This is a genomic window from Corynebacterium sp. HMSC062E11 (genome assembly GCF_001811845.1).
GTDB classification, from domain to species: Bacteria; Actinomycetota; Actinomycetes; order Mycobacteriales; family Mycobacteriaceae; genus Corynebacterium; species Corynebacterium hesseae.
The window spans coordinates 1-112,053 of record NZ_KV806782.1; the positions used below are offsets into that span (position 1 = coordinate 1).

Annotated in this window: 107 protein-coding genes, 4 tRNA genes, 1 pseudogene and 1 riboswitch (1 of these 113 only partly in view); of the genes and pseudogenes, 36 read left to right on the plus strand and 76 right to left on the minus strand. The window is 62.6% G+C overall.

Annotated elements, in window-relative coordinates:
- Positions 1–134: 134 nt before the first annotated feature.
- The 11 genes from HMPREF2822_RS03350 to HMPREF2822_RS03395 all read right to left on the minus strand — a co-directional run bounded on the left by HMPREF2822_RS03350 (position 135) and on the right by HMPREF2822_RS03395 (position 15,008).
- Complete coding sequence (locus tag HMPREF2822_RS03350) at positions 135–4,130, minus strand: DNA-directed RNA polymerase subunit beta' (RefSeq protein ID WP_070520942.1); 3,996 nt, start codon at positions 4,128–4,130, stop codon at positions 135–137.
- A 102-nt stretch (positions 4,131–4,232) separates the two neighbouring features.
- Positions 4,233–7,712: a DNA-directed RNA polymerase subunit beta gene (locus HMPREF2822_RS03355; protein ID WP_070520944.1), complete on the minus strand. Its 3,480-nt coding sequence runs from the start codon at positions 7,710–7,712 to the stop codon at positions 4,233–4,235.
- Positions 7,713–8,006: 294 nt separating this feature from the next.
- Entirely contained in the window at positions 8,007–8,963 is a 957-nt protein-coding gene (locus HMPREF2822_RS03360) for a cell envelope lipid trafficking protein PgfA (RefSeq protein ID WP_070520948.1), read from the minus strand.
- A gap of 118 nt (positions 8,964–9,081) precedes the next feature.
- A complete protein-coding gene (locus HMPREF2822_RS03365; RefSeq protein WP_232755570.1) occupies positions 9,082–9,426 on the minus strand; it encodes a HigA family addiction module antitoxin in 345 nt (114 codons plus the stop codon).
- On the minus strand, positions 9,404–9,727 hold the full coding sequence (locus tag HMPREF2822_RS12900; protein WP_369815743.1) for a type II toxin-antitoxin system RelE/ParE family toxin: 324 nt from the start codon (positions 9,725–9,727) through the stop codon (positions 9,404–9,406). Before HMPREF2822_RS12900 ends, HMPREF2822_RS03365 begins: the two co-directional genes overlap by 23 nt.
- 132 nt (positions 9,728–9,859) lie before the next feature.
- Positions 9,860–10,246, minus strand: a complete 387-nt coding sequence (rplL, locus tag HMPREF2822_RS03370; protein WP_070520955.1) for a 50S ribosomal protein L7/L12 — start codon at positions 10,244–10,246, stop codon at positions 9,860–9,862.
- 86 nt (positions 10,247–10,332) lie between these two features.
- Positions 10,333–10,854 (minus strand): 50S ribosomal protein L10, encoded by a 522-nt coding sequence (rplJ, locus tag HMPREF2822_RS03375; protein WP_070520958.1) that lies wholly within the window; start codon positions 10,852–10,854, stop codon positions 10,333–10,335.
- Positions 10,855–11,179: 325 nt separating this feature from the next.
- On the minus strand, positions 11,180–11,983 hold the full coding sequence (locus HMPREF2822_RS03380) for an ABC transporter ATP-binding protein (protein WP_369815744.1): 804 nt from the start codon (positions 11,981–11,983) through the stop codon (positions 11,180–11,182).
- Positions 11,980–13,032 carry a FecCD family ABC transporter permease gene (locus HMPREF2822_RS03385; RefSeq protein WP_070520961.1) on the minus strand — a complete coding sequence of 351 codons (1,053 nt, stop codon included), beginning with the start codon at positions 13,030–13,032 and terminating at the stop codon, positions 11,980–11,982. Before HMPREF2822_RS03385 ends, HMPREF2822_RS03380 begins: the two co-directional genes overlap by 4 nt.
- Entirely contained in the window at positions 13,029–13,997 is a 969-nt protein-coding gene (locus HMPREF2822_RS03390) for a FecCD family ABC transporter permease (RefSeq protein ID WP_232755571.1), read from the minus strand. Before HMPREF2822_RS03390 ends, HMPREF2822_RS03385 begins: the two co-directional genes overlap by 4 nt.
- 66 nt (positions 13,998–14,063) lie before the next feature.
- Complete coding sequence (locus HMPREF2822_RS03395) at positions 14,064–15,008, minus strand: ABC transporter substrate-binding protein (RefSeq protein ID WP_070520968.1); 945 nt, start codon at positions 15,006–15,008, stop codon at positions 14,064–14,066.
- A gap of 124 nt (positions 15,009–15,132) precedes the next feature.
- Between HMPREF2822_RS03395 and HMPREF2822_RS03400 the strand changes: the two genes are divergently transcribed.
- Positions 15,133–15,927: a siderophore-interacting protein gene (locus tag HMPREF2822_RS03400; protein ID WP_070520970.1), complete on the plus strand. Its 795-nt coding sequence runs from the start codon at positions 15,133–15,135 to the stop codon at positions 15,925–15,927.
- A gap of 537 nt (positions 15,928–16,464) precedes the next feature.
- Here HMPREF2822_RS03400 and rplA read toward each other — a convergent pair.
- The 9 genes from rplA to HMPREF2822_RS03445 all read right to left on the minus strand — a co-directional run bounded on the left by rplA (position 16,465) and on the right by HMPREF2822_RS03445 (position 21,176).
- Complete coding sequence (gene rplA / locus HMPREF2822_RS03405; RefSeq protein WP_070520973.1) at positions 16,465–17,169, minus strand: 50S ribosomal protein L1; 705 nt, start codon at positions 17,167–17,169, stop codon at positions 16,465–16,467.
- Positions 17,170–17,266: 97 nt separating this feature from the next.
- Positions 17,267–17,710, minus strand: a complete 444-nt coding sequence (gene rplK / locus HMPREF2822_RS03410; RefSeq protein ID WP_070520976.1) for a 50S ribosomal protein L11 — start codon at positions 17,708–17,710, stop codon at positions 17,267–17,269.
- Between the two features lie 165 nt (positions 17,711–17,875).
- A complete protein-coding gene (nusG, locus tag HMPREF2822_RS03415; RefSeq protein ID WP_070520979.1) occupies positions 17,876–18,781 on the minus strand; it encodes a transcription termination/antitermination protein NusG in 906 nt (301 codons plus the stop codon).
- 139 nt (positions 18,782–18,920) lie between these two features.
- A complete protein-coding gene (gene secE, locus HMPREF2822_RS03420; protein ID WP_070520982.1) occupies positions 18,921–19,247 on the minus strand; it encodes a preprotein translocase subunit SecE in 327 nt (108 codons plus the stop codon).
- Positions 19,248–19,271: 24 nt separating this feature from the next.
- Positions 19,272–19,347, minus strand: a tRNA-Trp gene (locus HMPREF2822_RS03425).
- 127 nt (positions 19,348–19,474) lie between these two features.
- A tRNA-Met gene (locus HMPREF2822_RS03430) sits at positions 19,475–19,546 on the minus strand.
- Between the two features lie 34 nt (positions 19,547–19,580).
- A tRNA-Thr gene (locus HMPREF2822_RS03435) sits at positions 19,581–19,656 on the minus strand.
- A gap of 357 nt (positions 19,657–20,013) precedes the next feature.
- Positions 20,014–20,095 (minus strand) — tRNA-Tyr (locus HMPREF2822_RS03440).
- 76 nt (positions 20,096–20,171) lie between these two features.
- Positions 20,172–21,176 carry a polyprenyl synthetase family protein gene (locus HMPREF2822_RS03445; RefSeq protein ID WP_070520985.1) on the minus strand — a complete coding sequence of 335 codons (1,005 nt, stop codon included), beginning with the start codon at positions 21,174–21,176 and terminating at the stop codon, positions 20,172–20,174.
- A 93-nt stretch (positions 21,177–21,269) separates the two neighbouring features.
- On the opposite strand from HMPREF2822_RS03445, the gene HMPREF2822_RS03450 reads away from it, so the two are divergent.
- The gene (locus tag HMPREF2822_RS03450; protein ID WP_070520988.1) at positions 21,270–22,508 is read left to right on the plus strand and encodes a geranylgeranyl reductase family protein; all 1,239 of its coding nucleotides are present in this window, start codon (positions 21,270–21,272) and stop codon (positions 22,506–22,508) included.
- Positions 22,509–22,513: 5 nt separating this feature from the next.
- On the opposite strand, the gene HMPREF2822_RS03455 is transcribed toward HMPREF2822_RS03450, so the two are convergent.
- The 7 genes from HMPREF2822_RS03455 to HMPREF2822_RS03485 are packed head-to-tail and all read right to left on the minus strand — an operon-like array spanning position 22,514 to position 30,574.
- A complete protein-coding gene (locus tag HMPREF2822_RS03455) occupies positions 22,514–23,203 on the minus strand; it encodes a demethylmenaquinone methyltransferase (protein WP_070520990.1) in 690 nt (229 codons plus the stop codon).
- Positions 23,204–23,214: 11 nt separating this feature from the next.
- Complete coding sequence (locus HMPREF2822_RS03460) at positions 23,215–24,414, minus strand: glycosyltransferase family 4 protein (protein WP_070521279.1); 1,200 nt, start codon at positions 24,412–24,414, stop codon at positions 23,215–23,217.
- Positions 24,415–24,422: 8 nt separating this feature from the next.
- Positions 24,423–24,866, minus strand: a complete 444-nt coding sequence (locus HMPREF2822_RS03465) for a DUF3592 domain-containing protein (protein WP_070520992.1) — start codon at positions 24,864–24,866, stop codon at positions 24,423–24,425.
- Positions 24,867–26,558 (minus strand): 2-succinyl-5-enolpyruvyl-6-hydroxy-3-cyclohexene-1-carboxylic-acid synthase, encoded by a 1,692-nt coding sequence (menD, locus tag HMPREF2822_RS03470; RefSeq protein WP_070520994.1) that lies wholly within the window; start codon positions 26,556–26,558, stop codon positions 24,867–24,869.
- Positions 26,551–27,153: a hypothetical protein gene (locus HMPREF2822_RS03475; protein WP_070447990.1), complete on the minus strand. Its 603-nt coding sequence runs from the start codon at positions 27,151–27,153 to the stop codon at positions 26,551–26,553. Before HMPREF2822_RS03475 ends, menD begins: the two co-directional genes overlap by 8 nt.
- A gap of 10 nt (positions 27,154–27,163) precedes the next feature.
- Positions 27,164–29,515 (minus strand): ATP-binding cassette domain-containing protein, encoded by a 2,352-nt coding sequence (locus HMPREF2822_RS03480; protein WP_070520997.1) that lies wholly within the window; start codon positions 29,513–29,515, stop codon positions 27,164–27,166.
- A 48-nt stretch (positions 29,516–29,563) separates the two neighbouring features.
- Entirely contained in the window at positions 29,564–30,574 is a 1,011-nt protein-coding gene (locus tag HMPREF2822_RS03485) for an o-succinylbenzoate synthase (protein ID WP_070521283.1), read from the minus strand.
- 100 nt (positions 30,575–30,674) lie between these two features.
- Between HMPREF2822_RS03485 and dcuC the strand changes: the two genes are divergently transcribed.
- The 5 genes from dcuC (at position 30,675) to menE (ending at position 35,883) form a co-directional block, all read left to right on the plus strand.
- Positions 30,675–32,084: a C4-dicarboxylate transporter DcuC gene (dcuC, locus tag HMPREF2822_RS03490; RefSeq protein WP_070521000.1), complete on the plus strand. Its 1,410-nt coding sequence runs from the start codon at positions 30,675–30,677 to the stop codon at positions 32,082–32,084.
- 264 nt (positions 32,085–32,348) lie between these two features.
- The gene (locus tag HMPREF2822_RS03495) at positions 32,349–32,810 is read left to right on the plus strand and encodes a DIP1984 family protein (RefSeq protein ID WP_010189741.1); all 462 of its coding nucleotides are present in this window, start codon (positions 32,349–32,351) and stop codon (positions 32,808–32,810) included.
- A 364-nt stretch (positions 32,811–33,174) separates the two neighbouring features.
- The gene (locus tag HMPREF2822_RS03500) at positions 33,175–34,155 is read left to right on the plus strand and encodes a 1,4-dihydroxy-2-naphthoyl-CoA synthase (RefSeq protein ID WP_070521004.1); all 981 of its coding nucleotides are present in this window, start codon (positions 33,175–33,177) and stop codon (positions 34,153–34,155) included.
- Between the two features lie 406 nt (positions 34,156–34,561).
- Positions 34,562–34,723: a hypothetical protein gene (locus tag HMPREF2822_RS13475; RefSeq protein WP_010189743.1), complete on the plus strand. Its 162-nt coding sequence runs from the start codon at positions 34,562–34,564 to the stop codon at positions 34,721–34,723.
- Between the two features lie 11 nt (positions 34,724–34,734).
- The gene (gene menE, locus HMPREF2822_RS03510; protein WP_070521010.1) at positions 34,735–35,883 is read left to right on the plus strand and encodes an o-succinylbenzoate--CoA ligase; all 1,149 of its coding nucleotides are present in this window, start codon (positions 34,735–34,737) and stop codon (positions 35,881–35,883) included.
- Here menE and HMPREF2822_RS03515 read toward each other — a convergent pair.
- Positions 35,880–36,569 (minus strand): metal-dependent transcriptional regulator, encoded by a 690-nt coding sequence (locus HMPREF2822_RS03515; RefSeq protein WP_046647781.1) that lies wholly within the window; start codon positions 36,567–36,569, stop codon positions 35,880–35,882. The two genes, menE and HMPREF2822_RS03515, sit on opposite strands and share 4 nt — an antisense overlap.
- Positions 36,570–36,676: 107 nt before the next feature.
- On the opposite strand from HMPREF2822_RS03515, the gene HMPREF2822_RS03520 reads away from it, so the two are divergent.
- From HMPREF2822_RS03520 to HMPREF2822_RS03540, 5 genes are read left to right on the plus strand one after another with little or no spacing between them, the layout of a single operon-like run.
- Positions 36,677–37,603 carry a metal ABC transporter substrate-binding protein gene (locus HMPREF2822_RS03520; protein WP_070521016.1) on the plus strand — a complete coding sequence of 309 codons (927 nt, stop codon included), beginning with the start codon at positions 36,677–36,679 and terminating at the stop codon, positions 37,601–37,603.
- On the plus strand, positions 37,603–38,313 hold the full coding sequence (locus HMPREF2822_RS03525) for a metal ABC transporter ATP-binding protein (protein WP_010189751.1): 711 nt from the start codon (positions 37,603–37,605) through the stop codon (positions 38,311–38,313). The genes HMPREF2822_RS03520 and HMPREF2822_RS03525 overlap by 1 nt, the downstream gene beginning before the upstream one ends.
- Complete coding sequence (locus tag HMPREF2822_RS03530) at positions 38,310–39,164, plus strand: metal ABC transporter permease (protein ID WP_010189752.1); 855 nt, start codon at positions 38,310–38,312, stop codon at positions 39,162–39,164. The genes HMPREF2822_RS03525 and HMPREF2822_RS03530 overlap by 4 nt, the downstream gene beginning before the upstream one ends.
- Positions 39,161–40,015 carry a metal ABC transporter permease gene (locus HMPREF2822_RS03535; protein ID WP_010189755.1) on the plus strand — a complete coding sequence of 285 codons (855 nt, stop codon included), beginning with the start codon at positions 39,161–39,163 and terminating at the stop codon, positions 40,013–40,015. Before HMPREF2822_RS03530 ends, HMPREF2822_RS03535 begins: the two co-directional genes overlap by 4 nt.
- A gap of 5 nt (positions 40,016–40,020) precedes the next feature.
- Positions 40,021–40,899: a 1,4-dihydroxy-2-naphthoate polyprenyltransferase gene (locus tag HMPREF2822_RS03540; RefSeq protein ID WP_070521019.1), complete on the plus strand. Its 879-nt coding sequence runs from the start codon at positions 40,021–40,023 to the stop codon at positions 40,897–40,899.
- Here the strand turns inward: HMPREF2822_RS03540 and HMPREF2822_RS03545 are convergent.
- A complete protein-coding gene (locus HMPREF2822_RS03545; RefSeq protein ID WP_070521022.1) occupies positions 40,896–41,237 on the minus strand; it encodes a DUF4229 domain-containing protein in 342 nt (113 codons plus the stop codon). The genes HMPREF2822_RS03540 and HMPREF2822_RS03545 overlap by 4 nt on opposite strands.
- Positions 41,238–41,280: 43 nt before the next feature.
- Between HMPREF2822_RS03545 and HMPREF2822_RS03550 the strand changes: the two genes are divergently transcribed.
- The gene (locus HMPREF2822_RS03550) at positions 41,281–41,595 is read left to right on the plus strand and encodes a hypothetical protein (protein WP_070521026.1); all 315 of its coding nucleotides are present in this window, start codon (positions 41,281–41,283) and stop codon (positions 41,593–41,595) included.
- Here the strand turns inward: HMPREF2822_RS03550 and HMPREF2822_RS03555 are convergent.
- The 7 genes from HMPREF2822_RS03555 to hemL all read right to left on the minus strand — a co-directional run bounded on the left by HMPREF2822_RS03555 (position 41,592) and on the right by hemL (position 48,034).
- Positions 41,592–41,849 carry a helix-turn-helix domain-containing protein gene (locus tag HMPREF2822_RS03555; protein WP_070521030.1) on the minus strand — a complete coding sequence of 86 codons (258 nt, stop codon included), beginning with the start codon at positions 41,847–41,849 and terminating at the stop codon, positions 41,592–41,594. The two genes, HMPREF2822_RS03550 and HMPREF2822_RS03555, sit on opposite strands and share 4 nt — an antisense overlap.
- On the minus strand, positions 41,850–42,866 hold the full coding sequence (gene ccsB / locus HMPREF2822_RS03560) for a c-type cytochrome biogenesis protein CcsB (protein WP_070521033.1): 1,017 nt from the start codon (positions 42,864–42,866) through the stop codon (positions 41,850–41,852).
- A 141-nt stretch (positions 42,867–43,007) separates the two neighbouring features.
- Positions 43,008–44,639 (minus strand): cytochrome c biogenesis protein ResB, encoded by a 1,632-nt coding sequence (locus HMPREF2822_RS03565; protein ID WP_070521036.1) that lies wholly within the window; start codon positions 44,637–44,639, stop codon positions 43,008–43,010.
- Between the two features lie 12 nt (positions 44,640–44,651).
- Positions 44,652–45,458, minus strand: coding sequence for a cytochrome c biogenesis CcdA family protein (locus HMPREF2822_RS03570; protein WP_070521038.1), 807 nt, complete (start codon positions 45,456–45,458; stop codon positions 44,652–44,654).
- Complete coding sequence (locus HMPREF2822_RS03575; RefSeq protein WP_070521042.1) at positions 45,455–46,060, minus strand: TlpA disulfide reductase family protein; 606 nt, start codon at positions 46,058–46,060, stop codon at positions 45,455–45,457. The genes HMPREF2822_RS03570 and HMPREF2822_RS03575 overlap by 4 nt, the downstream gene beginning before the upstream one ends.
- On the minus strand, positions 46,060–46,668 hold the full coding sequence (locus tag HMPREF2822_RS03580; RefSeq protein ID WP_070521045.1) for a histidine phosphatase family protein: 609 nt from the start codon (positions 46,666–46,668) through the stop codon (positions 46,060–46,062). Before HMPREF2822_RS03580 ends, HMPREF2822_RS03575 begins: the two co-directional genes overlap by 1 nt.
- A gap of 31 nt (positions 46,669–46,699) precedes the next feature.
- Positions 46,700–48,034: a glutamate-1-semialdehyde 2,1-aminomutase gene (gene hemL, locus HMPREF2822_RS03585; RefSeq protein ID WP_070521048.1), complete on the minus strand. Its 1,335-nt coding sequence runs from the start codon at positions 48,032–48,034 to the stop codon at positions 46,700–46,702.
- A gap of 202 nt (positions 48,035–48,236) precedes the next feature.
- Here hemL and HMPREF2822_RS03590 point away from each other — a divergent pair, with 202 nt between their 5' ends.
- From HMPREF2822_RS03590 to HMPREF2822_RS03605, 4 genes are all read left to right on the plus strand, one after another.
- On the plus strand, positions 48,237–48,710 hold the full coding sequence (locus HMPREF2822_RS03590; RefSeq protein WP_070521052.1) for a hypothetical protein: 474 nt from the start codon (positions 48,237–48,239) through the stop codon (positions 48,708–48,710).
- A 223-nt stretch (positions 48,711–48,933) separates the two neighbouring features.
- The gene (locus HMPREF2822_RS03595; protein WP_070521055.1) at positions 48,934–50,544 is read left to right on the plus strand and encodes a permuted SH3 domain-containing protein; all 1,611 of its coding nucleotides are present in this window, start codon (positions 48,934–48,936) and stop codon (positions 50,542–50,544) included.
- On the plus strand, positions 50,541–51,215 hold the full coding sequence (locus HMPREF2822_RS03600) for an ABC transporter ATP-binding protein (protein WP_070521058.1): 675 nt from the start codon (positions 50,541–50,543) through the stop codon (positions 51,213–51,215). Before HMPREF2822_RS03595 ends, HMPREF2822_RS03600 begins: the two co-directional genes overlap by 4 nt.
- Positions 51,212–52,507 carry an ABC transporter permease gene (locus HMPREF2822_RS03605; protein ID WP_070521059.1) on the plus strand — a complete coding sequence of 432 codons (1,296 nt, stop codon included), beginning with the start codon at positions 51,212–51,214 and terminating at the stop codon, positions 52,505–52,507. Before HMPREF2822_RS03600 ends, HMPREF2822_RS03605 begins: the two co-directional genes overlap by 4 nt.
- Before the next feature lie 163 nt (positions 52,508–52,670).
- Here HMPREF2822_RS03605 and HMPREF2822_RS03610 read toward each other — a convergent pair whose 3' ends face one another.
- Positions 52,671–52,985 (minus strand): DMT family transporter, encoded by a 315-nt coding sequence (locus HMPREF2822_RS03610; RefSeq protein WP_070521062.1) that lies wholly within the window; start codon positions 52,983–52,985, stop codon positions 52,671–52,673.
- Between the two features lie 11 nt (positions 52,986–52,996).
- A riboswitch (guanidine-III (ykkC-III) riboswitch) is annotated at positions 52,997–53,067 on the minus strand.
- 25 nt (positions 53,068–53,092) lie between these two features.
- On the opposite strand from HMPREF2822_RS03610, the gene HMPREF2822_RS03615 reads away from it, so the two are divergent.
- Entirely contained in the window at positions 53,093–53,932 is an 840-nt protein-coding gene (locus tag HMPREF2822_RS03615) for an NAD(P)-dependent oxidoreductase (RefSeq protein ID WP_070521065.1), read from the plus strand.
- 9 nt (positions 53,933–53,941) lie between these two features.
- On the opposite strand, the gene HMPREF2822_RS03620 is transcribed toward HMPREF2822_RS03615, so the two are convergent.
- Entirely contained in the window at positions 53,942–54,565 is a 624-nt protein-coding gene (locus HMPREF2822_RS03620) for a Fic/DOC family protein (protein WP_070521068.1), read from the minus strand.
- A gap of 382 nt (positions 54,566–54,947) precedes the next feature.
- Between HMPREF2822_RS03620 and HMPREF2822_RS03625 the strand changes: the two genes are divergently transcribed.
- The 3 genes from HMPREF2822_RS03625 to HMPREF2822_RS03635 all read left to right on the plus strand — a co-directional run bounded on the left by HMPREF2822_RS03625 (position 54,948) and on the right by HMPREF2822_RS03635 (position 58,245).
- Complete coding sequence (locus tag HMPREF2822_RS03625) at positions 54,948–55,526, plus strand: ABC transporter ATP-binding protein (RefSeq protein ID WP_070521071.1); 579 nt, start codon at positions 54,948–54,950, stop codon at positions 55,524–55,526.
- On the plus strand, positions 55,526–56,542 hold the full coding sequence (locus tag HMPREF2822_RS03630) for an ABC transporter permease (RefSeq protein WP_070521074.1): 1,017 nt from the start codon (positions 55,526–55,528) through the stop codon (positions 56,540–56,542). The genes HMPREF2822_RS03625 and HMPREF2822_RS03630 overlap by 1 nt, the downstream gene beginning before the upstream one ends.
- Before the next feature lie 83 nt (positions 56,543–56,625).
- Entirely contained in the window at positions 56,626–58,245 is a 1,620-nt protein-coding gene (locus HMPREF2822_RS03635) for an ATP-binding cassette domain-containing protein (protein WP_070521078.1), read from the plus strand.
- A 139-nt stretch (positions 58,246–58,384) separates the two neighbouring features.
- On the opposite strand, the gene HMPREF2822_RS03640 is transcribed toward HMPREF2822_RS03635, so the two are convergent.
- From HMPREF2822_RS03640 to HMPREF2822_RS03680, 9 genes are all read right to left on the minus strand, one after another.
- The gene (locus HMPREF2822_RS03640; RefSeq protein WP_070521081.1) at positions 58,385–59,767 is read right to left on the minus strand and encodes a protoporphyrinogen oxidase; all 1,383 of its coding nucleotides are present in this window, start codon (positions 59,765–59,767) and stop codon (positions 58,385–58,387) included.
- Entirely contained in the window at positions 59,768–60,808 is a 1,041-nt protein-coding gene (gene hemE / locus HMPREF2822_RS03645) for a uroporphyrinogen decarboxylase (protein WP_070521083.1), read from the minus strand. It abuts the gene before it with no gap.
- A 38-nt stretch (positions 60,809–60,846) separates the two neighbouring features.
- Positions 60,847–61,344, minus strand: coding sequence for a tellurium resistance protein TerC (locus HMPREF2822_RS03650; protein WP_070521085.1), 498 nt, complete (start codon positions 61,342–61,344; stop codon positions 60,847–60,849).
- Complete coding sequence (locus HMPREF2822_RS03655; protein ID WP_070521089.1) at positions 61,341–62,039, minus strand: hypothetical protein; 699 nt, start codon at positions 62,037–62,039, stop codon at positions 61,341–61,343. The genes HMPREF2822_RS03650 and HMPREF2822_RS03655 overlap by 4 nt, the downstream gene beginning before the upstream one ends.
- A 10-nt stretch (positions 62,040–62,049) precedes the next feature.
- Positions 62,050–63,027, minus strand: coding sequence for a porphobilinogen synthase (gene hemB, locus HMPREF2822_RS03660; protein ID WP_070521091.1), 978 nt, complete (start codon positions 63,025–63,027; stop codon positions 62,050–62,052).
- 62 nt (positions 63,028–63,089) lie between these two features.
- Positions 63,090–64,796: a bifunctional uroporphyrinogen-III C-methyltransferase/uroporphyrinogen-III synthase gene (locus tag HMPREF2822_RS03665; protein WP_070521093.1), complete on the minus strand. Its 1,707-nt coding sequence runs from the start codon at positions 64,794–64,796 to the stop codon at positions 63,090–63,092.
- Positions 64,797–64,974: 178 nt separating this feature from the next.
- Positions 64,975–65,865: a hydroxymethylbilane synthase gene (hemC, locus tag HMPREF2822_RS03670; RefSeq protein WP_070521096.1), complete on the minus strand. Its 891-nt coding sequence runs from the start codon at positions 65,863–65,865 to the stop codon at positions 64,975–64,977.
- A complete protein-coding gene (locus tag HMPREF2822_RS03675; protein WP_070521098.1) occupies positions 65,866–67,242 on the minus strand; it encodes a glutamyl-tRNA reductase in 1,377 nt (458 codons plus the stop codon).
- A gap of 104 nt (positions 67,243–67,346) precedes the next feature.
- Positions 67,347–67,586 carry a glutaredoxin family protein gene (locus HMPREF2822_RS03680; protein WP_070521099.1) on the minus strand — a complete coding sequence of 80 codons (240 nt, stop codon included), beginning with the start codon at positions 67,584–67,586 and terminating at the stop codon, positions 67,347–67,349.
- Positions 67,587–67,652: 66 nt separating this feature from the next.
- Here HMPREF2822_RS03680 and HMPREF2822_RS03685 point away from each other — a divergent pair, with 66 nt between their 5' ends.
- Positions 67,653–68,708: an HAD-IB family hydrolase gene (locus HMPREF2822_RS03685; protein ID WP_227485605.1), complete on the plus strand. Its 1,056-nt coding sequence runs from the start codon at positions 67,653–67,655 to the stop codon at positions 68,706–68,708.
- Here the strand turns inward: HMPREF2822_RS03685 and HMPREF2822_RS03690 are convergent.
- Positions 68,705–69,283, minus strand: a complete 579-nt coding sequence (locus HMPREF2822_RS03690) for an LURP-one-related/scramblase family protein (RefSeq protein ID WP_070521105.1) — start codon at positions 69,281–69,283, stop codon at positions 68,705–68,707. The two genes, HMPREF2822_RS03685 and HMPREF2822_RS03690, sit on opposite strands and share 4 nt — an antisense overlap.
- Before the next feature lie 195 nt (positions 69,284–69,478).
- On the opposite strand from HMPREF2822_RS03690, the gene HMPREF2822_RS03695 reads away from it, so the two are divergent.
- Positions 69,479–70,714 carry an HNH endonuclease signature motif containing protein gene (locus HMPREF2822_RS03695; protein WP_083306806.1) on the plus strand — a complete coding sequence of 412 codons (1,236 nt, stop codon included), beginning with the start codon at positions 69,479–69,481 and terminating at the stop codon, positions 70,712–70,714.
- Positions 70,715–70,852: 138 nt separating this feature from the next.
- On the opposite strand, the gene HMPREF2822_RS12905 is transcribed toward HMPREF2822_RS03695, so the two are convergent.
- The 5 genes from HMPREF2822_RS12905 to HMPREF2822_RS03715 all read right to left on the minus strand — a co-directional run bounded on the left by HMPREF2822_RS12905 (position 70,853) and on the right by HMPREF2822_RS03715 (position 74,369).
- Complete coding sequence (locus tag HMPREF2822_RS12905; RefSeq protein ID WP_003855542.1) at positions 70,853–70,954, minus strand: 30S ribosomal protein bS22; 102 nt, start codon at positions 70,952–70,954, stop codon at positions 70,853–70,855.
- A 244-nt stretch (positions 70,955–71,198) separates the two neighbouring features.
- Positions 71,199–71,387, minus strand: coding sequence for a helix-turn-helix domain-containing protein (locus HMPREF2822_RS03700; RefSeq protein ID WP_010189818.1), 189 nt, complete (start codon positions 71,385–71,387; stop codon positions 71,199–71,201).
- 200 nt (positions 71,388–71,587) lie between these two features.
- The gene (proC, locus tag HMPREF2822_RS03705) at positions 71,588–72,379 is read right to left on the minus strand and encodes a pyrroline-5-carboxylate reductase (RefSeq protein WP_070521108.1); all 792 of its coding nucleotides are present in this window, start codon (positions 72,377–72,379) and stop codon (positions 71,588–71,590) included.
- 202 nt (positions 72,380–72,581) lie between these two features.
- Complete coding sequence (locus HMPREF2822_RS03710) at positions 72,582–73,430, minus strand: hypothetical protein (protein WP_070521111.1); 849 nt, start codon at positions 73,428–73,430, stop codon at positions 72,582–72,584.
- 9 nt (positions 73,431–73,439) lie between these two features.
- The gene (locus HMPREF2822_RS03715; RefSeq protein WP_083306442.1) at positions 73,440–74,369 is read right to left on the minus strand and encodes a Ppx/GppA family phosphatase; all 930 of its coding nucleotides are present in this window, start codon (positions 74,367–74,369) and stop codon (positions 73,440–73,442) included.
- A gap of 33 nt (positions 74,370–74,402) precedes the next feature.
- Here HMPREF2822_RS03715 and HMPREF2822_RS03720 point away from each other — a divergent pair, with 33 nt between their 5' ends.
- On the plus strand, positions 74,403–75,284 hold the full coding sequence (locus HMPREF2822_RS03720; protein ID WP_070521118.1) for a DUF3109 family protein: 882 nt from the start codon (positions 74,403–74,405) through the stop codon (positions 75,282–75,284).
- Here HMPREF2822_RS03720 and HMPREF2822_RS03725 read toward each other — a convergent pair.
- The 4 genes from HMPREF2822_RS03725 to mshA form a co-directional block, all read right to left on the minus strand.
- On the minus strand, positions 75,281–75,979 hold the full coding sequence (locus HMPREF2822_RS03725; RefSeq protein ID WP_070521121.1) for a response regulator transcription factor: 699 nt from the start codon (positions 75,977–75,979) through the stop codon (positions 75,281–75,283). The genes HMPREF2822_RS03720 and HMPREF2822_RS03725 overlap by 4 nt on opposite strands.
- The gene (locus HMPREF2822_RS03730) at positions 75,976–77,241 is read right to left on the minus strand and encodes a sensor histidine kinase (RefSeq protein WP_070521124.1); all 1,266 of its coding nucleotides are present in this window, start codon (positions 77,239–77,241) and stop codon (positions 75,976–75,978) included. Before HMPREF2822_RS03730 ends, HMPREF2822_RS03725 begins: the two co-directional genes overlap by 4 nt.
- Before the next feature lie 73 nt (positions 77,242–77,314).
- Positions 77,315–78,064 carry a phosphoglyceromutase gene (locus HMPREF2822_RS03735; RefSeq protein WP_070521289.1) on the minus strand — a complete coding sequence of 250 codons (750 nt, stop codon included), beginning with the start codon at positions 78,062–78,064 and terminating at the stop codon, positions 77,315–77,317.
- An 89-nt stretch (positions 78,065–78,153) separates the two neighbouring features.
- Positions 78,154–79,419, minus strand: coding sequence for a D-inositol-3-phosphate glycosyltransferase (gene mshA / locus HMPREF2822_RS03740; protein ID WP_070521128.1), 1,266 nt, complete (start codon positions 79,417–79,419; stop codon positions 78,154–78,156).
- A 76-nt stretch (positions 79,420–79,495) separates the two neighbouring features.
- On the opposite strand from mshA, the gene HMPREF2822_RS03745 reads away from it, so the two are divergent.
- The gene (locus HMPREF2822_RS03745) at positions 79,496–81,208 is read left to right on the plus strand and encodes a long-chain-fatty-acid--CoA ligase (RefSeq protein ID WP_070521131.1); all 1,713 of its coding nucleotides are present in this window, start codon (positions 79,496–79,498) and stop codon (positions 81,206–81,208) included.
- Positions 81,209–81,387: 179 nt separating this feature from the next.
- The gene (locus HMPREF2822_RS03750) at positions 81,388–83,127 is read left to right on the plus strand and encodes a long-chain-fatty-acid--CoA ligase (RefSeq protein WP_070521134.1); all 1,740 of its coding nucleotides are present in this window, start codon (positions 81,388–81,390) and stop codon (positions 83,125–83,127) included.
- Here the strand turns inward: HMPREF2822_RS03750 and HMPREF2822_RS03755 are convergent.
- Positions 83,124–84,050: a hypothetical protein gene (locus HMPREF2822_RS03755; RefSeq protein WP_070521136.1), complete on the minus strand. Its 927-nt coding sequence runs from the start codon at positions 84,048–84,050 to the stop codon at positions 83,124–83,126. The two genes, HMPREF2822_RS03750 and HMPREF2822_RS03755, sit on opposite strands and share 4 nt — an antisense overlap.
- Before the next feature lie 372 nt (positions 84,051–84,422).
- Here HMPREF2822_RS03755 and HMPREF2822_RS03760 point away from each other — a divergent pair, with 372 nt between their 5' ends.
- On the plus strand, positions 84,423–93,335 hold the full coding sequence (locus HMPREF2822_RS03760) for a type I polyketide synthase (RefSeq protein WP_070521139.1): 8,913 nt from the start codon (positions 84,423–84,425) through the stop codon (positions 93,333–93,335).
- A 164-nt stretch (positions 93,336–93,499) separates the two neighbouring features.
- Positions 93,500–93,703, plus strand: coding sequence for a hypothetical protein (locus HMPREF2822_RS03765; RefSeq protein ID WP_070521142.1), 204 nt, complete (start codon positions 93,500–93,502; stop codon positions 93,701–93,703).
- 75 nt (positions 93,704–93,778) lie between these two features.
- On the opposite strand, the gene HMPREF2822_RS03770 is transcribed toward HMPREF2822_RS03765, so the two are convergent.
- On the minus strand, positions 93,779–94,963 hold the full coding sequence (locus tag HMPREF2822_RS03770; protein WP_232755575.1) for a YihY/virulence factor BrkB family protein: 1,185 nt from the start codon (positions 94,961–94,963) through the stop codon (positions 93,779–93,781).
- A gap of 84 nt (positions 94,964–95,047) precedes the next feature.
- Between HMPREF2822_RS03770 and HMPREF2822_RS03775 the strand changes: the two genes are divergently transcribed.
- The gene (locus HMPREF2822_RS03775) at positions 95,048–95,524 is read left to right on the plus strand and encodes an S-ribosylhomocysteine lyase (protein ID WP_070521145.1); all 477 of its coding nucleotides are present in this window, start codon (positions 95,048–95,050) and stop codon (positions 95,522–95,524) included.
- A gap of 15 nt (positions 95,525–95,539) precedes the next feature.
- Here HMPREF2822_RS03775 and HMPREF2822_RS03780 read toward each other — a convergent pair whose 3' ends face one another.
- Positions 95,540–96,658 carry a UDP-N-acetylmuramate dehydrogenase gene (locus HMPREF2822_RS03780; protein ID WP_070521149.1) on the minus strand — a complete coding sequence of 373 codons (1,119 nt, stop codon included), beginning with the start codon at positions 96,656–96,658 and terminating at the stop codon, positions 95,540–95,542.
- 24 nt (positions 96,659–96,682) lie between these two features.
- Here HMPREF2822_RS03780 and HMPREF2822_RS03785 point away from each other — a divergent pair, with 24 nt between their 5' ends.
- From HMPREF2822_RS03785 to HMPREF2822_RS03795, 3 genes are read left to right on the plus strand one after another with little or no spacing between them, the layout of a single operon-like run.
- Positions 96,683–97,174 carry a DUF2505 domain-containing protein gene (locus tag HMPREF2822_RS03785; RefSeq protein WP_070521152.1) on the plus strand — a complete coding sequence of 164 codons (492 nt, stop codon included), beginning with the start codon at positions 96,683–96,685 and terminating at the stop codon, positions 97,172–97,174.
- Between the two features lie 27 nt (positions 97,175–97,201).
- Entirely contained in the window at positions 97,202–98,011 is an 810-nt protein-coding gene (locus tag HMPREF2822_RS03790) for a class I SAM-dependent methyltransferase (protein ID WP_070521155.1), read from the plus strand.
- 23 nt (positions 98,012–98,034) lie between these two features.
- Complete coding sequence (locus HMPREF2822_RS03795) at positions 98,035–98,835, plus strand: LmeA family phospholipid-binding protein (protein WP_070521159.1); 801 nt, start codon at positions 98,035–98,037, stop codon at positions 98,833–98,835.
- A 3-nt stretch (positions 98,836–98,838) separates the two neighbouring features.
- Here HMPREF2822_RS03795 and HMPREF2822_RS03800 read toward each other — a convergent pair whose 3' ends face one another.
- The 4 genes from HMPREF2822_RS03800 to HMPREF2822_RS03815 are packed head-to-tail and all read right to left on the minus strand — an operon-like array spanning position 98,839 to position 101,396.
- Complete coding sequence (locus tag HMPREF2822_RS03800) at positions 98,839–99,300, minus strand: deoxyribose-phosphate aldolase (protein ID WP_070521161.1); 462 nt, start codon at positions 99,298–99,300, stop codon at positions 98,839–98,841.
- Entirely contained in the window at positions 99,300–99,590 is a 291-nt protein-coding gene (locus HMPREF2822_RS03805) for a DUF2516 family protein (RefSeq protein WP_070521165.1), read from the minus strand. The genes HMPREF2822_RS03800 and HMPREF2822_RS03805 overlap by 1 nt, the downstream gene beginning before the upstream one ends.
- 3 nt (positions 99,591–99,593) lie before the next feature.
- On the minus strand, positions 99,594–100,046 hold the full coding sequence (locus HMPREF2822_RS03810) for a CGLAU_01105 family protein (protein ID WP_070521169.1): 453 nt from the start codon (positions 100,044–100,046) through the stop codon (positions 99,594–99,596).
- A gap of 15 nt (positions 100,047–100,061) precedes the next feature.
- Complete coding sequence (locus tag HMPREF2822_RS03815; protein WP_070521172.1) at positions 100,062–101,396, minus strand: DUF445 domain-containing protein; 1,335 nt, start codon at positions 101,394–101,396, stop codon at positions 100,062–100,064.
- Between the two features lie 230 nt (positions 101,397–101,626).
- Between HMPREF2822_RS03815 and HMPREF2822_RS03820 the strand changes: the two genes are divergently transcribed.
- On the plus strand, positions 101,627–102,364 hold the full coding sequence (locus HMPREF2822_RS03820; protein WP_070521174.1) for a type I restriction-modification system subunit M N-terminal domain-containing protein: 738 nt from the start codon (positions 101,627–101,629) through the stop codon (positions 102,362–102,364).
- A gap of 26 nt (positions 102,365–102,390) precedes the next feature.
- Positions 102,391–103,098 (plus strand): TIGR02391 family protein, encoded by a 708-nt coding sequence (locus HMPREF2822_RS03825; RefSeq protein ID WP_070521178.1) that lies wholly within the window; start codon positions 102,391–102,393, stop codon positions 103,096–103,098.
- A gap of 8 nt (positions 103,099–103,106) precedes the next feature.
- Here the strand turns inward: HMPREF2822_RS03825 and HMPREF2822_RS03830 are convergent, their stop codons facing one another.
- The 3 genes from HMPREF2822_RS03830 to HMPREF2822_RS03840 form a co-directional block, all read right to left on the minus strand.
- Entirely contained in the window at positions 103,107–103,451 is a 345-nt protein-coding gene (locus HMPREF2822_RS03830; RefSeq protein WP_070521180.1) for a hypothetical protein, read from the minus strand.
- Positions 103,448–103,606, minus strand: a complete 159-nt coding sequence (locus HMPREF2822_RS13630) for a DUF7768 domain-containing protein (protein WP_232755578.1) — start codon at positions 103,604–103,606, stop codon at positions 103,448–103,450. Before HMPREF2822_RS13630 ends, HMPREF2822_RS03830 begins: the two co-directional genes overlap by 4 nt.
- A gap of 273 nt (positions 103,607–103,879) precedes the next feature.
- Positions 103,880–104,644, minus strand: a complete 765-nt coding sequence (locus tag HMPREF2822_RS03840; RefSeq protein WP_070521184.1) for a phage antirepressor — start codon at positions 104,642–104,644, stop codon at positions 103,880–103,882.
- Positions 104,645–104,960: 316 nt separating this feature from the next.
- Between HMPREF2822_RS03840 and HMPREF2822_RS03845 the strand changes: the two genes are divergently transcribed.
- Positions 104,961–105,878: an Abi family protein gene (locus tag HMPREF2822_RS03845; protein ID WP_070521186.1), complete on the plus strand. Its 918-nt coding sequence runs from the start codon at positions 104,961–104,963 to the stop codon at positions 105,876–105,878.
- On the opposite strand, the gene HMPREF2822_RS13635 is transcribed toward HMPREF2822_RS03845, so the two are convergent.
- The 9 genes and pseudogenes from HMPREF2822_RS13635 to HMPREF2822_RS13480 all read right to left on the minus strand — a co-directional run bounded on the left by HMPREF2822_RS13635 (position 105,875) and on the right by HMPREF2822_RS13480 (position 111,108).
- Entirely contained in the window at positions 105,875–106,231 is a 357-nt protein-coding gene (locus HMPREF2822_RS13635; RefSeq protein ID WP_232755580.1) for a DNA polymerase family A protein, read from the minus strand. The genes HMPREF2822_RS03845 and HMPREF2822_RS13635 overlap by 4 nt on opposite strands.
- A 5-nt stretch (positions 106,232–106,236) precedes the next feature.
- The gene (locus tag HMPREF2822_RS13640; protein WP_232755585.1) at positions 106,237–107,121 is read right to left on the minus strand and encodes a DNA polymerase; all 885 of its coding nucleotides are present in this window, start codon (positions 107,119–107,121) and stop codon (positions 106,237–106,239) included.
- A 404-nt stretch (positions 107,122–107,525) separates the two neighbouring features.
- On the minus strand, positions 107,526–107,723 hold the full coding sequence (locus HMPREF2822_RS03860) for a hypothetical protein (protein WP_070521192.1): 198 nt from the start codon (positions 107,721–107,723) through the stop codon (positions 107,526–107,528).
- Between the two features lie 12 nt (positions 107,724–107,735).
- Positions 107,736–108,281 carry a DUF2815 family protein gene (locus tag HMPREF2822_RS03865; protein ID WP_070521195.1) on the minus strand — a complete coding sequence of 182 codons (546 nt, stop codon included), beginning with the start codon at positions 108,279–108,281 and terminating at the stop codon, positions 107,736–107,738.
- Between the two features lie 5 nt (positions 108,282–108,286).
- A pseudogene (locus HMPREF2822_RS13840) lies at positions 108,287–109,313 on the minus strand (DUF2800 domain-containing protein).
- Between the two features lie 106 nt (positions 109,314–109,419).
- Positions 109,420–109,821 carry a hypothetical protein gene (locus HMPREF2822_RS03875; RefSeq protein WP_070521298.1) on the minus strand — a complete coding sequence of 134 codons (402 nt, stop codon included), beginning with the start codon at positions 109,819–109,821 and terminating at the stop codon, positions 109,420–109,422.
- Complete coding sequence (locus HMPREF2822_RS03880) at positions 109,821–110,075, minus strand: hypothetical protein (RefSeq protein WP_070521199.1); 255 nt, start codon at positions 110,073–110,075, stop codon at positions 109,821–109,823. Before HMPREF2822_RS03880 ends, HMPREF2822_RS03875 begins: the two co-directional genes overlap by 1 nt.
- Positions 110,076–110,176: 101 nt before the next feature.
- Complete coding sequence (locus HMPREF2822_RS03885; RefSeq protein ID WP_070521202.1) at positions 110,177–110,683, minus strand: RNA polymerase sigma factor; 507 nt, start codon at positions 110,681–110,683, stop codon at positions 110,177–110,179.
- Positions 110,684–110,964: 281 nt separating this feature from the next.
- Positions 110,965–111,108 carry a hypothetical protein gene (locus HMPREF2822_RS13480; protein ID WP_166741061.1) on the minus strand — a complete coding sequence of 48 codons (144 nt, stop codon included), beginning with the start codon at positions 111,106–111,108 and terminating at the stop codon, positions 110,965–110,967.
- 281 nt (positions 111,109–111,389) lie between these two features.
- On the opposite strand from HMPREF2822_RS13480, the gene HMPREF2822_RS03890 reads away from it, so the two are divergent.
- Positions 111,390–112,053, plus strand: partial view of an ABC-three component system protein gene (locus HMPREF2822_RS03890; protein WP_198530951.1) — the 5' portion only. The gene runs 284 nt beyond the window's last position; only the first 664 of its 948 coding nucleotides appear in the window; the start codon lies at positions 111,390–111,392; the stop codon falls past the right edge of the window.

A 112,053-nucleotide genomic window follows, 5' to 3' on the forward strand; every position in this document is an offset into this window, starting at 1 on the left:
GGAAAACAACACGTTTTGTCGTTTAGGCCTCAAATAAAATACCCCGCCACTACCCTGTTTAAGGGGGCAGTGACGGGGGTAACGGAAAGACAGCCTTATTGGCTAACTTCGGCGCGCCTCACGCGGCTTTACACCTAGAAGGTGTAGTCCTCCTCCAGCGGGACGGAGGCACCGGTGAACTCACCGAAGCCATCGTCGCCGTAGATGGAATCACCGTAGGTCGGGATGGAGTACGCAGCATTGCGTGCGGCCTCAGTCGGCTTGACGCTGATGTTGCGGTAGCGGGAAATACCCGTACCGGCTGGAATCAGCTTACCGATGATGACGTTCTCCTTCAGACCAATGAGCTGATCCGAGCGCTTGTTGATGGCGGCGTCGGTAAGCACGCGCGTGGTCTCCTGGAAGGAGGCCGCAGACAGCCAGGACTCCGTAGCCAGGGAGGCCTTGGTGATACCCATGATCTCACTGCGCAGCTGTGCCGGCTGGCCGCCCTCAGCAACCTGAGCGGCGTTAACCTGCTTGGCCTCAGAGAGGTCAATGAGGTTGCCCGGGAGCAGGTCGGTGGTACCGGCGTCGATGACGGTACCGCGACGCAGCATCTGGCGGATGATGATCTCGATGTGCTTGTCGTGGATGGCCACACCCTGTGCACGGTAAACGGCCTGAACCTCGTCGATGAGGTGCTTCTCCACACCGCGGCGGCCGAGGACCTCCAGCACGTCGTGCGGGTCAGCCGCACCGCGCATGAGGCGGTCACCGGTGGTGACGTGGTCGCCGTCGCGAAGCGAGCGCTCGATCATGGCATCCGGGTTGGACTCCATCGGGCGGCGGACCTGAGCCAGGCCCTGGCGCTTCGACAGCTTCTCGTAGACCACGTTGTCGGAACCGTCATCCGGGGTGATGGTCAGGGTCCAGAAGTTGCCCTCATCGGACAGGGACACGGTGCCGTCGACGGAGGCGATAGGAGCGCGGTTCTTCGGGTTACGGGCCTCGAAGAGCTCCTGAACACGCGGCAGACCGCCGGTAATATCGCCACCGACACCACCCTGGTGGAAGGTACGCATGGTCAGCTGGGTACCCGGCTCACCAATGGACTGTGCGGCCACGATGCCGACTGCCTCGCCGATATCGACGAGCTTGCCGGAGGCCATGGACTTGCCGTAGCACTTCGCACAGACACCAGCAGGGGTCTGGCAGGTCAGCACGGAGCGGACCTTGATCTCCAGGACGCCCGCGTTGACGATCTTGCGGCTGAGCTCCTCGGTCAGGTCGGCGCCTGCCTCGGCGATAACCTCACCGTTTTCATCCTTGACGTCATTAGCCACGACGCGGCCGGATGCGGAGGTCTCCCACAGCTCGTGCAGGTCGTAGGAACCTTCGGCGATCTCGACGCCGAGCGGGACGCGCACGCCCTGACGGGTGCCACAGTCCTCCTCGCGGACGATGACGTCCTGCGCCACGTCCACCAGACGACGGGTGAGGTAACCGGAGTCAGCGGTACGCAGAGCGGTATCCGCCAGGCCCTTACGGGAACCGTGCGAGTTGTTGAAGTACTCCAGAACCGACAGGCCTTCACGGAAGGAGGTCTTAATCGGACGTGTGATGTAGTCACCCTTGGAGTTCACAACCATGCCCTTCATACCGGCCAGGGTCCAGATCTGACGCATGTTACCGGCAGCACCGGACTTCACGATCATCGGAATCGGGTTGTCGTCGGGGTACAGCTCCTCGACGGCGTTACCCACGGTGTCCGTGGCGTCCTTCCAGAGCTCAACCAGGCGGTCGTAGCGCTCGCGCTCGGTCAGAGCACCCTGCTCCCAGTACTTGCGCTCGATGCGCTCTGCTTCCTTCTCGTAGGACTCGAGCACCTCGTGCTTGTTCGGGAGGACCAGCACGTCGTGCATGGTAATGGTCACGCCGGAACGGGTGGCCCAGTAGAAGCCAGCGTCCTTCATCTTGTCCAGAACCTGGGCAACGGTGATCATCGGGTACTTCGCAGCGAGGTCATTAATGACGTCACCGAGCAGCATCTTGTTGCCGGCGCCGCCCTTACGGACCATGACGCCCTCGAGGTACGGGTAGTTCCACGGCAGCAGGTCATTGAACATGATGCGGCCCAGGGTGGTCTCAGCGAGCCAGGCCTGGCCCTTCTGCCAACCATCCGGGAAGTGCTCTGCCTCGATGTCTGCCGGCGGGCGCAGGTGGGAGATGCGGACCTTGATCGGGGCCTGCAGACCAAGAACGCCGCGGTCGCGGGCCATGATGGCCTCCGCGTAGGAGGAGTACACGCCCTGCTCCGGACGATCCTCCGTGGCGGGGCGGTAACGGCCCTCGCCGCCGATCTCGTCCTCACCCTTGTCCATGGTGAGGTAGTACAGGCCGGTAACCATATCCAGACGCGGCATAGCCAGCGGCTTACCGGAGGCCGGGGACAGGATGTTGTTGGAAGCCAGCATGAGGACGCGTGCCTCAGCCTGTGCCTCGGCGGACAGTGGCAGGTGGACTGCCATCTGGTCACCGTCGAAGTCGGCATTGAAAGCCTCACAAGCCAGCGGGTGCAGCTGGATGGCCTTACCCTCGACGAGCTTCGGCTCGAAGGCCTGGATACCCAGGCGGTGCAGGGTCGGTGCACGGTTCAGCATCACCGGGTGCTCGGAAATGGCCTCTTCGAGGACGTCCCACACCTCGGGGCGCTGGCGCTCCACCATGCGCTTGGCGGACTTGATGTTCTGCGCGTAGTCGTTTTCTACCAGGCGCTTCATGACGAAGGGCTTGAACAGCTCCAGGGCCATGAGCTTCGGCAGACCACACTCGTGCAGCTTGAGCTGCGGGCCGACGATAATCACGGAACGGCCGGAGTAGTCCACGCGCTTACCCAGCAGGTTCTGGCGGAAGCGGCCCTGCTTACCCTTGAGCAGGTCAGACAGGGACTTCAGCGGGCGGTTGCCCGGACCGGTGACCGGACGGCCGCGACGGCCGTTGTCGAAGAGGGCGTCAACGGACTCCTGCAGCATGCGCTTCTCGTTGTTCACGATGATCTCGGGAGCACCGAGGTCAATCATGCGCTTGAGACGGTTGTTGCGGTTGATCACACGACGGTAAAGGTCGTTGAGGTCGGAGGTGGCGAAGCGGCCACCGTCCAGCTGCACCATCGGGCGCAGCTCCGGCGGGATCACCGGGATGGCGTCGAGCACCATGCCGGCCGGGTCGTTGCCCGAACGCAGGAAGGCTGCGACAACCTTCAGGCGCTTAAGGGCACGCATCTTCTTCTGGCCCTTGCCGTTGTTGATGATCTCCTTGAGAACCTCAGCCTCAGCTTCGAGGTCGAAGTTGCGGATGAGGGTCTGGATGGCCTCAGCACCCATGCCGCCGGTGAAGTAATCCTCGTAGCGGTCAACGAGCTCTTCGTAGATGGTCTCATCGATGATCATCTGCTTCGGAGCCAGCTTGATGAAGGTGTTCCAGATTTCGTCGAGGCGAGCAACCTCGCGCTCACCGCGCTCGCGGATGTGCTGCATCTCCTTGTCGGCAGCGTTCTGGACCTTGCGGCGGGCGTCGGCCTTGGCGCCGGCGGCCTCCAGCTCGGCCAGATCCTGCTCGAGCTTGGCAGCGCGCTCAGCGATCTCTGCCTCGACGTCATCCTCCACGTCCTTCTTCTCCAGCAGCATCTCTGCTTCCAGAGTGGACTGGTCATTGTGGCGAGCTTCCTCGTCCACGGAGGTGATGATGTTGGCAGCGAAGTAGATGATGCGCTCAAGGTCCTTCGGAGCCAGGTCCAGCAGGTAGCCCAGGCGGGAAGGAACGCCCTTGAAGTACCAGATGTGGGTAACCGGCGCGGCCAGCTCGATGTGGCCCATGCGCTCACGGCGCACCTTGGACTTGGTCACCTCGACGCCGCAGCGCTCACAGATGATGCCCTTGTAGCGCACGCGCTTGTACTTGCCGCAGGAGCACTCCCAGTCGCGGGTTGGGCCGAAGATGCGCTCACAGAAGAGGCCGTCCTTCTCCGGCTTGAGGGTGCGGTAGTTAATGGTCTCGGGTTTCTTGACCTCGCCCTTGGACCAGCGACGGATGTCCTCGGCCGTGGCCAGCCCGATGCGGAGCTCGTCGAAGAGATTTACGTCAAACACGTAATGTCTCCCTTTCATCCCCCGTCAGGGGGAAGTTGATGGCTTTGTATGTAGGTGGTGTTTCGTTATGCCCGCCGCCAGTAAAAGCGGCGGACCAAGAAGCTAGGCGATGTCTGCGTCGGAGCGCTCGTCGCGGGACAGGTTAATGCCCAGGGACGGAGCGCCGTCCATGTCATCATCGTCGGAGCCAGACAGTTCCATCGGGGTGCCGTCGGTGGAGAGAACCTCCACGTTCAGGCAGAGGGACTGCAGCTCCTTGAGGAGGACCTTGAAGGACTCCGGAATACCCGGATCCGGGATGTTGTCACCCTTGACAATGGCCTCGTAGACCTTGACGCGGCCGACCACGTCATCGGACTTGATGGTCAGGAGCTCCTGCAGGGTGTAGGCAGCGCCGTATGCCTGCATTGCCCACACCTCCATCTCACCGAAGCGCTGGCCACCGAACTGCGCCTTACCACCCAGCGGCTGCTGGGTAATCATGGAGTACGGGCCGGTGGAGCGGGCGTGGATCTTCTCGTCGACGAGGTGGTGCAGCTTGAGCATGTACATGTAGCCGACGGAAACCGGGTACATGTACGGCTCACCGGAGCGGCCGTCGAAGAGGCGGGCCTTACCGTGCTCATCCACCATGACGTCACCATCGCGGTTCGGCTTGGAGGAAGCCAGCAGTCGAGAGATTTCCTCGTTGGTGGCACCGTCGAAGACCGGGGTTGCGGTCAGGGACTCCGGCGGGACGTCGTAAAGCTCTTCCGGCAGGGTCTTGAGCAGCTCGGCGTTGGCCGGGTCCTCGGTGTCGATCTTCCAACCGGCGTGTGCCAGCCAGCCGAGGTGAACCTCGAGCACCTGGCCGATGTTCATACGACGCGGCACACCGTGGGTGTTCAGGATGATGTCCACCGGGGTGCCATCCTCCATGAACGGCATATCCTCCGGCGGGAGAATCTTGCCCACAACACCCTTGTTGCCGTGGCGGCCGGCGAGCTTATCGCCGTCCTGGATCTTGCGCTTCTGAGCCACGTAGACGCGGATCATTTCGTTGACGCCCGGGGCCAGGTCGTCGTCATCCTCGCGGGAGAAGCGGGAAACGCCGATGACCTTACCGGTTTCACCGTGCGGCACCTTCATGGAGGTATCGCGGACCTCGCGGGCCTTCTCACCGAAGATGGCGCGCAGGAGGCGCTCCTCCGGGGTCAGCTCGGTCTCACCCTTCGGGGTGACCTTACCAACGAGGATGTCGCCCGCGCGGACGTCGGCGCCGATGCGGACGATGCCGCGCTCGTCGAGGTCACGCAGAACGTCATCGGAGACGTTCGGGATCTCGCGGGTGATCTCCTCCGGGCCCAGCTTGGTATCGCGAGCATCGATCTCGTGCTCCTCGATGTGGATCGAGGTGAGGATGTCCTCCTCCACGATGCGCTGGTTGAGGATGATGGCGTCCTCGTAGTTGTGGCCTTCCCACGGCATGAAGGCAACCAGCAGGTTGCGGCCGAGGGACATCTCACCGTTGTGGGTACCGGGGCCGTCGGCAAGCACCTGGCCTGCCTCGACGCGCTCACCCAGGGAGACCAGCGGGGTCTGGTTGTAGTTGGTGTTCTGGTTGGTGCGCTCGAACTTGCGCAGCATGTAGGTATCGCGCTGGCCCTCGTCATCCATGATGGTGATGAGGTCGGCGGTGACGTTCTCCACCACGCCCGCCTTCGGGGTGATGATGAGGTCACCAGCATCGTAGGCAGCGCGCTGCTCCATACCGGTGCCCACGTACGGGGCCTCGGAGCGAACCAGCGGCACGGCCTGGCGCTGCATGTTCGCGCCCATGAGGGCACGGTTAGCGTCGTCGTGCTCGAGGAACGGAATCATGGCGGTAGCCACAGAGACCATCTGGCGCGGGGAAACGTCAACGTAGTCAACGCCGGCGGCGTCGGTCACGCCGATATCGCCGTCCTTGAGGCGGACCTCGATGCGGTCGCCGGTCAGGGTGCCGTCGGCAGCCTTCTCAACCTCGGCCTGCGCGATGGCGTAGCGATCCTCTTCATCGGCGGTGAGGTACTCCACCTGGTCGGTGACCTTGCCGTCCACAACCTTGCGGTACGGGGTCTCGATGAAGCCGAAAGCGTTGACGCGGGCATAGGAAGCCAGGGAACCGATCAGACCAATGTTCGGACCCTCAGGGGTCTCAATCGGGCACATGCGGCCGTAGTGCGAAGCGTGAACGTCTCGCACCTCGATACCGGCGCGCTCACGGGACAGACCGCCCGGGCCCAGCGCGGACAGGCGGCGCTTGTGGGTCAGGCCGGACAGGGAGTTGTTCTGGTCCATGAACTGCGAGAGCTGGGAGGTACCGAAGAACTCGCGGATGGCGGCGGAGACCGGGCGGACGTTGATCAGGGAGGTCGGGGTAATCGACTCCGCGTCCTGGGTGGTCATGCGCTCGCGGACGACGCGCTCCATGCGGGACAGGCCCACGCGGACCTGGTTCTGGATGAGCTCACCCACGGTGCGCAGACGACGGTTACCAAAGTGGTCGATGTCGTCGGTGTGGATGGCGATCATCTCACCGTTCGGGGCCTTCATCTCACGCTCACCGGCGTGCAGACGCACGAGGTACTCGAGGGTGACGGCGATGTCTTCCTCGGTCAGGGTCATCAGACCGTCGTGGTCCCCGCCCAGGCCGAGCTTGCGGTTGACCTTGTAGCGGCCAACCTTGGCCAGGTCGTAGCGCTTGGCGCGGAAGAAGGAGTTATCCAGCAGGGCCTGTGCGAGGTCGCGCGTGGGCTGCTCGCCCGGGCGCTGCTTGCGGTAGATCTCCAGCAGAGCCTCGTCGGTGTTGGCCACGCCATCGGACTCGAGGGTGGACATCATGAGCTCGGAGAAGCCGAAGCGCTCCTTGATCTGTTCCTCGGACCAACCCAGGGCCTTGAGCAGCACGGTGACCGGCTGGCGACGCTTGCGGTCGATGCGCACGCCAACGGTGTCGCGCTTGTCGACGTCAAACTCGAGCCACGCACCGCGGGAAGGAATGACCTTCACGGAGTGCAGCGGGCGCTCGGTGGACTTGTCGATGGTCTGGTCGAAGTACACACCCGGGGAACGCACGAGCTGCGAGACGATAACGCGCTCGGTGCCGTTGACGATGAAGGTGCCCTTCTCAGTCATCATCGGGAAATCGCCGATGAAGACGGTCTGGGACTTAATCTCCTGGGTGTCGTTGTTGATGAATTCTGCGGTGACGTACAGTGGCGCCGAGTAGTTGATGTCCTTCTCTTTGCACTCGTCCACGGTGTTCTTCACCGGCTCGAAGCGAGGCTCCGACAGGGACAGGGACATGTTGCCCGAGTAATCCTGGATCGGAGAAAGCTCCTCGAGGATATCCTCAAGGCCGCTCGTCACGCGTGCGTCTTCGCCGCGCTCTGCCTGCTCGCGCTCGCGCCACTCGGGGGTGCCGATGAGCCACGCGTAAGAATCGAGTTGTAGATCAAGGAGGCCCGGGACAGCGATGGGCTCGCTGATTTTAGCGAAGGAGTATCGCTTCGGGGCTCCAGGGATGTTGGCCACTGACTTGGTCTGGCGGGAGACTGCCAAGATGGGTCCTTCCAGTACCTCTGGCGGATTGCTTCCCCACCCTGGCCGGTGAGGTGCAAAACCGCTGGTAGATTTAGCATTCGGTCTGCTGTGGAACGACTGGGTTTAGAATGCACAAAATCACCTTGTCAAGTCGGTTTTGCCATCACCGCTCGAAAGGCTAAATGTGCACTAAAGATCCAGATTCCAGCGCAACGAAATAGCCTATAGCATAATGGCGGCCTTGTAAAGGCGAAACGTGCCATCGGCGTGTCGCTTCGGAGATCCGCACGCGCGGGCCTCTAGCACGCGCGGCTAGCGCGAGTGGCGGTTGGTGGGACGGCGAAAAGCGCCCAGCGCCCCAAGCAGCACCAGAACGGCGCCGATGCCGAGGCCACCCCAGCGCACCCACTGCCCCACAGCACTCCGCGGGAAGCGCTCAGCTTGCTGGAGCAGCTCCGCGCGGGATTCCTCATCGGTCGCACCGTTGAAGGCTAACTGCATCTCGCGCTCGTTGCCCTCACGGTCTGCCCAGTAGTCCTTGATATCGACGTCCATGCCCACGACGAGTCCGGTGGCTTGGTCCACGAAGAGATCCCGCGTTGCGGCGTGGAAGAGGTAGCCCTGCTCGGTGGAACCATCCTCGTTGTTCAGCGTGGTGGTCGTGCTGCCGGCATAAAGGGTGGCCACGTTGGTGGGCTCCACTTCCTGGTGGTAGCGGTAGACCGTGCGGCCGTCGATATCGAGGGATTCCTCGAAGACGGCGTCGGCCGCCTTGCGCAGGACCGGATCGAAGACCGGGTAGGTGGTCTGCTCAGCATCGGCGGGCAGCTTCAGCCAGTAGCCCTCGACGGGAACCTCCGCCGTGGGCGAGCCCATGGTATGGGAGAGCGCCGCCGGTCCCGTGGCCTCACCGCTAAGGCGATCGACGGGATAGTTCCACACGCGCGCAAAGCTCAAGTCCTCCACGTTGCCCGTGCCGCCGCGGATGGCGGACTCCCCCACTCGCAACGTTGCGGTGTCCTTATCCGCCGGATCCTGGATGTCCATGTTGAGCTGATAGGTCATCGGCCCCTCGTACTGCGTAACGCCCTCTGCGGACAGCGCCTGCGCGGTGGCGCTGTCATCCTGCATCGTCCACGTGGTGTTCTTGATATCCAGCGGCAGGCGCGGGCTAAAGCTCAAGAAGCTCGACGCCGCCAGGCCGGCGGCGATCAGCGCAACGCCGAGGCCGAGCAGGAGGACGGAGAAGATGCGGGACTTGGGCAGCATGGTGGCTTATCCTACCGATTCGTTTGTTCAAAACACATTTCCCAGGAGGGTGCGTTTCAGTTTTGTGCAGCTGCGGTGAGACTGCACCGACCCCGAGGTGACCGCAAGTCAACTGATTCTATGAGTGAGAGTCGACTTCTTCTTTGTGATTCCACGGAACGATGGCGCTGATATCCGTGGTCTGGCGAGCTTTCCACAGATCGTATTCCTCTTGGAGTCCGAGCCAGAACTTCGCGGAATTCCCAAAGTAGGCCGACAAACGCAAGGCCATATCGGCACTGATACCAAGCGCACCGCGGGTAATTTTGGAAACTTGGGAACGGGTGGTGCCAATGTCACTGGCCAGGCGATACTGGGTTATTCCGCAGGGCTTAAGAAATTCTAGGAGAAGAATCTCTCCGGGATGCGGAACGGGAACAACATCAACATGAGCGCGTGCTTCAGTGGTAGTCGATAAAGTCAACGTCAACAGCTCCTTCGGGTGTCCACTTGAATATGATGCGCCACTGCGAGTTGACGCGAATTGAGTAGTAGCCCTCAAGGTCACCCTTGAGCCGCTCCAACCGGTTTGCTGGTGGAATCCGAAGGTCCGTGACATTTACAGACCGCCCAATCATAAGTAACTTGCGGCGCACTACTGAACGCAATTCCGATGGAATATATCGCGGCGGCACACCATCCTGATGGAACCGCTCGAGACTTCTACGCCGAAACTGCACACCCCAATAGTGTCTCCTTTTGACCCTAGTGTCAAGACCTGACACGCAATGCTTAGAAACCGCCGGGCCACCGGGGTCCCGACAAAACGGGAACAACCCCGCACCGCGTAAAAGCGGAACAGGGTTGTTGGCGCGCAGCGAGTGCGCTGCGCGGGAAAGCTGAGTAATTCAGGTGAATTACTTGAGCTCGACGGAAGCGCCAGCCTCTTCGAGCTTAGCCTTAGCAGCCTCAGCGTCGTCCTTGGAAGCACCCTCGAGGATAGCCTTCGGAGCGGACTCAACGAGCTCCTTAGCTTCCTTCAGGCCCAGGCCGGAGACGATCTCGCGGACAGCCTTAATAACGCCGATCTTCTTAGCGCCAGCGTCGGTCAGAACGACGTCGAACTCGGTCTTCTCTTCCTCAGCAGCACCGCCGGCAGCCGGGGCACCAGCAGCAACGGCAGCAACCGGAGCAGCGGCCTCAACGTCGAAGACCTCCTCGAATTCCTTAACGAACTCGGAGAGCTCGATGAGGGTCATTTCCTTGAAAGCTTCAATGAGCTCGTCCTTGGTGAGCTTAGCCATGATTGGCATCCTTTCTCATTGTGCCTGGCCACCCTAGGCGGCCAGAAAAGTGTGTGTGTTTAAGTTGTGCGCCTTTAGTTGGCGTCTTAAGCTTCCGCAGCCTTCTTGTCCTGCAGGGCCGCAGCGGTGCGGACCATCTTGGTTGCAGGAGCGTTGAATACGGCGGCAGCCTTTGCCATAGAACCCTTCATGGCGCCAGCCAGCTTTGCGAGAGTGGTCTCGCGGTTGTCCAGCTTGGCGATGGCCTCAACCTGGTCGGCAGACAGAGCGTCGCCGTCCATGTAGCCACCCTTGATAACGAGTGCCTTGTTGTCATCAGCGAACTTGGTGATGACCTTCGCAGCATCCACTGCCTCGCCCTTGATGAACGCAATAGCGGTCGGGCCAGTCAGCTGCTCGTCAAGACCCTCGATGCCAGCTTCGTTGGCAGCGATCTTGAAAAGGGTGTTCTTGGCGACGGAGTACTCAACGTCAAAGCCGAGGTTGTTACGCAGCTCCTGGAGCTGACCCACGGTCAGGCCACGGTACTCGGTGAGCACGATGGAGTTAGCGCCATCGAGCTTCTCCTTCAGCTTTGCCAGGTCTGCGGTGTTCTTCGGGTTTGCCATTTTCTACTACGCCTCCTTTCGAAACATCTCTTGTGTTTTCCGCCGGGACCTTTCCCACCTCGGTTGTCGTTAACGACAATCGAAATAACAAAAGCCCCGTGCAAGAGCACAGGGCGCGCGCGGAAATCCGCGGTAATTCGCAAAGTGTCTCCTGCGTGGGCCGCCCTCTAGAACGAGGAACCTTCGATCCGATATTCCGGATGACCGACGGTCTTTGGTGAACCTTGACTCGACCACTTCGGGGCCGTTCAAACTTCGCTAGGTACTCTACAGCCTGCACGGGCCAACTCCAAATCGCGGTCCTGGGGCTTTGCCTTAGTGCCCTTTAGTTCTTGAGCACACCGCGCGGAACGATGACGGGGGCATCGCTGCGAGGATCCTCCCAGATGTCCACATCGATGCCATAGGCCGCCGCCAGCACCTCTTTGGTCAACGCTTGCTGCGGCGTGCCCCGCGCGATGACCTCGCCGTTGTTCATGACCACCATGGTGTCTGAGAACTGCCCAGCCAGCATGAGGTCGTGCAGCACGACGACGACCGTCTTCCCAGCGCGCGCTTGCTTGCGGACGAGCTCCAAGACGCCCATCGCGTGGGCGGGATCGAGGAAGGTGGTGGGCTCGTCGAGAAGCAGCACCGGCGCGTCCTGAGCCAAAGCCAGCGCGAGCCACACCCGCTGACGCTGGCCGCCCGACAGCGCCGCGATATCGCGGTCGATGAAATCGGTGATGCCTGTCTCCACGCAGGCCTGCGCGATGATCTCGTGGTCCTGCGCTGACAGTCCCCTTCCCCACCCAAGGTGCGCGTACCGCCCGCGGGCAACGAGCTCGCCGACGCGCAGCCCATCCGGCGCCATCGGGTGCTGGGGAAGCAAGGCCACGTGGGCCGCCGCTTCCTTCGGGCTCATGGAATGCACATCCAACTCGCCAATGCGCACGCTTCCCTGCCGGGGGCGAAGAATCTTCGACAAGGTCTTCAGCAACGTCGATTTCCCGCAGCCGTTGGGGCCGATGAGCGTGGTGACCTCCCCTGGTTGAGCCGCGAGGTCAACCCCGGAGAGAATATCTTTCCCGCCCTGATAACCGGCATGGATGCCTTGGGCCTTCAGCTCGCAACAGTTCATGATTTTCATCCTTTCCGCCTTGCGGCATTCCACACCACGATGACCAGGGCGGTGCCGCCGATCACTGAGGACACAGCACCCACCGGCGCGTCCATCGGGAGCGCCCCGGCCACCACGGCACAGGCGCTTAAGAGGGCCGCACCAGCAGCGCACGACACCACCGGTGAAGGAGTGGGGGTTCGGGCGATCATGCGTCCGAGGTGTGGGGCCAGCAGCGCAATAAAGCCGATGGGCCCCGCCACGGATACGGTCACCGCGCATATTCCGGTGGCCGCAATGAGGAGCGCGGTGCGCGTCCGCGTGATGTCCACGCCTAAGGAGAGTGCCGAGAGATCATCATGGGCTAGTAGCGGCAGCTCCCGGGCACGCCACGAACCAAGCAACACGAAAGGCGCCAGTCCCACGAGAAGCGGAACAATGACGTCCATCCGCACAAAGCCCGTGGTTCCCGCCAGCCACAGCTGGGACTGTGCTGCACGGAGGAGCTCCGCAGCGCGCAAGAGATAGGCCACCATGGCTTGAAAGAGCAGTGATAGCGCGATGCCGACGATGACGATGCGGTTGCTCGTACCGAGCCCACCAAGCGCCACCAGCAGGATGGCCGCTAACACCGCTCCCAGCAGCGCGAGCCCCGCCCGCCACCAGAACACGGAGACACCCTCTGCGAGGAGCGGCCGGGACATCACCGTCCCGATGACCACCATCACCGAAGCCCCACCGGTCACGCCAAGGATGTCGGGGGAGGCCAGCGGATTGCGCGACATCGACTGCGTCCACGACCCCGCCAGTCCGAGCGCGGCGCCCACGATGAGGGTTGCTAGCGCTACGGGCATGCGCAGATCCCACACAACGCGGATTTCGCTTCGGCTCCCACCACCGTTGAGGATCTCCAGAACCCGCCCCGGACTCAGCCCCACGGGGCCTTGCCCGAGCATCAGGACGTAAGAAACCGCCGCGACCAGCACAAAGAAGCAGGTAGCTGACCATATACATATCTGGCGCTGCCGCTGTTGGGAACGCAGGCGCTTGGCGACGTCCCCCTTCACCCCATCACTCATAGCTTCTGCTCCCCTCGGCGCACGGCCCAGATGAGGAAAGGTGCGCCCACGAACGCCAGGACGATGGACATCTCCAACTCGGAGGGGCCGGCGATAAGCCGGCCTAAGATATCCGCGGCCAGCACGGAGCAACCACCCAGCAGCGCGGCGGGGGCAATCATGGCGGCAACCGCCGGCCCTGTACGCCGCCGGAGAAGGTGGGGAACGGCAAATCCCACGAAAGCGATGGGGCCTGCCGCAGCGGTAGCGCATCCGGCCAAGACAACGATGCTTAAGGCAGCGCCACGGCGCGCCAGTGCCGGCGAGCTACCCAAGGCAACCGAAGACTCCTCACCCATGGCCAACAGATCAAGCGGGCGCGCCACACTCGCGGCAATGATGAGCCCGACGAGCAGACCACCGGCTGCAATCGCGACCTCCCCGGGGCCGCGCCCAAAGGTGGAGCCGATGGTCCAGCGGCGCATGCTGTCGAGCACATCCGTGGAATACAAGCCGATCAGCATGGCGCCAGAACTTAAGGCAGCCGATACTCCTGCACCCACAAGAAGCAGCGTCAGGGAATCAGGAAACCGCCGGGAAACACCCAGAACCACTACCGTGGCCAAACCGGCTCCCACCAGCGCGAGCGCCGTCCGCATCCCCAGCGAGGTGGCAAGCCCCAACGCCGTCCCGAGCGCAACAAGGAAGGAAGCACCCGCAGTGATACCAATGAAGCCGGGATCGGCCAAGGGGTTCTTGGTCCACGTCTGGGCGATGACACCGGAGACCGCAATGGCTGCACCCGCGAAGTACGCCAAGAAGGTGCGCGGCATACGTAAGTCCCACACGATATTTTCTATCTCCGGCTGGCTTTCATGGAGGAAGGCGGGAAGGAGCTCAGACATGGCGATGGAACGCGATCCCACCATCAACGAGCAGACGAGGAGAAGCAGTGAAATCACAACCAGAGCGCTGGTGAGGAGCACGCGTCCCCTCCCCCGCGAATCTAGCTCGCCGCGGGTGGCCCCGGCGTTTCTCGGTAGTACGAGCACTTAGAGTTGCTCTTCAAACTTATCGACAGCCCAAGGAATGGTGAGCGGGTTCGGCATGCTCATGGCGTTGCCGGTATCCGTTTCTAGGTAGCGGACGCGGCCATCCTTGACCACGTCCAGGCCTTGGAACGTCGAATCCTTCTTCAGCTCGTCGACTGCACCGTTGTAATCCAAGACGAACAGGTAGTCCACGTTGTTGAGCTGGGAGTAGTTCTCTGGGGCGTAGTCCACGAAGAAGCTCGAGCCATCCCCCTCCAGCTCCTGCGGAATCTCAAAGCCAAGGTCTTCGATGAATTGACCGCGGCCATCATCGGAAGTGTAGAGGCCCAGCTTTCCGTCATAGGGCATGACGATGGCCGCGCGTTTGCCGTTAAGCTCCGGGTGAGATTCCTTGAATTTATCGAAGGCGCCTTGCGCCTTGTCAATAAGCTTGTCACCCTCCTCTTCCTTCTCAACGGCAGAGGCGATGGTCTTAACCTGCTCTTCCCAGGGAACCTGCCAGTCTTCGAAGCCCTCCGGCTTGATGGTCAGCGGCGCGATCTCCTCGAGGGACTTCTGCGCTTCCTGGTCCACTGCCTGATTGACAGCGATGATCTGCGTGGGGTCCGAAGCCGTGACCTGCTCAAGAACATCGGCCGTGAACCCGGAAGCGGTGTTATAGATGACCTCAGGCTGGGCATCTCCCAGAAGTTCTTTCGCCCATGGGCCCACACCGGAGGGATCACCATCGCCCTGCGCTCCCCAGGGCGCTACGGCAACGGGGGTGATTCCGAGCGCGAGGACAGTATCGGCGTCGCCAAGCCCCAAGCTGGCGACCCGCACCTCATCAGCGCTGCCTGCACCCGCACTGTCCTCACCGCTTCCGCGCGAGCACCCCGTCAGAGCAATCGCTGCCGCCGAGACAATCGCGAGCACGGCTTTCGCACGCCGGTGGATAACAACCATGGAATTAACCTTTCCTTCGATGGGAACGAGCACACAAGCCGTCACACCCCTAATCTACTTGAGGCAAGCCTAACCTCTGCTTTATGATGGATTCAAATTTCCCTTATACCTAGGACCAATTCCTTTGACGCATCACCGCTTGTTACCCGTCACCCTCACGGGGAATACCCGCCTGAAGCCGCGACTGCACCGCCTTACTTTTCACTCGCCCGCCTTCGGCTCCTACCCCCTCGCCGGGCCTGATGAGTATTTTGGGCTCCTCATGCCCCAGGACGGGCAGGAGTTCTCGCCCTTCCCAGTTGAGGATGCCAATGTGCGCGCCGCCGTCACTGGCTTGCCTGACGACGTTCGCCCGGCGTTGCGGTGGTACACAATTCGCAGGCTCGACCACGAAGCCTGCACCATAGATGTCGATGTGGTGACCCATGGCGATAATGGCCCGGGCTCACGGTGGATCCTTAAGGCCCAACCCGGGGATACCGCCGGGATCTATACGGGGCAAGCACGGTGGCAGGCCCCTAGAAAGTCACAGCTGTTACTCGCGGACGCCTCCGCTCTCCCAGCACTGTGGCACATCCTGGAGCACTACGAAGCCTTTTCACCGAAAACCTTGGACAGCGTCGACGTCGTTGCCATGATCGCGGACGACTCCGAAGTTGAAGACGGCTTTGAGAAGACCTGGCGCGGCAAGGTTCGTTCACTCACCATGGTCGCCGCCCCGCACGAGGAACACAGCGCACACGCCGTTCAACTTCTTAGTTCTCGTTTCTCCGCGGATACAGCGCCGGATTCAGTGTGGGTATCCGGCGAAGGGGACCTGGCCAAAGAAGTGCGCTCTTTGGCGGTGCACGACTGGGGAATGCCGCGCGAGGACGTCATCTGGTCCGTGTACTGGATGAACGGCAAGCCGCGGCCTTAAAGCGGCCTTCGCCTTAGTGCCTGCTGCCAGGCGATCTTGATGTCCAGCGCATGAGGACCAAAGTATTGGCACCTTATACAGAAGAGTGCATGCATTCACCTGGGCTTTTCGAAATTCAGCACTGCACATGGTGCCTTTAGTCTGGCCCCCCTTCCCCTCTTCCAGTCACGCGCCTCAGGTGCGCTGGAAAGTTAGCCCCCGGCTGCGGATAAAGTCATCACACACAGCACAACGCGGGCCCCGGATAATTCCGGAACCCGCGTTGCAAGGGGTCTTGACTATCAGGCGGTTTCTCACGCCGCCCGCCCTGCAAGACTCAGGGTGTTCTCTCTATCTCTCATGCGCCTCTCTCAAACGCACAAGGATTATTGTGCGATACATTCCTTGAAAGCCCATCGAACCTGCCTGTATTTTACCTGTCAGTGGTTTTTAGCCCTCTGACCTGTACAAATAATTCGACACGCAAGGAAAAAGGCAATAAAAAAATCCCGGCTCGTGAATGAGCCGGGACCTTTACGCCGTTAACACAGACATCAATTAGTCGGTGTAGTTCTTCTCCACGGAAGCGTCGACCGGGATGCCCGGGCCGGAGGTGGTGGAGATGGTGATCTTCTTGGCGTAGATGCCCTTAGCGGAGGACGGCTTCAGACGCAGGATCTCGTCGTACAGCGCGCCGTAGTTCTCGGCCAGCTTCTCAGCGTCGAAGGAAGCCTTACCGATGATGGCGTGCAGGTTGGAAGCCTTGTCAACGCGGAAGGAAATCTTACCGCCCTTGACGTCGGCCACAGCCTTGGTCACGTCAGCGGTCACGGTGCCGGTCTTCGGGTTCGGCATGAGACCACGCGGGCCCAGGACGCGGGCAACGCGGCCGACCTTGGCCATCTGATCCGGGGTGGCGATAGCAACGTCGAAGTCGATGTTGCCCTCGTTGATGGCAGCGATCAGCTCTTCGGTGCCCACGATGTCGGCGCCAGCAGCCTTAGCGGCCTCAGCCTTGTCGCCCTCGGCGAAGACGGCCACGCGGACATCCTTACCGGTGCCGTGCGGCAGGGAAACGGTGCCGCGAACCAGCTGATCAGCCTTGCGCGGGTCAACGCCGAGGCGGAAGACAACGTCGACAGTAGCGTCGAAGTTCTTGGAGGAGGTCTCCTTGGCCAGCTTGGCGGCCTCGATCGGACGGTACTGGCGGGAGCGGTCTACCAGCTCAGCGGCAGCCTTGTATGCCTTGGACTTGGTGCTCATAAGTGCAATTCCTTTTCTTGGATTGATGTGGTGATAGCGGGCCGAAGCTGGCCCTGCCACGCGCGATACAGAACGTATCGCGCATTAAATTGAATTATTACTTAGCCGGGATGCCGTCAACGGTGATGCCCATGGAGCGAGCGGTACCAGCGATGATGCGGGCGCCGTTCTCGATGTCACGAGCGTTGAGATCCTCGAACTTGGTCTGTGCAATCTCCTTGCACTGATCCCAGGTCACGGAGCCAACCTTATCGGTGTGCGGAACGCCGGAGCCCTTCTTGATGCCAGCGGCCTTGAGCAGGAGCTTCGCTGCCGGCGGGGTCTTCAGCTTGAAGTCGAAGGAACGGTCCTCGTAGACGGTGATTTCCACCGGAACGACGTTGCCGCGCTGGGACTCGGTCGCAGCGTTATAAGCCTTGCAGAACTCCATGATGTTGACGCCGTGGGCACCGAGTGCCGGGCCGACCGGCGGAGCCGGGTTAGCGGCGCCTGCCTCGATCTGGAGCTTAATCAGGCCAGTGACCTTCTTCTTGGGAGCCATCGAATTACCTCTTTCCTGTGGTACCGGAGTGCCGCCACGATGAATAACAGCGCCCCGTCCGGATGCTCACGCGTTGTGGGCCACCGGAGGATGAACGTTTGAACATGCGCAAAAGCGCACGGCGTTCAAGTTTAGAACACCGTGCACCCAGCTCAAAATCGCTTTTTAGGAGATGCGCTCGATTTCCGTCGGGGACAGCTCCACCGGGGTCTCGCGGCCGAAGATGGACACCAGGCCCTGCATCTTGCCGGTCTCCGGATCGATTTCGGAGATGGTGGCGGACACGGAAGCCAGCGGGCCGGACAGGATGGTGACAGCCTCGCCCACCTCGAAGTCGTGAGCATACGCCTTCGCGGCCTCCTTCTCCGGCATGGCAACAACCTGCTCGCCCTCGGAGTCTGCGGCGGAAGCCTCCGGGGAGACCGTCGTGTCATTCGGCATGAGGAACTTGGCCACGTCGCGGATCTTCACCGGGGTGGCGTTGCCCTCGTTGCCCACGAAGGAGGTCACACCGGGGGTATCGCGGACGACGGACCAGGCAGCGTCGTTAAGCTCCATGCGCACCAGCACGTAGCCCGGAAGCAGCTTGCGCTTAACAACCTTCTTCTTGCCGTCCTTCTTCTCCAGAACCTGCTCGACCGGCACGACGACCTCAAAGATGGAGTCCTCCACCTCGAGGGTCTGGGCGCGCATGTCCAGGTTGGTCTTCACCTTGTTCTCGTAGCCGGAGTAGCACTGGATGATGTACCACTTGCCCGGCTGCTTCTTCAGTTCGCGGGTAAATGCGCGCAGGCGGGTCTTGTACTCGGCGTCGGCGGCAGCGGCATCTGCTTCAGCGCTTGGCGACGTCTCCCCCGCTCCCTCAGCCTCAGCCTCGTCCGAGCCGCCGCCGAGGGCGGCCTCAGCGGCCTTGGTAGCAGCTTCCTTCTCGGCGGCTTCCTTCTCCTCGGCAGAAAGCTCCTCCTGCGGCTGCTGGGTTTCCTCAGTAGCCTCGACCGCTTCCGCGGCCTGTTCCTGGACGTTATCAATCATGGCCTGCTCGAGGGAGGTGCCAGTGTTTTCTTCGCTCATTGTCTGCTACTCCAAAATTGTGTTCATTCTTCTAGTCCCCAACCAGGTTACCCGGCGGGACTAGGGCAAAAAGTATCCCGCCGTTTCCCCTAGTCGAGCTAGCGGGAAGGCGGCGGGATGAAAGTATGAAATTAGTTTACTAAGGCGCGAGGATTGCTTCAACTCCGAGGCCGGTCAGCGTGTCCACGCCCCACACCAAGGCGGTGAGGACGATGAGGAAGGCGAAGGTCACGAGGACGTACTGAAGCATTTCCTTGCCGGTAGGCCAGACGACCTTCTTCATCTCAGAGACGACCTCGCCCGGGAAGGACCCGACGGAACCGCCGAAGGAATCTTCCTTCTTATCCTCGACGCGCACAACGCGCTTGTCGGTGTAGGAATCAGTAGAGGTGGTCGCTGCGCCAGAGAGCTGACGCTTGCCGGTTGGGCGCGGGGCCCCGGTGCTCGGCTGCTTTTCATCGCTCACGGCGATTCCCTCCTTGAAGTGATGTGGCAGGGGCGACAGGACTCGAACCTGCAACCTACGGTTTTGGAGACCGTTGCGCTACCAATTGCGCCACGCCCCTTTGCGTGCCCTTTTGGGACAACGCACAACCCTACCAGAACGATGATTCCCCATGGAAACCACGTGCCGTATAAGGCTGGGAATCGGTAATGAAAAAGCGCCCGTGTGCGGGCGCTTTTCTTTCCCGGTAGCGATGGCGAGAATTGAACTCGCGACACAGCGATTATGAGTCGCTTGCTCTACCACTGAGCTACACCGCCATATTCACCTTCTGGGACCTTCCAGAAACATGAATGGAGCCCCCTGACAGAATCGAACTGTCGACCTTTTCCTTACCATGGAAACGCTCTGCCGACTGAGCTAAGGGGGCACAGCCTCTTTGAGTAACGGACTTTCATCCGCTGTGCTCTCGTTGAAGCCTTGAAAAGATTAACCCGAAACGCTTAAACAACACAAATCGCCAGGATGGGACGTGTTTTTAGGGCTTTTAAGCGCCCCAAGAACGCACCAAAACAACCACCGTGCCGAGCAGACGACAACTAAGCCGGGTACACGACCGTTCAATCGACGGAGCGACATTTCGATCAAATAGCGTCCCAATTTCTCGATGCTCGGGCCCCTTATTTGATCGAAATGACCCTTAACCCTCCCTTAGCCTTATGCCGCGGCCGGGCCGGGGATCGAAAAATCCCGCAGACACATCTTTGCGTCTGCGGGATTCATTCTGTGCCAGGTAGAAGATTCGAACTTCTGAAGGCAATGCCGGCGGATTTACAGTCCGCTCCCTTTGGCCGCTCGGGCAACCTGGCATGCACTCTTGAGTGCGGTTATGTACTTTACTACGAAGTGCCGCCCGACATGCAAATCGCCTGGCAGAAGCACCTATTAGCCCACGCGCTGGACCGTGTAGTCCGCCAACTGGCGCAGGGCTTCGCTGGCCGTGCATTCGGGCAACAGGGAAAGCTGGTCTTCGACAACGCGCAGGTATGCGTTGACGTCGGCAAGCGCCTTGTCCCGGCCACCCGACTTCCACAGCAGGTCGATGGCGCGCTTCACGGAGGCGTCATCAGTCAGCGGGCCCGTCAGGAGGGCACGGAGCTCGTCGCCGACCTCACCCTCCTCCTCTAGGGCATAGAGCACCGGCAGGGTGAACACGCCCTCGCGCAGGTCCGTGCCCGGGGTCTTCCCCGACTCCTCGGGATCGGAGAAGATGTCGATGACATCGTCGACGATCTGGAAAATCATGCCCACGGCCGCACCGATCTGGCGCAGCGCCTCGCACTGCTCCGGACCGGCGCCAGCATGGTAAGCACCCAGGTAGCCGGCGGAGGCGATGAGCACCGCGGTCTTTTCCCGGATGACCGCCGTGTAATGCTCCACAGCATTAGCTTCGCCGGCACCGATGGTTTCGCGCATCTGGCCGGTGACGAGCTCCTCGAAGGTCTCCGCGAAGTGCTCCACAGTGTGAGTATCCAGCTGGCTCATCAGCCGCGAAGCGTGCGCCAAGAGGGCATCGCCCGCCAAAATCGCCACCGAGTTAGTCCAGCGGAAATTTGCAGAATCCACGCCGCGGCGCCGCTCTGCTTCATCCATGACATCGTCGTGATAGAGCGTGGCCACGTGGACCATTTCCACCACGGTTGCCGCCTTAATCACCTCGGGCGATTGCGAGCGTTCACCAAACTCGGAAGCCAGCAACGCCATCATCGGGCGGAAACGCTTGCCCCCAGCCAGGGAGAGGTGACGCACCTTGTCTTTGATGAAGTCCTGCCCGCGGTCGAGCTCCGTGTTCAGCAGGTCCTCTACAGCAGCCATCCCGGCGTTGATACGCTCGGTGAGCTGCGCATCCCCCAAGTCCACGTGCTTGGCGTGAGTTTGGCCGTGTGACATTAAACGTGTTCCTTTAAGCTCAAAAATCCTAGTGTTTACCTACCGTAGCCCATGGCACGGCCCTCAACACACTTGTGGCCACTATCCCGTGCAATGATAGTCCCCATGTCGGAGCAGATCGATTCCACCCTTGTTGACGTCGCCATCGTAGGCGCCGGGCCCGCCGGCGCTGCCGCCGCTATCCACGCCGCGCGCGCCGGCCATGACACACTGCTTGTCGACGCCTCCCCCTTCCCCCGCGACAAGACCTGCGGCGATGGGCTGACTCCTCGCGCCATGCACCAGTTGGAGCTCCTCGGCATCGAGGTCAACGCCTCCTACCGCAACCGCGGGCTCAAGCTGCACGGCTTCGGCGGCACCGTAACCGCCCCGTGGCCGTCGACATACCCCTCGCAGGTGGGAACGGCTCTGCCGCGCTATGAATTCGATGCGCTGCTCGTTGAGGCCGCCCAAGAAGCCGGCGCGCAGCTTCTCACCGGCACGGCGACGGCCCCGCAGCTCGAGGGCAACCGGCTGGTGGAGTTCTCCGTGGGCAAGCGCCGCGTGCGCGCGCGGTGGGTCATCGTGGCCGATGGCGTGCGCTCGACCTTTGGCAAGCAGCTGGGCCGCACCTGGCACCGCGAGGAGGTCTACGGCATCGCCGCGCGCGCCTACGCCGATTCGCCCCACGACGGCGAGGAGTGGATGCACTCCCACGTGGAGCTCAAGGACCCCGAGGGGGTCGTACAACCCGGATATGGCTGGATCTTCCCGCTGGGACAGGGGGTCAACATCGGTTTGGGTGCGCTGTCCACCGCCGCCCGCCCGGCTCGTCTCAACACCAAGAAGGCGCTTGATTTCTACGCTGAGCAGCAGCGTTCGGAGTGGGGCTTGGGCGAGCTGCGCAACGTCACCTCGGCGATGCTGCCCATGGGTGGCGCGGTGTCCGGGGTGGCCGGCGCAAACTGGATGCTCATTGGTGACGCCGCCGCCTGCGTCAATCCGCTCAACGGCGAGGGCATCGATTATGGCTTGGAGACGGCAGCACTAGCCGTAGAGATGCTCGGCACTAAGGACCTGACCTTGGCGTGGCCGGAGCGTCTGCGCGCCGAGTACGGCGAGGCCTTCCTGCTCGCCCGCACCGCAGCGCGCCTGCTGACTTATCCGCAGTTCCTGCCGCTCGCCGGACCTGTGGCCATGCGCGGCCCCATCGGCCGCATGCTCATGCCGGCCGCCGCACGCCTCATGGGCAACCTCATCACCGACGAGGACAAGGACCTGCTTGCCCGCGCCTGGCGGCTGGCGGGCGGGGCGGTCTCCACGCTGCGCCGCGATACTCCCCTTTGGGCCTAAGGCCTTTAGGCCGGCTTCACCGCGGAGTGCAACGCCACGATGCCACACGTCAGGTTGCGCCAGCCCGCCTGTTCCCAGCCGTTGCGGTTGATGGCGGCGGCTAGCTCGTGCTGCTCCGGCCACGCGCGGATGGATTCTGCGAGGTAGATATAGGCCTCCGGGTTGGAGGAGACCACCTTGGCAATCGGCGGCAGCAGGCGGGTCAAATACTCCTTGTACACGGTGCCGAAGACCGGGATGACCGGCTTGGAAAACTCCGCTACCGCCAGGCGCCCGCCGGGTTTGGTCACGCGCGCCATCTCCCGCAGGCCCAGCTCGAAGTCGTGGATATTGCGCAGACCATAGGAGATGGTCACCGCATCGAAGGTGTTATCCGCAAAAGGCAGGCGCATTCCATCGCCGGCTACCTTGGGAACATCGCGCTCCGCGCCAGCCGCGAGCATGCCGAGTGAAAAATCACAGGCCACGCACCACGCGCCGGACTTGGACAGCTCCTCGGTAGAGACGGCCGTTCCAGCGGCGAGGTCGAGGACCTTCTCCCCCGGCTGCAGGTTGAGCCGCTCACGCGTCAGACGGCGCCAGCGCGCGTCCTGACCAAAGGACAGCACCGTGTTGGTGATGTCGTACTTCTTGCCCACCGCGTCAAACATGCGCGCGACATCGAAGGGCTTCTTCTCCAGATCTGCCTTAGACACAAGCGCCTAGTCTAGGCCACGCGCGCCCCCAGGGCGCGAGCGGCCCAGCGCGGCAGCTCCGGGCGCTGGCCCAAAATGGTCAGCGGCACCTCGCGGACACCCTCCAGAACTTCCTCGTAGTAGCCCAGCAGCTGCTCACAGAGAGCCGGCCAGGTCTTGGAGGAAATCGACTTCCGGGCGTTCTCCCGCATCTCCTGGTGAATCTCCGGGTTAAGCAGCGCGTCCACCGCATTGGGGAGGTCCTCAACGAACGTGGGGACATCGAGAAGCAGCCCGTTATAGCCCTCCTCGATGAGGTCTACTGGGCCGCCCGCGCGCGGGCCGATGGTGGGCACGCCTGAGGCCTGCGCCTCCTGGATGGCCTGGCAGAAGGTCTCGAACTCGCCGGCGTGCACGAAGATGTCGAGGGAGGCATAGGCCGCCGCGAGCTCCTCGCCGCCCAATGCCCCGGTAAAGACTGCATCTGGCAGCTGCGCCTCCAGCAGCGGGCGCTCTGGGCCATCGCCAACAATGACGAGCTGAATGTCTTCGCGACCGTTAAGGGCCGACAGGCGGTGCACGCCCTTCTCCGCGGCCAGGCGTCCCACAAAGCCGACGATCTTCTTGCTTCCTGTGGGATCCCACTCGCGGCGCAGTGCGGCCGAGCGCTTCGAGGGGTGGAAGCGCTCCGAATCCACGCCGCGGCCCCAGTGGCGTACGTTCTTAATGTGGTGCTTCTCCAAGTCGCTGATGGTCAGTGAGGAGGGCGCGAGAGTCATCTGGCACGCATTGTGGATGGTGCGCAGCCACTCCCACACCCCATAGGCCAGCGCGGAGGCGTGGTACTTGGTGGCAAATCCCGCGACGTCCGTCTGGTACAGCGCCACTGCAGGAATGCGCAGCTGACGTGCGGAGAATGCGCCCGCAGCTCCGAGAACGAAGGGACTGGCCAGGTGGATGATGTCCGGCTTGAACTCGCGCAGCGCCTCGTCCACTGCGGAGGTGGGCACCCCGACCGGGAGCGAATCCACCAGCGGCACCCGCACGGTGGGCACGCGCACGATGGTGAAGCCGAGATAATCGGGGATCTCCTCCTGCCCATCCCGGGCGCCGGGGGCGATGACGATGGCCTCATGGCCGTGCTCGTGGAGGTGTTCGAGGACACGCAGCACAGAGTTGGTCACTCCGTTGACGTTAGGCAAGAAGGATTCCGCGACGATGGCTACACGCATGTGCCCCATCATTCCTTTCCTGGGTGCTCAGCTGGTAAAGCACGCGCTAAATTCCGGTTAATTTTCCCGCTTGCCCACCAGCATGCCCCGGCGATCAAGGTGGCCACGGCCGCAGAGGACAACGCCGGAATGATCGATAGCGTCCATTCTCGGCCTTCCACCTTGACTAGGTCCGGGTTGCTCTTGGCATAGAGCACCCACACCTGTTGCCCCTCCCCCAGCCCGGTGGGATAAAGCAGTCCGGTGGGCGGGGTGTGATAAATCCCTTTCGAATCCTGGAAATCCACGAAGGTGCGTAAGGTACCGACATCCGTCACCGTGGCCAGGGCGCGCCCGGGGTTGGCGCCTATGGTGCGGTCATTGAGGAAAGGACCGATGACCATTCCCGCCATGCCCACTAAAGCTGCGGCATACAGCACCAGGATCAGCTGGCGCACGCGGCGCCGCGGCATTTACTGACCTACCTTGGCGTTCAGCGCTTCCTGTAGCGCACGGCGCGAGGACCGGGTGGTATGTGCCTCCACCACGGTGATGCCGGTGGAGTATTCCTTCAGCTCCGCGAGGACATCGAGAAGCTCCTGCGCCGAGCTCACCTCGCGGTGCTCAGCGCCGCAGGCTTCCGCCAGCTTGGCGACGCCCACCCCATGCGGCGTCCCAAAGGCCCTCTCGAAGGAGGGGCGCAGGGGCTCGCGGCCTTGTTCAAGCACCTCGAAGATGCCTCCGCCGTCGTCGTTTGAGACGACGACGGTGAGGTTCTCTGGGCGCGGGTTGTCCTCGGGGAGGATGAGGGAGGTGGCGTCGTGCAGGAAGGTGACATCCCCCATGAGCGCCACGGTGCGTGGGGCGCGGGGTGCGTCGGCCTCGCGGGACTGGGTGGCCAGCGCGATACCGATGGCCTGCGCGACGGTGCCGTCGATGCCGGCGGCCCCGCGCGGCGAGTAGGTTTCCACGCCGTCGAAAGGCAGACCGATGAAGGAGGCATCCCGCACCGCGTTAGAGGCTCCGAGCACGAGGGTGTCGCCGACGGCGAGGGTGTCCCCCACCGCGGCGGCGACGTGGAGTCCGGTAAAGCCGATCTCGGGCTTGGTGGCGTCCTCGCCTGTGGCCTCCGCGAGGACCTCGCGTACACCCTCGGCCGCCATCTGTGCGGCGCCTTCGCAGATCTTCATCCATTCGCGCGTGGGCTCGCCGCTGGTCTTGACGGTGGTGCCCAACTGCGCAGCCGCACCGCGCGGGTTGGTGAAATCCTCCGTGCGGGACAGGCAGATGAGGTCGATATCGGGATCACTGAGCAACGCCAGGACGCCGCGGTGCAGGGTGGGATGGCCCACGACGATAACCTGTTCCACCTTGGTGTTGACCACGTAATCATTGGCGGAGACTTGGGCGCGGCGGAAGAGGTGCGCCGCGGCCGGGTGCACCGGGTGATAGGGCGCGGGTGCAGTGGGCTCGGCAATGGTGGGGACGTCCTCCAGCCCCTCGACCTCCCAGGCCTCATCGCCCGCGATGACGAGCGTGTTGCGGCTGAGATCGACGGCCACCTCGCCGTGATTGGACCAGCGCGGGGTGTGCGCGCGGTGCTGCGTGTAATCCGTCGGGGTGCTGGGCAGCTCTTCGCCTACCAGCGGGGCATCGAGAGCCACGTTGATGTGCACCTGGCGGTCATTCAAAAAGCGCTCCGCGATAAGCGGGATATCACTCGTGCTCTCCACCTGGGTGGTCTCCGCATACACGCCGAAGATGCCGGGCTGCTCGATGGTCTGGGAGGCCCCCGTGCCCACCAAGCGGGCCGGCCGGTCCGCGCTGATGACGGCCAGCGGGGTATGCGAGTAATGCGCCTCCACCATCGCGGGCAGGGCATTAGCCACCGCGGTGCCGGAGGTCATCACGATGCCGACGTGCCGGCGTTGGACGCGTGCCAAACCTAAAGCAGCGAAAGCGGCGGAGCGCTCATCCAGGCGGGTATGCACGCGAATATCGCTGCGCGCGAGAAGCGCCAAAGACAGCGGTGCGCTGCGCGAACCCGGGCAGATAACCACGTCGGTGAGGTGCCGCGAAAGCTGGGCCGCCAGTGCTTCGGCCAGCTGCATCGACTCCGGCTGCGCGGAGGCAGTGGGCTCGGTGTGAGATTCAGTATTAGGCATTGCCTGCACCACCCGTATCGAGCTCTTCCATGCCCGAATCGAATTGCTCGAAGAGGTCATTGATCAACCCTTCCAATTCGGCTCCACCCTGGTCCACACGGTCCTGGACGTCCGGCGGCAGCTCCGTCGGCAGCTCCGTCGGAATATCGGTGGGGAGGTTATCCCGCGGCGAGCTCTTGGTGGTGGTCACCGTGGTGGGAACCTCGGTGGTCACGGTCTCGGTAACCGGCTCCGGGGCGGGTTTGTCAGCATCCGCTGCCGCACCGCGCCACAGGAAGAACAGCACGCCGGCGAAAACGACGGCGATAGCAGCGATGGCCGCGAAGACATAGGACAGGGCTCCCCCGCCCTTCTTCGGCTGCTCCACCTGGTAGCTGGACGGGACCGGGTCATATTGCGGCTGCTGATAGTTCTGGTCATAGCCCTGCTGATAGGGCTGACCATAGGCCTGCGTGTTTTGGGATCCGGGCTCCGGGAAGTGTTGTTGGGGACGCTGTGGCGGCTGCTGTTGGGGCGCGCCGAACTGGCGGGTTTCGTTCTCACCGGTGACGCGGCCGAACTGCCGCGTCTCGTTGTCGCCGTTGTTGTTGGTCATGGGATTTACCTTATCGTGCACCCGCGCCACTTAGCACCCGCCCGGTGGGCGTTAGTCCCGTGGAAACCTGACCCGGCGTGCCATCCGCCACAATCTTTCCGCCATCCGAACCAGACCCCGGGCCCATCTCAATAACCCGGTCAGCGCCGGCAATGAGGTGACGGTCATGATCTGCCACCACGACAGTATGGGAGGCCTCCACCAGCGAGTGCAGCTCAGCGATGAGCAGGTCGATATCGGCCGGGTGCAACCCGACGGTGGGCTCATCCAGCAGGTAGACGGTATGGCCCCGGCGCGAGTTTCGGGAGCGCTGCAGCTCCGTGGCAAGCTTGATGCGCTGCGCTTCACCGCCGGAAAGCTCCGGAGCGCCCTGGCCCAAGCGCAGGTAACCTAGCCCCACCGCTTCCAAGGTTTGCAGCGCGTGGAGGATCGGCGCTTCATCTGCAAAGACCTCCAGGGCCTCTTCCACCGTAAGGTCGAGGATGTCCGCGATGGTCCTGTCCTTCCAGCGGATGGACAAGGTGTCATCGTTATAGCGCTGTCCCTGGCAATCCGGGCACTGGGTATAGGAGCCTGGAAGGAAGACCAGCTCGACCTCGATCTGGCCGGCGCCACCGCAGGTGGGGCACTGGCCTTGCTTAACGTTGTAGGAAAAGCGCGAGACCGTCCATTTCTTCTTCTTGGCCTCCGGGGTGGCCGCGAAGAGCTTGCGCACGTTGTCGAAGAGGTTGGTGTACGTCGCCACCGTGGAGCGCGGGGTTCGGCCGATTGGCTTTTGGGTAATGGAGACCACGCGCTTGACCTGCTTCGGACAGTCCGGCCCCGTGAGCATGTCATGGAGTGCGGCCAGCAACGTGGATTTGCCGGAACCCGAAAGCCCAGTAATGGCCGTAAACTGGCCGAGTCCGAAGTCCACGTTGAGGCCATCGATGGTGTGCGAGTGCACCCGGCGCAGCGCGATATCACCGTGCGCCGATCGCGCTTCGACCTTGGGCGTGGGGCGCGGGCGCGCCAAGGCACGCGCGGTGGGAGTATCTGCAGAGTCCGCCGCCTCTATGTAATCGGCAACAGGGCCCGAATACACCACCTGGCCGCCGCGCTCACCGGCGAGCGGGCCGACGTCCACGATCCAATCGGCGTGCTTAACTAGCTCCATGTCGTGCTCCACCAGCAGCACTGAGTTACCCTCCGCGATGAAGCGCCGGCACATGTCGAGCACCGCGCCCCTCTCCACTGGGTGCAGGCCCGCCGACGGCTCATCCAGGACATAGGTCACGCCATAGAGCCCGGAGCGCAGCTGCGCAGCCAGGCGCAGGCGTTGGACCTCACCGCCGGAGAGCGTCTCCGTCGGCCTATCCAAGCTAAGGTGCCCAAGGCCGAGTTCCAGGGCCGATTCAAAGGCGGGGAGAAGCGCTTTAAGCAGCAGATCTTCCGCGTCATTCGGTTGCGGCTTTTGGGCTTTGAGGAGCTCGAAGGCTTCGCTGAGCGGGAGGGCATTGAAACGGTCGATCGGCAGCCCGGCATAGGTAACCTTGAGCGCCTTGACCGTTAGCCGGCGCCCGTCACAGGTATCGCAGCGGCGGGTTTCCATGAAGCTCAAGACGCGGGCGCGGAGTGTATCCGACTTCGTCTCCGCATAGGTCTTGGTCAGGTAGCTGGCCACGGAGCGCCACGTGCCCTCATAGTTGCGCTGGATCTGATCCGCCCCGCGGCGCGGCTTGACGGTTACCACCGGGCGCTCCTCGGTGAAGAGGATCCACTCGCGGTCTTTCTTCGGCAAATCCTCCCACGGTGAATCCAAGTCATAGCCCAGTTCTTGCAGAATGTCGTGGAAGTTCTTGCCCGCCCAGGCTCCGGGCCACGCAGCAATCGCGCCTTCCTCGATGCTCAGGCTGGGGTCCGGCACCATGGACGCCTCCGTGGGTTCGTGGACCACGCCGGTGCCCTGGCACTCCGGGCACATGCCTTCTGGGGTATTCGGGGAGAAGGAATCGGAGTACAGGCCCTCCGGGTTGTCACCGCAGCGCGAGTAAAGAAGGCGCACGGAGTTAGACATGGCGGAGATCGTGCCCACGGTGGAGCGCGCGCTGCTTGCCGACGCCGACTGCTGCAACGCCACCGTCGGCGGCAGCCCCTCGATGCGGCCGACCTGCGGGTCCACCGCTGAAGCGATGAGGCGTCGAGCAAAGGGCGCGACGGATTCCAGGTAGCGGCGCTGGCCTTCGCCATGAATGGTGCCGAAGGCCAGCGAGGACTTGCCGGAACCGGACACCCCCGTCACGGCCACGAGCTGGCCGCGTGGAAGGTCCACATCCACGTTGCGAAGGTTGTGCAGGTGCGCGTCTTTCACGGAAATGGTCATGCCCGCCAGCCTACGCTGCCCTCCGGACATGTACCGTGAGCTGTGTTTTTAAAGGTGCGGCCAGCACTCGCGCACGCGCTCGAACCACCACTCGCGGCGCTCGCCCGGCGCGGCGAGTGTGCTCAGGCGATCCGGGTCGGGGGTGAGGGCTTCGGCGCGCAGGTGACCGTCGACAAGCTCGCGTGGTGCTGTCACATCCTCCAGGAACAGCGACCCGGTGGCCAGGCCCGCAGCGGCCGGGGTGACGTCGATGTCTTCGTCGTCATAGATTTGCGGCAAGGCGGCCACTGCGGCAAGTCCCATGGAGATTCCCACCGAGGTATCCAGGGCAGAGGCCACCGTGATGTCCATGTGGCGCTCGCGCAGGTGGGAGGCTACCTCGAGTACTTTGCGCACCCCGCCCAGCGGCGCGGGCTTAACCACGGCGACATCAGCCGCTTGCAATTCCGCCACCCGATAAGGGTCGCTGGCCTTGCGGATAGATTCATCCGCCGCCACCCGCACGAAAATCCCGGCGCGCATGAGCTGGGTGCGCACCTCCTTGAGTTCCTCAACGGTCTTGCACGGCTGCTCCATGTAATCCAGCGGCATGAGCTCCTTGGCCGCGGTGACGGCTTCCTCAACGCTCCAGCCGCAGTTGGCGTCGACGCGCAAAACCGGCACGCGACCCTGTGCCTCGATGTAGGCGCGGACAGCGTGAACGCGCGCGATATCGTCCTCTAGGGTCTGCCCCTTCTCCGCCACCTTGATTTTGAAGGTGCGGCAGCCGGGATAGCGCTCCATGACCTCCGGCACCTGCTCGGCAGGAACCGCAGGGACGGTGCCGTTGACTTCTACCCACTCGCGCACGGGTTCCGGAAAGCCTTCGTAGGCCGCTTCCAGCCCGGCGGCGAGCCAGCGGGCGGATTCCTCCGCCCCGTACTCCAGGAAGGGGGCGAACTCACCCCAGCCCGCGGGGCCATCGATAAGCAATGCTTCCCGGGTCGTAATGCCACGGAACTTCACGGCGAGTGGAAGGGAGACCACGTGGGCGCGGTCGAGGACGTCATCAATGTGCATGACGTTCATCGTACGTGTGGGGGGGGTTGAGCGCGACACCTGTCATAGCCGGTGTTACCTTTAAACAGTAAGTGGATATAACCAGAAGAAGGATCTTTACATGCTCTACCTTCTCATCGCGCTACTGGCCATCGCCGCAGTTGTCTACCTCATCTATAAGAAAGTCCACGCCGCGGCCTCCATCTTTGCCGTTGGCGTAATCCTGCTCATGCTCGCCGCTCTCACTGGGCGCGCGGACTTCCGAACCACAGAAATTGAAGCGACCGGCAATGCCTTCTACGACCAGCTGCTCGTCGTGGACGCGCTGTTCAAGTCGCGCTTCTCCGGCATCGGTATGGCGATTATGGTGCTCTTCGGCTTTGTGTCCTATATGCGCCACATCGGCGCGGATGCCAAGACGGTCGTGGTGCTCTCCTCACCGCTCAAGCGCTTCAAAGGCTCCTACTGGCTGGTCCCAGTGGGCTTCATCCTGGGCACGCTGCTCTCACTGGTGATCCCCTCGGCCGCAGCGCTTTCCCTATTGCTCGTGGCCACGCTCCTTCCAGCACTCATCGCTGCGGGCCTGACACCCCTGACCGTGGGCGCCATCGTGGTGACCTCCTCCACCATCGTTCCCACCCCGCTGGAGGCCGGCCTCATTCAGGGCGCCGACCTCACCAACATGACGCCGACGGAATTCGTCTACGGCGCCGTCGCCTACGCCACGGTTCCCACGCTGCTCATCACGGCCTTCGTCCACATGTGGTGGCAGCACCGCTGCGATAAGGCGGATGCCCGCAAAGCCCTGGCCTCCGGTGAAGTCACCGCCGACTCGATGAGCGATAAAGCCACTGAGGAAGCCATCGCCCGCGCCGCTTCCCTGCCGGGTTACTACGCCGTGCTCCCGCTCATGCCGCTGCTACTCATCATCATCTCCGCCATCCTCAACCGCATGGGCGTTATCCCCTTTGAGGGCGGCATCCTCCCGGTGACCGTGGTCTCCCTGTTCATCGCGATGATCATCGAGTCCATCCGCAAGCGCACCGTCACGGGTGCGGTGGATTCCATCTCCAGCTTCTTCAAGGGCATGGGCGAGGGCGCTGCGGGCGTCGTGGCCCTGCTGGTTGCCGCCGCCGTCCTGGTGGAAGGTATTACGCAGATGGGCGTCATTGACATGCTTATCGACGCCGCCGAGGGCTCCTCCGGCGCCGCCGTCCTCATCGTCCTCATCTTCGTCGCCGCCACCGCCGCGATGGCAGCACTCACCGGCTCCGGCACCGCGCCTTACTTCGCCTTCTCTGAGGTAGTGCCCAACCTGGCCTCGCAGACCTCCATCCACGCCCCGCAGATGCTCACCGCCATTTGGGGAACGTCCAACCTCATGCGCCAGGTCTCCCCGGTCAACGCCGCGGTGCTCATTGTTGCCGGCGCCATCAAGGTCAACCCCATCCAATTGGTCAAGCGCACCTCCGTGCCCATGATTGTGGCGACGGTGCTCAACACGCTGTTTGCGTTCATGTTTATTGGGTAGCGGTTTCCGCGCGGGCTCAACGTTAATCACGGAGCCCGCGGTACGTTTTGGTAAATAAGGTCCCCCAAATCCGAAAATCTGCGGGCATATTTACGAAAACGTACCGACCAAGCGTGCACGACGTACATATCGATCAAATAAGGCCCCAGATCATCGAAGTTTTAGGCCACTATTTGTTAGAACCGTCACGGCTCTAAGGCGGAGCCTACTGACTGCCGTACAATTGCTTAGACAATGAATCCCATCAAGGGTGAAGGAGCAACCATGCTACTGGCTGAAGCCTTGGCCGAGCGTGCCCAGGCGCAGGAGCGCCTCAACTCGCTGAGTGACCGCCTCGCGGCGACGGTCCGCATTCAGGAAGGCGATGAACCGGATGAAAATCCGACCGATCTCCTCCGCGAACTCGAGGGCGTGACCAAGCGCATCGATGAGCTCGTCATCGCCATCAACGCCACGAACACGGCCACCGCGTTCGACGATGAGATCACGCTCATGGAAGCGCTGGCGCTGCGTGATGGTCTGCTACGCAAGCGCCGCATCTACCAGGGACTGGCAGAGCGTGCGGGTGCGCGCCACGACCGTTACTCCCGCTCAGAGATCAAGTTCGTGGCCACGGTGCCCGTGCCGAAGTTGCGCGAGCGCGCCGACGATCTGGCCCGCCAGTACCGCGAGCTGGATACCCGCATCCAGCAGCTGAACTGGAATACGGAACTGATAACTAAATAAGGTCTGCCGCTAGTTGTGCCGCATTCTTGCGGCACGTAGTCATGTCGTTCGACATGTAGTCACGTCGCGCGCCTCATGCGCGCGACGGTAGCCCACCCTCTTCGCAGCGAGCGCAACCCTTACTGGGCAGGGAAAAGTCCAGTGCTTCTCAGGCGCCTTCGTAGCGCAAGAAGGCAGGGAGGTTCGATTCCGTCCCACTGTATGGTGTACCGCGCTGGTACGGAGTACACGTGCACATTGACGGGGATAATCCCGCAGTATTGTTTATTGTTTATCACCGCCGCGCTGGGCGGAGAGTGTGGGTGAGGGTTGGGAATGGGGACTATACTTCCGGCGCACTGCTTTCCAATTAAGCTGGTGTGCCATGAGCGAGCAGAAGAATTACAGCACCGATAACCCTTTCAAGCCGGAGCTCTGGCAGCCCGTCAAGGGCTTTGAGGATCTCACGGATATCACCTATCACCGACTTAACAGTGACGGTCCAAAGCCACAGCGTAAGGATGGCATCGTCCGCATCGCCTTCGACCGCCCTGAGGTGCGCAATGCGTTTCGCCCGCACACGGTAGATGAGCTTTACCGCGCGCTGGACCACGCGCGCCGCACCCCGGATGTAGGAACAGTACTTCTCACCGGCAACGGGCCTTCCCAGAAGGACGGCGGCTGGGCGTTTTGCTCCGGCGGTGACCAGCGCATCCGCGGCCGCTCCGGGTATCGCTATGCCACGGAGCATGCGCATGATGACGCGACTGCCGACGAATCCACTGTCGACACCGCCCGCGAGAAGGTTGAGGGCGGCCGCCTGCATATCTTGGAGGTCCAGCGCCTCATCCGCACCATGCCCAAGGTGGTCATCGCCGTGGTCAACGGTTGGGCCGCCGGCGGCGGGCACTCCCTGCACGTGGTGTGCGATATGACCATCGCCTCCCGCCAGGAAGCACGCTTCAAGCAGACCGACGCCGACGTCGGTTCCTTCGACGCCGGCTATGGCTCGGCCTACTTGGCCAAGATGGTGGGCCAAAAGTACGCCCGCGAGATCTTCTTCTTGGGCCGCACCTATGACGCGCAGCGCATGTACGAGATGGGCGCGGTCAACGAGGTAGTTGACCACGCCGATCTGGAGGACGCCGCCATCAAGATGGGGCGCGAAATCAATATGAAGTCCCCCACCGCCCAGCGCATGCTCAAGTTCGCCTTCAACCTCACCGATGATGGCCTCATGGGCCAGCAGGTCTTCGCCGGCGAGGCCACCCGCCTGGCCTATATGACCGACGAGGCCGTCGAGGGCAAGGAGTCCTTCCTGGAAAAGCGCGAGCCCAACTGGGATGACTTCCCGTACTACTACTAGGCCTCCATCGAGGGCTAGTGCCTTCTCTTCCACCCGAAAGATAAAAAGAGAGTAATATCCGGGACAGTTAACGCCAGTAACTATAGCTCCCACGGAGGCAACCTTGACCACGGAGAAAATCAATCAGATAACCCGCCCAATCGGACTTGTCCTCTGCCTAATCCTTTTGGTTTCCCTGCGACACTTTACCGAATGGTCATGGCTGCTACGGGCGGGCGTCGCCGTTGGCGCAACCATCGCCGCCATGCTGGTGCTGATTTTTATCCTAGGTTGCTTCTCCACGGAAGAAGACACCCCCGAGACACACGAGGCCACTTCTTAAGGCTTAAGCCAGTAGGGAGGGCAGGTAGGGACCTACCAGCTATCCTAATTACCACCAATCACCTTCACCCAGGGAGAGCCTGAAGTGCTGTATTTCGCCATTGCCCTCGCGGCCATCGCGCTCATTGCCGTCATTGCATCGCGAGTGTGGATGTTGCGGCGCATCCAGCAGGCTCAGAGGGACGGTGAGCGCCCCTTCGATCAGGAGGATGAGCTCATCAACCCTTACGAACACCGCGGGCGGTAACCTAACTAACCGTGACTTTCCTCTCTCCTCTGCCCGTCGATCCGCGTGACCCTGCCGCCATCCTCCCTGATCTGGAAGCGGCCATCGCAGGACAAGCCACCTTCCTGCCCATTCCGGCGGAGGACCGCACCCGCGCGCAGCTGCTGCGCAACCACATGCGCGCAGGAGAACCTATTGACTCCTCCATCGCACTCGTCGTGGCCACCTCTGGGTCCACGGGCACACCGAAGGGCGCGCAACTCACGGCCGCCAACTTGGTGTCTAGTGCCGATGCCACGCACCGGACTTTAGGCGGCACCGGTCAGTGGCTACTAGCCATGCCCGCCTCCCATATCGCGGGCATCCAGGTATTGGTGCGCTCCCTCGTCGCGGGCGTGGAGCCGCTCTGCCTTGACCTGTCGGAAGGTTTTTCCATCCCCAATTTCGCCCGCGCCGCGCACGAGCTGGCCGCCACCGGGGATCGCTCATACACGGGCCTGACCCCCATGCAGCTGGCCAAGGCCATGGATTCGCTAGAGGGAATCGAGGCCCTGCGCACCTTTGACGCCATCCTCGTCGGAGGTGCTGCCACCCACCCACAGTTGTTGGAGTCAGCGAAGAAGCTGCGCATCACCATCGTCACCACCTACGGTTCCTCGGAGACTTCCGGTGGCTGCGTCTACAACGGACAGCCACTGGATCGCGCTCTTGTTCGCATCGGCGACGAGGGGCGCATTTACCTTGGCGGGCCCATGATTGCGCAGGGCTATCGAAACGTGGACTCAGATGCCTTCATGGTCGATGAGTCCGGTACCTCGTGGTTTGCTACCTCCGACGCCGGCGCGCTTCACGACGGCCACCTCACCGTCACCGGGCGCCTCGACAACATCCTGAACACCGGCGGGCTCAAGCTCCACCCAGAGCAGCTCGAGCAGCACATCCTTCGCGTGCCGGGAGTGGACGGCGTGTGCGTGGTCGGCATCCCCCACCCACGCTTGGGACAGATGATCGTCGCTGCCTATACCGGATGGGCGGATGTCGGCGATATCCTTGTGGCTCTCGACGATAGTGGCCTTCCCCGGTGGCAAATCCCCAAGGACTTCAAGCGCCTGGCCCAGCTCCCCACCACCGGTCCCGGCAAGGTTGACCGCCTCGCCGTCGCCCGCATGTGGGACAGCTAAGCTTCCGCTTCGCCAAAGCTGCGTACGGCAATGCCGCGCGCAGCGGATTCCCCGAGGGGGAAGTGTGAACCTTCATCGACGGCAACCTCGAGCACACCCGCAACCGAAGGGGCAACGACGGTCAATTCTACTCCCGGCCGCACTCCATATTTATCCAGGTAGCGCAAAAATTCGCCATCAGCGTCAGTGACCTGCTCCACGGTGACGGGGGTCTGCGCGGGGACGTCGATAAGCGTAATGCGCGAGACCGGCTCGGCAGTGCCATCCGGGGCAGGTATGGGATCACCATGCGGATCGCGGGCGGGGTTGCCCAGGAAAGAATCAAGACGTTCAACGAGCCTGTCGGACGTCGCGTGCTCTAGCATTTCTGCCTCATCGTGCACCTCATCCCAGGTATAGCCCAGAGTGCGCACGAGGAAGGTTTCCAGGAGCCGATGCCGGCGCACCATTGCCACAGCCAGCCGCCGGCCTTCCTCAACAAGCCGAACACCGAAGTAGCGTTCGTGTTCCACCAGCCCCTTCGCGGCCAGGCGCTTGACCGCCTCCGACGTGGTGGGCAGCTTCTGCCCCGCCGCTTTAGCTAGGTCCCCCAGCGGCATCGCGGTATTAGCGCCCTCTTTCTCCTCATAGGTCCAGAGGATCTTGAGGTAATCCTGGGTGCGTTCGGGCAGCTCACTGATGTGCATACCCCCATCGTAGTTCAGCCTATTGCTTCCAAAGGTTTCAGGTCTTATGCTCTTTCAACTTCAATCTATTGAACATCGACATTCACTTTTAATAAGAGAGGTTTCCCGTGAAGAAACTTATTGCGCTTCCCCTCGCTTCCCTCGTGGCTGCCACCGCGCTGACTGCCTGCACCAGCAGCGACTCCGCCGAAGCCCAGGACGACAATCTGACGATCTTCGCCACGACTGGTTACTTGGCTGATGCGGCCGCCAATATCGCCCCGGACGCCGACATCACCACCATGGTCGGTCCCGGCGGCGATCCGCACACCTACCAGCCCACCACGCGCGATATTGAAAAGATGCAGGACGCCGACCTCGTCCTCTGGAATGGCCTTCACCTCGAGGCGCAAATGGTGGACCAGCTCTCCTCCCTCGGTGAGAAGCAGCTAGCTGTCGGCGAACAGCTCGATACTGCTGACCTTCTGCCGTGGCCCGAGCAAGGTGACAAGGGCGAAAAACTCTACGACCCGCACATCTGGAATAGCCCCGAGCTGTGGAGCCAGGTCGTCGATCACATCGGCACCAAACTCGGCGAAATCGACTCTGACAATGCCGAAGACTATGCCGCGGCCGCCGATGAATATGAAGACAAGATTGCAGCCGCGCATGACAAAGCGGCTAAGGAACTCGAAAACGCCTCCCCGCGCGTCCTCATCACCGGCCATGACGCCTTCAACTACTTCGGCAAGACCTTCGACTTTGAAGTCCAAGCCACCGACTTCGTGACCACCGAAGCCACCAAGTCCGCCACTGAGATCTCCGAGCTCGCGGATACGATCGCGGAGAAGAAGGTCCCCGTTATCTTCCAAGATAACCAGGCGAACCCACAGGCCATCACTTCTCTCAAGGAAGCCGTAGAAACCCGCAACTGGACAGTCACCATCTCGGATGAAGAGCTCTTTGCCGATACCCTCGGCCCGGAAGCCCCAACCGATACCTACCTCGGAGCCTTCGAACATAACGCTAGCGCCGTGGCGAAAGCACTAAGCTAATGCTCAGCGTAGGAAACCTCACCGCCGGCTATCCCCGCACGCCGGTGCTTCACGACGCCTCCTTCACCCTCACCCCCGCGACTATCACCGGGCTGGTGGGTGCGAACGGGTCGGGAAAGTCTACTCTGGTCCGCACGCTGGTAGGGCTCCTTCCGCCTCTAGCCTGCGGGTCGATGACCTTCGATGGCGTCGATCTGGCACATTTTCGGCAGCGTCTCGGATATATGCCACAACATGCGGATATCGACTGGAATTACCCTGCCACCGCCTTCGACATCGCCCTGATGGGCCGCACCGCCGGGCTGCGCTGGTGGCAGTGGCCCAGCCGCGCTGACAAAGACGCCGCTCACGCCGCGCTTTCCCGCACCGGAATGCAGGCACACGCGCAGCTGCCGATTTCCGCCCTGTCTGGTGGTCAGCGCCAGCGCGTGTTGTTGGCGCGCACGCTCGTTAGCGAGCCGGAATTCATCATCCTCGACGAGCCCTTCGCTGGTGTCGATGCCGCGAGTCAGCGCGCCATCATGGATGTACTCAAGGAACTGCGCGAGAACGGCGTGACCATCCTGCTGGTGCATCACAACCTGGCGGAGGTCGCCGACTTTTGCGATGAGGTCCTCATGGTCGGCCACGGCCGGCTCATTGCTGCTGGCCCCACCGAGCAGGTACTTACCGAGTCCGCCATTGCCGACATGTTTTCCCTGCCATCATGAACCCACTCGAGCTTCTTCAGAACTACACCTATACCCAGGCACTCCTGGGCACCGTGCTCATCGGTGGCTGCGCTGGCGCGCTAGGCCCACTGGTATATGTTCGCCGCACCAGCCTGCTGGCCGATGCCATCTCGCATTCTTCCCTGCCTGGACTGCTCACCGCCTTCCTCGTGGCCACCGCCATTGGCTGGGACGGGCGAAATGTCTGGCTTCTTTCTTGCGGCGCCCTGCTCACCGGAACCCTCGCGGTGGGGTGCATTCACCTCATCCCGCGGTTAACTCCCCTGGGGCAAACCACTGCGATGGCGGCCACGCTAACCACATTTTTCTCGGTGGGAATGCTGCTCATGCAGTATATTTCCCGCCGACCATTGCCTGGCAAGGCCGGAATCCAGGATTATTTGCTGGGAAATGCCTCCACGCTCACTCGCGCGGATGTACGGTCCACACTCATCATCGGTGGCTGCGTGCTGCTTTTTCTTTTCCTCATTCACACCCGGCAGGCCGCAGTCACTTTTGATTCAAGTTTTGCCCAGGTAGCCGGCATCCGCACCTCGTTCCTCAACGCGGCTAGTTTCTTCGCCCTCACCGCCATCACGGTGCTCGGCGTCAAAGTCGTCGGCGTAGTGCTCATGGTCGCCGTGGTCATCAGCCCTGCCGCCGCTGCCCGCCCCTGGACCACGCGCTTGCTACCTTTCATCGCGCTCTCCGGGTTCTTCGGCGCGGCCACCGCTGCTCTCGGCTGCTATGTCTCCATTGCGCACGGCCCGCTGCCCACCGGTCCGGTCATCGTCCTGGCTCAGGCGGCGCTCGTCACTATCAGCCTCACCAGTAGAAAGCTAGCCTCATGACCCTCGCCGCGACCGCTTGTCTCCTTGCCGTTCTGACGGCCTTGGCCTGTGCTATCCCCGGCACCTTTGTTGTCCTCAAAGGCCAGGCCATGCTTATCGACGGCATCGGCCATGCCGTCCTTCCCGGAATTGCCGTCGGCTACCTCTTTACCGCAGATCTAGATTCACCCATCTTGCTCGTTACCGCGGCCGCTGGCGCCTTGGTGGTGGCGTTGGGAACTGACGCACTACAGCGCAGCCCGCTGGTGACTGCTGATTCCGCCCTCGGATTGGTCTTTCCCGCCCTGTTTGCCGCCGGAGTCATCCTGATTTCTACGCACATGAGCCACGTGCACCTTGATGTCCACGCCGTTCTCGTCGGTGATCTCAACCTCGCGGCCTTCTCCAATCCCAACTATTGCTACATCATGGCCGCAGTGCTGGGTATCAATGCTCTCTTCCTCGCCCTTACACTGCCGCGTTTATCCGCCACGACTTTTGACGCCGATTTTTGTGCCGCACGCGGGGTGCCCACGCGCGTTCTTCACATCATATTTATGACCGTGGTTGCCTGCACCGCCACCGCCGCCTTTCACGCTGCCGGTGCCATGCTGGTCATCGCTCTCATGGTATTCCCGACGATGACCGCGCGGCTGCTTACTCAGCGCGTGCCCACGCTGGTGTTGACCGCCTGTGGCGTTGCCGCTATCAGCGCGGTCGTGGGATTTTGGGTTGCCTATGTCCTTGACGCGGCTACCTCTGCCGCAATGACAGTCACCAATGCCGTTATTTTCGTTGCAGTGCTCATCATCTACCGCTTTCGCCAACGCACCAGCTCATTGCCGCAGCACACCACACCAGTGGCACAATAGTGAGCATGTCTGCCTATTCCGCCACTCCTGCCGATTGGCTCCAGGGTGCTCGCCCGCACACCTGGGCCAATGCCTTTGCTCCCGTTATCGCTGGTACCGGTGCCGCGGCCCACGGCCTGCACTGGGGCCGGGCGTTGCTGGCGCTCATCGTGGCCTGGGCGCTTATCATCGGCGTGAATTACGCCAACGATTACTCCGATGGCATCCGCGGCACCGATGATGACCGCACCGGCCCCCAGCGGCTTACCGGGGGCGGACTGGCCAAGCCGCAGCACGTCAAGTTCGCTGCTTTCGCTTGCTTCGGCGTGGCGGCTATCGCGGGCATTTCGCTCTCCCTGGCTGCCAACGCGGCTTGGTTCATCCTCGTCGGCGCTGTGTGTATCGCCGGCGCCTGGTTTTACACCGGTGGCAAGAATCCCTACGGCTACCGCGGGTTCGGAGAAATCGCCGTTTTCGTGTTCTTCGGGCTCGTCGCGGTCCTAGGTACCGAGTACACACAGGCCGGCCGCATCACGTGGACAGGCCTTGCCTTAGCCGTGGGTATCGGCGGTATGAGTGCGGCGGTAAACCTGGCCAATAACATCCGGGACATCCCCTCCGATGAGGCCACCGGCAAGATCACCCTGGCTGTGCGCCTGGGTGATAAGAAGTCCCGCACGCTATTCATGACCCTGTTGCTGCTCCCGGTGTTGCTCACCGTGGGCTTGGCCTTCGATTCCTGGGCAGCGCTGGCCTCCCTGCTCTACTTCCCCCTCGCACTGGGCGCTATCCGCACCGTCAACCGCGGTGCGCGCGGACCCAAACTCATCCCGGTGCTCGGTATGACTGGCCGCGCGATGCTGGTATGGGCGGTTGTCAACGCAGTAGCGCTGGCTCTGGTTTAGCGGCCAGCCAGCTCCTCCTGGACCCACTTCTTGTGGGCCTTGCGCTGCGCGGAGTACTCCGCCAGGGATTGGGTTGCTTCCACGCGCCACGTGGAAAAGAGCAGCATGGACAGTGGCAGCGCCACGAACAACGCCAGCAGCGCGGAAACCAGCAGCGGAAAGGTCTGGAGCACCGCCATCGCCAGTAGCTGAATCACTACAGTCAACACGATAAACAGCACCACGCGGGCCGCACCATACTTCCACAAAGCGACGCGGGAGCGGCGCTTCAGCGCCGGGTCCGGCTGGGGCGGCTTGGGGTTCTGGGAGGCGTTGGTGGTGTTTTTTGTCTGGCTCATAATTCTCACTTTTGCTTCGCGGGCATTCCGTAGAATACAACGCATGGGTCGATTGATACTACTACTCTTGTTTGTCCTCGCGGCAGTCCTCGTCTGGAAGGCTTTTGGTCCGTCGAGTTGGAATAAGAAGGTGCAGCAGGCGCAGCAGCCGCAGCGCCCGGCAATCAAGGGCCCCGATGATGACGAGGAATTCTTGTGGAACCTGGAGAAGCAGCGCTTCAAGGAGCGCCGCGCCAAGGAGCGGGAGGCCCAGCGCAAAGAGGAAGAACGCCGGCGGCGCTCACAGGGGCAGCAGGAGCCCAAGGCCCCCGAGGACAAGGACATTGAAGGCAAAGACTCTAAGGGGAAAGAAGCCTAGTCCTTCGGTATAAAAGTCATCTCGAGGCCGAGGGCCTCGGCCACCGCAACGACCTTTTCCCAGCGCACGCCGGAGCCACCGTGCTCAATGGTATGCAGCGTGGAGCGCGAAATCCCGGCCTTCCCAGCCAGGTCCTGTTGCAGGATGCCCAGCTCGCGGCGACGCTGCGCAAAGCCCTCACCCAGGGCGATGAGCTGAGGGTTATCGCCCGCCGGTTTGCCGGGCTTGTGCCGTGGCTTATGAATATCCGTCATTTAGTTCAGTCCCGCGTAGGAGTGCAGGCCGGAGACAACCATGTTGATGAAGAACAGGTTGAACACCATGAGCAGCATCGCCGCGATGTTGATATATGGCGCGGCCTTGCGGAAGGCCGGCGTCGCACGGGCGTGCAGGTAGGCAGCGTAGAGAATCCAGGTGGCGAAGGACACGGTCTCCTTCGGATCCCAACCCCAGTAGCGGCCCCACGCGGACTCGGCCCAAATAGCACCCAGCACAATGCCCAGGCCCAAGGTCGGCAGCGCCACCACGCCCAGGCGGTAGGCCAGGCGGTCCAGCTTCTTAGCTGAAGGAAGCGGGCGGGCAAGCGCGCCGAAGAAACCGGACTCGCCTCGCTTCGGCTGGAACTCACGCAGCACGCTGAGCAAAGAAGCGATACCGGAGACCACGCCGATGGATGCGCCCAGCGAAACCACGGTGACGTGGATGGGCAGCCAGTGTGACTGGAGCGCCGGAACCACCGGAGCGGATTCCGCATAGAGCTTGGTGGAGCCGTAGAACATCAGCGCCAGGATTGGCGTGAGCAGCCACGGCCACAGGGTGCGCCACTCCTTGCGCTGCATGGCGACGGTCGCCACCACCATGGCGCCGGCGGTCACCATGAGCATGTACTCGTAGAGATTGCCAAACGGGAAACGGCCGGTAGCCAAACCACGCAGCACGATGGCCGCCAGGTGCAGGGCGATGCCCAGCCACAGCAGCATCTGCGTCATGCCGCCGAGCTTGTCGGCGTTCTCCTGCTTCTTCACCAAATCATCGTCTGCGGTGCTGGCCGTTGGGGGAACGTCGCCAAGCACGGCGCCATCTGCCGAAGCGCCCACGGTGGCGAGCTCACGCTGCTGCGGTGCAGCTGCGGTACGGGCGCGCATGGCCTCAATGATGCTCTGCATCCGGCCGTAGTACACCAGGGACAGCACCAAGGCGAGTGCATAAACGACGAACGCGGTTTGCACCGCGATGTCTGAGAAGTTGGACAGATTCTGATCAACCTGCATGAGTGGGAAACCTTGCCTTCACAATCGTGCCTACCCCGTGCGCCACGCACGAGGCTGCATGAACGGAGAGATTTATGGTGCCCATAAGGCTACCCCCTTTTCCCAGCTGTATCCAACTTTTGAAGGATACGGTCCGCGCCTTTAGTCGGCGGAGTAGAGTTCGTCCTCCTCCACGTCATCGGGATCCGGCAACTCCAAGAGCTCACGGTGTAGCTTGTGGAATTCCTCAGACCAGCCGGCGCGGTCGGTGCGGGCAAGGCCGCCCATCTCGATGTCGGTGCCGCCGTTGGCGCCCGGTCGAATGCGCACCCACACGCGGCGGCGCTTTATCACCAGCGAGCCAACCAGCGAGACCAGCATGACTAGCGCGGACACCAGAACCCAGCTTTGGAAGGGATCATAGGAAACCTGGTAGTTCGCAAACTCGGAGGCACCGTCGAAGGTGACCTTGGTGCCGTCGTCCAGCGTGACCGATTCACCCTGGGTCAGGTTGACGCGGTCGATCTTTTGCAGCTGGCCCGAGTGGACCAGGCTGGAATCGAGGGAGAAGAAGGACTGCGGCTTGCCCGTGTCCAGGCCGGCATCGCCGCGGTAGATATCGATAGCCACCGCCGGATCCAGCATCGCCGGGTAGGAAGATTGCAGCAGCTTACCGTTCTCACCGGACCACTCGGCGGTCGGCGCAAACAGGCCCTGGATAGCGATCTGGTTCTGGCGGCGCTCAAACAGGTCCGGGTACATGCCCGACGGCGGATCGAAACGCATCACGCCCGAGGAGAGGAAGAACGTGGTGTCATTGGGCTGGAACTGGATGGTCTGCGTGCGCTTTTCGCCGTTGGGCCACTCCACCGTCATCGTCGGCGCAAAACCATGGCCCTGCAGGTAGACGCGGTTGTTATCAATGCGCAGCGGGTGGTTGACCTGCAGCTTGTAATCCTCCCAGGTCTCCGGGTCCGTGAAGATATCATCGCCGGCGGCATAGGACACATCGGAGGTGAACATCTCCGCCTGGCCATTAGGCAGGTAGTCCGCGGTGAAGTCGTGGGCCTTAAAACAGAAGGGGTGGAGACCCGTGCCGTCGAAAAGCGGGCCTGCGCGGAAGGAGTCATAGACGGAGGTTGAGGTATTACAGAACTCCGTGGACTGCGGCTGCTCTTGGGTCTGACCCTGGGAGTTCTTCTCCGTCACCACGATGACCTGGCCCTCATAATGCACCAAGCGCCCGGCTGCCATGGTGAGCAGGATGGCCACGAGCGCGATGTGGAAGATGAGGTTGCACAGCTCACGGGCATAGCCGCGCTCCGCCGAGAAGGACTGGGCACCCGCGCGGTCCTTCTCCGGGGAAACCTCGCTTACGCGCCACTTCTTCAGCATGGTCTTGGTTGCCGCGGCGATCTCCTCCGGGGACTTTTCCGAATGCCCGGTGGCATTGAGCGGCATCTTTTCCAGATACTTCGGCGCGCGCGTCGGCGGTGTGCGGTAGGCCTTGTAGTGATCCCAGGAGCGCGGGATGATGCAGCCCACCAGAGAAATCATGAGCAGGACGTAGATGGCCTGGAACCAGACGGAGGAGAAGACGTCGAAAAGCTGCAGCTTGTCGTAGATTTCCGCAACCTTGCCGTTGGTCTCAATGAAGTCATTGACGTTGGATTCATTGAGCGAGCGCTGCGGCAGAAGCGAACCCGGAATGGCGGCGATGGCCAGCAGGAAGAGCAGCGCCAGCGCGGTGCGCATGCTGGTCAGCCAGTGCCAGGCCTTGCGGATATATCTCACGAAAAATCTCCTTTACAGCAGCGTCGCGCCATAGGACACGGTCCACTGGCGGATGGCGTTGATGAAATCTCCCCACAGCCCGGTCAGCAGCGCCAGGCCGACGAGGATCATGGCGATGCCCCCGGCAATCTGGATGGCGCGGGAGTGCGTGCGCATCCACGAAATGGTGCGCATGGCCTTAACAGAGCCCAGTGCCACGAGCAGGAAGGGCAGGCCCAGCCCCAGGCAGTAGCCGACGATGAGCAGCGTGCCGCGCACCGCAGTCATGCCCGCGGTGCCGGCGGAGACGGACAAGATGGCGGCCAGCGTGGGCCCCAGGCACGGCGTCCAGCCCAGGGCAAACACGCCGCCGAGCAGCGGCGCGCCCAGCCACGTGGTCCAGCGCCTCGGCGCCATGCGCGTGTCCTTCTGCAGCACCGGCACCACACCCATAAAGACCACGCCCATGAGGATGGTGATGATACCGCCGACGCGCATAAGGGTGTCCGCGTTGAGCCGCAGCGCCGAGATGGCGCCGAAGACCGAAACCGTGGCCAGCACGAAGATGACGGTAAAGCCCAGCACGAAGAGTGCTGCGGCGCCGACGACGGCCCACTGCCGACGCTTGCCCACGCCGACCCCGAGCTCCTCGTCGTGGGTGACCTCACCGCCGACCACGGAGGCCAGGTAGGAGATGTAGCCGGGCACCAGCGGCACCACGCAGGGTGAGGCGAAAGATACCAGCCCGGCGGCGGCTGCGGCGAGGATTCCTAGCAGCAGCGGGCCGGCCGCGGCGGCGTCGGCAAAGCTCTGCCCGATTCCGTCAGCGGCTAGGATCACTGTTCTTTCTCCAGCTCGTCCACGACGTCGAGGACGTCCTGCTCCGTGATCTCCGTGAGGAAGACCGCGGCCGGGCGGTGCTGCTTGTCCAACACGATGGTGGTGGGCACCACGGAGGTGGGCACGCCGCCGAGCGCTGCGGCCGTCTTAAACGGCGGGTCGTAGATGGACGGGTACTCCAGGCCGTTATCGGTGAGGAAGTCCCGGGAAATCTCCGGGTTGAAGTCCTTGACGTTAATACCCAGTACGGTGCCTACCTTGCGCTTTTGCAGCTCCGCGTGGATGGCCTGGAGGTCATCCGATTCGGAGCGGCACGGCGCGCACCACTGACCCCAGGAGTTGAGGACGACGATCTGGTCTTTGAAATCCGAAAGCTTGATCGTCGTGGACTCATCCCGCAGGTCCTCACCGGAGAAATCCTTGAGCGGCTTGCGGTCTTCCTCCGCATAGCGGATGGTGGTCTGCCCGCCGGGCGAGATGAACTCGAAGGTGCCGCCGGAAGCCACGGCGTTCTGCGCGTTTTCCTCGCTTTGCGAGCAGCCAGCCAAGGCAAACACAGCAAGGACACCGGCCGCGGCGGCGCGGATAGTTCTGCGTCCCATTAGATGTCCTGCGCCGGTTCGGAGTAGAAGATATCGATGATCTCGCGGTCACGGTAGACCAGCGAAGTCACCGAAGCCAGCGCGCACGTGCGGTCCCACGGCGCGTGGGCCAGGCGCTTGCCCAACACGGTGCGCTGCACCATGACGATGGGCAGCTGATGGGAAACCACGATGGCCTCGTGTCCCTCGGCCTTGGCGCGGGCGCGCTCGGCGGCGTCCATCATGCGCGCGGCGATCTCCTCGAAAGGCTCGCCCCACGAGGGCTCAAGCGGATTGACCATGAGCGGCCAGCGCTGCGGATTCCACAGCTGCGAATTCCAGCCCTTGGTGCGCAAGCCCTCGAAGCGGTTGCCGGACTCGATGACGCCCTTGTCGACGTCCACCTCCAAGCCCGTCACCTGCGCAATCGGCAGCGCGGTTTCCTGCGCGCGCTGCAGCGGCGAGGCCGCCAGGTAGGTCACGTCATGGCCTTCGAAGGCTTTCGCTGTGCGTGCGGCCATGGAATGCCCACGGGAGGACAAGTGATAGCCCGGGATGCGTCCGTAAAGGATCTTATCCGGGTTATAAACCTCGCCGTGGCGGACGAAGTGGACGATGGTGGTGGACATATACCTGTGTCTATCCCCTCAAATGGTTGGTTTACTGCGGGCGCTGCGCGCTGGCGGCGGCCTGGGCGGCAGGCTTGAGAGCTGCCTCGATTACCTCAAAATCATTGTCCGTGAGCGCATCAGACACAAACCAGGTCTCGAAGGCTGACGGCGGAACGTACACGCCGCCCTCCAGCAGTGCGTGGAAGAAGGGTGCGAAGCGCCAGGTATCGGCCGCCTGCATATCGGCGAAGTTGCGGCCCTGGCCCTCGGCGAAGCGGATGGAGAACATCGTCTCCGCGCGCTGGATGTGGTGTGCCACTCCGGCGGCATCAAGTGCCGCCGTTATCAGGCTGGTCAGGCAGTCCGCGTTGGCCTGCAGGCGCGGGTACAACTCTTCGTTGGCCAGCTCCAGAGAGGCCAGACCGGAGGCCATCGCCACCGGGTTACCGGACAGCGTGCCCGCCTGGTAGACAGGGCCGGCGGGGGCGAGGGAAGCCATGACGTCGGCGCGGCCGCCGAAGGCAGCTGCCGGCAGGCCACCGGAGACCACCTTGCCGAAGGTCACCAGGTCACCCGCTACCCCATCGACGCCGAACCAGCCCTTGTAGGAGGTGCGGAAACCGGTCATGACCTCGTCGAGGATGAGCAGGGCGCCGTCGGCATGCGCGATCTCCTTGAGTGCCGCGTTGAAGCCCTCCTCCGGGGCCACGGTGCCCATGTTGCCCGCCGCGGCTTCGGCGATGATGCAGGCGATCTCTCCCGGGTGCGCGGCGAAGGCCTCGCGGACGGCGTCGAGATCGTTGTACGGGACGACGATGGTGTCCGCGGCCGAGGCACCCGTGACGCCCGGGGAATCCGGCAGCGCGAAGGTGGCCACGCCGGAGCCAGCCGACGCCAACAGCGCATCCACGTGGCCGTGGTAGCAGCCCTCAAACTTCAGGACCTTGGCGCGGCCGGTGAAACCGCGGGCCAGCCGCACGGCGGACATGGTGGCCTCGGTACCGGAATTGACCAGGCGCACCTGCTCCACCGCGGTGCGCTTGACGATGTGCTCCGCCAGCAACGTCTCGCCCTCGGTGGGCGCGCCGAAGGAGAGGCCATCGGCAGCCGCCTTCTGGACTGCCTCCACGATGGCCGGGTGGGCGTTGCCGTGGATCATCGGGCCATAGGAACTAACCAGGTCGACGTACTCGTTGCCGTCGATGTCCCAGAGGCGCGAGCCCTCGCCACGGGCGATGACGCGGGCTTGGCCACCCACGGATCCGAAGGCGCGGACCGGGGAATTCACGCCACCCGGGGTGACCTTCGTGGCGCGCTCGAACCACTCGGCGGACTGGGACGTATTCTGCTGATTTCGCTGGCTGGAGTTAGGCATAGCCCACATTGTATCGGTTTTAGCCCTATACAAAAGTTTGAGTCCCCTTGTGTCCTTCCGTCCTCCCTCCACTGCCTCCTAAGCGGCAGCAATCGCTCGCGCTGCGCGCCCGCTACTGTGGCGCTATGCTGGCAGCACACTGTTGATTCTGCCTTTCCTTATTTAAGCGCTGGGGTGCGCTGTGGAGAGGCACTACTTAAGGGGGATTCCCATGGCATCGCGCCGTTTTCTTGTCATTCTTGCCTGCCTTCCACTGTCTGCCTGCGCTGCCACTCAGGCAGAAACCGCTCCGCGAACCGAACCCAGCCCTACCACCTCGGCCCAACCAACGTCCTGGCAGCCGAATGCCCTGCCCCAGCCGGTCAACCGCTTTGGCGACACCACCTCTATCTCGCCCGCCCCGGCCGAACCGGAATCTGAAACCGAGGCGCCCGCGCCCGCACCCACGACCGTCGAGGCCCCCGCGCCACGCATCGAAGTAGAAACCGTCACCCTCCCCGCCCCGGCGCCCGCACCCCGTCCGGCCCCACCGCAGCGGCCCAAGCCCAAGCTGGAACTGCCCGAGCCCCCGCGGGTGCCCACGTCCATCCCCATCCCGCCAGAAGTCCAAGCCGGCCTCGACCGCATACCGACACTTCCCCCGCTGCCGCGCGCGGAGGATATACGCATCGATGTGCCCTTCTAAAAGGCGGATACCAAGTACGTTTCGATCAAATAGTGGCAGAAAAACGCCCATTTTCGGACCCTTAGTTGATCGAAACGTCGCCAATCCTCATGGCCTCACACCATCTAAGGGTAGACCCTGATCTACCTCCTATATTCCCCCGCTGTACATGACAGGAAGCATAGCCGGGAGTTAAGCTGAACCCGATTTTCAATGACGGCGTTTACCTGACAGTAAGGGACTCATGAACAAGAAAGCTCTCGGCATCACCGCCGGCGCTATCGCTGCGGTTCTCCTCGCAGGCGGTGGTGGAATGTACGCACTAACCAGCGGCTCCTCCGACATTCAGCTCACCGCTAGCGATGTCACGACAACCGCCAAGGAAGACCTCATCAGTTCCGTCTCCGCCACCGGCACCGTCTCCGCCGAGCGCGAGATTTCTCTGACGAGCTCACTGACCGGACCCATCCAGTCCCTAGACGCGAAGGTGGGTGACCGCGTCGAGGCCCAACAGCTGCTCGGCCGCATGGACACCACCGAAACCGAGCGCGAGCTCGAAGCCCAGCGCACCTCCCAAGAGGCAGGCAAGCTCGAGGCCGTCCACCAGATCGAGGACGCCCAGCTTCAGCTGCGCCAGCTTCAGGATTCCCTCGACCAGGGCCTCAACCCGGAGGTCAATAGCGCCCAGTCCGCCGTGAATTCGGCGCAGACCGAGTACGCCGAGGCGCAGCGCAAGCTCGACGATGCCCTCGCTACCAAGGGCGACCGCCCCGAGGTTGCCGAAGCCCGCGCGGCCGTCGAGCAGGCGCGCTCCGGGGTGCGCGATGCCGAGTCCAAGTCCTTCCAGTCCGCGCTGGCCTCCATCGGCACCGCCACCGAGGACCCTTCCGGCATCAACACCGCCAGCGCTTTCTTAAGCTACCTGGACTCCGATGAAGCTGTGCAAGACTCCGAGCGCCAATTGAAGGAATCCGAGGAATCCTATGGCCGCCTCCTCCGTGGCATCGACCGCGAGCTCGGCGAACAGCAGCGCGCCACCGCCGCTTCCTACCAGGCCGTCTCCGATGCCGAGCGTGCACTGCAGGCCAGCAACCTGGCCATCGAACACCAAATCGCCTCCCAGTCCCAAGCGGTGAACCATGCGGTGGAGACGGCGGCGTCGGCAAGCGCCAGCAACGCCAAGGAGAATGGGCCTCTGGAGTACACGCTCTCCCAGGCCGACCTGCGCTCCCCTCTGGCTGGCGTTGTCACCTCCGTCAGTGGTGAAGCCGGCATGCCCGCCGAAGGCCCCATCCTCACCGTGGCGGATGATTCCTCACTGTTGGTGAAGTCCACGGTCAAGGAGGGTGACATCGCCCGCATCAAGGTCGGCGATGAAGTCACGTTCACCTCGCCGTCGAGCCCCGGCAAAGAGTACAAAGGCAAGGTCACCTTCATCTCCCCTACGGCCGAACAACCTGAGGTAGAAGCCGGTGCAGGTGGCGGCTCCGGCAAACCATCTGGTTCCACCAAGCCTGAGTTCCCCGTGCACATCCGCGTCGATGGCAACCGCGAGGGCCTGCGCCTTGGTTCCACCACCAAGGTGAAGATCATTACGGAGAAGGACAAGAACGCCATCACCGTGCCGCTCTCCGCCATCTATGAAGAAGACGGCAAGAAGAACGTCCTGGTCGTCGACAACGGCACTATCCAGGCGCGCGAGGTGAAGATCGCCAGCGAATCTGATTTCTCCGCCGCCATCGCCTCCGGCCTCAAGGAAGGCGAGACCGTCATCAGCCAGGCGGATACGCACAAGGACATGGTCGGCATGTCCGCCTCCGTCGATGGATCCGATGCTGCGGAAGAGAACGCATGAGCCGCCTCATTGAGATGCGGGGAATCGTCAAACGCTTCAACGAGGGCCTCGACAGCGAGCTGACTGTCATCCCCGGCCTCGACTTCAGCGTGGAGGAGGGCGAGTTCGTGGCCGTCGTGGGCCAGTCCGGCTCCGGCAAGTCCACGCTCATGAACATCATCGGCTTGCTCGACCGCCCCACCTCCGGCGAGTACCAGCTGGCTGGGGTGGATGCGCTGGCGCTTGGCGACGACAAACTGGCCTCCTTCCGCGGCCAAAAAATCGGTTTCATCTTCCAGAATTTCAACCTGATCGGCCGCATGTCCGCGCTGAAGAACGTGGAGATGCCCATGGTCTATGCGGGCGTTTCGGCTCACGAGCGCACCCAGCGCGCGCAAGAGCTTTTGGAGATGGTCGGTATGTCCGACCGCATGAACCACCTGCCCAATGAGCTCTCCGGTGGTCAGAAGCAGCGCGTGGCGGTGGCCCGCGCCTTGGCCAACCAGCCGGAGATTCTCCTAGCGGACGAGCCCACCGGCGCATTGGATTCGCAGACCGGCCGCATGGTCATGGACCTCTTCCACGAACTGCACCGCACGCATGGAAAGACCATTTTGTTTATTACCCACAACCCGGAATTGGCTGATGAGTGCAGCCGCACCGTCACGATGAAGGACGGGGTGTTGTCATGAATTTTGCTGAATCCACCAAGATGGCGCTGACCAGCCTGCGCACCAACAAGATGCGCTCGGCGTTGACTCTGTTGGGCGTCATCATCGGCATCGCCGCGGTCATCGCCATCGTCACGCTCGGCCACTCCTTGCAGTCTTCCGTGCAAAAGGATTTGGATAAGGTGGGTGCTAATAACTTCACCGTTCAGGTCAAGGAGCGCCCTGAGGAGGGCGAAGAGGAAGAAGCCGATGATCCCTTCATGGGCGGCGGCTTCGTCGAAGACGAGTCCTCCATGCTCACCCCGGACATGTTGGACCGCGCCAAGGAGGTCTTGGGAGATCAGATCGCCGGCATCAATATCGGCGAGTACAGCTCTTATTCCGGCGCCCTCGTGGTCGAGGGCGAATCCGGGGAGGAGACTGCCAACCTCCTGGTCCGCCCGACCAACCCGGACTATGTCTCCGGCTCCTCCTATTCCATCGTGGCCGGACGCTTCCTCAGCGAGGATGATATCGATTCCAGCCGGGCAGTGACCATGCTGGATAAGGAAACCGCCACCAAGCTTTTCGGCGCTCCTGAAGACGCCATTGGCCAATACGTGAGCTTTGAAAGCCAGGAGGCCTCTCCCCTTGAGCTCGCCGTTGTCGGCGTTTTTGAGGAACCGCAAACCGGGCCTTTGGTGGGCGGTGGCCCCAGCCAAACCGCCTTCGTTCCCTACCCGCTCGAGGCCGAGTTCTCCGATTCCCCGGGTGCTGGCACCGCCTTCAGCGAGGTCACCGTTCGCGGCAACCCGGACTTGGATAAGGCCGCGGTAGCCAGCAACCTGCAGCGCGTCTTCGATAGCTACTACAAAGACAACCCCGACTACATGGTCAAGGTATCTGACTTCAGCGATGACCTCGCGTCCTTGAACCAGATCTTCACCACGATGAGCCTGGTGCTCGCGGCCATCGGCGGCATCTCACTGCTTGTCGGCGGCATCGGCGTGATGAACATTATGCTCATCACCGTTACCGAGCGCACCCGCGAGATTGGCATCCGCAAGGCGCTTGGCGCACGCCGCCGCGATATCCGCATCCAGTTCATCACGGAGGCCATCGTGGTCTGCCTCATCGGTGGACTCATCGGCATCGCCATCGGCACCGCAGCCGGCATGGCGGGTGCGGCCGCCATCGGCTCACTCGTAGCGCCGCCGCTGTGGGCGGTCATCCTCTCGCTGCTCTTCTCGCTGGCTATTGGCCTCTTCTTCGGCTACTACCCTGCCGGAAAGGCCGCGAAGCTGGACCCGATTGAGGCGCTGCGCTACGAATAGCAAAGCGTTCAGCCGAACCGGAACAAAAAGATAGCCCCAGCGATGCTGGGGCCAGAGCCTATTTGCCTTGCGGCTTGATATCCAGAAGCCTACTACGCAAGTACATAGGCATCCACTCACCGAACTATCGATTCTCCTTCGTCGTTTCAAACGACGACGCCTCCTAATGCACCACCTTCAGGCCCACGATCCCACCAATGATCATGGCCAGGAACAGCACCTTCCACACGGTTGCCGCCTCGTGCCCGGCGACGAAGGAGTAAATGACGGTGACCACCGCGCCCACACCGGCCCACACCGCGTAGGCCGTGCCCACGGGGATAGACTTCATGGCCCAGCCCAACCCGCCCATCGAAATGGCGCAGGCCACGAAAAAGATCACCGAGGGCCACAGGCGGCTAAAGCCCTCCGACTTATCCAGCGCCGCTGCCCACACAGCCTCAAAGGCGCCGGAGAAAATCAACACAAACCACGACATGGCCAGCCCTTTCTGGCCGTCTTGTCGCGTCACCGGGTACGGCTCCCTCGTCCGGGGCTCGCATAAATCGCGGCGAGCCTGCCCACAATAATGGCACACTGGGCGGCATGAAGATTGCATTCCTAGGTACTGGCCGCATGGGCACTGAGCTCGCCCGACACCTCCTCAAGAACCATGAGCTCACCGTTTGGAACCGCACCGCCGAGCGCGCGCAGCCGCTGGTCGAGTCCGGCGCTACCCTCGCCGATTCGCCCACCGCCGCCGTAGAGGGCGCAGAGGTCATCATTACCTCGCTCTTTGGCCCCGATGACATCCGTGAGCGAGTCATTGACGCCAACCTCATCCCGGAGGGCGTGACCTGGATCGATACCACGACCGTCTCCCCCGATGCCGCCCGCGAATTCGCTGCCGCGGTCGACTCTTATGTCCACGCGCCCGTCGTCGGCTCGCTAGGCCCAGCACGCGAAGGCAAGCTCGGCGTTTACGTGGGCACGCCTGACGACGACCGCCGCGAGCTCGCCATGACCATCGCCGAGTCCTGGGCCGATGAGAACAAGCTCATCGGCGTGGAGTCCGCCGCCACCGCGGCGATTGGCAAGCTCCTGGCCAACCTAGCACTTGCCGTTACCGCGGAGGGCGTGCTGGAAGCACTCCACCTCGGCGAGTCCGAGGGCCTCGATTCCGAGGTCATCCTCGAGATGCTCGACATCACCGGCCTGGCCTTCATGAAGAACATGAAGGGCCCGTTCATCACCGGCGAGCGCAACACCACTCCGGGTGACTTCACCGTGGATGCCCTGTGCAAGGACGCCAAGCTCATGGAGATGACCGCCAACAAGCCGCTGCCTGCAGTGGCCGCCGCCATCGAGCGCTTTGAGGAACAGCAGGCCATGGGCCACGGCGACCAGGACTTCTCCTCCATCTTCGTCTTCCGCAACAAGGGCTAGCCTCGAGAGCTAGGCACTGCGCTTTCCGACGAGCCCGCGCAGCACCTCCTCCAGCTGCGCGTTATCCCCCGTGTCCTGGCTGTGAAAGCGCGCGGCAATAAACTCCGCGCGCACGCGGCTATCACTCGCTAGCCGCTCCACATTAAGTCGGTATCCTGCCGCCGTAGCCAGCGCGTCAAAGAACACCGTCTGTGTGCGGGTATTGCCTTCTCTAAAACTGTGCACCACATTGAGCTCGCCCCACAGCTCCGCCAGCTTGGCCACAAACTCATCAATCTCTAGGCCACGCAGAAAGCCATCCTTTGCCAGCCCCGCGAACAGCTTCTCTGCTGCCTTCGTCATTTCCGGCCCCGCCGGATAGTAGGCATGCCCAGCCTTAATCATGAACTGACCTGTAGGGGCATTCCGCTCTTCACCCGCCCAGTCATACACATCCTGAAACAGATGTCGATGTATAGCCTTGAAGTGCGCGTAGTCAAAAGCACCTTCCACAGGTGCCGAGTCCAACTCGGTTATCCGAAGAAATACAAGCTTTTCTTCCAAGATCCGTAGTTCTTCTGCGTCATCTAACCCCAAGCGATTCTTCAGAACCTTGGTCCCTGGAATGAAATAGCTCTCCCAGCCCCCGCTCATGTTTCTCCACGCGCTCTACTTCAGCGAAGCTCGCCGAACACGAGCGATTGCTTCATCGGCAGATAATGTCCCTGCAGCCACCTCGCGGCCCAGCTGGCGCACGTACTCATCAGTCACATCGTGGCCTGCTAGACGCAACGCAGCATCACTCAACACTAACGGATCACGGTCGCTACTACTGCTTTCAATTTGAACAGGCTCCGACATTGCTATCCTCCCGAGTTTTCAACTACATTTTCTCTCATTTTAGCAGCTCATAGCACCAATCCCAAGGGCGTTTTCCACCTCGAGAGGAACGTTCAGGGCGTGCATTTTGCTAAACTTCATCAATAAGTTTTAACTATTGTCTAGCCGCCCAATGTAAGGAGCTCGCCGCCCAGCAATGCTTTCCATCGACGCCGATTATGGGCATTCCACGCCCCTTGGACACCTTGAGAAAGATTTCGCTTCGGGCCATGTTTATGGCCTTGCCGGACCTAATGGTTCAGGTAAATCCACGTTGCTCGCAACGCTCGGCGGTGAGCTTGCGCCTCTCGAAGGCTCAGTGGAGTGCGACGGCCATCCCGTCGGCACGAAGGAGCAACCGGGTGCTGTACTTACGGTGGCTGAGCCGGTTTTCCTCCCCGACCTCACCGTGGGCGAGCACCTGGACTTGATAGGAAAGGCGACAGGGGTGGACGTCGCCAAGCTCTGCGAACTCTGGACGCTCGATCCTCTCCTTCCGCACCCCGCCTCGCGTCTGTCCTCGGGCCAGCGCCAGCGCGTCTTTCTGGCAGCACAGCTGTACCAGCCGGCGCGCGCAGTGCTTATCGACGAGCCCGAGCGCCACCTCGACGCCACCTGGACCGAGTTCCTCGCAAGCGAATTGCGCTACCTAGCTGACGAGGAGAATCGCTGCATCGTCGTGGCCTCGCATTCCGACACGATCACCCAGGCCTGCGACGAGGTGGTGCAGCTGTGATGCGCGTACTGTCCCGGCTAGGTGATGGTATTTGGTATCTCATCCTCGCCGGCATCGTCTTCGGCTTCGGTTATACAGTCTGGCAAGAAGTCGGCGCAGTCCTGCCTATCATCCCGGCCCGCATCGCGCTAACTAGCGTCGCCCCGATTGCCGCCGTCGTGGGACTGCTCACGCTTATGGTGCTCACCGAGGTTCTCTATCCCCTGCGCGCGCTATCCCGGGAACGTTGGGTGTACGTTGACCGCCCGCGCGGCAAGCTCCGCGGTACGGACTGGATCACATGGACGCAGCTGATCGGGTTCGGGGCCTTGGGCCTCGGCATCTGCGTGTCCACCGGGCTATCCCCGTGGTTCGCGCTGGCAGTCCCGGCCCTGCGTTTCGTCGTGGGGTGGCGCTCGTTCACGCTGGCTTCGCTTCTCAGCGCTGGGCGCACGCGCCTAGTCGGCGGTTCTGGCCTTGGCCTGCTTGATTCGGAAGTCACCTCTGATGCCATTGCGAGCCAGTCCGCCTGGATTCCTCGTCGCGCCCATGCGCCCTCCACGTTGACGGGCCTCTTCTTCCGTCGTCTGGGACGACGGTGGTACATCGGCGTCGGTGCGCTCGCGGCCCTCGGCTTGTCGTTGGGGTTCGCCCCACAGCTCGGGGCGCTGGCCATCGTCGGCTTCATGTCCGCGTGGAGCATCGTCGGCGCGGCGGTTGGGCGCGCCGCCTCCTTCGGCCGCGTCAGCGACGATGCATGGCCCGACTGGGGCCTTCCCCTTATCGCTTCAGTGGGCACGGCACTCCTTGGTACCGGTGTCCTCCTCTTGGTGTGGAAGCTCTCCGCCATCGCAGTGGTGCTCATCATCGCCGGTCTTAGCTGGGTGTCGTTTAAGCGTTCCCGCCCGGCACAGGTAGACAGCATGTCCATGCTGGACAGCGGCGGCTTCGGTGTCTCCTTCTCCCCCGAGGTGCTGCACTACATCACCCGCGGCGCCCTCGGCCTTGGCGTGGCGGCCCTTGCGCTGGGGTATTAGTCGGGGCTAGTCTTTCGGACATGAAGATTTTTTCCTAATTCGACGTCACTCTTTACGCGACCTACTCGAAGGTGGATTTCTTCATGCCTATTTCTTTTTCTCATCTCACCGTCACCTGGCCCGACGGCACCCCTTGTTTCACGGACCTCACCGGCACGTTTTCTTCCCACTTCACCGGACTGGTCGGGGCGAATGGTTCCGGAAAATCAACGCTAGCCAAGGTGCTTGCTGACCTCATTGCCCCGACTTCGGGAACGGTATCCGCGGGTTCAGTCCTCTATGTCGACCAGGATTTAGGCCTCCATACGTCTAGCACCATCGCCGATGTCTTTGGCGCGACCGAAGTCCTCAACGCCATTGCCCGCATTGAGGCTGGCGAATACTCGGAAGAGCTCGCCGCCACTGTTGGTGAGCAGTGGGACTTAGCAGAACGTATTGAAGCAGCTCTCGACGCTGCGGGTATCCCCTTCCCCTTAGAGCGCACTATCGGAACACTGTCGGGTGGTGAAGCGGTGACCGTGGCACTGACCGCCGCATTCTTCCGCAAGCCGGATTTCCTCATCCTCGACGAGCCCACCAACAACCTGGACTCCTCATCACGCCAGCGCCTGCTCGAGCTCATTCGCACCGCGCCGATGCCGGTTCTCGTCGTCTCACACGACCGCGAGCTCCTCGCGCACGCGGATAGCATTGCGGAGCTCTACCACGGAACACTTCGCGAGTTCGAGGGAAACTACTCCTCCTACCGCGCAGCGATTGATGCCGAGCAGGATTCCGCGCAGGCCAAGGTCCGAGAGACCAAGGCCGAACACCGCAAACAAATCCGCGAGCGCGCCGCCATGCAGACCCGCATTGCGCGCGATGCCCGCCGCGGCAAGAACTTCGCCGCCTCGAAGCGCAAACCCGGCATGGCCATGGGCTTGGACAAGAACCGTTCTGAGCGCTCGGCCGCTGGGCGTTCTCAACAGGCCAACGATGCAGTGGCTGCCGCCCTGTCGGCTCATGACAAGGCACAGCGCGCGCTTCGCGACGACACCCATGTCCACATCGACCTCCCCGGCACTGAGCTGCCCGTGGGCACCCGCGTGCTGGTCAGCGATCTGCTCAGCATTACTGGCCCTGAGCGTGTTCGCCTCGCCGGGCCCAACGGCAGCGGCAAGACCACCTTCCTCAACCGCATCGCCCGCGGCGACGTCGAGTACGCGCTGCCCTGCGGATACATCCGCCAACGCATCGTCCTGCCTGAGGAGAAGTCGGTGCTCGACATCGTGCGGGAGGCCAACCCCAACGCGGACCCGCAGTTCCTGCGCGACCAGCTGGCCCAAATGCTCTTTATCAACGACAAGATCCACCAGCCAGTGGGCCAGCTTTCTGGTGGCGAGCGCTTCCGCGTCGAAATCGCCCGCGTCTTGCTCAGCGACCCAGCCCCGCGCTTTCTGCTTCTCGACGAACCGACAAACAACCTCGATATCCCCACCACCGATTGGCTGATTGAGGTGCTCACGAGCTACCGCGGGGCATTCATCCTGGTCAGCCACGACGAGCACGTGTGCGAGCAGCTCAACCTCACAACGACCGTTTCCATGGATGACTACAACTCGCTCCGTGAAACGGAATACCTTCTGCGTTCCCCTCGCAATGCAGAGCGACTACGTAACTCCATCGACCAGCTGAAGGCATCTGACAAAAGGCATCAGTCATAAGGCGTTTTCACGGCCCAAAACGCCTTTTGCGCATTGCAGATGGCGTTTTTACACCCAAAGATACCTTTTATCAGACGCCTTTTGCGGGACGCCCCTTGTGAGGCGCCCTTTGTGAGGCGCCACAAGGAGGGACAGCGAGCTAGCTGACGAGCGCCTGCGCGGCAGCGCGGGCGCCGGCGATGACGGCGGGCACGCCGACTCCATCGGCCCAAGCGCCGGCGGTGGCGATACCGGGGACGTCGGCAAGCGCGGCACGCACGGCGGCAACGGTAGCCAGGTGCTTTTCGTCATAGCGGGGGATGCCGCCGAACCAGCGCTGCGTGTAGATCTCCTCCACGCCGGCGGCGCGGCCGTCGAAGCCGGTGATCTTCTGCAGGTCATCAAGGGCATAGTCCACCAGGTCATCCTCCTCCGCGCGCACGAGGGCGTCATCGCCGAAGCGGCCGAAGGAGGCGCGCACGAGGAAGCCTTCGCGCTCGTTCAGGTGCGGCCACTTATTGGATGAGAGCGTGAAAGCCTTGGCGCGCACGCCGGGCTCGTCAGAGGCGACGAGAATGCCGGTGGCCTCCGGAAGGGAGTTGCCCTCCGGGTCCGTGGCGGAGGCGAAGTTGAAGCCGACGACTACAGAGGAGGCCAGCTGGACAGAAGACAACTCCTGGGCGGCCTCCGGAGCCACGGCCTTGAGCAGGCGCGCGGTCGTCGGAGCCGGGGTGGCAAAGAGCACGCGGTCGAAGGGGCCGATATCCCCCGGCGCGCCCTTGACCTCAAAGGCATCACCCTTACGCGTCACGCCCGAGACGAAGGTGTCCAGGTGGATCTGCGCGCCGGACTTCTCAGCCAGGGCTTCGTAGAGCTCGGCGTAGCCACCCTTGAAGGTGCCGAAGACGGAGCCTTCGGCCGGGCTGCGGCCGGACTCGATCTGTTTGATTGCCGCCGACAGGGTTACCGGGCCCTCTTTCGCCAGCGAGTCCAGCGTGGCCGCTAGGTGCGGAACCGTGGCGCGGAGGCCCAGGTCATCGGCCGTACAGGAGTACACACCGCCGAGGAGCGCGGAGACCACGTGGTCCACCACGTCATCGCCGTATTGCTGGCGCACGAGCTTGCCCACGGAGACATCCCCGCCGACTTCCCACTCAAAGGGCTGCTCGTTGGTGATGCGCTCATTGGTGGCAGCGGAGAAGAAGTCCTGCGGCGCGGAAGGAATACCCATGACACCGCCTTTCGGCAGGAAGTGCAGCTCGCCGCCGGTATACACGCGGGGGCGCAGCTGACTGTTGGGTTCCACGAAGGAATCCTCCAAGCCCAGCTCCGTGAAGAAGTCCACGGCATCTTGGCGGCGGCGGATGAAGGCCTCCGCGCCCATGTCCGTGGGGCCGCCGTTGAAAGCCACGGTGTGCAGCTTGCCGCCGATGCGATCGGCCGCCTCGAAAACATAAACCTCATGGGAGCCCTCAGTGTTGTGCTTGAGTTCCCACGCGGCGGTGAGTCCCGCCAGTCCAGCACCAATGATCGCGATTTTCATTTAGCCCTCCTCGTGGATGATGGCGACGGCGCGGGTGATGGCGTCGGCGTCGGTAGTCGGCAGAACCCCGTGGCCGAGGTTCCAGATGTGTCCCTTCACGTCGCCACGCTCCCTTGCGCGGGCGACCTCTGCCTTGATGATGTGCACGCCCTGGCGCACCGCCTCCTCGCCGGCAAAGAGCAAGGCTGGATCAAGGTTGCCCTGCAGGATGTCTGCATCGACGCGTGCCGCGGCGGCATCCATGCTCACGCGGTAGTCCACGCCCAAGACCTCCGAACCGGCCTCCGACATCGCGCCGAGCAACTCGCCGGTTCCCACGCCGAAGTGAATGCGCGGCACGCGGCCCTCCGCGGCTTTAAGGATCTGCGTTGAATAGGGCAGAACAAACTCGCGGTAGTCGCGCTCGTTGAGGTAGCCCGCCCAGGAATCAAAGAGCTGCATCGCATCGATGCCCGCTTCCAGCTGAAGCTGGAGGAAAGAGATGATCGTCGGGGTCAGGCGCTCCATGAGCTGGTGCCAGGTGTCCGGCTCGGAATGCATCAAGGCCTTGGTGCGCTCATGATTCTTCGAGGGGCCACCCTCAATGAGGTAGCTGGCCAAAGTGAAAGGCGCACCGACAAAACCGATGAGTGCCTGCTTGTCGGTGAGCTCGTTCAGAATGATCTCGATGCCCTGGCGCACCTCGGGCACGTCGACGTCGAGGATAGGCAGGTTCGCCACGTCCTCCTTGCTGCGCACGGGCGCATCCATGACTGGGCCGCGTCCGGGGACGATTTCCACGCCGACGCCCGCGGCCTTGAGCGGGACGACGATATCGCTGAACAAGATGGCCGCGTCGACGTCGTGGCGGCGCACTGGCTGCAGGGTAATCTCCGCCAGCAGCTCCGGCATGAAGCAGGAATCCAGCATGCTGATTCCCTCACGGACCTTGCGGTACTCCGGCAAAGAACGCCCCGCCTGGCGCATGAACCAGACGGGCGGACGGGACGGGGTGCGGCCGGAAGCGGCCTCAATAAGCGGCGCGGCAGACAGACGAGACATACCGTCCATTATGAATCAAAAGTTGGAGTGGGCGCCAATCAGGAATTCTGCGCCCGACGGGCCTTAATGAACGCCGTCGAGTCTGGATGAAAGAGGAAGAAGATTCCCACCATGAGCGCCATCGGAATGAGCAACAAGAGCAGCCCGCCCACGCCGGCAATCAGCGCCGCTATGCTGACGAACATGGCATAGGCGGAAACCGCGGTAATGATGCGGCGCGCCCACACCGAACCGTTTGCTAACTGCGCGGAGCACGCCGCAATGATGACAGCGCTCACCACATGAGAAATGGCAGCAAAGCGCGTATTGAAACGGATATAGCCCACCTGCTCTGGGCTGAGTTCGGGGTTGGTCACCGAGCCATAGGAGCCAAAGAGTCCCACCATTCCGGCGGTCAACATCACAACGGCGGCAACCACAAAGACCCAATAGGAGATGCGCAGCTGGGAAGGCCAGGTGGAAAGATCCTGCTCGCCCTGCTTCTTAGGGCGGCGCGGACGGCGATTATAGTCCGCGGGGCCGGGGCGGTCATTCATCGCTTGCCGTCCTTGTCTCTTTCTTTCTCCTTGTCCTTGTTTTTCTTCTCGCGCTCCTCCAGGTTTTCCTGACGGCGCTGCTCTTCCATCTCCTTGCGCATCTGGCGCATCTGTTCCATCTCGCCGGTGTACTCAAGAACTTCTTCCTTGGAGGAGAAGATCAAGCCCATGACGGCGGCCACGCCGACGAGGATCTGCACGCCGCCATCGAGGACGAACAGCCAGTCCGGAACGCTCGCCCCAGCGGGGCTGCTCATGAAGACGATGAGCACGCGGAAGGCGAAGTAGAGGGAGAAGGCGAACCACAGGCGCCGGCCGGTGCCGGCCGCCGAGGAGTTCTTGTGGATCAAGCCCAGCATGATGCCCAGCAGGACGACGATGGCGAGCGATATCAGCGAGCTGAACGCCACCGAGCCATAGCCCACGAGTTGCACGAGGGCATCGCTGACGTCCTGCCCAGACTTTTCCGCTGCGGACTCCGCGGTGGTGCGGGCCTGGGCAAAGAGCTCGTCCCGGTTCAGAAGGGTCAGCACGATGCTCAGGACTAGGTGCACCACCTCAAGCACCAAGGCAACGGCCCACACCTTGAGCATGAGGGAAACGGCTTCGGTGCGAGTGGCCTTCTCCTTATCCGGCTCCTTGTCCTGCTTCGCCGGCTTCTGCGCCGACGAAGCCGTGTTCGGGCTGAACGTCACGATTCTCCTTTTACTTGAGCAAGCGGGCGGCGTCCGTGGCGAAGTACGTCAGGATCTGGTCCGCGCCCGCGCGCTTGAACGCAGTCAAGGACTCCAGCATAACGGCCTCACCATCGATCCACCCGTTCTGGGCGGCTGCCTGAATCATCGCATACTCGCCGGACACCTGGTACACGGCTACCGGCACGGAGGAGCGCTCCACGGCACCGGCCAGCACATCGAGGTACGGCAGGCCAGGCTTAACCATGACGATGTCCGCGCCTTCCTCGATGTCCAGGTCCACCTCCAGCATGGACTCGCGGAAGTTGCGCGGATCCTGCTGGTAGGTGCGGCGGTCGCCCTCCAGGGAGGAGCCCACCGCATCGCGGAAGGGACCGAAGAAGGCGGAGGCGTACTTGGCGGAATAGGCCATGATGGCCACGTCCTCGTGGCCGGCCTCGTCGAGGGCCTCGCGGATGGCGGCAATCTGGCCGTCCATCATGCCGGAGGGGCTGACCATGTGCGCACCAGCGCGGGCCTGAGAGCGGGCCATGTCCTGGTAGAGCTCCACGGTTTCATCGTTGAGCACGCGGCCCTTGTCATCGATCACACCGCAGTGACCGTGCGAGGTGAACTCATCGAGGCAGGTATCCGCCATCACGATGAGGTCATCGCCGAACTCTTTGCGCAGCTCGGCAATCGCAACGTTGAGGATGCCCTGCGGGTCCCAAGCCACGGAGCCGGTTGCATCCTTGTCTTCCTCACGCGGCACACCGAAAAGGTCAACGCAGGTCACGCCGGCGTCAAGTGCCTCGTGGGCGGCGCGCTTGAGGGAATCCAAGCTGTGCTGCGCCACTCCCGGCATGGAGGGGATCTCGCGGGCTTCATCCAGACCATCGACGACGAACATCGGGAGGATGAGGTCGGAGGGGCGCAGCGACGTTTCCGCAACCAAGTCCCTAAAAGCCGGGTTCTGACGCAGGCGGCGGGGGCGGCGAGCAATGCTCATGAGTAAAAACTCTCCTTTGAGCTACGAGAAAATCAAAAGTACTTTCTCGACTCTAGTCGCCCCTAATCTGCCTTCCCAGCAGTGGTCGACGCCGACTTCTTGCGCGAGCGGCGCTTCTTGCGCGGAGCAGGCAGGTTGCCGGCGGCGCGGAGGGCGGCGACGTGGTCAGCGAGGGCGTCGACAAGCGTCGGCACATCCGCAACCTCCGGGACCACGTCCACGCGCAGCCCCACCTCCTCGGCCGCCGCCTTGGTGGAGGGGCCGATGCACGCGATGATGGTCCGGGCATGGGGCTTGCCGGCGATGCCGACGAGGTTGCGCACCGTCGACGGCGAGGTAAAGGCCACCGCATCGAAGCCACCGGACTTGATCATGTCGCGGATCTCCGCCGCCGGCGGGGCCGCGCGCACGGTGCGGTAGGCCACCACGTCATCGACTTCCCAGCCCAAGTCCAACAGGCCGTCCACCAGAGTCTCGCCGGCGATATCGGCGCGCGGCAGCAACACGCGGCCCACGGCGTCGATGTCCTCAACGTAGTTGGGGAAGACCTCCACGAGGCCCTCGGCATTCTGCTTCCTCGCCGGCGGCAGAAGCTCCGGGACCATGCCCTTGGCGCGAATCGCATCGGCGGTCTTCTGCCCCACCGCCGCCAGGTGCACACCGGCGAAGTCGCGGGCATCGAGGCCGAGTTCCGCAATCTTCTTCCACACCGCGCTCACCGCATTGACGGAGGTGAACACGACCCACTTGTAGCGGCCTTCGACGATGCCCTTGATGGCGCGATCCATCTGCGCCGGGTTGCGCGGCGGTTCCACGGAGATAGTGGGCACCGACTGCGGAATGGCACCGTGGCCAGCCAGGCGGGCGCTCATCGCCGCGGCCTGCTCCTTCGTGCGCGGCACGAGCACGCGCCAGCCATAGAGCGAACGGTTCTCCCACCAGGAGTACTTCGAGCGATCATCAAAGCTGCGGCCCAGCGTGACGACGAGCTCGCCCGGCAGCTCAGCGTCGAGCTTGCCCAGCGTGCCCAGAGTGGTCTCGTGGGTGCGCTGCAGACGGGTGGTTCCGTGGACGGTGACGTAGGCTTCCGTCTCCGCGGGCATCCCGCGCTCCACCAGCTCGGCGGAAATCACCGGCAGGTCATCTGCCGTGGCCTGCAAAACCAGCGGCTGCGTCGCAGAGGCCAGCGCGTCCCAATCCGCACCTTCGGTGATGTCGGCCTCGGTATAGGTCGCACCGAGAGCAATACCTGCAAAAGACGGAACCGTCGAAGGCAGGGACATGCCCGGGACCACCTGGAATTCCATGCCCGCATTGGCCACGGCGGTGATTTCCGCCTTGATGGACTCGCGGTTGAGCGGGTTTCCGGTGACCAGGCGGATCACGTCGTAGCCCTCTGCGCGCTCGAGTGCTGCACGCAGTTGCTTGACGACGTCCCCCTCGACCTCCTCAAACACCGCCGCCGTCGGCGGGGCTGGGCGTGGCGGCTTGCGGCGCGCGCCCGCTTCCTTTGCGGCGGCGCAGATACGCTCGTACTCTTCCTCGGCGGCGTCGAGAAGCTCCTGCGGAACCGGCACTTGCTGCGCCACCATGTCGCGCACGCCTTGTGAAACGGCGGCGTCGGTCACAACGTTGGCGGTCGTCTCCAGAACCTCGCGGGCGCGAACGGTCAGCAGGTCGGGGTTACCTGGGCCGGCACCGACGAAGACGACTTTGCCCAGATCAGACTTACCCAGCTCAGGCTGGGTATCCGGCACGGCATTGCTCATAAGGTTCTTTTCTAGTTTGTGGATTCCGAGTGCCCCGGCGCCACGCGTGGCGGGCGCGGGAAATGGAGACAAGAAAGCCCCTCACTCGCGAGTTAAGGGGGCCTAAATCATTGCTCTCAATGATTGTGTGCTAGATACACACTAAAGGAAAAGGCCCCAAAGCAAAAATTACGTGCGATTACTCCGCTGCCAGGAGGTCTGCAGCTCCCTGTGCGAAGAGCTCCTCGGAGACCGCGCGCCCCAATTCTTCTGCCTCGCTGGCCTCGCCCTGGGCCTGAGCGATGAGCTGACGAGAACCATCGAGGGCGAAGACTCCGCCGCGCACGACCAGTTGCTCGCCTTCCCAGTGAGAGACCGCGGCAACCGGCGCGGTGCAGCCGGCTTCTAGCCGGGAGAGCACGGTGCGCTCGGCGCGTGTGGCGGCGGTGGCGGGGGCGTCGGCAAGCAGGGCGATGGCCTGTGCAGCCTCCGTTCCTTTCACTGCCTCGATGGCCAGCGCGCCTTGTGCCGGGGCGGGCATGAAAACCTCCGGGTCGAAGACCTCGGTGGCGCGATCGGCATAGCCCGCGCGCACGAGGCCGGCGTAAGCCAGGAGGACGGCGTCGAGCTCGCCACCGGTGACCTTGCCCATGCGGGTGTCGATATTGCCTCGAAGTGGGCGAATGTCAAGGTCCGGGCGCAGCGCCCGCAACTGGCTGATGCGGCGCGGCGCGGAGGTACCTACGCGTGCGCCCTCCGGCAGCTCCTTGAGGGTCAGGCCATCGCGGGCGATAAGCGCTTCGCGGATGTCCTGGCGCTGCGGAACCACAAGGTCGAAGCGTTCGTCGGCAGCCGTGGGCAGATCCTTGAAGGAGTGCACCGCGATCTCGCACTCGCCGCGGGCAACGGCCTCACGCAGGGCCTGCGTAAATACGCCCACGCCGATGCGCTCCACGGGCGCCATGTTGACATCCCCCTGCGTGGTGACGATGTGCAGCTCTGCCTCATAGCCTGCCTGCTGCAGCCACTCCTGCACGTGCCCCGACTGCGTGGTGGCCAGGAGGGATCCTCGGGTGCCGATCGTCAACATCTATGCGTCCTTTTCTTCCTTAGTGCTTTCCGCGGCTTCCATCTGCGCGGCATCCGGCAGCTCCGCCACGTCAATGGCCACACCGCTGCCCTCTAGCTGGAGCCCAAAGAGTTCCTGCAGCGCGGTCTCGTGGCTCACCGTTCCGGAGTTGGCTGCGAGCTTCTTCGCACGAACCGTGGGCTCATGGAGCAGCTTATCTGCAACGCGCTTGAGAGCACGGTTGATGTCTCCCATCTGGCGCTCATCCAGCTCTGGGTGCTTCTGCTCCAGCCGCGCTACCTCGCACTGAACCAGGTTCGCTGCCCGCTTGCGCAGCGCCGATACCGCCGGGACGACGTCGCGGACGCGCTGCTCGGAAGCATAGGCTTCCAGCTCTTCATTGACGATGCGCCGCGCCTGCGCGTGGGGGCTGGTGCCGGCGGCAAGGTCAGTATCGGCCGCCTGCAAAGAATTACTCAGCCTCTCGATGTTAACGAGGTCGACCCCCTCGACATCTGCTACCGCATCATCGATATCGCGCGGCAAGGAGAGATCCACGAGCATGAGCTCGCGGTCGGCCACGTGGTAACGCTCGACGTCGGCCGCTGAAATGGTGAAATCCTGGGCGCCCGTGGCAGAAATCGCCATGTCCACATCGTGCAAAGCCTGGGCGCGGTGCGCGAACTCAACGACGTCCGCATAGACGCCCGCTTCATGGGCATGTTCCGCCACGCGCTGGGCGCGAGCCAGGGTGCGGTTCGCAATAACCAGGTGTGCTCCCAAGCGCCCCGCGTGGGTTGCCGCTAGCGAGGCCATTGCACCCGCCCCCAAGATCAGCACGCGCTTGCCGTCGAGATCCTCCGTGCCCATGCGGCTCAGGGCCTGATCGAAAGCGAAAGAGACCATGGAGGATCCCGCCTCATCGATCTCGGTTTCGGAATGCACCCGCTTGCCGGTGCGCAGCGCGGACTGGGCCAGCGCGTGGATACGCGGCCCGACGGTTCCCTGCTCGACAGCGAACTGATAGGCGGTACGGACTTGGCCGATGATTTGCTGCTCACCTACCACCATCGAGTCCAAGCCCGAGGCCACCATCATGAGGTGCTCAGCGGCGGCGTCGGCATAGCGAACATAAAGGTAGGAGCGCAGTTCCTCCTCCCCCACGCCGGAAACTTCAGCGAGGTTGCGCACGACATCCTGCACGCCTGTGTGGAAGGAATTGGTAACGGTGTAGACCTCCAGGCGGTTGCACGTGGAGATAATCATCGCCTCGCTCAGCGAACCCGCCGACACCATGGCCCGGCACGTATGGTTCTGCACGGTCTCGTCCATGCTCAGCTTTTCCAGCAGCGCCACCGGCGCCGACTGATGCGACATGCCCACGACGAGCACACTCATGCACTACCCTCCAGTTGTTTATCATCCCTTTGGATGACATAGATCATCCAAAAGACTACTAGCCTTCTGCTTGTTTCCGAAACTCGCGGGAACGCCAAAGAAAACTACTGCGCCAGCGCCTGCGCGAGCTCCTCATTGTCCACTTCCCAACAGGAGAATTCCTCCCCATCAATCACTACAACGGGGACGCGATCACCATATTCCATGGCCAGCTCCGCATCCTCATCCACCGTGCGCACGTTAAGCTCCGCACCAGACTGCTGAACCACCGGAGTAATCTGCTCGAGCACTCGCGCGCAGGAGCCACACGTAGTACGCACCATCAGTTCGACGACGTGGGACATAGAAACTCCTCGATAGGACGTAGAACGGTTTGCGGTTTACTATGGACACGTTAGTCTGCCCGCCCTATGAAAGCTGAACGCGTGCCCCTCCCCCTGCCTCCCGGTATGCCCGATTCTCCCCGCGAGTTCCTTGCCAACTGGACCGCAAGCAGGGGAAACCTACGTAACTTCTTGGAGCAACAGGCCTTTGCCCCGCTGGGTGAAGAGCACCAGCGGGCGGCAGGTGAGGCGTCGGCAGCTGCGGCGGTGGAACATCTCTTTGGCATTGACCTGGATGCGTTTTCCTCTGGCGTGGATTCCGTCCGGGGCTCCTTCGAATCGGCGGGTTCGCGCTCCATCACTGAGCCCGACCCGGACATCCCCCAGGACGTTGGCGCCGCCGCCTTCTTCGACGTGGATAACACGTTGATCCAAGGCTCCTCGCTCGTAGCCTTCGCGCTGGGGCTTGCGCGCCGCCGCTACTTCAAGCTTTCTGAGATCCTTCCCATCGCATGGAAGCAGCTCAAATTCCGCGTCTCCGGTTCGGAGAATGCCGCGGACGTAGCCGCCGGGCGCGTGCAGGCGCTCGAGTTCGTCAAGGGCCGCTCGGTGGATGAGATGGTGGCCCTGTGCGAGAGCATCGTGGACCAATCCATGGCACGCAAGGCCTACCCGGGCACAAAACAGCTGGCGCAGATGCACCTCGATGCCGGCCAGCAGGTATGGCTGGTTACCGCAACCCCCGTGCAGCTAGCGCAGATTCTGGCGCAGCGTTTCGGTTTCACGGGCGCGCTCGGCACCGTGGCGGAAGTAAAAGATGGCCGCTTCACCGGCCGCCTCGTGGGCGATATCCTCCACGGCTCGGGCAAGAAGCACGCCGTGGCAGCACTGGCTACCTTGGAGAACCTCGACCTTGAGCGCTGCACCGCCTACTCCGACAGCTCCAACGACGTCCCGATGCTCTCCATGGTGGGAACCCCCGTGGCCATTAACCCGGATTCCAAGCTGCGCGATATCGCGGAGGAAAAAGGCTGGCTCATCCGCGACTACCGCTCCGTGCGCAAGGCCGTGCGCACCTATGGCCTCCCGGCGCTGGCCACCGCGCTCTTTTCCTATGGAAGCTGGCGCATGGTGCGCCGCTAGCTACTGTTCTGCTGCTTGGTGCGCAGCATATCCATGCACATGACCGCACCGATGAGCCCCGCATGCTGCTGCGGGTCGAGCCCCGGCGCGATGCTGAGTTTGTAGGTATTCTTCCCGGCTAGGAACCGTCCCACGCCTGACCATTCGTTGCGGACCTCCGCCAGCGGCTGACCCTGGCTGGTAATCGTGATATTCCAATCCCAGACATCGCCTTCAATTTCAATCTCTGGGAAGCCTTCCATCTCCAAGGTCAGGCGCGTCTTTAGCAGGGAGAACTTCTTGGTCACCACTGCCATGGGCTTCTCGACGCCCGGCAAATACACCTCATATGTATCCCGCACGAAGTTCGGCGGATCCTTGATCACCATGAGCGGTTGCTGCGGATTGCCCTGCTCATCCGTGAAGGCAACCTCGAGGCTGCGGGAGGCATTGAAGAACATGTCCTTCATGCTCGACGACTGCACGATGGTGCCCACGGGCACGCCTTGTTCATCGGCGATCAGGAACTGATCCTGCATGAAGGACTTTGTCTGTGAGATAACCAGGTTGTCAAGGGTCAAGAGTCTAGGCAACATAGTTCGCCATCATACGTACGCAGCGGACGCCTGTGGGGCCGGAAGACAATACTCCCCACTGATGCAAAGAGGGCGCTTGTATGTCTCAAATACCTCGAGGAAATACCTACATTCCCCAGGTCATAGTAGATGTCCGGGGCGTGTTTTATAGTGCGCGTAGAACATACAAGCGACACCATAAACCTGGGGGACACCGTGAACACCGCCACTCAAACCGCCTACTTTTCCCATATGAACCCTGACTGCGCCCTCGCCGTGGAGCGCAGCGCCGCCCGCCGCGCGGACTATCGCTCTTGGGTAGCTGCCATGCCAGAGCTCGATGAGGATTTTGATGTTGCGTGCCAGAGGCTCGTCGCCAAGCTTGGCGTCGGTGACTACACCGTGAGTGAATGCTGCCTGGCCGTGCACCGCCTCACGGAGCTACCGCAGGTCAAGGCCCTGCAGGACAGTCAGTTTCTGTTGGACATGAAGGCACTCATCACCATCGACCGCACCCTGACGAAGCTCGGCAAGCTACCTCCGGAAACGCTCGCGCTTATCGACGATGCCCTGGTCGATTACTTCACCCCCACCTCCCCGAATCAGGTCTTCCCTACACCGGCGCAGATTGGGCGCAAGGTGCGCGATATTTGCAAGAGCATCAATAAAGCTTTTACCTTCCGCGATTCGCCGAAGAAGGACTCTTATACTTTTACCGATACTGGCAAGCGCGGCATCCTTGAGCTCAATACGGACAGTGCCACGGGGATGATTCTGGATGGCTACATCAAACAGGCAGCGAAGGAGAACGGGCTCTCGCAGGCTGATGCCCTAAAGAAGCTCATCGCCGGCAGCATCTCTCCGCCCGCGACCATCATTCTGCACACCTACCAAGCCAGTGATATCGACAACGCTCCCACCTTCATCCAAGGGTACGGATGGACATCGCAGGACATGCCCGCCACACGCACGCGCGACCTGTCCTCCCAGCCGCCGGAATCAGCCAGCTACATAGCTTCAGAGCTCATCCGCAAATATGTGGAAGGCCGCGATGGCACCTGCCGCGCACCGGGCTGCAACCGGCCCGCCTACCTATGCCAGATGGACCACCGCATCAACTATGCCGACGGCGGCGCCACGCACCCGCGCCACCTGGCCAGCCTGTGCCAACACCATCACAATATGAAGACTGATGGGCGCGCGCACTACATCATGGACCCACACACCGGGGATATGGTGTGGCTCTACGAGGATGGGACGTGGGCAACGACGGAGCCGACCGGCCCGCTGGCAAAGAAAGCGAAGCGTTGGGCACAGACGGTAGCCCAGAAAATCACGGCCACCCGCGAGCGCGCCCAAGAGGAAGCTGTCCAGCAGGAAGCTAAGGAAGCGCAGGCCGCTGCCAAGGAACCCCACACTCCAAGCGCACCGCAGGAAGACATTCCGTTCTAAGCGGCTCCGTCGTCTAAAACGACGTCGTGTGAAACGACGGAGAGGTCGTCTGAAATGACGGATAGAAAGGAGAATAGATAGCAGAAACTCCCCGCCACGATCCTAAAAAGGACCATGCGGGGAGTTGCAGGCGAAGCTTTACTTGCCCAGCTTACGACGCTGAACGCGGGTGCGGCGCAGCATCTTGCGGTGCTTCTTCTTGGACATGCGCTTGCGGCGCTTCTTGATGACAGAACCCATAGCAGGTTTCCTCACTTTCGGTATCAGTACGTACGTAACCCGGCCGGCAACGCCTGGAACAAAACCACCCACGGTGCACTCGAGGCGGTCCCCGCGAAACAGGGAGACGCAGGCATGCCAGTGCCGAAACGAATGTTCACTATCTTACCTAGCGGCCTGCCCAGCACCAAAACTAAGGGCAGCGCCCACCGCCGTGGACCGCGAGGGGTCCGCAGTGGTGGGCGCTGCCAGAAAGAGGTGAACGCTAGGCTCCGTATACGGAAGCCTCAAGGTATTCCTTGACGGCGGATTCGTGAACGCGGAACGAGCGTCCCACGCGCACGGCCGGCATGTCACCTGCATGAACCAACCTGTAGACCGTCATCTTGGAGACACGCATGATCTCCGCAACTTCGGCGATGGTCAGGAAAGTTCCCTTATCTTCATTCGTCATAGTTTATTTAACCCTTCAGCACGTGACGCGCTGTAGGCTTCCCCTCCCACAGGACTATCACGCACGCGCTCCTGCCAGCTTAGCGTGAAACCTGTGACTAATGCGACCCAAGAGCTAATTTTTTCCTCTTTCGCACCGCTGCTGCCCTTCAAGCCCGTGTGGCAACACGTGCCACAGGGCTCCCAGGGCGACGGGAAGTTTTAGGCAAGTTCCTGCGCACGCTGGGTGCAGGCTTCAGCGGCTCGGAAGAACGCACCCCGCAGGCCAGACTCCTCGAGCTCGCGAAGAGCGGCGGCAGTGGTTCCCCCCGGGGAGGTCACCCCTGCGCGCAAAGCAACCGGATCCTTGCCGGATTCAGCCAGCATCGTTCCGGCGCCTTGTGCGGTGCGGGTGGCTAGCTTCTCGGCAACATCGCGGGTGAGGCCGAGCTGCACGCCGGCGTCGATCAGCGCCTCCGTGACTAGGAAGTAGTAGGCGGGCGCGGAGCCGGCTAGAGCGGTAGCAGCATCGATGTGCTTCTCCTCAATGACAGCAACCTCGCCGACAGCCTCCAGGAGCTTGACCACGCCGTCGAGATGCTCCTCCGTCACGTGGGTGCCGCCCGCGCAGGTGCACATACCCTTGCCCACCAACATGGGGGTGTTCGGCATGACGCGGACGACCGGCACGCCCTCCCCAGCGGCCTTCTCCAGGGTCTCGAGAGTTAAGCCGGCTGCCATGGACACAACCACGGCCGTCTGTGGGATGTCGAGGCCCTCAAGAAGCTCCACGATGGCATAAGGCTTCACGCAGGCGAAGATGTAGTCGGCGCCGTCGATAGCCGCGGGGTTAACGCTCGTGACGCTGACGCCGTACGCGCTCTTCAGCTCCTCGCCGCGCTCAGTGCGGCGGTTGGTCACCACGATGTCCGCGGCATCATAGCCCGCATGCACCAGCCCAGAAACGAGGGCTTCGCCGATTTGTCCTCCACCAAGTACTGCAATTTTTGTCATGCTTTCCAGGGTGCCAGAAAGGCCAGGACGCGGCCACCAATCAACAGGGCTGCTCGCACGCTATCCTCACACATGCAAAAGGCATCTGCCAGAAGGCGTTTTCTGCCCTGAAGATGCCATTTACAGCAGGATAGATGGCGTTTTCAGGGGCAAAGATACCTTCTGGCAGATGCCTTTGAGAAGATGCCTTTTGGGCTGGTGCTTACATCACCACGAGCAGCGGGCCAAAGGTCAGCACGAGACCGGCCACGGCTGCGAGGAACATGGACAAACCGTCGCGGCTCGTGCGGAGTGCGTGGACGATTCCGACGATGACGCCGGTGACAACAACACCGAGTACCACGACGACCAAGCGGTCAAAGCGGTCCCAGAGAATCTCAAAGCCCTTGAACACGATGGCGCCGAGCACGATGCCCACGAGGGCGAGCAGGACGACGGCGAAGGGGTTGAGCTTGCCCTCGTCCTCCTCGTCATAGTCCTCGTCGTACTCTTCAACATCATGGTCGACTGCCTCGAGTTCACCCGTGGTAAAGGTGTCATCCTCGGCCTTGTCATCGACTTTGTCGTTGGCCTTTGGCTCAACCTTTTCCTCGGTCTTCAGCTCAGCCTTTGACTCGACCTTTGACTGGGCCTTGTCTTCAGCCTTCTTGGGCTCGTCCTTGACCTTCTGGATTACGCGCGTGTCCTCGTCAGAGGGCTGGGAAGGCTTGGACTCAGATTCGGTTGGCTTCTCCGCAGGGGCGGCGGAGTGAGACTTATCAGCGTCCTTCTGCGGGGCCTCCTGCTGAGGTGTCTCTTGCTGAGGCTTCTCCTTCTTCTCCTTCTTCGGCGCAGGAATAACCGGGGCCGGCTCATCGATGGAGACACTCGAGTGCTTAGCCTCCGCCGGAGTTGCCTTGACCTTTTCGAGATTGCCGGTCAGCTCCGCAACCGAGATGCCGCCTTCGTCAAGGCTCCGGCGATGGCGGCGCGAGCTCTTCTCCTCGCCAGATCGGTCCTTCGCGTTACGGGCCAGCAGCTCCGCAACTGTCAACTGTTTCTTGTCAGCCACGTTTCTTTCCTATTCCAGTCCCTTATCGGTACGGCGCAAAATGACACCTTCTCGGAGAGCCCAGGGGCAGATCTCCAACTTTTCGATTCCCAGGGCACGCATGCTCGCCTCCGCCACTAAAGCGCCGGCGACGATCTGATGCGATCGGGTAGAACTTACACCCTCAAGGTCCGCCCTGTCAGCTGCAGTCATACGGGAAATGAAGGAAATCAGCTGACGCAGGCCCGGCGCAGTGAGCGTGCGTTTCACATAGGGGCCCGCCGAAGACGGTGCAGCACCGGTCAATCGAGCCAGCGTGCGGAAGGTTTTCGAGGTACCCACGGCCAACCCGGCAGGGCCCAGCGCGCGCATTTTATCGGCGACGCCGGCCAGTTCCGCATCGATGTAATCCCGCAGCAGGTTCACCTTGGATTTTTCTGGCGGGTCGGTATCGAACCAGTTGTGAGTCAGACGGCCCGCTCCCAAATCGAGGGAGAAAGCCATTTCCGGATGCTCGTCGGTACCGGTGGACAGCTCCAGCGAGCCACCACCGATGTCGAGGTTGGTAATGCGGCCAGCGGACCAGCCATACCAACGGCGAGCGGCTAGGAAGGTCAACCGAGCTTCCTCCTCGCCCGACAAGATCTCGAGGCGGACGCCGGTTTGTTTCTCAACTTCGTCGAGAACCTTGGCCGAATTAGTGGCCGAGCGCACGGCAGAAGTAGCAAAGGCAATGAACTCGTCACAGCCCAGCTTGTTGCCCAACTCAGCGGCTTCCCCCACGGCGGAGATGAGCTTCTTCATGCCCTTCTCATGGATGTTGCCGTCTTTGTCTAGCTGTTCCACCAGACGCAGCGGGGTTTTCCAATCGCTCATCGGCGAAGGCCGCCCACCGGTTGCGGCATCGACCGCAACGAGGTGGACGGTATTACTTCCGACGTCTAATACACCTAATCGCACGCCTCTACAGTAGTAGGTCTACCGTGGGTAGGTGTGAATCGCCCGAAATCAAAAGAAGTTTACCTGGGTTTTCCGGCCTCCTCCCCCGCGGCGGCTTCCATTATCGCCGGCCGCGAAAAGGCCCCCGACTTCCCCAGAGAGTGGTTCGAATTTACGGATCCGCACGATCCACTCCACGTCTTTTCCATCGACCTGACCTGGCTCGAATCGCACTATGCCTGCCAGTTTGGGACGGAGAAGTGCCACGGCATCGATAAGCAACAGCCCGACGTCGGCTGCTGCGTGCACGGCGCATACATGGCCGATGAAACGGATCGAGAGCAGCTTCGCGACGCCGTCGCCCGCATGCCCGCACGTTTCTGGCAGCACCGCCCAGAGGGGGTAGATGAGTTCCTGAAGCACGGTGAACCCGAGGAGCTGGAACCGTGGCTGGAGTGGGATGAACTCGACGGCGATGATGGCGAGCCGGAACCGGCGCTGAAGACGCCGCTTGTCGCCGGCGCCTGCATCTTCGCCAACCGCGCCGGCTGGCCCACGGGCGCGGGTTGCGCTATCCATCAGTGGGCGCTCGACGCGGGGGAAGAGCTCACCGTGGTCAAGCCCGAAGTGTGCTGGCAGCTGCCGATTCGCCGGCACGAAGACTATGAGGAGCGCCCCGACGGGGAGGAAATCCTACGCACCACCATCGGTGAGTACGACCGCCGCGGATGGGGCAACGGCGGCGAGGACTTCGATTGGTATTGCTCGGCCGATCCCTCGTGCCACACCGCGGAAGAACCGCTGTGGAAGTCGCAGAAGACCGAGCTGATCGCGCTACTCGGCGAGGAGTGCTACGAAATCCTGGCCAAGCACTGCGAGGCCCGGGCGCGCTCCGGAGTCGAGTTCCCGCGGCACCCAGCGGACCCTGGCGCTTAAGCCTCGAACTTGTATCCCAGGCCGCGCACCGTCACGAGCTGCTGCGGGTGGGAAGGCTCGGCCTCGATCTTGGAGCGGAGGCGCTTGACGTGGACGTCGAGAGTCTTTGTGTCACCCACGTAGTCCGCGCCCCAAATACGGTCGATGAGCTGACCGCGGGTCAGCACGCGCCCAGAGTTGCGCAGCAGGTACTCGAGGAGATCAAACTCCTTGAGCGGCATGGAAACCGGCTCGCCGGCGACAAGCACGGTGTGGCGCTCCACGTCCATGCGCACGCGGCCGCCTTCCAGAATCTGCTCGTCGGGCTCCTCCTCACCGTGATCGGAAGAGGCATCGTTACCGCGGCGCAGCACCGCGCGGATGCGGGCGATGAGTTCGCGAGAGGAATAGGGCTTGGTTACGTAATCATCTGCGCCCAGCTCGAGCCCCACGACCTTGTCAATTTCAGAGTCACGCGCGGTCACCATGATCACCGGCACGGAGGATGTCGCGCGCAATTGCTTGCACACGTCCGTTCCGGACATGCCCGGCAGCATGAGGTCCAGCAAGACGATGTCCACGTGGTTCGCTGCGAACTGTTCTAGCGCGCTGGGCCCGTCCGGGGCGAGGAGAACGTCGAATCCCTCCTTTCGGAGGAGGAAGGCGAGGGGATCGGCCAGCGACTCTTCATCTTCAACGATGAGGATGGTGGTCATTGCGCTTTATCCTTTCGACGAGCGGCTACGCGCGCCACGGCGCGCTGTAAACCAGGGGCGGCGGAGCTGACGGCCCCGTCTTCTATATTATCCCGATGAATAAGATTATCTGCTGGCTTTTCTTCCGCGTAGATAGGGAGCTCGATTGTGAACGTCGAGCCAGTTCCGGGGCGTGACCACAGTTTGATATTGCCACCGTGATTAGCCACGACATGCTTCACAATGGCCAGACCAAGGCCGGTTCCACCGGTCTGCCGGGACCGCGCCTTATCCACGCGGAAGAAGCGCTCAAAGACCCGCTTCTGGTCTTCCGGGGCAATGCCGATGCCACGGTCGGTGACGCGGATGTGGACGACCTTTCCGCCGACAACCTTCTGCGTGACCGACACCGGCATCTCATCCGGCGAATAGTGGATGGCATTTGAGATGAGGTTGGAAATCGCCGTGACCAAGAGGGACTTGTCCCCCATGACCTGGACCCCCTCGGAATCACCGCGGGTGAGCTGATTGTGGTGGGAATCGGCGGCAAGCTGGTTGCGGGTAATGGCCTCATCGATGATCTCATCGAGATCGAGCGGCTCCATTTCCGGGAGCGCCTCCGCGCCCTGCAGTTTAGACAAGGAGATGAGCTCGCTGACCATGTCGGCCATACGCGCCGCTTCCTTCTGCACCTTGCTGCCGAAATACTCGACGTGCTCGGGATTCCCGGTGTCCTCAAGGAGGGCCTCAGCCAGCAGCGCGATGCCACCCACCGGGGTTTTCAACTCGTGGGACACGTTGGCCACGAAGTCACGGCGGGCGGATTCCATGCGCACCGACTCGGACTCATCGGTGCCGTAGACGATGACGAAGCGATCGTCGTTCAGCGTCAGCGGCTGGACCACCGCACGCACCTGAATCACGCGATTTCCGGTGCGCCGCTTCGGGATAGAAAGGTCCAGCGTTCGGGTCTCTTTATCCTCGAAAACCTCCTGCGCAACTTTCCACAGATCGGGGTTCACCGCCCGGTCGTGCACCATCGACATCTCATGGGAGGCAGGGTTAGAAAAGATGATCTCTTTGGAGCGCGAGAGCACGGCCATCCCGGCTGGAGAGCCGGACACGGCGAGGTGCAAGACCTGGCTAACGCTGGTGACCTGGTTCGCATCCGCATCACGGACGCGGCGGCGTACCAGGCGCTCGCGGACCCGGGTAATCACCGGTATGGCCAGGCCGCAGGCCACCACGCCGGCCAGGAAAGCTAGTACCAGTTCCACAATCATTCACGCCCCTACAAAGAATCCCCAAGGAGTATAGGCTCCTTGGGGATCGTGCGCAGCACGTAGCGGTTTTCGGCTACTTCTTGCCACCCTGCGCGGCCACGGCGGCGGCACCGGCAGCGGCAGCCTCCGGATCCAGGTAGGTGCCACCCGGGTTCACCACGGAACCGTCTTCAGCGATCTCGTAGACCAGCGGGATGCCCGTCGGGATATTGAGGCCGGCGATCTCCTCATCGGAGATCTGATCCAGGTGCTTGACCAGCGCGCGCAGGGAGTTGCCGTGTGCGGCGATGAGAACGGTCTCACCCTTCTTGGCGCGCGGGAGGATCTCCTCCTCGAAGTAAGGAACGAAGCGCTCGACGACATCCTTCAGGCACTCCGTACGCGGAACCTGATCCAGGTTGGCGTAGCGCGGGTCACCGGCCTGGGAGTACTCGGCGCCGTCCTCCAGCTCCGGCGGCGGGGTGCCGTAGGAGCGGCGCCATGCCATGAACTGTTCCTCGCCATACTTGTCCTTGGTCTCGGCCTTGTTGAGGCCCTGCAGTGCGCCGTAGTGGCGCTCGTTCAGGCGCCAATCGCGCACGACCGGAATCCAGTGGCGGTCTGCGGCATTAAGCGCAATGTTGGCCGTGCGGATGGCGCGGCGCAGGAGGGAGGTATACACGACAGTCGGCAGAATGCCCTGTTCCTTGAGCAGCTCGCCGCCACGCTTGGCCTCACCCTCACCCTTGGCGGTGAGGTTGACATCAACCCAACCGGTGAACTGGTTGGACTCGTTCCATTCGGACTGTCCGTGTCGAAGTAGAATCAGCTTTCCGTTACTCATAAACACCAGCATGCCACGTTTTTTGGCCGCTTGCCTGTGAACCCGGGCACATCACCCCTAACTGTGGGTTTATGCCCGCTTATGTGGGATTAATATCCGATTGCCCGGCGCGCGTGACAGTCCGGAATCTCAATACTCATCGCGTCGGCGTAGATGTTCTCCAACTGGGCGGCAGCCGCCGCCCAACTAAACTGCTGGGCGTGATCGACGGCGGCTTCGCCCATGGCGATGCGGCGGGGGTCGTCGTCAAGCAACTGCTCCAGCGCATCCGCCCAGTCCTGCGCCGAATGCGTGTGGACGAGCAGGCCAGTATCGCCGTCCGCAACGGCGATGGGCAAGCCTCCGACGGCCGCCGCCACGACGGGTGTTCCAGAAGCCTGGGCCTCCATGGCCACCAGCCCAAAGGACTCGTTATAACTGGGGACCGCAACAATATCCGCGGCCTGATAGATGGCCACGAGCTCCTGCGGCGGGCGCGGGCTGAGGAAACGCACGACGCGCTCCACCCCCAGCTCGCGGGCCAGATTGTGGTAGGTATCCGGCGAGGAATTCGCCCCCGAGGCGCCACCACAGATGACCACGCGCAGGCGGCGATCCGGATCGCGCTCCATCAGCTCCGCCGTAGCGCGAATGAGCACGTCAGGGCCCTTGAATTTTTGCAGGCGGCCCACGAACGCCACCACCTTGGTGTGCAGCGGGATGCCCAGCTGGCGGCGCGCACGCTCCGTCATGCGGTCGGTGCCCGGGGTATAGAGCTCCGTGTCCGCACCCGGGGAGACCACAACGATATTGTCCGGCGATGCATCGTAGTGCTCGATCAGATCGCGGGTCTCCTGGGCTGTATTAACCACCAGGATGTCAGCGTTATCCACCAGCTGCTGCTCACAGATGCGGCGCGCCTCAGTCTCTGGGGTGTCATCGAGCGTGCGGTGCACGTTCTTCACCGCGGCCAGCGTGTGCGCGGTGTGGACGAGGGGAATGTCCCACAGATCACGCAATAACCAGCCCACCTGACCGGAGAGCCAATAGTGAGAGTGGATGACGTCATAGTCCACCTCAAAACAGCGCGCGAAGTTATAGATCCCGCCCGTAAACGCAGCCAACTGGGTGGGCAGCTCTTCCTTGCTCAAGCCCTCATAGGGCCCCGCCACAATGTTGATGACGCGCAGGCGCTCCTCGACGCCCACCACCTCACCCTGGCTGGGGCGCGTGGCGCGGGTAAAAATATCGACCTCCACGCCGCGGCGTGCGAGCTGGCGAGCAGTATTGAGAACGTAGACGTTCATGCCGCCCGCATCCCCGGAACCGGGCTGCTCAAGGGGCGAGGTATGCATGGAAATCATCGCGATGCGCATAATTTCCCAGTGTATCCCGAAACGACCCGCGTTATACTGGCCCGTACCTTAACCTACGCGACCGAAAGGTGAATCGATGTCGGCATACGAGTCCAAGGCGTGGCTCCAGTACTACCCAGAGTGGACACCACACAGCCTGGAATACGGGGACACCACGCTTCTCGACGTTTACGACAACAACCTCGCGCTCCACCCCGACAAGCCGGCAACCTACTTCTTCGGCCGCACACAAACCTACGCCGAGCTGGACAAGCAGGTCCGCCGCGCCGCCGCCGGCCTGCGCGCCTTCGGAGTGCGCCCGGGGGACCGCGTAGCCATCGTCGCCCCCAACTGCCCGCAGTTCATCGCCTCCTTCTGGGCCGTGCTCAAGCTGGGCGCCATCGCGGTTTTACACAACCCTCTCTACACTGCCCACGAGCTGGAGGGCCTGTTCCAGAACCACGGCGCACGCATCGCCATTTCCTGGGATAAGACGGCCTCCACCTTGGAGAAGCTGCGCCCGACGACCTCCCTGGAGACCGTCGTCTCCATCAACATGATCAACGCGATGCCGACTCCGCAGCGCTTGGCCCTGCGCCTGCCTATCCCGCCACTGAAGTCCAAGCGCGATCAGCTCACCGCCCCGGCACCGAACACGGTGCCGTGGGAGTCCCTCGTTGGCAACGCCATTGGCGGCGATGGTTCTGACGTCCTCACCCCGGAGGACGTCACCAAGGACACCACCGCGCTCATCCTGTACACCTCCGGCACCACCGGCAGCCCCAAGGGCGCGGAGCTGACCCACGGCAACCTTTTCTCCAACCTGCTCATGGGCAAGCACTGGGTCCCAGGCCTGGGCGATTCCCCGGAGCGCATGCTCGCTGCGCTCCCTTTCTTCCACGCCTACGGCCTGACCATGAACGCCACCTTGGCGCCGCTCATCGCCAGCGAATTGGTTCTGCTGCCGAGCCCGCAGATGCCGCTCATCATGGATCTCATGAAGAAGCACACCCCGACCTGGGTGCCGGGCGTGCCAACCCTGTACGAGCGCATCGTGGCGAAGGCGGAAGAAGATGACGTCTCCCTGGACGGCGTGCGCGCGGCCTTCTCCGGAGCGTCGACCCTGCCGGTCAATACCGTGGAGAAGTGGGAGAAGTACACCGGCGGCATGCTCGTGGAGGGCTATGGCCTGACGGAGTGTTCGCCCATCATCGTGGGTAACCCGATGAGTGACGCCCGCCGCCCCGGCTACGTGGGCATCCCCTTCCCGGATACCGAGATTCGCATTGCCAACCCGGACAACCTTGATGAGACCATGCCGGATGGCGAAGAAGGTGAGGTGCTGGCCCGTGGCCCGCAGATCTTTAAGGGCTACTTCGGCGATGAGGAAGCCACAGAGAATGCCTTCCACAATGGCTGGTTCCGTACGGGTGATATGGGCGTGATGGAGGAAGATGGATTCATCCGCCTGGTCAGCCGCATCAAGGAAATCATCATCACCGGCGGATTCAACGTCTACCCCGGTGAGGTTGAGGAAACACTGCTGGATCACCCAGACGTGGCGGAGGCAGCCGTGGTGGGCCGCCCGCGTTCGGACGGCTCGGAAGACGTCGTGGCCTGCATCGTGCTGAACGACGGCGCCGCGCTCGACCCCGAGGGCCTCAAGGACTACTGCCGCGAGCGCTTGACCCGCTACAAGGTGCCGCGCACCTTCTACCACTTTGAGAAGCTGGCCACCGACCAGCTGGGAAAGATTCGCCGCCGCGAGGTTCAGGCGGATCTGCTCGAGCGCCTCAAAGCGGAGAAGTAGCACTCCATAGCCCCGGAACCGATCCCTGCGTGATAAACGCACATCACCGGGGCTATTAATTTATCCCGAAAAGATTTCGTTACTGCAAGCAACTTTGCAAAGATTTGCGAGACTTCCGTCACAAATTAGTTATACTGTTTCACACATAACAAGTTTGACCACCTAAGGAGTTCGCGAACATGACCGAAGCCCCTGCTCAGGCCTCTTCCGCCTTTGAGACGAAAGCCTGGCTCCAGTACTACCCTGAGTGGACTAAACCTAATCTGGACTACGGCACCGAAACGCTTTTGGACTCCTACCGAGAGACCGTGGAGGAATTCGGCGACAGGCCGGCGACGTGGTTCTTCGGTCACCAGATGACCTACCGCGAACTCGATACCCACGTGCGCGCCGCCGCAGCGGGCCTCAAGGCCTTTGGCATCCGTCCTGGTGATCGCGTCGCCGTAGCACTGCCCAACTGCCCCCAACACGTGGCGGTGTTCTACGCCATCCTGAAACTGGGGGCGACCGTCGTGGAGCACAACCCGCTCTACACCGCGGCTGAGCTCGAGCCCCTCTTCCAGGATCACGCCACCCGCGTGGCCGTGGTCTGGGATAAGGCGAGCCCCACCTTTGAGAAGCTTCGCGATTCTACGCCACTCGAAACGATTGTTACGGTCAACATGATCGAGGCCATGCCGCGCCGCAAGCAGCTGCTGTTACGCTTGCCGCTTCCCTTCATCAAGGACAAGCGCGCGGAGCTCTCAGTTGCCGCTCCCAATACCGTGCCGTGGAACGTGCTCACGGGGCGCGCCATCGGCGGGCAGGGCCAGAAGCTGGAAGATGCCAAGGTCAGCCGGGAGGACACCGCGCTGATCCTGTACACCTCCGGAACCACCGGCAGGCCCAAAGGTGCGGAGCTGACCCACTCCAACCTGTATTGCAACATGAAGATGGCGGAAGCGTGGGTGCCCGAATTGGGCAAGAAGCCCGAGCGCATGCTCGCCACCCTCCCCCTCTTCCACGTCTATGGACTCACCCTCATCGCCGCCCTCGGCGTGCACATTGGTGGCGAACTCGTGCTCACCCCAGCTCCCAAGGTGCCGCTTCTTCTCGAGATCATGAAGAAGCGCCGCCCTACTTGGATGCCGGGCGTGCCCACGATCTACGCCAAGGTCATGGAAGCGGCCCAGGAACGGGGCATCGATCTGCACGGCATCGAGAACAGCCTGTCGGGCGCAGCGGCACTACCGGCGGAGATCGTTGAGGAATGGGAAACGGTCACCGGCGGCCTGCTCGTAGAAGGCTACGGGCTCACGGAAACCTCGCCGATCGTGGCCGCGAACCCGCTCAACAAGAACCGCCGCCCCGGCTATATCGGCATCCCCTTCCCGGATACCGAGGTGCGCATCGGCAACCCAAACAACCTCGATGAAACCCAGCCGGATGGCACCGCGGGCGAGCTCCTCGTGCGCGGACCGCAGGTATTCAAGGGCTACTTCAACATGCCGGAAGCCACCGAGCAGGCTTTCCACGACGGCTGGTACCGCACGGGCGACATGGCAGTTATGGAGTCCGATGGCTTCATCAAGATCGTCTCCCGCATCAAGGAAATGATCATTACCGGCGGCTTTAATATTTACCCGGCCGAGGTGGAAGACGTGATCCGCCAGCACCCAGACGTCACCAACGTGGCTGTCGTTGGCCGTCCGCGTGCGGATGGATCCGAGGACGTCGTGGCCTGCATCATCCTGGAGGACGGCGCGGTGCTCGACCCGGAGGGTCTCAAGGACTACTGCCGCGAGCGCCTGACCCGCTACAAGGTGCCGCGCACCTTCTACCACTTCGAGCACCTGGCCTCCGACCAGCTGGGGAAGGTCCGCCGCCGCGAGGTGCAGAAGGACCTTTTGAAGCTGCTCGGAGAACAAGCACCGGCCTAGGCAGCCCGGTCGATATAGCGCATCACGCGCGTGGGATTGAAGGTTCGGTAGAAGGCCTCACCTGCTCCGACAAGCTGGCTCACCAACGTGCTGAGCTGACAATCTAGCTGCTCGTCGGTGTAGCCCCACTTCGTGGGAATACGGGCCGTGGTCACCAGCACGAGGTCCTGCTCTTCGGCGCCGTCGAGGTTCACCGCCTCGATGCGCGCTGAGTAGGCGTACTGATCATCGTTCATAAACTCAGCCCAGCGCACGAGCGCATCAAGGTCGCACGCACAGCGGCCGGAGGGCGTGACGAGGCGGAGTTCAATATCCCCGGAGCCATCACGAGCGGATTCAATAGTGATCGCGTGTTCATTGATGAGGATGCTCACGACCCCATTCCGGTGGTCCACCACGTGAACGGGCGTGCCGATCATTGCCAGGCGCGTGGCGCGCTCGTACACTCGCCACATCCCCACCGCTGAAACCCCATAGGCCTCGCTGAAATAGTGGGGCGATACCGGCTTAAGCCCAGACCCCTTCCGTGGCTTGGAGGGCTCTTCCGGAAACTGCTCATCCAGGCGCGCGAAGACCGCCGACATTTCGGCCGCATAGCCCGCGATAATGCTCTTGAGCTGGGCATTCGTGGCCGTCGACGGCAGATAAGGCGGCGCGAGGACCAGCAGGTGGGTATGCATAGTGGAGCTTCCGCAGGGCTCGGCAACGAGGTTGCCAGAGAGTCCACCGCCGTTGAGATCATTGACCTCCATGCGCAAAGGCTGCCGGTCCGGGTTGAACCGCACTGCACCGCCCCAATACCCGAAGACACAGAGGCCGCCCTTGTCCTCGTTGACGTCGATGCTTAAGAGCCCGCCGGCAATTCTGATGGTGGGCAAGCCGGTGGAGGAATCTTCCTCCAGCTTTCCGGCCAGCTTGGTCATAGTTTTGATTACTCGGCTTTTGCTGAGCCGAGCTGGTGTCTTGTTTGTTTTCTCGGTTGCTGATTGAGACATAGTCCCCCCTTGTTTTTCTTTTCTTTCATGCTGCGCGAACCGATGCTGAGCCACCCCTGCTCCTCCCCGAGCCGCTGCAGTGAGGCCAAGAATACAAAAGGTTGCGCAACTTCGCGCGGCGGAGACGCGGCGAGTACCCCCACAACCCAAACGTGAGAAAAACCTCACATTTTCCGCGCGGGAGACACCTATGCGCAAGGGCTTCGACTACGGTGGCTCATCATGATTGTTCTGTAGGGCTAACTAAGTCTGCCCGCAGCTCTTCATCACACCGTTCCCCATCAGCTCAAAAGAGGAAAGATGCCTGTAACTATGCTGCATTCCATGCCCCGCCCGGCCGTGCTTTTCGCCGGACAAGGCTCCGATTGGCAAGGTTTCATCGCCACCGCCGCGCAGACTGCCGCCACTGCCGAATCCCTACGTGAGGCCCTCGCCCAAGCCCGCAGCCTCACCGGCCCCGCCGCACGCACCATCGCCTCCACCTGCCCCGGCGCGCTGGAGCGCCTCGAGCAGCTCATCGCTGGTTCCACCGAGTCCACTACCCTCGACTCGCTGCCTGCGGTATCCATCCCGGGCATCGTCCTGGGCCAGATTGCCGCCATCGAGCAGCTGCGTGACCTAGGCGTCGACATCGATGAGCGCGCTGGGCATTCGCAGGGAAGCTTGGGCGCGTTGGCCGTCGACAAGCCGGCGCACGCCCTCGCCCTGGCCATCCTGATGGGGACCGCTGCCAGTGCGGTCAATGGCTCCGATCCGCGCTCCCAGATGCTGTCTGTCCGTGGCCTGGAGCGCGGCTTCGTCACTGAGCATCTGCACGGCACCGCCGCCATCGCCGTGGTCAACGGCCGCCGCCACTTCGCACTTTCCGGCAGCCCGGAGGACCTGGCCGCCACCCGCACCGCCATCGAGGAGGCCGTCAAGGGCTTCAACGCCGAGCTGGAGAAGCGCACCATCGGCGGCGATGAGCTCAGCCCTCGTTTCGATGAGCTGCCCGTGGCCCTTCCCTTCCACAACCCGGTGCTGGCCATGGCGGCCGAGCGCACCGTGGCGCTGGCTCAGAAGTGCGGCCTCGACGTGGATGAGGCCCGCGCGCAGGCCGAGGCCATCCTGGTCAACGAACATGATTGGCCGGCCACGCTGGCCGCACTCAACTCCGAGCACCTCATTGTCCTGGACCGCGCGCTGACCACCCTCACCCGCCGCGTCGTGGAGGGAACGGGTGTCACGGTGATCTCGGCCGCCACCCCGCAGGAGGTCAATGCGCTGGCCACACCAGGCACTGAACTGCCCAAGGCTCTGAACTACGCCGACTTCGCCCCGCGCACCATCGAGCTCCCGAACGGGCGCACCTATACCCAGACCCGCTTCTCCGACCTCACGGGCCTCTCCCCCATCATGCTGGGCGGCATGACGCCGACGTCTGCTGATGGAGAGATCGTGGCCGCGGCGGCCAACGCCGGACACTGGACGGAGATGGCCGGCGGCGGCATGTACTCCGATGAGGTCTTCCGCTCGCACCTGGCCACCATGGAAAAGCACCTGCGCCCCGGACGCACGGCACAGTTCAACACCATGTTCTTCGACCGCTTCCTGTGGAACCTGCACTTCGGCCAGGCGCGCATCGTGCCCAAGGCCCGCGCGGCCGGTGCGGCTTTCAACGGCGTGTGCATCTCCGCCGGTATTCCGGAGGTAGAGGAAGCCGGCGAGCTGCTGGACCGCCTCCACGCCGACGGTTTCCCTTTCATCTCCTTCAAGCCCGGTACCGCAAAGCAGATCCGGGATGTGCTGGCCATCGCCACGGCCTACCCGGAGGACCGCATCATCATGCAGGTCGAGGACGGCCACGCCGGCGGCCACCACTCCTGGGTCAACCTGGATGACATGCTGCTGGATACCTACGCCGAAATCCGCCAGCACCCCAACGTCTACCTGGCAGTCGGCGGCGGCATCGCCTCTCCGGACCGCGCCACCTCCTACCTCACCGGCGAGTGGGCGATAAAGCACGGCCTGCCCGCTATGCCTGTCGACGCCGTCTTCATCGGCACCGTCGCCATGGCCACCAAGGAAGCTAAGGCCACCGATTCGGTGAAGGACCTGCTGGTCAATACCACCGGCATTTCCCCAGAGGACAATGATGGCTGGGTCGGCCGCGGAACCGGAGCGCATGGCGTGGCGTCCTCCCAGTCCCACCTGCTGGCGGACATCCACGACCTGGATAATTCCTTCGCGGCGGCCTCGCGCCTGATTACTTCCCTGAGCATCGAGGACTACCCGGCGCACCGCCAGGAGATCATCGATGCCCTGGCCAAGACCTGCAAACCCTACTTCGGCGATGTGGAATCCATGACCTACGCCGAGTGGCTGGAGCGCTTCGTGGAGCTGGCCCACCCGTTCGTGGATCCCAGTTGGGATGACCGCTTCCTCGATCTCCTCCACCGCGTCGAAGCCCGCCTGAACCCGGCTGACCACGGCCAGATTGAAACCTTCTTCACCAGCGTTGAGGACGTCCACGATGCCCCGCGGGCCGTCGCTAAGCTGCTGGCCGAATACCCCGCCGCACGTACCACCGAGGTCTCCGCGCGCGATGCCGCCTGGTGGATTTCGCTGCACTACAAGCACGTCAAGCCCATGCCGTGGGTGCCCGCCATCGATGGCGACCTCAAGAGCTGGTTTGGCAAGGACACGTTGTGGCAGGCCCAGGATGAACGCTATACCGCCGACCAGGTGCGCATCATCCCGGGCCCGGTAGCCGTGGCAGGCATTACCAAGAAGAACGAGCCGGTGGCGGACCTGCTTGCCCGCTTCGAACAGGCCACCACGGATGCGCTACTGGAACAGGGCTCGACCCCTCAGAAGGCCTTCTCCCGCCTGAATTCCGCCGCCGATGAGGCCGCGTTCCTGCGTACTTCTCCTACCCTGTTGTGGCACGGCCACCTCATGGCCAACCCAGCCTATGAGATGGATGAGAACGCCTTCGACCTGCGCCAGGATACCGAGGGTAACTGGGAAATCGTCATCACGGCGGACTCCTACTGGGATGACCTGCCTGAGGAGCAGCGCCCCTTCTACGTCCGCGAGGTCACCGTCCCTGTGGACTTGCCGGAAGATGTAGCCACGGGTGGCTCCCCGGTGGTCTCCGAGGAGCGCCTACCCAACTCCGTCTTCACCCTCTTGGAGGGGCTGGCCGGTGTCGGCTCCACCGCGGAGCAGGGCGATGAGATCACGGAGATGCCCACCGTCGAGTCCGGCTACTCCTTCCACTTCCCTGCTTCGCTGCTCTCCGCTCACAGCGCGGTGACCTGTGGCGATGCTGCAGCCGAGAAGGCCGGCACCCCGGATGTGCTTGTCGGCCCCTGCTGGCCGGCCATCTATGCCGCACTCGGCTCCGGCCGCCTGAAGGACGGCTACCCGGTCATCGAGGGCCTTCTCAACGCGGTGCACCTGGACCACGTCATCGACGTGCGCGTGCCGCTGGAGCAGCTTGCCGACGGCCGCCAGATCGACGTCACCTCCTCCTGCACCGCCATCGAGGAATCCGTTTCCGGGCGCATCGTGACGGTTGAGCTCGAGCTCAAGGACCACGCTTCCGGTGATGTCGTGGCCACGCAGATGCACCGCTTTGCCATCCGCGGCCGCGCCACCGGCACCGCCGCGCCGAGCCAGGCACCGGAGTGGGGCGGCGGCAAGTCCGCCACCAAGGTGGTGCCGACGCCGCGCTCCTTCGTCGACCGCGCCACCGTCACCGCCCCGCAGGACATGACGCCCTTCGCGCTGGTCTCCGGCGACTATAACCCGATCCACACCTCCTATAACGCAGCTCAGCTGGTCAACCTGCAGGCACCACTGGTGCACGGCATGTGGCTCTCGGCCGCCGCGCAGCAAGTGGCCGGACGCCACGGCCGCGTGGTGGGCTGGACCTACTCCATGTACGGCATGGTGCAGTTGGGCGATGACATCGAGGTCACCGTCGAACGCGTCGGCCGCAAGGGCATCCACCAGGCCCTCGAGGTCACCTGCCGCATCGAGGGCGAGGTGGTCTCCCGCGGCCAGGCGCTGCTCGCCGCGCCGACCACGGCGTATGTCTACCCCGGCCAGGGCATCCAGGCCGAAGGCATGGGCAAGGGCGACCGCCAGGCCTCCCCGGCAGCGCGCGAAGCGTGGCGCCGCGCGGATGCGCATACCCGCGAAAACCTGGGCTTTAGCATCCAGAAGATCATCGATGAGAACCCAACGGAGCTCACCGTTCGCGGCACCACCTTCCGCCACCCACAAGGCGTGCTGCACCTGACCCAGTTCACGCAGGTGGCCCTGGCCGTGGTGGCCTATGCCCAGACCGAGCGCCTGCGCGCCGAGGACGCCTTGGCCCCCACCTCCTACTTCGCCGGCCACTCCCTGGGCGAGTACACCGCGCTGGCCTCGCTGGCGAATATCTTTGACCTCGAAGGTGTCATCGACATCGTCTACTCCCGCGGCTCCGCCATGGGCAACCTGGTCCCGCGCGATGCGGAGGGCAACTCCGAGTACGCCATGGCGGCACTGCGCCCGAACATGGCCGGCATTGATGCCGACAACGTCGACGCCTGGGTGGCTGAGGTCGCCGCAGCCACCGGCGAGTTCCTGGAGATTGTTAACTACAACATCCGCGGCCAGCAGTACTCCGTCGCCGGCACCAAGAAGGGGCTCAAGGCCCTGGTGGACAAGGCCAATGCCATCGCCCCGCGCGCAGCCGTCATGGTCCCGGGCATCGACGTTCCTTTCCACTCCCGCGTGCTGCGCGAGGGCGTTCCGGCCTTCGCGGAGAAGCTCGATGAGCTGCTGCCGCAGGAGTTGGATCTGGACGCCCTGGTAGGCCGCTATATCCCGAACCTGGTGGCCCGCCCCTTCGAGCTCACCCAGGACTTCGTCGACGCCGTGGCCCCGCTGGCGCCCTCCGGCAAGTTGGACGGGCTGAAGGTGGAGGACCTCTCCGAGCACGAGCTCGCCCGCCTGCTGCTCATTGAGCTGCTGTCCTGGCAGTTCGCCTCACCTGTGCGCTGGATTGAGACCCAGGAGCTCCTCTTTGGCAAGGTCGATCAGATCATCGAGGTCGGCCTGGCTTCTTCCCCGACGCTGACCAACCTGGCCACCCGCTCGCTAGCCGTCGCCGGAATCCCGGAAGGCACCATCCGCGTGCTCAACGTGGAGCGCGACCAAGAGCAGGTCATGCTTGCCGACGTCTCCGAAGCCCCCGCCGCCGCACCGGCTGCGGAATCCGACGCCGAAGAGGCACCGCAGGCGAGCGAAGCACCAACCGAGACTCCGGCTGAGGCAGCGCCGACTGCACCGACTCCTGCACCTACCGCCGCAACTGCGAGCGACGCCCCCGAGCTGCGCTTTGGCGCGGCTGAGGCAATCATGGTGCTCTTCGCCTTCCAGAACAAGATTCGCGTGGACCAGATCGCGGACTCCGACACCGTGGAGGAGCTGACCAACGGCGTATCCTCGCGCCGCAACCAGCTGCTCATGGACATGTCCGCGGAAATCGGCGTGCCGGCCATCGATGGCGCCGCCGATGCCGACGTGGCTACGCTGCGCGAGAAGGTCGCCACCGCCGCCCCGGGCTACTCCGCGTTCGGCCCGGTGCTGGGTGAGGCCGTCGGCGCGCGCCTGCGCCAGCTCTTCGGAGCTGCGGGCCTCAAGCCCACCGCCGTGGCGGACTACGTCACCGGCACCTGGGGACTGCCCGAATCCTGGGTTTCCCACGTCGAGGCGGAGATCCTGCTCGGCTCCCGCGAGGAGGACTCGGTGCGCGGCGGCTCGCTGAGCACCGTGCCGGCGAGTGCCACCTCGAAGTCCGCGGCGCATGAGCTTATCGACGCCGCCGTCCAGGCCGTCGCCGCTACCCACGGCGCGTCCGTCTCCAAGGGCGCAGCCGCCGGTGGCGCCGGTGGCGGTGCCGTGGTTGACTCCGCTGCTTTGGATGCCTTCGCCGAGACCGTCACCGGTGAGAACGGCGTACTGGCGACTGTCGCCCGCCAGGTTCTTTCCCAGCTGGGCTTGGGCCCCGAGCCGGAGCTCATCGAGGCACCTGATACCACCGTCATCGATGCCGTCGAGGCAGAGCTCGGCTCCGGCTGGCTCAAGTCCGTCACGCCTTCCTTCGATGCAAACAAGGCCGTGCTTTTCGACGATTCCTGGGCCATCGCCCGCGAGCGCCTCGCCCGCCTGGCGCTGAGCCAAGCCGAGTACCCGGTGGACAGCTTCCGCGGTGCCGGCGAGGATCTAGCTCGCCAGGCCCGCTGGTGGAAGCGCGGAGACATCGCGCAGGCCGCCGTGGACACCACCCCCGGCGCGTTCGCCGGTGAGGTCGCCCTGGTCACGGGTGCTGCCCCTGGTTCCATCGCCACCGCGCTGGTGGAGCGCCTGCTGGAAGGCGGCGCGACGGTCATCATGACTGCCTCGCGGGTGAGCCAAGCCCGCAAGGAGTTCGCGCGCACGCTCTACGCCGAGCACGGCGCTGCTGGTTCCGCCCTGTGGCTGGTCCCGGCGAACCTGTCGAGCTTCCGTGATATTGACGCCCTCATCGACTGGATCGGCACTGAGCAGCGCGAGTCCGTGGGCAACGAGGTCAAGATTCTCAAGCCTGCGCTGACCCCGACGCTGGCCTTCCCCTTCGCCGCGCCGAGTGTCTCCGGCTCGCTGGCGGATGCCTCCGGAACGACCGAGACGCAGGCCCGCCTGCTGCTCTGGTCCGTCGAGCGCACCATCGCGGGGCTGGCAAGGTTGAGCCAGGGGGACGTCGACAAGCGCTGCCATGTCGTCCTGCCGGGCTCGCCCAACCGCGGCACCTTCGGTGGCGACGGCGCTTACGGCGAGGTCAAGGCAGCACTCGATGCCATCCTCAACAAGTGGAAGGTCGAAGCCGGCTGGCCGCAGGGTGTCACTCTGGCACAGGCCAAGATCGGCTGGGTGGCTGGCACGCACCTCATGAGCGGCAACGATGGGCTGGTGCCCGCCGCCGAGAAGGCCGGCATCAAGGTGTGGAGCCCGGAGGAGATTTCCGCCGAACTCATGGACCTAGCCAGCGCCGACTCGCGCGAACAGGCAGCGCATGCCCCGGTGGAGAAGGACCTCACCGGCGGCTTAGAGGGCTTCTCCCTCCCCGAGCTTGCTGCCGGTGCGGAAACCGCTAACGCAGTTCCACACGAGGATAAGGACGCCCCCGCGACCATCACCGCGCTGCCCAACCAGGTACAGGCAGTACAGCCTGGCCTGGAGGAAGAAGTTGGCCAGGTCACCACGGACCTGGAGGACATGGTGGTCATCGCCGGCATCGGCGAGGTCTCCTCATGGGGTTCCGGCCGCACGCGCTTCGAGGCCGAGTTTGGCCTGCAGCGCGATGGTTCCGCGGAGCTCACCGCCGCCGGTGTGCTGGAGCTGGCCTGGATGACCGGACTGGTGGAATGGCGCGAGGATCCACACCCGGGCTGGTTCGTGGTGGAGAGCGATGAAGAGATCGCCGAGGAGGACATCTTCGAGCGCTTCCGCGATGAGGTCGTCGCACGCTCCGGCGTGCGCACGCTGACGGATAAGTACCACCTCACCGACCGCGGCTCCATCGACCTGACCACCGTCTTCCTGGACCGCGACGTCACCTTCACCGTGGATTCGGAGGCCACCGCCCGCGATATCCAAGAAGCGGACCCGGAGTTCGTCAGCATCGCCGAAGTGGACGGCGAGTGGCAGGTCACCCGCCGCCAGGGTGCCACCGTTAAGGTGCCGCGCAAGGCCACGCTGACCCGCACCGTCGCCGCGCAGATGCCGGATGACTTCGACGCCGCCAAGTGGGGAATCCCAGAGCACATGCTTGATTCCCTGGATCGCATGGCGGTGTGGAACCTGGTCAGCGCAGTGGATGCCTTCACCCAGGCCGGCTTCTCCCCGGCGGAGCTGCTGCGCTCCATCCACCCGGGCCAGGTGGCCACCACACAGGGCACCGGCATCGGTGGCATGGAGTCCCTGCACAAGGTCTTCGTCACGCGCTTCCTCGGTGAGGAGCGCCCGTCCGACATCCTGCAGGAGGCCCTCCCGAACGTCATCGCGGCGCACACCATGCAGTCCCTCGTGGGCGGCTATGGTTCCATGATTCACCCCATCGGTGCCTGCGCTACCGCAGCGGTGTCGATTGAGGAGGCCGTGGACAAGATTGCCCTGGGCAAGGCCGACGTGGTCGTGGCCGGCGGTATCGACGATGTCCAAGTGGAATCTCTCCAGGGCTTCGGCGACATGAACGCCACCGCGGAGACCGCAAAGATGACCGCCAAGGGAATCGATGATCGCTTCATCTCCCGCGCCAATGACCGCCGCCGCGGCGGCTTCCTCGAAGGCGAGGGTGGCGGCACGGTCCTGCTAGTTCGCGCCTCACTAGCAGCCGACTTAGGACTGCCGGTGCTCGCAGTGGTCGCGCACGCCGCCTCCTATGGCGACGGTGCCCACACCTCCATCCCGGCCCCTGGCCTGGGTGCGCTGGGTGCTGGCCGCGGCCGGGAGAACTCCCGCCTGGCGCGCTCGCTGCGCGGTCTCGGCCTGACCCCCAACGACGTCAGTGTCCTGTCCAAGCACGACACCTCCACCAACGCCAACGACCCCAACGAGTCGGAGCTGCACTCCCTGCTGTGGCCGGCGATTGGCCGCAATGAGGACCAGCCGATGTTCGTCATCTCCCAGAAGACGCTCACCGGGCACTCCAAGGCGGGTGCCGCGCTCTTCCAGACCGGCGGCATCATCGACGTCTTCCGCACGCACCGCATCCCGGCGAACGTGTCCCTGGACTGCGTCGACCCGCTCATCGCCCCGAAGGCGCCGAACCTGGTGTGGCTGCGCTCCCCGCTGGATCTCGCTGCGGCGGGCCACAGCGTGAAGGCCGCGGCGCTGACCTCGCTCGGCTTCGGCCACGTCAGCGCGCTCATCGTTTACGCCCACCCCGGCGTGTTCGAGCAGGCCGTGTCCCAGCAGCGCGGGGCGGACGCCGCCGCCTCGTGGCGTGAGCACGCCGAGCAGCGCCTGCGCGCCGGCCGCGCACACTTCGAGGCCGGAATGCTGGGCCGCGCCCCGCTCTTCGAGGTCATCGAAGGCCGCCGCCTCCCGACACAGGATGCCAAGGCCGCCGAGATTGCCATGCTTCTCGACGACTCCGCGCGCCTCACCGAAGACGGCACCTACCCCTCCGCCTAAGGCGCTAGCCCCTAACAACAAGCCCTAAGAACAAGCCGAGGACGTCCGCAAAGAAACGGGCCTCCTCGGCTTCTTTTTCTGCCTGCGCCCCTCGCCTCGTGATAGTTTTCACATAAGGCACCGTTTACTTGATTGCGAGACTTCCACGAACCAGAGGACGAAGCATGGATATTGAAAAATTCCTCATGACAGCTGTCGGCTCACTCAGCGTCATTTCCCTTGCCGGTTGGCTCATCGCTGATTACGAGTGGTCAACCAGGGCCACAACGGTTATGGGGTTTGGGTTCCTTATCTCGGCACTGATTGACAAGCGCAGGCAAGAAAAGGCCGCGGGCCAACGCCGGGTTCCAGAAGAATCTGCGCAGTAACCGCCCGACTTCACAACTGCCCTATCTGCCAAACTTATCGCCGATCCATGCAACGCGGGGGCAAGGTTTTGGCATCTAGGCGCGTTCTTCCTCTGGATCTTCTGCTGCCTCATCCTGCACCTGCCGCGCATTATCTGAAATCTCACGTGCCCTCTGCTCCAAGCTCTCCTGGGCGCGGGCCTGGGCTTGGGATGAATTCTCGGCGCGCGGCGGAGCTTGGATGAAACGCTCGGAGTGCAATCCCAGCTGCAGCTCCTTGGCGCGCAGCACCTCCGCATCAATCTTGATGCCGACGATCAGCACAGTGTTCATCAACCACGTGGCCACGAAGACCGCCATGACGGTGCTTAATGCACCATAGGCACTGGCCGCAGCAAGGTACTTCAGGTAGAGGCCTACCAAGCCCCAAGACGCAACCGTACCCACGAGCGCCACCACGGAACCGGAGGTTATCCACCTAAAGCGCCCGGGACGCACGTTGGGGCCGAAGTGATAGAGCACCGCGATAAGCGTGAGAACCACAACCACAGTGACTGGGAAGCGCAGCCAGTTCCACACCGGGAGGAAGATTCGTACCAAGTACGTGGCGGCATCCTCTAGTCCTACGGTGCGCGCAAGCGGAATCAGCCCTTCGTTAAGCACTGCATCACGCAGCAAGTTGGCAAAGAGCACGATGACCGCGCCGACCACGATGACTGCTGTCAGCCCCCACATCAGCGCCCACGTGCGGATGATGCCGCGGCCCTCCACCCGGCCATACACGGTATTGGCTGTCCGCGAGAAGGCCCGCACATACGCCGACGCCGAAAACAGTGAGATGGCCAGGGAGATGATCAGAGCCAACGTACCTTGCGCGCTGGAGCCGATAATCGTGCCGACGACCGTGTGGGCTTGCTCAGAAAGCGAACCGGGGACGTACTGTTCGATGAGCTCTGAGGTCAGCTTCTCTACTTCCGCTTGACGGGAGGAGAAGATAAGCGTAGCGATGGAATAGGCGGCCAGCACCGTGGGCGCAAAAGCCATAAGGGTGAAGTAGGTCATCCCGGCGGCACGGTCCATGAAGGCATCGTGGAAGAAGTCATTCCACGTGCGGCGGATGACCAGCCCCCAGCTCTCCTTGCGCAGACGGTTGCCTTTGGCGAGGGGGTTGTGCTCTTCATCGTGGCCCTGGACCTCCAGGACGGTCGAGCCTTTAAACGGCAAGATTGTCTCCGGCTCCTCGGCCGACATAGCGTTGCCGACAATCTCCTCTTCGCTCATATCTGACCAGCGTATGCGGCACAGCCCGCATTCAGGGGAAGGACACTCGGGCCACAGCCAGAGCCGTGGTTACACTGGGGAGGCATGACTGAGAAGAACACTGAGAACAAGATCAACGTAAAGTCCTTCGAACTCGATCACCGGCTTGTCGCCGCCCCCTATATCCGCGTCGCCGACCGCACCGACCTGGGCGGCGGGGTCGAGATTATCAAGTATGACCTGCGCTTCTGCCAGCCCAACAAAGAGCACCTCGGTACCGAAGCACTGCACTCGGTCGAGCACATGATGGCCAACTTCATGCGCAACTACACCGACAAGCTCATTGGTTTTGCCCCGATGGGCTGCCGTACCGGCTTCTACGCCATCACCAACGGCATGGAGCAGGATGAGCTGCTCCGCGCTGTCGACGGCGCGCTCAATGACATCCTCAATGCCACTGAGGTTCCCGCCGCCAACGAGGTGCAGTGCGGCTGGGGCGCCCACCACTCACTCGAGGGTGCACAGGAGGCCGCACGCAACTTCCTCGCGGCCAAGGAAGAGTGGCTCAACGTCATGGCCTAGCCACCCAAGTCCTTCTTAAATACTCACACCCAGCCAGATGGGCTCCGGCTCCAGCGTCACGCCGAAGGCCTTCTGAACCCCGGCGCGGATGTCGCGGGCCAGCGCAACGATATCGTCCGCAGTGGCCTCACCGCGGTTGGTCAGCGCCAGGGTGTGCTTGGTGGACAAGGTTGCCTTCGCACCCGATTCTTCACCCGGGTAGCCCTTGGCAAAGCCGGCGCGCTCGATGAGCCAGGCGGCGGAGAGTTTTTCCATCTTCCCCGACGTGGTGCCGCTTGCCGGCACCACGTGTCGCGGCATGCGGTCGGCATCCTCGTCGCCACGGGCGGCGCGGACGGCTTCCTGGATGGAATCGGCAAGCTCGGGCTCGACGATGGGGTTGGTGAAGAAGGAACCGGCCGACCATGTGTCGTGGTCTTCTGGGTCAAGCACCATGCCCTTGCCGCGGCGCAGCTTCAGTACGTCCTCGCGGACCTCGGCCACGGGGCGGCGCTCACCGGGGTTCTGGGTGAGCTGGCCAAAGCGCAGGGGCCTCGACAGGCCGTCGGTAGTTAGCTGCAGCTCGACGGCCAGCACCACGCCGCGCCCGGTGAACTTCAGGTTGGAGTAGCGATAGGCCAGCTCCAGGTCCGCGGCCGGCACCCACGTCGCGGTCCGGGTAGCGCGCTCGTAGAGATAGACCTGCGTGAGGACGTCGGAGGTCTCCGCGCCATAGGCGCCGACATTCTGCACCGGCACGGCACCCGCATTGCCCGGGATCCCGGAAAGGCACTCGATGCCGCCCAGGCCGCAGTCCACGGACAAAGCCACGACGTCATCCCACACCGCGCCCGCATCAGCACGCACGAGGCCACTGGCCACGGAGACGTCGATGTCCTCAAAATCGAGGATGACCACCACGACATCCAGCTGACCTTCCGCCACCACAAGGTTGGAGCCACCGCCGACGACGAGGTAGTCCTGGGAGGCGTCGTCAAGCGCTGCCAGCGCAGCGATGGCGGCCTCAGCGCTGGCGCAGCGCACCGTCACCAGCGGGGCACCGCCGATGCGCAGCGTCGTGAGATCGGCGAAGGTGGTCTCGGAATCAAGCGTGACTCCGTCAATATCAGCGAGGGTCAGGAATTTATCTAGCACGTCTACCAAGGTAGTCTGTAACTCATGTCAACCCGTAGCGAAAACACCGTGATCATCAACCAGCCCATCGATAAGGTGCACAAGGCACTGTCCACCCAGGAGTACTGGGACTTCATCGTGGCCAAGCTCTCCCCGGAACCGGGCACCGTGCACGAGTTCACCGGCAACACCGCCGTGCTCTACGAGATTCTTCCGACCTCCCTCCTCCCGGAGGCCGTCCGCGCTATGGTCTCCCAGGACCTCAAGGAGAAGCGCACCGTGACCATCGGCGAGGTTGTCGATGATCAGATGTCCGTCTCCTTCACCGCTGACGTCAAGGGCACCCCGGTCGACTTCAAGGGCGACATCACCTACAAGGGCCAGGGCGAGTCCACCGCTCTGGATTACGTCTCTGAGGTTTCCGTCAACATCCCGATGATGGGCGCTGCCATCGAACCGAAGGTTGCTGAGGCTCTGCAGGAGCTCTACACCAACGAGGGCAAGCTCACCGAAGAGTGGATCTCCAACAACCTCTAAACAGCTCTCTACAACGCAGTTGTTGCCATGGCCGATCACGCGCATAACCTGAAGGCTCAGGAAAGCGCTGGTCGGCCTTTTGGCGTTATTACCCGCGGCACCACTAATCCCAACCGCCTGCGCCGCTGCGATCGCTGGATGGTGGCGCACCCGGAAATCTCCTCGCTGCTGCGTTCCACTAAGGAACCGCTGGCTCTCGACGTCGGCTACGGCGCCTCCCACACCACCACGGTGGAGTGGGCCGGGTGGCTGCGCAACGTCAATCCTCACACCCGGGTGACGGGTCTGGAGATTTCCCCCGAGCGCGTCCTGCCGCCGCGCGATGGCGTGGCCTTTGAGCTCGGAGGCTTCGAGCTGGCCGGCTACCACCCGCAGCTGGTGCGGGCCTTCAACGTGCTGCGCCAGTACGACGTGGACCAGGTAGAGAAAGCCTGGAACACCGTGACCTCGCGCTTGGCACCGGGCGGCTTCTTCGTGGAGGGAACCTGCGACGAGCTGGGGCGCAGGGCTGCCTGGGTGCTTCTCGACGCCTCCGGCCCACGCACCCTAACCCTCGCCTGGGATCCCTTCGACGTTGCGCGCCCCAGCGATATCGCGGAGCGCCTGCCCAAAATCCTCATCCACCGCAACGTGCCGGGCGAGCCGATCCACGAGCTCTTGCAGGCGGCCGACGCCGCCTGGGACCGCGCCGCCGGCTGGTCTCCTTATGGCCCGCGAGTGCGCTGGCGCATGGCGCGCGAAGAACTCCGGCAGACAGTTCCCATCCATCCGGTACACCGCCGCCTGCGGGATAACGTGCTCACAGTGGATTGGAACCTGGTAGTTGGCCATCTTTAAGCCGGTGCGCCACACTAGTAGTCATGGCTTCTTCTAAATCTTCCGCCTCGACGGCCTGGAAAATCTTCATTGGCGTACTCGTGGTACTCCTGCTCATCATCTTGGTAGCTGAGCTCGGCCTGCGCTGGTTCTTGGGTTCACAGATGAAGAGCCAATTCACCGAGTCCGCCAAGGAACAGGGCGTGGAGACCTCCGAGGAACCGGAGGTGAGCTTCGGTGCTAGCCCCATGATCTTTGGCATGCTCAACGGCAAAATTCCGCAGATGGATATGAAGACCCCGTCCACGCTGAAGATTGATGGCACCAACATCGCTGGCCAACCGGCTGCGGATGTCCACGTCGAAGACATGACGCTGTCCCAGGAGCCGGTCGCGGGCACTCTGCGGGCCTCGACGACGGTCCCGGATCAGTTCCTGCTCGCCAGCTTCCAAAAAGCCATTGCTGAGCAGTCCGGCTATGACGCTTTGGGCAACCTCGTGGTCACCGCGATTACCGCCAACGATGCCGAGGATGACCTCGAGGTGGAATTCGCCGGTGGTCTGGCCACGCTCTCGCTCAAGCCGGAGGCTCGCGACGGCAAGCTCGCCATCGATGCGAAGGAAGCATCGCTCTTCGGCTTCGACCTGCCGGAGCAGGCAACCTCCGCGATTTCAAATGCCTTGGCCGAAGGCATGGAGGAACAGCTCGCGGGACAAAAGCTCACCTTTGAGTCCGTGGACGTCGGCGCCGGCGAGCTCACGCTGACCCTCATTGGCCACGACGTCCCGATGAGCGAGCTCGATTCCGCCACGGCACCAGCACCGGAATCGGCACCGGCCAACTAAGGCTTAAGAATTAGGGCGCAGGCTCTCTACGGTGAGCTGCGTGTCTAGGTCTTCGTCGTCTGAAACGACGGACCCCGGATCAACAAGGGATTGATAGCCCGCCTGCTCCGCCAGGCGGGCTATTTCTTTAAGCGGCAAGCGCGAGTCTTCGGGAAGAATGAGCCCCAAACGCACGGGCAGCGGGCAGGCCTCGCGGAGGGTGACGAGCTCGGAGAGGAGCGAGGTGACGTCGCCAAGCAGTGCATCCACCGCAACCCACACCTCTGCGGCGCCTGATTGCACGGCCAGCCGCGCCTCCGCCGCCTTCACCAAAGAGTGGTGGCGCCCAGTGGGATAGCCGGCAACGGCAATGACGCGCTCGGCACCCTCGGCGGCAAGCACATGGTGCGGGGAGACAAGCACTCGCTGCTGCCCCGCGGATTGGGTCCGCACCTCCTCCAGGGAGGCCTCAAGCAGGTTCAGCATTAGTAGGAATAATCGCCGTTGATGATGGCCTTGAGCTGCGGGCGCACATCAAACCAGTACACGCCGGTGATGATGGCGCCAATCCAGCTAACGAAATGCAGCGGCAGGTTCATCACCAGGGCGGAACCGACGAGTAGCCCGACCCATACCCATTTGTTTTGGCGGTCACCGGCGCGGAAGGCATCCTCCCGCGTCATCGCCGCTAGGACGGCACCGATGAGGGCAAAGAGGGATACCGCCATAAAAATGTACTGCGGTATCGACGAAATAATATCTAGAAAAGTGTGCATTAATTAGTTCTCGTCAACGACTTCGCCGTCGATGACATCGTCGTTCGGCTTTGCTGCATAGGGGTTGCGCGGGCTCTGCGGCTCCTGCGGCTGCTGGCCCGCCGCGCGCTGCTCCTTGGCGTTGTTGATAGCGCCCTGAACCCCCTCACGGGTCTCGTTGAAGGCGGTGTTGAAATCCTCACGAGCCTTCACGAAGGACTCCGAGTTGCGGGTCTCACGTGCAGCGGAGGACACAGACTCCCCGATGTTCTTAGCCGTGGAGGTTACGCGGTCAAAGAAGGACTCTTCCTTCGCGGTGCCATCACCCATGCCCGCCGCATCAGCGGCGCGGGCAATGCGTTCCGCCTGCGCGTTCTGGGCCTGGTTCTGGCGCTCTTCCTTGAAACGGCCACCAAAATCCTTGGCCACATCAAAAGCAGAGGAACCGGCATTCTTGATTGAGTCAAATACGGACATGGTCGTCACTCCTTGTTAGACGCCAAAAAGCAGATGATTAACAGTGTAGATAACCAACCCAGCCAGTGCACCCACGACCGTGCCGTTGAGGCGAATGAACTGCAGGTCCTTGCCCACCATGAGCTCGATGTTCTCGGAGGCCTCCTGGGCATCCCAGCGCTTAATGGTCTCCGGGATAATCGCGATGATCTCCGGTGCGAACTTCTCCACCGCGTAGCGCGCGGCCTTGTCCACGAACGCATTGGCCTGGGCCAGGAACTCCGAATCTTCCAGCAGGCGGTGCGCCAATTCTTTCACCTTGGCGGTCATCTTCTGGCGCAGGAAGGACTCCGGGTCGGTGAGCTGTTCAATGAGCGTGGAGGAGACCGTCGCCCACATTGCCGCCGGGGCCTTCTGCGCCTGATCGGAAGCCAGCATTTCCTGCTTGATTCCCTCGATGCGCTCGCGCATATCTTCATCCCACTGCAGGTCCGAGGCCAGCTTGGACAGGTTGCGGCGAATGGCCAGGCGGGCCTCGTGGTTGCCGTTGCGGCGGACCTCATCGGCGAACTCCACGAGCTCGGCGTAGACCTTCTCCCCCACCATCTCGCGGGCAAAGCGCGGCGCCCAGCCGGGCATGCGCTCATCGATGGCGGTGACCACCGTGGATTCCATGCCGAGGATCTTTCCGTGCGCCCAGTCAATGAGGTCATCTTCCAACGGCCGCGCCTTGCCTTCCGCGATATAGCCCTCCAACAGACGGCCCAGCGGCGGGCCCCACTCGGGTTCTGCCAGACGGTCCATGACCTGGGTGCGGATGAATTGCTCTGCCTCCGCCGGGTCTAGGTCCGCGACCACGCTGGCGGCGCGCTCACCAATCCACGCGGAGACCTCCTCCGCCCGCCCAGGCTCCACGCCCTGGCGCGCCAGCCACAGCGGTAGCTCCGCCTCCCGCACCTTGGCGCTGAGCGCATCCGCGGTGAGGAAGTTCTCCTCCACGAAGTCCTTGAGCGCATCACCCACGCGGTCCTTGTTGTTGGGGATGAGCGCGGTGTGCGGGATGGGCAGCCCCATCGGCCGGCGGAACAGCGCGGTCACGGCGAACCAGTCCGCCAATCCACCGACCATTCCTGCCTCCGCCGCCGCGCGCACGTAGCCCACCCAGACGGGAGCCCCGCTTGCCGACGCCTGCCACCACGAGCACCCCAAAAAGATCACCGCCGCACCAATCAGGAAGGACAGCGCAATCGCCTTCCAGCGGCGCAGGTCCGCCCGGCGCGCCTCCTGGTTTCCTGGCTGCGGCACAAACGACGTCTGCGACGCCGACGTTTCCCGAGCCGGCTCAAGCCCTGCGTCTGCGCGGTGCGTCATGGGTTGGTTCTCCTTGGGATCAATATCTATGAATAATTCTCTAATCCAGTGTTTAACAATAGTGCGCATTCTCGACATTCTCGGACGCTGCATCAGCACTCACGCTGAATTTGTCCTGAAGTCCTCACCAGCATGCTGGAAACGCCAAATATGGCGTTCTTAGGACTACGAACTGTGAAACAATCAATGAATTAGTAGATCGAACAATTCACACAAATTGGTAATGCTTTATGTCTAGCACTTCAGAAATTCTCGACTCGATTACGCCGAAACAAAACTCCAAGGTCAATAGCCTTAATGCTGCAATCTGGCAGACTGCAGACGACTACCTACGACTTATCGTCCCCGTCGAAAACTATGGTGACTACATCATTCCGTTCACAGTGCTTCGCCGACTTGAGGGACGCTTGGAATCCACCAAACAGGGTGTACTTGACCTCGTTCACCGTGAGAACGCGAAGGGGACAGACCCCGCAATCGTCGCTCTCAAGATCGAGAACCTGTTCAAACTCCGCTTCTGGAACACATCTGAACTGTCACTAGAGCGCTTAGCAACGTCAGATGACGCCCTCAAGCCAGGATTGAAGCAATACCTCCACACCTTCTCCCCGAACATTCTTGAGATTTGGGATGCGTTCGAGTTTGACAAACTCATCGATTTCCTCGACCGCAACAATCAACTCTGGAATGTGGTTAACCATTTCGCATCCATCGACATGTCTGATGAAGCACTCCAGGACCAGGCGATGGGTGACATCTTTGAGAACCTGATGTACCACTCCTTTGCCCGCAAAGCGAAAGATGCCGGTGAGTTCTACACCCCACGCGACGCGATCCGTCTGATGACTTCCATCTTGTTTACCTCTGATGACACCGAGTTAGAGGAAGACGGCATTATCTGTTCCGTCTGCGAAGCTTTCAACCCGGCTTGGATACAAAATGGCAGCACAGTCGCGCTGGCCGCGTAAGTGATTCAAATAGGAGGTCGTTGGTCATGCCCTTGCCAGACATCATCCGCCGCTCAGGGACGCGGGTGGTCACCCTCATCCGAGAGCCGGGTCCCACCGAACAGCGCGTTGAAGTAGAAGCCTCAATTCTCAACGACCAAGGGATCGATAAGGCCTACGTAGCGAAGGAAACTCCTGTGTACGAAGGAGACATCATCGAGTTGCCTGAGCCTCGCGGCGGCAAGATGCGGTTCTTCGCTCAGAAAGTCGTTATCAACGATCTGCCCAATGGCCCTTTTGCCAATATGGCGTACACCGAAGTTCATCTCAGCAAGGAACTTCCACCACGCACAGCTCCAGTAAGGCGACTCAGCTTTGAGGGGCTGCACCCAGCGGTCGCAGAGGCAAGCGCGGACTTGTTCGCTGACGGCCACTTCAGTCGGGCCGTGAGCGAAGCGTTCAAATCAATCGAGATTCGAGTTCGTGACCTCCTTGCTTCAAGAACTTCAGGCACCAAGTTGATGGATGAAGCCTTCGGCGGCAAAGCACCGCGATTGTCCGTTTCGCTTCATGCGGGTCGGTCAGGACAGGATGAGCAGGCCGGTTTTCACGCCATCTTCAGGGGCGCGACGCTTGGCATTCGTAACCCCGGAGCACATGAACTCGCTGTCGAGCAAGACGCCCAGGAGGCGCTGGAATACTTGGCGCTCGCCAGCCTGCTTCATCGCAGATTGGACAACTCAATAGCCGAGTAGTGACTCCGTTACTTGCCGATCAACTGCTGACGGGAGATACCATCCCTAAACATGAACATGATGGCGCCGTCGGTGTCCACTTCGGCGTGGTCAATGAGGGTGTGCCATAGGTATGGGGTGAACTCGATGCTGACCGGGTCGAACGTGGCGAGTTGTTCCTTGTAGTAGCAGTAAGCGGCTTTCCGGTTCTCCAGGTCGCTGATCTGAACCAGGAGGGTGTGGGTGGCGGCAACGTGATCCAACCTGGCCACCTGCTCCACCCCGGCTTGGTCAGTAATCTGGTGGTGGTTCGGGTAGTGGTTGTTGTGCGCATTGCCGCTACTGGTGGCCGCGCATAGGGTGAACGGCGTCATGCGGGGTGCTCCTCCTGGAAGTCGGCGTCGAAGAAGCGGATCGGGATATCTATCTGGTGAGCCCAGTCGATCTCGGCGCGCATCCCCGCGCTGCCCCGGCCGATGTATGCCCATAGTTGCTCGCATTTCGACAGCAGGATGCGGTTGAAGAACATGGTCAGCTCACGGGCGCCCGGGTAGGTCTCATCCTTGAACTACGGGTAGTGCAGATGTGGGGTGAGCGGAATCTGGCCTGCTGACACCGCGAACGCGCTGAACAAGCACGATGTTCGCCTCCACATCGCCGGAATACGGGGAGCAGATGTAAACCAACGGTCGGTACCCGTACTCGCCGCGCTGAATCGCTTTCAGCGCCCGGTAGCAGGTCGGGCAGGGGTATCCTTCGACGTTCTTCTTCGGTATTCCGATATCAAGAAGCGCAGTGGCGGTCATCTGGCGTCCTCGCCTTCACGCTCGATCACCGGCACCAGGCCACGGGTGTTCTTCAACAGGTCATAGATGAACAGGCGGCCTTTCTGCGTCCAGTACATGTGGGTGCGGGTCTTGCCCTCGTCGTACTCGTACGTCTTGGACTGGGTGTAACCCTGCTCAGCAAACTTGGCGTAGAGGAACCAGCGCCGGGACTGGTGAAACTGCACCTGCTCCTCGCGCAGAATCTGGTTGAGCTTCTTCGCCGACAGGCCGTAGTCCTTGGCGATCTCGGTGGTGGTGATCAGCGACGGCGACGCCAGCACCACGTCGCAATAGGACACCTTCGGTGCCGCCTCCAACAGGGCTTGTTCGGCGGCGAGCCGCTTCGCCCGCTCGGCACACAGGGTGGCAATCGCCCGCTCAAGGAACTCATCATCATTGAGCAGCTCGTCGATGGCGTACATGCCGTGGCGGCGGATGGACGGTAGAACGTCGTCGAACACCCACGCCTCGAACTGCTCGGCGGCGGGCAGCTTGGAGGAGACAATCAGCCGGTACAGGTCGCCCTCGCTGATGAACCTGACCTGCTGGATGCCACCAGCCGTCTCAAGGGGGTAGTGATTCACGACCCCCTTACAGTGACGCGCCAGGGCATCTTTCGTGTTGGCGTAGCCGAGGGCGGTCGCCACGTCCCGGCCGTAGAACAGGACCTGCCTGCCCGAGGTGATGGTTCGGATCGTGCCGAACTCGTGGTTGGTGAACACTTGTAGTCCGGTAGCCATGACCGGCTCCTTTTCTGAGAGCCAGGTAGACAATCGCGGGCGCGGGATGCGCCAGGCTCTCACCTGTCAGGCACGGCAGGCACCGAAACCGGACACTGCGGGAGGAAGGCTCTCGCCCATATGCCCCCGCGGACCGACAAATCCGGACGGGTCAGAGGGGCACACTAGTGTGTGAACGTACCGATGGCTCCGTACCCTGTGCTTTTGCTTCGGCGTCATCAACAAGGTAGCCTTGTAGTCAACATGACCGGTTCCGCTGCCCGCCTCGGTGGGAGTCCAGGGCCGGTCTTCGTTTTCGTATCAAACAGAGGTGCGCGTGGAGCAGGTGAAGCAGTTCAAGACCTACGGTGAACAGGTCGAATTGCTTCGTCAGCGTGGGATACGAGTGAATGATCCCCAGCATGCTGAGACGCTGCTGGCTCGATTGAACTACTACCGCTTGTCCGGATACTGGTACCCGATGCGCCGTTTCTCCCAAGGCGACGGCACTGCCCAGGATGAATTCGTTGAGGGAGCATCGTTTGACCTGGTGGTAGCCCTCTATGGGTTTGACGAACAATTGCGCCACAGCGTGTTCATCGAGCTTGATCGCGTGGAGTTAGCTATTCGAACCAAGCTCGGTCACGAACTGGGTCACCTTGACCCGCTGATCTATTTAGATCCCCAGCGTTTGAGCGCCCGGGCACAGCAGCGAAACAAAGACGGGCGTAGCCTGCATGAGGTGTGGCTGAGAAAGTACCAGTCGGCATTGAAAGCGTCGAAGGAGGACTTCGTCGCCCACCACAAATCCAAATATGGCGGGACTCTACCCATCTGGGCGGCTGTCGAAATCATGGATTGGGGGATGCTGTCGTACCTGTACGGCATGTCGCCCAATATCGTGCGCAAACGGATTGCCGAGCCCTGCGACCTAACTGGTCCTCAGCTTGAATCATGGCTGAAATCCTTGAATATTCTGCGTAATTACGCAGCTCATCATGCAAGGATGTTCAACCGTGTTTACGACATCAAACCGAAACTGAACAATGACGTCAGGCTGGCTCCGGTAGCTGAAAGAATGAATCGCGTGTTCGGGCAGCTCTCCCTTATCCAATACTTGCACCGCCAACTGGACTTGTCTCCAGCCGACCGGCTACCGAAGCTGTTCGACACCTACCCGCACAATCCCATCGTGCCGTTTTCTCGCACAGGAGCACCTGACAACTGGCGCGAGTTGCCTCTCTGGCGCGTCTAATCCTTGCGGTAGTAGTCGCATTCGTACCCGTCGACGTCGAGTGGGAGCCTGCTGCCCAGTCGGGCGGGAGTCGGGTGGGCCGTCGTGAGCTGGCAAGCATCGGCGATGGTGAAGCCGGAGTCCTCGGGCTCGTCGATGACGATTTCGTCGTGGACGTGTATGACAATCTTGTGCCCAGCCTGAGCGACGAGTGTCATGGCGTGGACGAGGAGGTCACGAGCGACTGCTTGGACGATGTTCTCGACGAGTTTCCCGCCGTAGGTCTCCAGCCGCCCCCACTTGCGTCCGGTCGTGACACCGCTGTAGGTGATGGAGGTGCCGCCCCACCGGTTCTCACCCAGCTGGGGCTTCACGTAGGCTAGCCGCCTACCAGAGGGCAGGGTGATGAACAAGATGCCGGACTCGGCAGTGAAGCGAAGGTTGCATAGCCGAACAGCCTGGCGGGTGGTGATGGCGTCGAGTGCGGCCTGCTCGACATCCGCCCAGAGTCACACGATGTTGGGAACGGCTGCCCGCCAGGCGTCGACGATGTGTTTGAGTTCGTGCTCGGCCAGCCCCATCCGTAGGGCACCCATCGCCTTGAGCGCTCCGACGGAGCCGTTATAGCCGCAGGCCAGCGTGGCGATCTTCCCCTTCTGGCGCAGCTCAGCGTTGATGCCGTGTTTTCGACGGAGACGCCGAACATGCGCGACGCGGTCTCACAGTAGAGGTCTTTGCCGTCGCGGAAGGCTGCCAGGGTGGATGTTTCTCCGGCGTGCCAGGCGATGACACGGGCTTCAATCGCGGAGTAGTCAACGACGATGAATCGGCATCCGGCGCTGGGGATGAACGCTGTCCGGATCAACTGGCTGAGTGTGTCTGCCACGGAGTCGTAGAGCAGTTCAAGGGCGTCGAGGTTGCCTTGTCGGGAGAGGGCGCGGGCTTGGTCGAGGTCGGGCAGGTAGTTTCGGGGCAGGTTTTGGACTTGGACGAGGCGTCCGACGAACCTGCCGGTGCGTCCCGCTCCATAGAACTGGATAAGGCCGCGTACCCGCCCGTCCGGGTCTCCGACGTTGTGCATGGCCTGGTACTTCTTCACCGAGGATTTCGCCAGGTCACTGCGCAGCTCCAGGACTTCTTTGACCTTGCCCGTGGCGGACTCGAGGGCGGCTTCGACATCAGCCTTCACCAAGGACGATATCTCGCAGCCGTGGGTGGTGAGACCGATTCCAAACCCATCGGTGGACCGAGGTAAGCCGACCATACCATCGTGCAGCGCCACTGGCTCGGGTCAAGAAACCCGGCCGCCAACAGCACGGGGTGATGACGATGCAGCCACGCGGAGAGCGCGACCCGCCCGAAGTCGGCGTTATGCGCCCACTTGACCACACCTGGGGTCCACCAATGCTGCGAGCACCTCCGTCGGGCAGCCCACCACCACTGGCGAGATCGACGACTTCCACCGGGCCGCCGTCGATCGAGCAGCCGAAGATGAGGAGGCGGAAGTCGGGGTGTTCGGCATACGGGTAGACGCCGGTTTTCCCTAGGGGTGCTGGGCTGAAGGTTTCAATATCGATAGCGATCTGGCGCATCAGGGCTCCTGGACAGTCGGATAGGCGAAGGTGAGGGAGCCAACCGGTGTTTGGTGACTTCCTCACTGCTGGGGTGTTACTTCGGGTCGAGATTGTAGGTGGCGCTCATCCTGTCGAGCTCGGCCTTCTCCTTGGCGATCAGCTCATCGATGCGCTGACGTTCGCGGCGTTTGGCCCGCTTGTCCTTAATCCAGTAGTAGCCCCAGACCATCCAGAACGGGATCAGGACGTAGACCCACACGGCGAGGGTGATGGCGTTGAAACAGTCACTCATGATTCAGCCTCCTTAGTCGAGGAAGTCGTCGGCCGGCGCGCCGAAGTCGGGCTCAGCGGAGACGCGGCCTGCGCCAAGGGGTTCACCGTGGCAGATCTTCTGAATGTTGCCCAGCCCGCCCGCCACCCCCTTGTTCCCGTTCGTGTTGAACGCGTAGAACGACAGGGAGACGCGGGCGTAGCAATCCGAGTACGCCTCGGAACGGTCAAGAACCGGAGAGACGTTCTCGTCCACAACCTGCGGCGGAGTGAGGCTGTTGGCGTTGACGAAGAAGCTGTTTGCGTAGGCTTCGCCGTCACGCTCGGTATCCCCGTCGCGCAGCGACAGCTTCAGAGCCGCCTTGTTGGGGCGCTTGCCTCCGAACTTGGCCGTACCAGCGTCGATCGCCGCGTCGATGGCCTTCTCGATAGCTGTGATGGTGGTGCTGTCGGCCTTCGGGAAGATCAGCGACACGGAGTACTTGGGCTTGCCTCCCTGGATGAAGTTCGGCTCCCACACGTGAGCGTAGGAGAGGCGGACTTCGACGGTGACGACGCGGGTGGGGTTGTTGGTTGACAAGGTTGTTACCTGCTTTCTGTTTTCGTGAATTCGGTTTGTGCGCTGTGGATTTCCAGCGCGGGTCGTTTGTCGGTGTCAGGCACGAGCGTCGGCTTACCCACGGGCTTGACCACGAGGTCGCCGAGCACCTCGTTGAAGGTGTTCTTGCCCATGAGCCGTTCCATCGCAGTGAGCGTGATGAGTCTGCGGTCGTAGATGTCGGCGTACCCGGCAGCTTCAGCCGCTTCGGCGACGGCGTTCTCGTCCGTGTATTTGCGGACAGACCGTCAGGCGACGAGCTTGAAACCATCCCAGTGCTTGCCCTGGTTCACCGCCTGCGAAAGCGCGTAGGCCTCCACATCCGCAGCCCACGTTTTGAGCTGTGGAATCCTTGTCAGCACGTCCGCAATCTCACTGCCGGACAGCTCGGCCGGGGGGCGAACTCGTGCTGGGCGAGCGCGAGGTGGGCTTCAGCGCGTGCTCGGCACGTCAGTGCGATGCGGCAGAACTGGCACCACGAGCCGGGACAGAACTCGCCCCGCCCGCCGCAGCCAACCCGGCCTTCGTCTTCACCTCGGTCTCAGCCCATGCGAGGAGGTCGGCGACGCTGGTTTCCCAAGTGGCAACGTTGCCCAGCCGGGGCTGGTAGATCGTCACCGCAGCATCGGTGATGTCATACAAGTCCCCGAAAGCGTGGACGGCTCCGAGCGCGTACAACATGAGCTGCAGGTTGTGTGCGGCCTCGACGAGGATGTCCTGTCCGTACATGAGATCGATGATCTGCAGCTTGGGTTCGGCGATGATCACGCAGTCGCCGGTACCGAAACCGCCCGGCACGACGTGGGAGAAGTCGAGGCGCTGCTCGATCAGCACCTGCGGATCACCACAGGTCTCCCGTGCCAGTGAGATGCGTTCCCGGACGAACGACACGTAGTCGTCGGTCAGGTCCTCCATCTCGGTATCGATCCAGCCGGACTCGGGCTTGAAAGTCGGCGCGTCGTTGAGGGCACACCCGAGCTTCCATTCCGCCAGAGCGTGTGCGACGGTGCCCAGTTCTGCTGTCGCCGACGAGGCATGCTGCTCACGGGATTCGAGGACGGCGCTGGGTTAGCAGTTGAGTCACCGGTGCGCGCTCGACACCGAGAGCAGCGAATGTTGGTCAGGCATCGGACAGCTCCTTCGCCTTGGCCAGCAGCCACCCGTACTTCGTCGGGTCAACCTCCGACAGCTTGTGCGCGCCGGTGGCGACGATCAGCTCACGCACCTGCTCGGTCATGCCTTGGCTGGAGAGCCCGGCGAGCACTCCACGTACCTGCGCCAGCGACACCGGCTCAGGCGCCGGTTCGGGTGCCTGTCGGTGGGCGGCCTCGTACTCAGCGGCGGCCTGCTCCAGGTCGGGTTGTGCGAGCCCGGCGGCGGCGATCGGACGTGCGCCTGGCATCCCGGCGTGATCCTCGAACTCATCCCACGCGGTCTCCTCAATTGCGGGAGCGAGCATGGTGACGCTTTCGGCGATCCGGTTCAACGCGCCAGTGAACCTGTTCGCGTCACTCACCGAGATCATCGGTTATCACCGCCCTCGCGGGTGACACCTGCCGCGCCGGCCAGCGCCATCAGGTCGTCGTCGGTATCGGCGACACGCACCTTGACGGTGGAGGCTTCGGAGCCGGGCAGGGGCACGGCCATGCGGTACTGGGGTCGGCTGGTGCCGAAGATCGCGCGCAGCATCCGCTTGCTGGGGCGGATTTCTTTTGCAGCGAGTGCGGCAGCCGGGCTGGGATGCTTGGCGATCTTGGTCTTGAGCTTGGTGGGCATCCTGGTTTCCTTCCATTTAGGTGGTGGTACGCCCCATCACCGGGCTGGTGAAGGGAGTGCGTTGCATCTGTCAGGCATGGGGCGCACCGAAACCGGACGGCCTACGACTCAGTGAGTGTTTTGCGCAGTTGAGCCAGACCGCGCGAAACGGCTTTCCGCACCGCATCGGCACTGGTCGATTGGTCTATGCCGGTCTTGTCGGCGGCGATCTCGGTGAACCGGTCGCCGTGGAGCACATGCAGCTCGATGTACTCGCGCTGCGTCGCAGTCAGCGGACTCAGCAGTTCGACCACCGCGAGGTTGGCCTCGACCTGCTCGGTGAAGTCCGGATCGTCCGAGGCGAAGTAATCCGCGCCCAGCCCGCCACGCTCGTCGTCATCACAGTGGCCGGGTTGGTCGACGGAGATGTCGGAGCGGCGGCGATTGTCCAGCTCGCGGTACTCGGCGTACACGTCGTCGAGGTAGGCGCGAGCCCACTTCGGACGCGAAGCCGGGTCGCGCAGCTGGGCACGCAGTTCTTCGCTGTCGGGCAGATCAGGGACGGGTAGGTCGATGGTGTTGCCCCTGGGGGTCAGGTACGGGACAGTGAATTGGTTGTTGAATGCCACGTGAGGGCTTCCCTTCTTGCGAAGGGAGACACCGTTGAGGGCAACCGACGAGCGACCGTGGTGTTGAGCGGAAACAGTGACGGGCACCAACCCGACCCGGGGGTGAACCCGGATACAGGTGGTGCCCGTCAAGCGCTCAACGGAGGTCTCCCGAATACGGTTGAAAAACGCATGCGGGTGTAGGAGGAAGGCGGCCGGCCGGTGACCGGTACGGCTTTGACCGCCACAGCGGTTGGGTTGTCCTGCCGGATGACGTCTGGCCAGCAGGACAGCCGTGAGGGTTACTTGCCCTTACGCGGCTTGGCCTGAGCCAGCGCCGAGGCTGCGACCGACTTCGTCTTGGCCGAGGTGCGACCGTCGCGCAGCAGTGCGGACGCCTTTTTGGCGACCGGCCGAGACGTCTGCTTCGTGTTTCGTGTGCCCATGTCCCTGTTCACCTCCTCGCGACACGTTCGTGTACTTGATGTTCAGAAACGTGCACTTCGAGGTAGAATCGACATATCTTCGTCCCAAGGACTGCACTCGGTTTCTGAACCTGTTTTCACGGTAGGAAAACGAGGCGCTGGCACCCGAGACGAGACAAGACGGCAGAAGACGGAGAGGAGACGAGATGACAGTAACTGCAGACCCTCGCTATGCGCTGGGCGCTTTCTGCCGAACCGTCCAACCCTTCATGTCGGGAGTCGCCCGGACAAAGAAGGGGTTCATGAAGGACTTCTTCGACGCGGTGATGGATAAAGAAACCGTCTTTGTCGAAACGTCCGCGCACGAGAAGAAGCGGGAACCTGGAAAGACGTCGATCACGGTCGGAGTGTGGGCTGGGATCAACGAGACCGACCTCGTACGGTTTTTCAACGGGGACAGGAAACTGCCCGATTGGAAAGCCCGGGACTTCCACAATCATCTGGACACCAGCAAAGTTGAAGAACTCTGTAACCCCATAGGCGTCGACGCCCTCGCTACATTCCAAGAGCAGCTCACGGTGGCCAACATCAATGTGCACGATATAGGGCAAGTGCCCTCGGCTGTGGGGCAATGGCTGAAAGCGATTCTGTGGGCAAACAGCAACGACCGGGATCTACTCGCCGACGGTGCCGCCCCGCAGGCGCAACCAGATTTGTTCAACAACCTGCCGCTAGCCGAAGGCAGGATCAGCGGCGGCAAACTTCATTTGGGGTCTTCTTCGCTGCCATGGAAGCCCACACCGAAAGTTCCCGAGTCGCCCGATCCTGCGCTCGAATCCGGCTACACCACACAGATGTTTGCCGCTCTCGCTGAGCACCTAGGAACTCCGGTTGCCGATATCAGTGCCCTGCCCGATCGATACCGGAAGGCGTTCGCCAGGCAGCGTGGGCATTTCTGGGATGCTG

Excerpts from the sequence above, each read along its gene's own strand:
- HMPREF2822_RS03360 (WP_070520948.1), bottom strand. The coding sequence starts at position 8,963 with ATGCTGCCCAAGTCCCGCATCTTCTCCGTCCTCCTGCTCGGCCTCGGC.
- rplL (WP_070520955.1), bottom strand. The coding sequence starts at position 10,246 with ATGGCTAAGCTCACCAAGGACGAGCTCATTGAAGCTTTCAAGGAAATG.
- rplJ (WP_070520958.1), bottom strand. The coding sequence starts at position 10,854 with ATGGCAAACCCGAAGAACACCGCAGACCTGGCAAAGCTGAAGGAGAAG.
- HMPREF2822_RS03380 (WP_369815744.1), bottom strand. The coding sequence starts at position 11,983 with ATGAAAATCATGAACTGTTGCGAGCTGAAGGCCCAAGGCATCCATGCC.
- HMPREF2822_RS03385 (WP_070520961.1), bottom strand. The coding sequence starts at position 13,032 with ATGAGTGATGGGGTGAAGGGGGACGTCGCCAAGCGCCTGCGTTCCCAA.
- HMPREF2822_RS03395 (WP_070520968.1), bottom strand. The coding sequence starts at position 15,008 with ATGGTTGTTATCCACCGGCGTGCGAAAGCCGTGCTCGCGATTGTCTCG.
- rplA (WP_070520973.1), bottom strand. The coding sequence starts at position 17,169 with ATGAGCACCAAGTCCAAGGCATACAAGGCTGCCGCTGAGCTGGTAGAC.
- rplK (WP_070520976.1), bottom strand. The coding sequence starts at position 17,710 with ATGGCTCCCAAGAAGAAGGTCACTGGCCTGATTAAGCTCCAGATCGAG.
- nusG (WP_070520979.1), bottom strand. The coding sequence starts at position 18,781 with ATGAGCGAAGAAAACACTGGCACCTCCCTCGAGCAGGCCATGATTGAT.
- HMPREF2822_RS03445 (WP_070520985.1), bottom strand. The coding sequence starts at position 21,176 with ATGTCACACGGCCAAACTCACGCCAAGCACGTGGACTTGGGGGATGCG.
- HMPREF2822_RS03450 (WP_070520988.1), top strand. The coding sequence starts at position 21,270 with ATGATAGTCCCCATGTCGGAGCAGATCGATTCCACCCTTGTTGACGTC.
- HMPREF2822_RS03460 (WP_070521279.1), bottom strand. The coding sequence starts at position 24,414 with ATGCGTGTAGCCATCGTCGCGGAATCCTTCTTGCCTAACGTCAACGGA.
- HMPREF2822_RS03465 (WP_070520992.1), bottom strand. The coding sequence starts at position 24,866 with ATGCCGCGGCGCCGCGTGCGCCAGCTGATCCTGGTGCTGTATGCCGCA.
- menD (WP_070520994.1), bottom strand. The coding sequence starts at position 26,558 with ATGCCTAATACTGAATCTCACACCGAGCCCACTGCCTCCGCGCAGCCG.
- HMPREF2822_RS03475 (WP_070447990.1), bottom strand. The coding sequence starts at position 27,153 with ATGACCAACAACAACGGCGACAACGAGACGCGGCAGTTCGGCCGCGTC.
- HMPREF2822_RS03480 (WP_070520997.1), bottom strand. The coding sequence starts at position 29,515 with ATGACCATTTCCGTGAAAGACGCGCACCTGCACAACCTTCGCAACGTG.
- HMPREF2822_RS03485 (WP_070521283.1), bottom strand. The coding sequence starts at position 30,574 with ATGCACATTGATGACGTCCTCGACCGCGCCCACGTGGTCTCCCTTCCA.
- dcuC (WP_070521000.1), top strand. The coding sequence starts at position 30,675 with ATGCTCTACCTTCTCATCGCGCTACTGGCCATCGCCGCAGTTGTCTAC.
- HMPREF2822_RS03495 (WP_010189741.1), top strand. The coding sequence starts at position 32,349 with ATGCTACTGGCTGAAGCCTTGGCCGAGCGTGCCCAGGCGCAGGAGCGC.
- HMPREF2822_RS03500 (WP_070521004.1), top strand. The coding sequence starts at position 33,175 with ATGAGCGAGCAGAAGAATTACAGCACCGATAACCCTTTCAAGCCGGAG.
- HMPREF2822_RS03515 (WP_046647781.1), bottom strand. The coding sequence starts at position 36,569 with ATGCACATCAGTGAGCTGCCCGAACGCACCCAGGATTACCTCAAGATC.
- HMPREF2822_RS03525 (WP_010189751.1), top strand. The coding sequence starts at position 37,603 with ATGCTCAGCGTAGGAAACCTCACCGCCGGCTATCCCCGCACGCCGGTG.
- HMPREF2822_RS03530 (WP_010189752.1), top strand. The coding sequence starts at position 38,310 with ATGAACCCACTCGAGCTTCTTCAGAACTACACCTATACCCAGGCACTC.
- HMPREF2822_RS03535 (WP_010189755.1), top strand. The coding sequence starts at position 39,161 with ATGACCCTCGCCGCGACCGCTTGTCTCCTTGCCGTTCTGACGGCCTTG.
- HMPREF2822_RS03540 (WP_070521019.1), top strand. The coding sequence starts at position 40,021 with ATGTCTGCCTATTCCGCCACTCCTGCCGATTGGCTCCAGGGTGCTCGC.
- HMPREF2822_RS03545 (WP_070521022.1), bottom strand. The coding sequence starts at position 41,237 with ATGAGCCAGACAAAAAACACCACCAACGCCTCCCAGAACCCCAAGCCG.
- HMPREF2822_RS03550 (WP_070521026.1), top strand. The coding sequence starts at position 41,281 with ATGGGTCGATTGATACTACTACTCTTGTTTGTCCTCGCGGCAGTCCTC.
- HMPREF2822_RS03555 (WP_070521030.1), bottom strand. The coding sequence starts at position 41,849 with ATGACGGATATTCATAAGCCACGGCACAAGCCCGGCAAACCGGCGGGC.
- ccsB (WP_070521033.1), bottom strand. The coding sequence starts at position 42,866 with ATGCAGGTTGATCAGAATCTGTCCAACTTCTCAGACATCGCGGTGCAA.
- HMPREF2822_RS03575 (WP_070521042.1), bottom strand. The coding sequence starts at position 46,060 with ATGGGACGCAGAACTATCCGCGCCGCCGCGGCCGGTGTCCTTGCTGTG.
- HMPREF2822_RS03580 (WP_070521045.1), bottom strand. The coding sequence starts at position 46,668 with ATGTCCACCACCATCGTCCACTTCGTCCGCCACGGCGAGGTTTATAAC.
- hemL (WP_070521048.1), bottom strand. The coding sequence starts at position 48,034 with ATGTGGGCTATGCCTAACTCCAGCCAGCGAAATCAGCAGAATACGTCC.
- HMPREF2822_RS03590 (WP_070521052.1), top strand. The coding sequence starts at position 48,237 with ATGGCATCGCGCCGTTTTCTTGTCATTCTTGCCTGCCTTCCACTGTCT.
- HMPREF2822_RS03595 (WP_070521055.1), top strand. The coding sequence starts at position 48,934 with ATGAACAAGAAAGCTCTCGGCATCACCGCCGGCGCTATCGCTGCGGTT.
- HMPREF2822_RS03600 (WP_070521058.1), top strand. The coding sequence starts at position 50,541 with ATGAGCCGCCTCATTGAGATGCGGGGAATCGTCAAACGCTTCAACGAG.
- HMPREF2822_RS03605 (WP_070521059.1), top strand. The coding sequence starts at position 51,212 with ATGAATTTTGCTGAATCCACCAAGATGGCGCTGACCAGCCTGCGCACC.
- HMPREF2822_RS03610 (WP_070521062.1), bottom strand. The coding sequence starts at position 52,985 with ATGTCGTGGTTTGTGTTGATTTTCTCCGGCGCCTTTGAGGCTGTGTGG.
- HMPREF2822_RS03615 (WP_070521065.1), top strand. The coding sequence starts at position 53,093 with ATGAAGATTGCATTCCTAGGTACTGGCCGCATGGGCACTGAGCTCGCC.
- HMPREF2822_RS03620 (WP_070521068.1), bottom strand. The coding sequence starts at position 54,565 with ATGAGCGGGGGCTGGGAGAGCTATTTCATTCCAGGGACCAAGGTTCTG.
- HMPREF2822_RS03625 (WP_070521071.1), top strand. The coding sequence starts at position 54,948 with ATGCTTTCCATCGACGCCGATTATGGGCATTCCACGCCCCTTGGACAC.
- HMPREF2822_RS03630 (WP_070521074.1), top strand. The coding sequence starts at position 55,526 with ATGCGCGTACTGTCCCGGCTAGGTGATGGTATTTGGTATCTCATCCTC.
- HMPREF2822_RS03635 (WP_070521078.1), top strand. The coding sequence starts at position 56,626 with ATGCCTATTTCTTTTTCTCATCTCACCGTCACCTGGCCCGACGGCACC.
- HMPREF2822_RS03640 (WP_070521081.1), bottom strand. The coding sequence starts at position 59,767 with ATGAAAATCGCGATCATTGGTGCTGGACTGGCGGGACTCACCGCCGCG.
- hemE (WP_070521083.1), bottom strand. The coding sequence starts at position 60,808 with ATGTCTCGTCTGTCTGCCGCGCCGCTTATTGAGGCCGCTTCCGGCCGC.
- HMPREF2822_RS03650 (WP_070521085.1), bottom strand. The coding sequence starts at position 61,344 with ATGAATGACCGCCCCGGCCCCGCGGACTATAATCGCCGTCCGCGCCGC.
- hemB (WP_070521091.1), bottom strand. The coding sequence starts at position 63,027 with ATGAGCATTGCTCGCCGCCCCCGCCGCCTGCGTCAGAACCCGGCTTTT.
- HMPREF2822_RS03665 (WP_070521093.1), bottom strand. The coding sequence starts at position 64,796 with ATGAGCAATGCCGTGCCGGATACCCAGCCTGAGCTGGGTAAGTCTGAT.
- hemC (WP_070521096.1), bottom strand. The coding sequence starts at position 65,865 with ATGTTGACGATCGGCACCCGAGGATCCCTCCTGGCCACCACGCAGTCG.
- HMPREF2822_RS03675 (WP_070521098.1), bottom strand. The coding sequence starts at position 67,242 with ATGAGTGTGCTCGTCGTGGGCATGTCGCATCAGTCGGCGCCGGTGGCG.
- HMPREF2822_RS03680 (WP_070521099.1), bottom strand. The coding sequence starts at position 67,586 with ATGTCCCACGTCGTCGAACTGATGGTGCGTACTACGTGTGGCTCCTGC.
- HMPREF2822_RS03685 (WP_227485605.1), top strand. The coding sequence starts at position 67,653 with ATGAAAGCTGAACGCGTGCCCCTCCCCCTGCCTCCCGGTATGCCCGAT.
- HMPREF2822_RS03690 (WP_070521105.1), bottom strand. The coding sequence starts at position 69,283 with ATGTTGCCTAGACTCTTGACCCTTGACAACCTGGTTATCTCACAGACA.
- HMPREF2822_RS12905 (WP_003855542.1), bottom strand. The coding sequence starts at position 70,954 with ATGGGTTCTGTCATCAAGAAGCGCCGCAAGCGCATGTCCAAGAAGAAG.
- HMPREF2822_RS03700 (WP_010189818.1), bottom strand. The coding sequence starts at position 71,387 with ATGACGAATGAAGATAAGGGAACTTTCCTGACCATCGCCGAAGTTGCG.
- proC (WP_070521108.1), bottom strand. The coding sequence starts at position 72,379 with ATGACAAAAATTGCAGTACTTGGTGGAGGACAAATCGGCGAAGCCCTC.
- HMPREF2822_RS03725 (WP_070521121.1), bottom strand. The coding sequence starts at position 75,979 with ATGACCACCATCCTCATCGTTGAAGATGAAGAGTCGCTGGCCGATCCC.
- HMPREF2822_RS03730 (WP_070521124.1), bottom strand. The coding sequence starts at position 77,241 with ATGATTGTGGAACTGGTACTAGCTTTCCTGGCCGGCGTGGTGGCCTGC.
- HMPREF2822_RS03735 (WP_070521289.1), bottom strand. The coding sequence starts at position 78,064 with ATGAGTAACGGAAAGCTGATTCTACTTCGACACGGACAGTCCGAATGG.
- mshA (WP_070521128.1), bottom strand. The coding sequence starts at position 79,419 with ATGCGCATCGCGATGATTTCCATGCATACCTCGCCCCTTGAGCAGCCC.
- HMPREF2822_RS03745 (WP_070521131.1), top strand. The coding sequence starts at position 79,496 with ATGTCGGCATACGAGTCCAAGGCGTGGCTCCAGTACTACCCAGAGTGG.
- HMPREF2822_RS03750 (WP_070521134.1), top strand. The coding sequence starts at position 81,388 with ATGACCGAAGCCCCTGCTCAGGCCTCTTCCGCCTTTGAGACGAAAGCC.
- HMPREF2822_RS03755 (WP_070521136.1), bottom strand. The coding sequence starts at position 84,050 with ATGACCAAGCTGGCCGGAAAGCTGGAGGAAGATTCCTCCACCGGCTTG.
- HMPREF2822_RS03760 (WP_070521139.1), top strand. The coding sequence starts at position 84,423 with ATGCCTGTAACTATGCTGCATTCCATGCCCCGCCCGGCCGTGCTTTTC.
- HMPREF2822_RS03765 (WP_070521142.1), top strand. The coding sequence starts at position 93,500 with ATGGATATTGAAAAATTCCTCATGACAGCTGTCGGCTCACTCAGCGTC.
- HMPREF2822_RS03770 (WP_232755575.1), bottom strand. The coding sequence starts at position 94,963 with ATGAGCGAAGAGGAGATTGTCGGCAACGCTATGTCGGCCGAGGAGCCG.
- HMPREF2822_RS03775 (WP_070521145.1), top strand. The coding sequence starts at position 95,048 with ATGACTGAGAAGAACACTGAGAACAAGATCAACGTAAAGTCCTTCGAA.
- HMPREF2822_RS03785 (WP_070521152.1), top strand. The coding sequence starts at position 96,683 with ATGTCAACCCGTAGCGAAAACACCGTGATCATCAACCAGCCCATCGAT.
- HMPREF2822_RS03790 (WP_070521155.1), top strand. The coding sequence starts at position 97,202 with ATGGCCGATCACGCGCATAACCTGAAGGCTCAGGAAAGCGCTGGTCGG.
- HMPREF2822_RS03795 (WP_070521159.1), top strand. The coding sequence starts at position 98,035 with ATGGCTTCTTCTAAATCTTCCGCCTCGACGGCCTGGAAAATCTTCATT.
- HMPREF2822_RS03800 (WP_070521161.1), bottom strand. The coding sequence starts at position 99,300 with ATGCTGAACCTGCTTGAGGCCTCCCTGGAGGAGGTGCGGACCCAATCC.
- HMPREF2822_RS03805 (WP_070521165.1), bottom strand. The coding sequence starts at position 99,590 with ATGCACACTTTTCTAGATATTATTTCGTCGATACCGCAGTACATTTTT.
- HMPREF2822_RS03810 (WP_070521169.1), bottom strand. The coding sequence starts at position 100,046 with ATGTCCGTATTTGACTCAATCAAGAATGCCGGTTCCTCTGCTTTTGAT.
- HMPREF2822_RS03815 (WP_070521172.1), bottom strand. The coding sequence starts at position 101,396 with ATGACGCACCGCGCAGACGCAGGGCTTGAGCCGGCTCGGGAAACGTCG.
- HMPREF2822_RS03820 (WP_070521174.1), top strand. The coding sequence starts at position 101,627 with ATGTCTAGCACTTCAGAAATTCTCGACTCGATTACGCCGAAACAAAAC.
- HMPREF2822_RS03825 (WP_070521178.1), top strand. The coding sequence starts at position 102,391 with ATGCCCTTGCCAGACATCATCCGCCGCTCAGGGACGCGGGTGGTCACC.
- HMPREF2822_RS03830 (WP_070521180.1), bottom strand. The coding sequence starts at position 103,451 with ATGACGCCGTTCACCCTATGCGCGGCCACCAGTAGCGGCAATGCGCAC.
- HMPREF2822_RS13630 (WP_232755578.1), bottom strand. The coding sequence starts at position 103,606 with ATGTTCTTCAACCGCATCCTGCTGTCGAAATGCGAGCAACTATGGGCA.
- HMPREF2822_RS03840 (WP_070521184.1), bottom strand. The coding sequence starts at position 104,644 with ATGGCTACCGGACTACAAGTGTTCACCAACCACGAGTTCGGCACGATC.
- HMPREF2822_RS13640 (WP_232755585.1), bottom strand. The coding sequence starts at position 107,121 with ATGGTCGGCTTACCTCGGTCCACCGATGGGTTTGGAATCGGTCTCACC.
- HMPREF2822_RS03860 (WP_070521192.1), bottom strand. The coding sequence starts at position 107,723 with ATGAGTGACTGTTTCAACGCCATCACCCTCGCCGTGTGGGTCTACGTC.
- HMPREF2822_RS03880 (WP_070521199.1), bottom strand. The coding sequence starts at position 110,075 with ATGCCCACCAAGCTCAAGACCAAGATCGCCAAGCATCCCAGCCCGGCT.
- HMPREF2822_RS13480 (WP_166741061.1), bottom strand. The coding sequence starts at position 111,108 with ATGGGCACACGAAACACGAAGCAGACGTCTCGGCCGGTCGCCAAAAAG.